This is a genomic window from Enterococcus sp. B2E4, assembly GCF_030499455.1.
GTDB classification, from domain to species: Bacteria; Bacillota; Bacilli; order Lactobacillales; family Enterococcaceae; genus Enterococcus_D; species Enterococcus_D casseliflavus.
Genome location: NZ_JAUKPK010000012.1, coordinates 115343 through 230685 on the forward strand (window position 1 = coordinate 115343; position 115343 = coordinate 230685).

The 115343-nt window shown below is 42.3% G+C and carries 112 protein-coding genes, 1 pseudogene and 1 riboswitch (2 of these 114 running past the window's edge); of the genes and pseudogenes, 77 read left to right on the plus strand and 36 right to left on the minus strand.

The window, feature by feature from the left end; translation table 11 throughout:
* The 7 genes from Q1X33_RS09755 to Q1X33_RS09785 all read left to right on the plus strand — a co-directional run.
* On the plus strand, window positions 1-877 hold the 3' portion of the coding sequence (locus tag Q1X33_RS09755; RefSeq protein WP_005230428.1) for an alpha-glucosidase/alpha-galactosidase. Its footprint begins 434 nt before the window's first position; only the last 877 of its 1311 coding nucleotides appear in the window; its start codon lies off the left edge, out of view; it ends in the stop codon at window positions 875-877.
* A gap of 927 nt (window positions 878-1804) precedes the next feature.
* The gene (locus tag Q1X33_RS09760) at window positions 1805-2797 is read left to right on the plus strand and encodes a sugar ABC transporter permease (RefSeq protein WP_005230430.1); all 993 of its coding nucleotides are present in this window, start codon (window positions 1805-1807) and stop codon (window positions 2795-2797) included.
* Window positions 2798-2812: 15 nt separating this feature from the next.
* Complete coding sequence (locus Q1X33_RS09765; protein ID WP_005230433.1) at window positions 2813-3697, plus strand: carbohydrate ABC transporter permease; 885 nt, start codon at window positions 2813-2815, stop codon at window positions 3695-3697.
* 48 nt (window positions 3698-3745) lie between these two features.
* The gene (locus Q1X33_RS09770) at window positions 3746-5353 is read left to right on the plus strand and encodes an ABC transporter substrate-binding protein (protein ID WP_002323465.1); all 1608 of its coding nucleotides are present in this window, start codon (window positions 3746-3748) and stop codon (window positions 5351-5353) included.
* Entirely contained in the window at window positions 5354-6838 is a 1485-nt protein-coding gene (locus Q1X33_RS09775) for a glycoside hydrolase family 32 protein (protein ID WP_034869507.1), read from the plus strand. It abuts the gene before it with no gap.
* A 175-nt stretch (window positions 6839-7013) separates the two neighbouring features.
* The gene (locus Q1X33_RS09780) at window positions 7014-8006 is read left to right on the plus strand and encodes a LacI family DNA-binding transcriptional regulator (RefSeq protein WP_301969656.1); all 993 of its coding nucleotides are present in this window, start codon (window positions 7014-7016) and stop codon (window positions 8004-8006) included.
* Window positions 8007-8057: 51 nt separating this feature from the next.
* Window positions 8058-8927, plus strand: coding sequence for an ROK family protein (locus Q1X33_RS09785; protein WP_005230455.1), 870 nt, complete (start codon window positions 8058-8060; stop codon window positions 8925-8927).
* Window positions 8928-9368: 441 nt separating this feature from the next.
* Here Q1X33_RS09785 and Q1X33_RS09790 read toward each other — a convergent pair whose 3' ends face one another.
* The 11 genes from Q1X33_RS09790 to Q1X33_RS09840 form a co-directional block, all read right to left on the minus strand.
* On the minus strand, window positions 9369-9908 hold the full coding sequence (locus Q1X33_RS09790; RefSeq protein ID WP_002323461.1) for a DUF1697 domain-containing protein: 540 nt from the start codon (window positions 9906-9908) through the stop codon (window positions 9369-9371).
* Window positions 9909-10182: 274 nt separating this feature from the next.
* Window positions 10183-11574, minus strand: coding sequence for an oxaloacetate decarboxylase subunit alpha (locus Q1X33_RS09795; RefSeq protein ID WP_005230457.1), 1392 nt, complete (start codon window positions 11572-11574; stop codon window positions 10183-10185).
* A complete protein-coding gene (gene citX / locus Q1X33_RS09800) occupies window positions 11571-12125 on the minus strand; it encodes a citrate lyase holo-[acyl-carrier protein] synthase (RefSeq protein WP_050759624.1) in 555 nt (184 codons plus the stop codon). The genes Q1X33_RS09795 and citX overlap by 4 nt, the downstream gene beginning before the upstream one ends.
* On the minus strand, window positions 12106-13638 hold the full coding sequence (gene citF, locus Q1X33_RS09805; protein WP_005230461.1) for a citrate lyase subunit alpha: 1533 nt from the start codon (window positions 13636-13638) through the stop codon (window positions 12106-12108). The genes citX and citF overlap by 20 nt, the downstream gene beginning before the upstream one ends.
* A gap of 2 nt (window positions 13639-13640) precedes the next feature.
* Window positions 13641-14528 carry a citrate (pro-3S)-lyase subunit beta gene (gene citE / locus Q1X33_RS09810; protein ID WP_005230463.1) on the minus strand — a complete coding sequence of 296 codons (888 nt, stop codon included), beginning with the start codon at window positions 14526-14528 and terminating at the stop codon, window positions 13641-13643.
* The gene (gene citD, locus Q1X33_RS09815) at window positions 14516-14824 is read right to left on the minus strand and encodes a citrate lyase acyl carrier protein (protein WP_005230465.1); all 309 of its coding nucleotides are present in this window, start codon (window positions 14822-14824) and stop codon (window positions 14516-14518) included. Before citD ends, citE begins: the two co-directional genes overlap by 13 nt.
* Before the next feature lie 12 nt (window positions 14825-14836).
* On the minus strand, window positions 14837-15832 hold the full coding sequence (gene citC / locus Q1X33_RS09820) for a [citrate (pro-3S)-lyase] ligase (protein ID WP_005230467.1): 996 nt from the start codon (window positions 15830-15832) through the stop codon (window positions 14837-14839).
* A 12-nt stretch (window positions 15833-15844) separates the two neighbouring features.
* Window positions 15845-15970, minus strand: coding sequence for an OadG-related small transporter subunit (locus Q1X33_RS09825; RefSeq protein ID WP_008381833.1), 126 nt, complete (start codon window positions 15968-15970; stop codon window positions 15845-15847).
* 24 nt (window positions 15971-15994) lie between these two features.
* On the minus strand, window positions 15995-17110 hold the full coding sequence (locus tag Q1X33_RS09830; protein WP_005230469.1) for a sodium ion-translocating decarboxylase subunit beta: 1116 nt from the start codon (window positions 17108-17110) through the stop codon (window positions 15995-15997).
* Window positions 17111-17133: 23 nt separating this feature from the next.
* Window positions 17134-17547 carry an acetyl-CoA carboxylase biotin carboxyl carrier protein subunit gene (locus Q1X33_RS09835; protein WP_005230471.1) on the minus strand — a complete coding sequence of 138 codons (414 nt, stop codon included), beginning with the start codon at window positions 17545-17547 and terminating at the stop codon, window positions 17134-17136.
* 9 nt (window positions 17548-17556) lie between these two features.
* Window positions 17557-17904: a hypothetical protein gene (locus Q1X33_RS09840; protein WP_034869502.1), complete on the minus strand. Its 348-nt coding sequence runs from the start codon at window positions 17902-17904 to the stop codon at window positions 17557-17559.
* Window positions 17905-18335: 431 nt separating this feature from the next.
* On the opposite strand from Q1X33_RS09840, the gene Q1X33_RS09845 reads away from it, so the two are divergent.
* From Q1X33_RS09845 to citG, 3 genes are all read left to right on the plus strand, one after another.
* Window positions 18336-19682 (plus strand): CitMHS family transporter, encoded by a 1347-nt coding sequence (locus tag Q1X33_RS09845; RefSeq protein WP_301996753.1) that lies wholly within the window; start codon window positions 18336-18338, stop codon window positions 19680-19682.
* Window positions 19683-19798: 116 nt separating this feature from the next.
* Entirely contained in the window at window positions 19799-20494 is a 696-nt protein-coding gene (locus Q1X33_RS09850; RefSeq protein ID WP_005230494.1) for a GntR family transcriptional regulator, read from the plus strand.
* Complete coding sequence (gene citG, locus Q1X33_RS09855; RefSeq protein WP_228077415.1) at window positions 20487-21350, plus strand: triphosphoribosyl-dephospho-CoA synthase CitG; 864 nt, start codon at window positions 20487-20489, stop codon at window positions 21348-21350. The genes Q1X33_RS09850 and citG overlap by 8 nt, the downstream gene beginning before the upstream one ends.
* On the opposite strand, the gene Q1X33_RS09860 is transcribed toward citG, so the two are convergent.
* Window positions 21327-22043: a response regulator transcription factor gene (locus Q1X33_RS09860; protein WP_005230498.1), complete on the minus strand. Its 717-nt coding sequence runs from the start codon at window positions 22041-22043 to the stop codon at window positions 21327-21329. The genes citG and Q1X33_RS09860 overlap by 24 nt on opposite strands.
* 53 nt (window positions 22044-22096) lie before the next feature.
* On the opposite strand from Q1X33_RS09860, the gene Q1X33_RS09865 reads away from it, so the two are divergent.
* The gene (locus Q1X33_RS09865; RefSeq protein ID WP_005230500.1) at window positions 22097-23902 is read left to right on the plus strand and encodes a sensor histidine kinase; all 1806 of its coding nucleotides are present in this window, start codon (window positions 22097-22099) and stop codon (window positions 23900-23902) included.
* 15 nt (window positions 23903-23917) lie between these two features.
* On the opposite strand, the gene Q1X33_RS09870 is transcribed toward Q1X33_RS09865, so the two are convergent.
* Window positions 23918-24337 (minus strand): phosphate-starvation-inducible PsiE family protein, encoded by a 420-nt coding sequence (locus tag Q1X33_RS09870; protein WP_034869496.1) that lies wholly within the window; start codon window positions 24335-24337, stop codon window positions 23918-23920.
* Between the two features lie 477 nt (window positions 24338-24814).
* On the opposite strand from Q1X33_RS09870, the gene Q1X33_RS09875 reads away from it, so the two are divergent.
* Complete coding sequence (locus Q1X33_RS09875; RefSeq protein ID WP_015510577.1) at window positions 24815-26338, plus strand: flavocytochrome c; 1524 nt, start codon at window positions 24815-24817, stop codon at window positions 26336-26338.
* A 277-nt stretch (window positions 26339-26615) separates the two neighbouring features.
* Window positions 26616-27998: a lytic polysaccharide monooxygenase gene (locus Q1X33_RS09880; protein ID WP_301969657.1), complete on the plus strand. Its 1383-nt coding sequence runs from the start codon at window positions 26616-26618 to the stop codon at window positions 27996-27998.
* Window positions 27999-28178: 180 nt separating this feature from the next.
* On the opposite strand, the gene Q1X33_RS09885 is transcribed toward Q1X33_RS09880, so the two are convergent.
* Together Q1X33_RS09885 and Q1X33_RS09890 are read right to left on the minus strand one after the other, a co-directional pair.
* Complete coding sequence (locus tag Q1X33_RS09885) at window positions 28179-29459, minus strand: 2-hydroxycarboxylate transporter family protein (RefSeq protein ID WP_005230514.1); 1281 nt, start codon at window positions 29457-29459, stop codon at window positions 28179-28181.
* 13 nt (window positions 29460-29472) lie between these two features.
* Complete coding sequence (locus Q1X33_RS09890) at window positions 29473-31134, minus strand: malolactic enzyme (protein WP_276527804.1); 1662 nt, start codon at window positions 31132-31134, stop codon at window positions 29473-29475.
* Between the two features lie 116 nt (window positions 31135-31250).
* On the opposite strand from Q1X33_RS09890, the gene Q1X33_RS09895 reads away from it, so the two are divergent.
* The 17 genes and pseudogenes from Q1X33_RS09895 to Q1X33_RS09975 all read left to right on the plus strand — a co-directional run bounded on the left by Q1X33_RS09895 (window position 31251) and on the right by Q1X33_RS09975 (window position 43219).
* A complete protein-coding gene (locus Q1X33_RS09895; protein WP_005230517.1) occupies window positions 31251-32147 on the plus strand; it encodes a LysR family transcriptional regulator in 897 nt (298 codons plus the stop codon).
* A gap of 277 nt (window positions 32148-32424) precedes the next feature.
* Window positions 32425-32568 carry a putative holin-like toxin gene (locus Q1X33_RS09900; RefSeq protein WP_015510573.1) on the plus strand — a complete coding sequence of 48 codons (144 nt, stop codon included), beginning with the start codon at window positions 32425-32427 and terminating at the stop codon, window positions 32566-32568.
* Between the two features lie 1165 nt (window positions 32569-33733).
* Window positions 33734-34135, plus strand: coding sequence for a hypothetical protein (locus Q1X33_RS09905; RefSeq protein WP_005230519.1), 402 nt, complete (start codon window positions 33734-33736; stop codon window positions 34133-34135).
* Window positions 34104-34655: an ATP-binding cassette domain-containing protein gene (locus Q1X33_RS09910; protein ID WP_005230521.1), complete on the plus strand. Its 552-nt coding sequence runs from the start codon at window positions 34104-34106 to the stop codon at window positions 34653-34655. The genes Q1X33_RS09905 and Q1X33_RS09910 overlap by 32 nt, the downstream gene beginning before the upstream one ends.
* Window positions 34656-34672: 17 nt before the next feature.
* The gene (locus Q1X33_RS09915) at window positions 34673-35272 is read left to right on the plus strand and encodes an ABC-2 transporter permease (RefSeq protein WP_231435919.1); all 600 of its coding nucleotides are present in this window, start codon (window positions 34673-34675) and stop codon (window positions 35270-35272) included.
* A gap of 1537 nt (window positions 35273-36809) precedes the next feature.
* On the plus strand, window positions 36810-37361 hold the full coding sequence (locus Q1X33_RS09925) for a hypothetical protein (protein ID WP_005231945.1): 552 nt from the start codon (window positions 36810-36812) through the stop codon (window positions 37359-37361).
* A 409-nt stretch (window positions 37362-37770) separates the two neighbouring features.
* The gene (locus tag Q1X33_RS09930; RefSeq protein WP_034869487.1) at window positions 37771-38262 is read left to right on the plus strand and encodes a helix-turn-helix domain-containing protein; all 492 of its coding nucleotides are present in this window, start codon (window positions 37771-37773) and stop codon (window positions 38260-38262) included.
* Window positions 38263-38376: 114 nt separating this feature from the next.
* The gene (locus Q1X33_RS09935) at window positions 38377-38583 is read left to right on the plus strand and encodes a hypothetical protein (RefSeq protein ID WP_005230526.1); all 207 of its coding nucleotides are present in this window, start codon (window positions 38377-38379) and stop codon (window positions 38581-38583) included.
* Between the two features lie 54 nt (window positions 38584-38637).
* A complete protein-coding gene (locus Q1X33_RS09940; RefSeq protein ID WP_228077414.1) occupies window positions 38638-38844 on the plus strand; it encodes a hypothetical protein in 207 nt (68 codons plus the stop codon).
* Window positions 38759-39053: pseudogene (locus tag Q1X33_RS16670) on the plus strand (hypothetical protein). The gene Q1X33_RS09940 and the pseudogene Q1X33_RS16670 overlap by 86 nt, the downstream one beginning before the upstream one ends.
* Before the next feature lie 13 nt (window positions 39054-39066).
* Window positions 39067-39459 carry a hypothetical protein gene (locus tag Q1X33_RS09945; RefSeq protein ID WP_034869483.1) on the plus strand — a complete coding sequence of 131 codons (393 nt, stop codon included), beginning with the start codon at window positions 39067-39069 and terminating at the stop codon, window positions 39457-39459.
* A gap of 518 nt (window positions 39460-39977) precedes the next feature.
* A complete protein-coding gene (locus Q1X33_RS09950) occupies window positions 39978-40226 on the plus strand; it encodes a hypothetical protein (RefSeq protein ID WP_005230532.1) in 249 nt (82 codons plus the stop codon).
* A 135-nt stretch (window positions 40227-40361) separates the two neighbouring features.
* Window positions 40362-40646 (plus strand): hypothetical protein, encoded by a 285-nt coding sequence (locus tag Q1X33_RS09955; RefSeq protein WP_005230534.1) that lies wholly within the window; start codon window positions 40362-40364, stop codon window positions 40644-40646.
* A 116-nt stretch (window positions 40647-40762) separates the two neighbouring features.
* Window positions 40763-41134, plus strand: a complete 372-nt coding sequence (locus tag Q1X33_RS09960; RefSeq protein WP_005230536.1) for a hypothetical protein — start codon at window positions 40763-40765, stop codon at window positions 41132-41134.
* A gap of 31 nt (window positions 41135-41165) precedes the next feature.
* Window positions 41166-41423, plus strand: a complete 258-nt coding sequence (locus Q1X33_RS09965; protein WP_005230538.1) for a hypothetical protein — start codon at window positions 41166-41168, stop codon at window positions 41421-41423.
* 354 nt (window positions 41424-41777) lie between these two features.
* Window positions 41778-42128 carry a helix-turn-helix domain-containing protein gene (locus Q1X33_RS09970; protein WP_034869480.1) on the plus strand — a complete coding sequence of 117 codons (351 nt, stop codon included), beginning with the start codon at window positions 41778-41780 and terminating at the stop codon, window positions 42126-42128.
* A gap of 146 nt (window positions 42129-42274) precedes the next feature.
* Window positions 42275-43219 carry an NADP-dependent oxidoreductase gene (locus tag Q1X33_RS09975; protein ID WP_005230541.1) on the plus strand — a complete coding sequence of 315 codons (945 nt, stop codon included), beginning with the start codon at window positions 42275-42277 and terminating at the stop codon, window positions 43217-43219.
* 267 nt (window positions 43220-43486) lie between these two features.
* Here Q1X33_RS09975 and Q1X33_RS09980 read toward each other — a convergent pair whose 3' ends face one another.
* Entirely contained in the window at window positions 43487-44353 is an 867-nt protein-coding gene (locus tag Q1X33_RS09980; RefSeq protein ID WP_005230543.1) for an aldo/keto reductase, read from the minus strand.
* A gap of 75 nt (window positions 44354-44428) precedes the next feature.
* Complete coding sequence (locus Q1X33_RS09985) at window positions 44429-44848, minus strand: MerR family transcriptional regulator (protein ID WP_005230545.1); 420 nt, start codon at window positions 44846-44848, stop codon at window positions 44429-44431.
* A gap of 389 nt (window positions 44849-45237) precedes the next feature.
* Here Q1X33_RS09985 and Q1X33_RS09990 point away from each other — a divergent pair, with 389 nt between their 5' ends.
* The gene (locus Q1X33_RS09990; RefSeq protein ID WP_005230546.1) at window positions 45238-45690 is read left to right on the plus strand and encodes a GNAT family N-acetyltransferase; all 453 of its coding nucleotides are present in this window, start codon (window positions 45238-45240) and stop codon (window positions 45688-45690) included.
* Window positions 45691-45820: 130 nt separating this feature from the next.
* Here Q1X33_RS09990 and Q1X33_RS09995 read toward each other — a convergent pair whose 3' ends face one another.
* Complete coding sequence (locus Q1X33_RS09995) at window positions 45821-45979, minus strand: hypothetical protein (protein WP_008380281.1); 159 nt, start codon at window positions 45977-45979, stop codon at window positions 45821-45823.
* A gap of 62 nt (window positions 45980-46041) precedes the next feature.
* Window positions 46042-47649: an ABC transporter ATP-binding protein gene (locus Q1X33_RS10000; protein ID WP_005230550.1), complete on the minus strand. Its 1608-nt coding sequence runs from the start codon at window positions 47647-47649 to the stop codon at window positions 46042-46044.
* Between the two features lie 95 nt (window positions 47650-47744).
* Here Q1X33_RS10000 and Q1X33_RS10005 point away from each other — a divergent pair, with 95 nt between their 5' ends.
* From Q1X33_RS10005 to Q1X33_RS10030, 6 genes are all read left to right on the plus strand, one after another.
* Window positions 47745-49013 carry a radical SAM protein gene (locus Q1X33_RS10005; protein ID WP_005230552.1) on the plus strand — a complete coding sequence of 423 codons (1269 nt, stop codon included), beginning with the start codon at window positions 47745-47747 and terminating at the stop codon, window positions 49011-49013.
* 10 nt (window positions 49014-49023) lie between these two features.
* Complete coding sequence (locus tag Q1X33_RS10010) at window positions 49024-50286, plus strand: radical SAM protein (protein WP_005233213.1); 1263 nt, start codon at window positions 49024-49026, stop codon at window positions 50284-50286.
* A gap of 1132 nt (window positions 50287-51418) precedes the next feature.
* Complete coding sequence (locus Q1X33_RS10015) at window positions 51419-52060, plus strand: hypothetical protein (protein WP_005230557.1); 642 nt, start codon at window positions 51419-51421, stop codon at window positions 52058-52060.
* A 26-nt stretch (window positions 52061-52086) separates the two neighbouring features.
* Complete coding sequence (locus Q1X33_RS10020) at window positions 52087-53496, plus strand: amino acid permease (protein ID WP_005230559.1); 1410 nt, start codon at window positions 52087-52089, stop codon at window positions 53494-53496.
* Between the two features lie 29 nt (window positions 53497-53525).
* Window positions 53526-54920: a glutamate decarboxylase gene (locus tag Q1X33_RS10025; RefSeq protein WP_005233215.1), complete on the plus strand. Its 1395-nt coding sequence runs from the start codon at window positions 53526-53528 to the stop codon at window positions 54918-54920.
* 538 nt (window positions 54921-55458) lie between these two features.
* Window positions 55459-56907: a helix-turn-helix domain-containing protein gene (locus tag Q1X33_RS10030; RefSeq protein ID WP_005230563.1), complete on the plus strand. Its 1449-nt coding sequence runs from the start codon at window positions 55459-55461 to the stop codon at window positions 56905-56907.
* 296 nt (window positions 56908-57203) lie between these two features.
* Here Q1X33_RS10030 and Q1X33_RS10035 read toward each other — a convergent pair whose 3' ends face one another.
* From Q1X33_RS10035 to Q1X33_RS10050, 4 genes are all read right to left on the minus strand, one after another.
* Window positions 57204-57593: a YxeA family protein gene (locus Q1X33_RS10035; protein WP_005230565.1), complete on the minus strand. Its 390-nt coding sequence runs from the start codon at window positions 57591-57593 to the stop codon at window positions 57204-57206.
* Window positions 57594-58014: 421 nt separating this feature from the next.
* The gene (locus tag Q1X33_RS10040; RefSeq protein ID WP_034869476.1) at window positions 58015-59436 is read right to left on the minus strand and encodes a deoxyribodipyrimidine photo-lyase; all 1422 of its coding nucleotides are present in this window, start codon (window positions 59434-59436) and stop codon (window positions 58015-58017) included.
* Between the two features lie 242 nt (window positions 59437-59678).
* Entirely contained in the window at window positions 59679-60044 is a 366-nt protein-coding gene (locus Q1X33_RS10045; RefSeq protein ID WP_005230569.1) for a DUF2512 family protein, read from the minus strand.
* A gap of 363 nt (window positions 60045-60407) precedes the next feature.
* A complete protein-coding gene (locus Q1X33_RS10050) occupies window positions 60408-60881 on the minus strand; it encodes a DUF3955 domain-containing protein (protein ID WP_050759621.1) in 474 nt (157 codons plus the stop codon).
* A gap of 255 nt (window positions 60882-61136) precedes the next feature.
* Between Q1X33_RS10050 and Q1X33_RS10055 the strand changes: the two genes are divergently transcribed.
* The 8 genes from Q1X33_RS10055 to Q1X33_RS10090 all read left to right on the plus strand — a co-directional run bounded on the left by Q1X33_RS10055 (window position 61137) and on the right by Q1X33_RS10090 (window position 68339).
* Window positions 61137-61259: a hypothetical protein gene (locus Q1X33_RS10055; RefSeq protein WP_255209316.1), complete on the plus strand. Its 123-nt coding sequence runs from the start codon at window positions 61137-61139 to the stop codon at window positions 61257-61259.
* Window positions 61260-61306: 47 nt separating this feature from the next.
* Window positions 61307-61621, plus strand: coding sequence for a rhodanese-like domain-containing protein (locus Q1X33_RS10060; protein ID WP_005230579.1), 315 nt, complete (start codon window positions 61307-61309; stop codon window positions 61619-61621).
* A 2-nt stretch (window positions 61622-61623) separates the two neighbouring features.
* On the plus strand, window positions 61624-63282 hold the full coding sequence (locus tag Q1X33_RS10065) for an FAD-dependent oxidoreductase (RefSeq protein WP_005230581.1): 1659 nt from the start codon (window positions 61624-61626) through the stop codon (window positions 63280-63282).
* Window positions 63275-63574: a rhodanese-like domain-containing protein gene (locus Q1X33_RS10070; RefSeq protein ID WP_060791880.1), complete on the plus strand. Its 300-nt coding sequence runs from the start codon at window positions 63275-63277 to the stop codon at window positions 63572-63574. Before Q1X33_RS10065 ends, Q1X33_RS10070 begins: the two co-directional genes overlap by 8 nt.
* Window positions 63571-63831, plus strand: coding sequence for a metal-sensitive transcriptional regulator (locus Q1X33_RS10075; RefSeq protein ID WP_005230585.1), 261 nt, complete (start codon window positions 63571-63573; stop codon window positions 63829-63831). Before Q1X33_RS10070 ends, Q1X33_RS10075 begins: the two co-directional genes overlap by 4 nt.
* A gap of 306 nt (window positions 63832-64137) precedes the next feature.
* Entirely contained in the window at window positions 64138-64980 is an 843-nt protein-coding gene (locus tag Q1X33_RS10080; RefSeq protein ID WP_005230588.1) for a PRD domain-containing protein, read from the plus strand.
* 5 nt (window positions 64981-64985) lie between these two features.
* Entirely contained in the window at window positions 64986-66854 is a 1869-nt protein-coding gene (locus Q1X33_RS10085) for a beta-glucoside-specific PTS transporter subunit IIABC (RefSeq protein WP_301969658.1), read from the plus strand.
* Window positions 66855-66872: 18 nt separating this feature from the next.
* Window positions 66873-68339: a glycoside hydrolase family 1 protein gene (locus Q1X33_RS10090; protein WP_301969659.1), complete on the plus strand. Its 1467-nt coding sequence runs from the start codon at window positions 66873-66875 to the stop codon at window positions 68337-68339.
* Between the two features lie 86 nt (window positions 68340-68425).
* Here the strand turns inward: Q1X33_RS10090 and Q1X33_RS10095 are convergent, their stop codons facing one another.
* Together Q1X33_RS10095 and Q1X33_RS10100 are read right to left on the minus strand one after the other, a co-directional pair.
* On the minus strand, window positions 68426-68632 hold the full coding sequence (locus Q1X33_RS10095; RefSeq protein ID WP_005230591.1) for a hypothetical protein: 207 nt from the start codon (window positions 68630-68632) through the stop codon (window positions 68426-68428).
* Between the two features lie 362 nt (window positions 68633-68994).
* The gene (locus Q1X33_RS10100) at window positions 68995-69735 is read right to left on the minus strand and encodes an SDR family oxidoreductase (RefSeq protein WP_005230592.1); all 741 of its coding nucleotides are present in this window, start codon (window positions 69733-69735) and stop codon (window positions 68995-68997) included.
* A gap of 165 nt (window positions 69736-69900) precedes the next feature.
* Between Q1X33_RS10100 and Q1X33_RS10105 the strand changes: the two genes are divergently transcribed.
* Window positions 69901-70338 (plus strand): MerR family transcriptional regulator, encoded by a 438-nt coding sequence (locus Q1X33_RS10105; protein WP_005230594.1) that lies wholly within the window; start codon window positions 69901-69903, stop codon window positions 70336-70338.
* A gap of 142 nt (window positions 70339-70480) precedes the next feature.
* On the opposite strand, the gene Q1X33_RS10110 is transcribed toward Q1X33_RS10105, so the two are convergent.
* The 4 genes from Q1X33_RS10110 to Q1X33_RS10125 form a co-directional block, all read right to left on the minus strand.
* Window positions 70481-71230: a SagB/ThcOx family dehydrogenase gene (locus tag Q1X33_RS10110; RefSeq protein ID WP_005231944.1), complete on the minus strand. Its 750-nt coding sequence runs from the start codon at window positions 71228-71230 to the stop codon at window positions 70481-70483.
* Between the two features lie 352 nt (window positions 71231-71582).
* Window positions 71583-73466 (minus strand): glycosyltransferase family 2 protein, encoded by a 1884-nt coding sequence (locus tag Q1X33_RS10115; RefSeq protein ID WP_005230599.1) that lies wholly within the window; start codon window positions 73464-73466, stop codon window positions 71583-71585.
* Between the two features lie 168 nt (window positions 73467-73634).
* On the minus strand, window positions 73635-74735 hold the full coding sequence (locus tag Q1X33_RS10120) for an iron-containing alcohol dehydrogenase family protein (protein ID WP_005230601.1): 1101 nt from the start codon (window positions 74733-74735) through the stop codon (window positions 73635-73637).
* Window positions 74671-75672 carry a bile acid:sodium symporter family protein gene (locus Q1X33_RS10125; protein ID WP_005230603.1) on the minus strand — a complete coding sequence of 334 codons (1002 nt, stop codon included), beginning with the start codon at window positions 75670-75672 and terminating at the stop codon, window positions 74671-74673. The genes Q1X33_RS10120 and Q1X33_RS10125 overlap by 65 nt, the downstream gene beginning before the upstream one ends.
* 600 nt (window positions 75673-76272) lie before the next feature.
* Here Q1X33_RS10125 and Q1X33_RS10130 point away from each other — a divergent pair.
* From Q1X33_RS10130 to Q1X33_RS10170, 9 genes are all read left to right on the plus strand, one after another.
* Entirely contained in the window at window positions 76273-76908 is a 636-nt protein-coding gene (locus tag Q1X33_RS10130; protein ID WP_005230609.1) for an NAD(P)H-binding protein, read from the plus strand.
* Window positions 76909-77249: 341 nt separating this feature from the next.
* Window positions 77250-79898: an HAD-IC family P-type ATPase gene (locus Q1X33_RS10135; protein ID WP_005230611.1), complete on the plus strand. Its 2649-nt coding sequence runs from the start codon at window positions 77250-77252 to the stop codon at window positions 79896-79898.
* A gap of 193 nt (window positions 79899-80091) precedes the next feature.
* Window positions 80092-80230, plus strand: a riboswitch (FMN riboswitch).
* Window positions 80231-80342: 112 nt separating this feature from the next.
* Window positions 80343-81419: a bifunctional diaminohydroxyphosphoribosylaminopyrimidine deaminase/5-amino-6-(5-phosphoribosylamino)uracil reductase RibD gene (gene ribD, locus Q1X33_RS10140; protein ID WP_005230615.1), complete on the plus strand. Its 1077-nt coding sequence runs from the start codon at window positions 80343-80345 to the stop codon at window positions 81417-81419.
* Window positions 81404-81991 (plus strand): riboflavin synthase, encoded by a 588-nt coding sequence (locus Q1X33_RS10145; RefSeq protein WP_005230617.1) that lies wholly within the window; start codon window positions 81404-81406, stop codon window positions 81989-81991. The genes ribD and Q1X33_RS10145 overlap by 16 nt, the downstream gene beginning before the upstream one ends.
* A 13-nt stretch (window positions 81992-82004) precedes the next feature.
* The gene (locus Q1X33_RS10150; RefSeq protein WP_034869472.1) at window positions 82005-83180 is read left to right on the plus strand and encodes a bifunctional 3,4-dihydroxy-2-butanone-4-phosphate synthase/GTP cyclohydrolase II; all 1176 of its coding nucleotides are present in this window, start codon (window positions 82005-82007) and stop codon (window positions 83178-83180) included.
* A 21-nt stretch (window positions 83181-83201) separates the two neighbouring features.
* The gene (gene ribE / locus Q1X33_RS10155) at window positions 83202-83675 is read left to right on the plus strand and encodes a 6,7-dimethyl-8-ribityllumazine synthase (RefSeq protein ID WP_005230622.1); all 474 of its coding nucleotides are present in this window, start codon (window positions 83202-83204) and stop codon (window positions 83673-83675) included.
* Window positions 83676-84146: 471 nt separating this feature from the next.
* Window positions 84147-85220 (plus strand): iron ABC transporter permease, encoded by a 1074-nt coding sequence (locus Q1X33_RS10160; RefSeq protein WP_005233272.1) that lies wholly within the window; start codon window positions 84147-84149, stop codon window positions 85218-85220.
* A 4-nt stretch (window positions 85221-85224) separates the two neighbouring features.
* Complete coding sequence (locus Q1X33_RS10165; RefSeq protein ID WP_005230626.1) at window positions 85225-86007, plus strand: ABC transporter ATP-binding protein; 783 nt, start codon at window positions 85225-85227, stop codon at window positions 86005-86007.
* The gene (locus tag Q1X33_RS10170; RefSeq protein WP_005230628.1) at window positions 86000-87013 is read left to right on the plus strand and encodes an ABC transporter substrate-binding protein; all 1014 of its coding nucleotides are present in this window, start codon (window positions 86000-86002) and stop codon (window positions 87011-87013) included. Before Q1X33_RS10165 ends, Q1X33_RS10170 begins: the two co-directional genes overlap by 8 nt.
* Window positions 87014-87162: 149 nt before the next feature.
* On the opposite strand, the gene Q1X33_RS10175 is transcribed toward Q1X33_RS10170, so the two are convergent.
* Complete coding sequence (locus Q1X33_RS10175) at window positions 87163-87504, minus strand: MazG nucleotide pyrophosphohydrolase domain-containing protein (protein ID WP_005230638.1); 342 nt, start codon at window positions 87502-87504, stop codon at window positions 87163-87165.
* A gap of 86 nt (window positions 87505-87590) precedes the next feature.
* Between Q1X33_RS10175 and Q1X33_RS10180 the strand changes: the two genes are divergently transcribed.
* The 7 genes from Q1X33_RS10180 (at window position 87591) to Q1X33_RS10210 (ending at window position 95499) form a co-directional block, all read left to right on the plus strand.
* Window positions 87591-88151, plus strand: coding sequence for a TIGR00730 family Rossman fold protein (locus tag Q1X33_RS10180; protein WP_005230646.1), 561 nt, complete (start codon window positions 87591-87593; stop codon window positions 88149-88151).
* Window positions 88152-88297: 146 nt separating this feature from the next.
* On the plus strand, window positions 88298-89284 hold the full coding sequence (locus Q1X33_RS10185; RefSeq protein ID WP_005230648.1) for a tRNA-dihydrouridine synthase: 987 nt from the start codon (window positions 88298-88300) through the stop codon (window positions 89282-89284).
* A 150-nt stretch (window positions 89285-89434) separates the two neighbouring features.
* Window positions 89435-89875, plus strand: coding sequence for a MarR family winged helix-turn-helix transcriptional regulator (locus Q1X33_RS10190; protein ID WP_005230651.1), 441 nt, complete (start codon window positions 89435-89437; stop codon window positions 89873-89875).
* A complete protein-coding gene (locus Q1X33_RS10195) occupies window positions 89872-91308 on the plus strand; it encodes an MDR family MFS transporter (protein WP_034869469.1) in 1437 nt (478 codons plus the stop codon). Before Q1X33_RS10190 ends, Q1X33_RS10195 begins: the two co-directional genes overlap by 4 nt.
* A gap of 155 nt (window positions 91309-91463) precedes the next feature.
* Window positions 91464-92369, plus strand: coding sequence for an EamA family transporter RarD (rarD, locus tag Q1X33_RS10200; RefSeq protein ID WP_005230654.1), 906 nt, complete (start codon window positions 91464-91466; stop codon window positions 92367-92369).
* A 278-nt stretch (window positions 92370-92647) separates the two neighbouring features.
* On the plus strand, window positions 92648-93490 hold the full coding sequence (licT, locus tag Q1X33_RS10205) for a BglG family transcription antiterminator LicT (protein WP_005230655.1): 843 nt from the start codon (window positions 92648-92650) through the stop codon (window positions 93488-93490).
* A 137-nt stretch (window positions 93491-93627) separates the two neighbouring features.
* Window positions 93628-95499, plus strand: coding sequence for a beta-glucoside-specific PTS transporter subunit IIABC (locus Q1X33_RS10210; RefSeq protein WP_005230656.1), 1872 nt, complete (start codon window positions 93628-93630; stop codon window positions 95497-95499).
* Between the two features lie 187 nt (window positions 95500-95686).
* Here the strand turns inward: Q1X33_RS10210 and Q1X33_RS10215 are convergent, their stop codons facing one another.
* On the minus strand, window positions 95687-96358 hold the full coding sequence (locus Q1X33_RS10215; RefSeq protein WP_005230657.1) for a cyclic nucleotide-binding domain-containing protein: 672 nt from the start codon (window positions 96356-96358) through the stop codon (window positions 95687-95689).
* Window positions 96359-96554: 196 nt separating this feature from the next.
* Between Q1X33_RS10215 and Q1X33_RS10220 the strand changes: the two genes are divergently transcribed.
* The 5 genes from Q1X33_RS10220 to Q1X33_RS10240 all read left to right on the plus strand — a co-directional run bounded on the left by Q1X33_RS10220 (window position 96555) and on the right by Q1X33_RS10240 (window position 100786).
* Complete coding sequence (locus Q1X33_RS10220; protein WP_005230658.1) at window positions 96555-97487, plus strand: phosphate/phosphite/phosphonate ABC transporter substrate-binding protein; 933 nt, start codon at window positions 96555-96557, stop codon at window positions 97485-97487.
* 160 nt (window positions 97488-97647) lie between these two features.
* Window positions 97648-98439, plus strand: a complete 792-nt coding sequence (gene phnC / locus Q1X33_RS10225) for a phosphonate ABC transporter ATP-binding protein (RefSeq protein ID WP_005230661.1) — start codon at window positions 97648-97650, stop codon at window positions 98437-98439.
* Window positions 98411-99190, plus strand: a complete 780-nt coding sequence (gene phnE / locus Q1X33_RS10230; RefSeq protein WP_010748971.1) for a phosphonate ABC transporter, permease protein PhnE — start codon at window positions 98411-98413, stop codon at window positions 99188-99190. The genes phnC and phnE (Q1X33_RS10230) overlap by 29 nt, the downstream gene beginning before the upstream one ends.
* On the plus strand, window positions 99187-99969 hold the full coding sequence (gene phnE / locus Q1X33_RS10235) for a phosphonate ABC transporter, permease protein PhnE (RefSeq protein ID WP_005230666.1): 783 nt from the start codon (window positions 99187-99189) through the stop codon (window positions 99967-99969). The genes phnE (Q1X33_RS10230) and phnE (Q1X33_RS10235) overlap by 4 nt, the downstream gene beginning before the upstream one ends.
* 4 nt (window positions 99970-99973) lie before the next feature.
* Window positions 99974-100786, plus strand: coding sequence for a metallophosphoesterase (locus tag Q1X33_RS10240; protein ID WP_005230667.1), 813 nt, complete (start codon window positions 99974-99976; stop codon window positions 100784-100786).
* A gap of 69 nt (window positions 100787-100855) precedes the next feature.
* Here Q1X33_RS10240 and Q1X33_RS10245 read toward each other — a convergent pair whose 3' ends face one another.
* Complete coding sequence (locus Q1X33_RS10245) at window positions 100856-101332, minus strand: ImmA/IrrE family metallo-endopeptidase (protein ID WP_005230668.1); 477 nt, start codon at window positions 101330-101332, stop codon at window positions 100856-100858.
* A gap of 5 nt (window positions 101333-101337) precedes the next feature.
* Window positions 101338-101670: a helix-turn-helix domain-containing protein gene (locus Q1X33_RS10250; protein WP_005230670.1), complete on the minus strand. Its 333-nt coding sequence runs from the start codon at window positions 101668-101670 to the stop codon at window positions 101338-101340.
* Window positions 101671-101833: 163 nt separating this feature from the next.
* Between Q1X33_RS10250 and Q1X33_RS10255 the strand changes: the two genes are divergently transcribed.
* Window positions 101834-102199 (plus strand): hypothetical protein, encoded by a 366-nt coding sequence (locus tag Q1X33_RS10255; protein WP_005231942.1) that lies wholly within the window; start codon window positions 101834-101836, stop codon window positions 102197-102199.
* Window positions 102200-102240: 41 nt separating this feature from the next.
* Here the strand turns inward: Q1X33_RS10255 and Q1X33_RS10260 are convergent, their stop codons facing one another.
* Entirely contained in the window at window positions 102241-103992 is a 1752-nt protein-coding gene (locus Q1X33_RS10260; protein WP_034869465.1) for an ABC transporter ATP-binding protein, read from the minus strand.
* 59 nt (window positions 103993-104051) lie between these two features.
* On the minus strand, window positions 104052-104897 hold the full coding sequence (locus Q1X33_RS10265; protein ID WP_034869462.1) for a MarR family winged helix-turn-helix transcriptional regulator: 846 nt from the start codon (window positions 104895-104897) through the stop codon (window positions 104052-104054).
* A 201-nt stretch (window positions 104898-105098) separates the two neighbouring features.
* On the opposite strand from Q1X33_RS10265, the gene Q1X33_RS10270 reads away from it, so the two are divergent.
* The 4 genes from Q1X33_RS10270 (at window position 105099) to Q1X33_RS10285 (ending at window position 107928) form a co-directional block, all read left to right on the plus strand.
* Window positions 105099-105704 carry an NADPH-dependent FMN reductase gene (locus Q1X33_RS10270; protein WP_005230680.1) on the plus strand — a complete coding sequence of 202 codons (606 nt, stop codon included), beginning with the start codon at window positions 105099-105101 and terminating at the stop codon, window positions 105702-105704.
* A gap of 36 nt (window positions 105705-105740) precedes the next feature.
* The gene (locus Q1X33_RS10275) at window positions 105741-106262 is read left to right on the plus strand and encodes an NADPH-dependent FMN reductase (RefSeq protein WP_005230681.1); all 522 of its coding nucleotides are present in this window, start codon (window positions 105741-105743) and stop codon (window positions 106260-106262) included.
* Window positions 106263-106486: 224 nt separating this feature from the next.
* Window positions 106487-107320 carry a glycosyltransferase family 8 protein gene (locus tag Q1X33_RS10280; protein WP_005230685.1) on the plus strand — a complete coding sequence of 278 codons (834 nt, stop codon included), beginning with the start codon at window positions 106487-106489 and terminating at the stop codon, window positions 107318-107320.
* A gap of 140 nt (window positions 107321-107460) precedes the next feature.
* Window positions 107461-107928 (plus strand): TspO/MBR family protein, encoded by a 468-nt coding sequence (locus Q1X33_RS10285; RefSeq protein WP_010748985.1) that lies wholly within the window; start codon window positions 107461-107463, stop codon window positions 107926-107928.
* A gap of 47 nt (window positions 107929-107975) precedes the next feature.
* On the opposite strand, the gene Q1X33_RS10290 is transcribed toward Q1X33_RS10285, so the two are convergent.
* Entirely contained in the window at window positions 107976-109781 is a 1806-nt protein-coding gene (locus Q1X33_RS10290; protein ID WP_060791883.1) for a M3 family oligoendopeptidase, read from the minus strand.
* Between the two features lie 399 nt (window positions 109782-110180).
* Between Q1X33_RS10290 and arcA the strand changes: the two genes are divergently transcribed.
* The 5 genes from arcA to Q1X33_RS10315 all read left to right on the plus strand — a co-directional run.
* A complete protein-coding gene (gene arcA, locus Q1X33_RS10295; protein ID WP_005230691.1) occupies window positions 110181-111404 on the plus strand; it encodes an arginine deiminase in 1224 nt (407 codons plus the stop codon).
* A gap of 19 nt (window positions 111405-111423) precedes the next feature.
* On the plus strand, window positions 111424-112443 hold the full coding sequence (gene argF, locus Q1X33_RS10300; RefSeq protein WP_005230693.1) for an ornithine carbamoyltransferase: 1020 nt from the start codon (window positions 111424-111426) through the stop codon (window positions 112441-112443).
* Between the two features lie 17 nt (window positions 112444-112460).
* A complete protein-coding gene (gene arcC / locus Q1X33_RS10305) occupies window positions 112461-113396 on the plus strand; it encodes a carbamate kinase (protein ID WP_005230702.1) in 936 nt (311 codons plus the stop codon).
* Between the two features lie 41 nt (window positions 113397-113437).
* The gene (locus tag Q1X33_RS10310) at window positions 113438-114127 is read left to right on the plus strand and encodes a Crp/Fnr family transcriptional regulator (RefSeq protein WP_005230704.1); all 690 of its coding nucleotides are present in this window, start codon (window positions 113438-113440) and stop codon (window positions 114125-114127) included.
* A gap of 63 nt (window positions 114128-114190) precedes the next feature.
* Window positions 114191-115343 carry the 5' portion of a YfcC family protein gene (locus Q1X33_RS10315; RefSeq protein WP_005230705.1) on the plus strand. The gene runs 299 nt beyond the window's last position, so only the first 1153 of its 1452 coding nucleotides appear in the window; the start codon lies at window positions 114191-114193; the stop codon falls past the right edge of the window.

Here is a 115343-nt window from a genome sequence, read left to right on the forward strand (position 1 = left end):
AAATTACACCAATCCAATGGCGATGTTGACGATGGGGATTTTGAAAGGAACGAAGATTAAAACTGTTGGACTCTGTCATAGTGTGCAAGTTTGTGTGTCAGAGTTGTTTAAACAACTGGGGATTTCAGAACAATATAATGCTGACGAATTTCAGTGGAAGATCGCTGGGATCAACCATATGGCTTTTTTACTGGAATTGACAAAAGACGGGAAAGATTTTTATCCAAAAATCAGAGAACTAGCAGCAGCAAAATCACATCCCCATCAAGATTCGGTGCGTTTTGAATTGATGAAACGTTTTGGCTATTACATTACAGAATCTAGTGAGCACAATGCGGAGTATCATCCTTACTTTATTAAAAAATTGTACCCAGAATTAATCGATAGTTTCGATATTCCACTAGATGAGTATCTACGCCGCTGTGAAAATCAAATTAGTGACTGGAATCAGATGAGGGAAAGTATTGTTATGAATGGGGAATTAACCCATACTCGCAGTAATGAATATGCGTCATACATTATGGATTCAATTGTAACTGGTACTCCTTCTGTTATCGCAGGGAATGTTTTGAATAAAGGCCTCATAACCAATCTTCCTGAAGACTGCTGTGTCGAAGTTCCCTGTTTAGTGGACAAGAACGGCGTTCAACCAACCTATGTAGGGCAACTGCCTACTCAGTTAGCAGCGTTAAATCGAACAAACATCAACGTACAAGAATTAACAGTCGAAGCTGCATTGACGTTGAATCGTTCGAAAATCTATCAAGCAGCTTACCTAGATCCGCATCTTTCTTCGGAACTCTCGTTAGAAGCAATTACTTGCCTAGTAGACGAATTAATTGAAGCCCATGCAGGTTATTTGCCAGAGTACAAATAGAAAAAGTTCGGCTTTAGTCTATTGTTATGGTGCTGGAAGTTTATAAAAAGAAGCGAACTCAAAAATTGTAAAATAATTTTTGGGTTTCACTTCTTTTTTGTTGTTATATTAGGAGTTATGGCACAAAGATGTTCACTTTGTTGATGAAATTTTTTGTCCTTACGTAGAAAATGATCCAACACGAAAAGTTCGTTCAATAGAAGACTTGAGAAAATTTAGACTGAATCTTTTTTTATTACAAATCTGAAATGATACGAAAACAAGTACTTCGTTATCTAATCACAGATCATTCATATGCAAAAGTATTATGTGGCTGAATGTTGAGATTGACTAAGTATGGGACTGCTTTAGGAGGAAAGCGCAAGCGTCTCTATAGAAAACTTGATTATTTGAAAGAAAAGCTTTGTATTGATTTGGAGTAAATTCACAATTTTTTTGAATATCTTTAGTTTACCGAGATTCCCCTAAAAAGCTCATCTAACAGCTCTTAACCTTATATACATTTACAAATTTAACTCTTATCTTTTCGCTTTTAGTTAGTTAAAAAGCAAAAAATAAATGTGAATCCGAGCTATTTTTAAATAACTAACCAGATAATCTTCCGATTGGAACAGTTAAATAGTGAATAATTGTTAAAAAGAGATTAGGGAATGCAAGTTGTGATAAGCAGATTCATAAAAGAAGAATGCTAGAAAAGTAGAGAAAAAATAGGATTAATGAAATAATCGAGATTCTTATTTTTTAACAATTTTCGAAAACCATAAATGAATTGAAGGAAGCTTTGTGTGGGTGAAAGAATAATTACAAAAAAATATTGACTTAAAAAAATGGCTATGGTAATCTATAAACGAAAATATCGGAAACGTTTCCAAAAGGCTTCTTCGTTAAATTTTTATTTTTTTAAACAAAAATGGAAACGTTTCTAAAATGTATTGGGAGGAGATTGAATTGGAAAAGACATTGGGACCAGGTGGTGAGATAAGTGCGGTACAACGGGATAAAAAAAATATCTCGAAGTGGAAAAAATTAAAGAAACAGTTGCGGCGTGATAAGTGGATGTACTTGTTGCTCTTACCAGGTATCATCATGACGTTTATCTTTAAGTATGTGCCAATGTACGGTGCTGTGATTGCATTTAAAGACTATAATCCTATGCTAGGAATTTTGGAAAGTCCTTGGGTAGGACTAGATCACTTTAGGGAATTTATCAGTTCACCAAATTTTACACTTTTGCTGAGCAACACATTAAAAATTAGCATTTATGGTTTATTGTTAGGTTTTTTTCCACCAATTATTTTAGCACTGAGCTTGAATCAAATTATCAATAAAAAAATAAAACAGAAAATCCAGTTGATTCTATATGCGCCGAATTTTATCTCAGTAGTTATTATCGTGGGTATGCTGTTTTTGTTCCTATCCGCAAATGGACCTATTAATGGGTTAGTAGAAAAGGTTACGGGGCAACCAATTATGTTCATGTCTAATCCAGCTTATTTCAGAACGATTTATATTTTATCTGGAATTTGGCAAGGAATCGGCTGGTCATCCATTCTTTACACCGCAACACTGGCGGGAGTCAGTACCGATTTATATGAAGCAGCAAATATCGATGGGGCAAATATTTTACAAAAGATTTGGCATATCGATTTGCCTGCATTGAGGCCTGTGATGGTGATCAGCTTCATCTTGGCCGCCGGCGGTATTATGAATGTAGGATATGAAAAAGCCTACTTGATGCAAACTTCAATGAACATCCCTGCCTCAGAAATCATTTCCACTTATGTATACAAAGTCGGCTTGCAATCAGGTGATTATGCCTACTCTGCTGCTGTTGGTCTGTTCAATATGATTATTAATGTCGTTTTATTACTGATTGTCAACAATATAACCAAGCGGCTAAACGATGGTCAAGGCTTGTAATGAAAGGAGAAAATTATGAATAGTGCTTTATCAAAAATCGACCGTCAAATCTTATGGTTGAACCGAGTGATTGTAACATTTTTAGTCGTTATCACCATTGTTCCGCTGATTTATGTACTGGTAGCTTCTTTTATGGACCCAGCTACTTTGATCAATAAAGGTATAAGCTTCAATCCGAAAGATTGGACAATACAAGGATATCAGCGGGTATTTGCAGATGATTCCATTTTACGCGGTTTTGTAAATTCGTTGTTTTACTCTTTTAGCTTCAGCTTATTGACTGTATTTATTACGATGATCACTGCGTATCCTTTGTCTCGACCTAACTTGGCTGGGAAAAAGATTATTATGACTTTTTTTGTCATTACAATGTTCGTGGGTGGCGGCTTGATACCTACCTATTTATTGGTAAAGAACTTGGGCATGTTAGATAGTGTATGGGCGATTATCGTACCAGGTGCTATAAATGTGTGGAATATTATCTTAGCGCGTACCTATTTTAGTGCTTTGCCAAAAGAACTTTCTGAAGCTGCTACTATCGATGGGGCCAATGACTTGCAAATACTGTTCAAAGTCATGCTTCCATTAGCTAAACCAATTATGTTCGTGTTGTTTCTATATGCCTTTGTTGGACAATGGAATTCATACTTTGACGCCATGATCTATATCAAAGATCCCGACTTACAGCCGTTGCAACTTGTATTAAGAAATATTTTGATCCAAAACCAACCCTCACAAGATATGGTGGGAGCCAATACAGCCATGGCAGAAATGAAACAAATTGCTGAGTTGATTAAATACGCAACGATCGTCATTTCTAGTCTGCCATTAATCATAATGTATCCTTTCTTCCAAAAATATTTTGATAAAGGTGTTTTAGTTGGTTCTGTTAAAGGATAAGTATTGTTCACTATTTGTATGAATAAAAATTATAAAGGAGATTTTAAGATGAAAGCAAAATGGATGCTGCCAATCGTTTTTACTTCCGTACTAATTTTGGGGGCTTGTGGAGGCTCAAAAGAAAAGAGTACATCAAGCCCTGATTATGAATTAGAAAATGTCTCTTTTCCATTGAAAGAAAAAGTATCTTTAAAAATGATGTCTCAAAGTGCCCCTTTGGCTCCCAATGATCCTAATGACAAATTGATTTTCCAGCGATTAGAAGAAGAGACCAATCTCCATATTGATTGGACAAACTACAGTAGTGATTTTGCCGAAAAAAGAAATTTGGATATCGCTAGTGGTGATTTACCAGATGCCATCTTCAACGCCGCTGCAGGTGACTATGATTTATTAAACTGGGCGGAAAGTGGTGTTATTGTACCGATTGAAGATTTGATCGAAGATTATATGCCAAATCTGAAGAAAATTTTTGATGAAAACCCCGAATACCGACAAATGTCTACTGCACCTGATGGTCACATTTACTCTATGCCTTGGATTGAAGAATTAGGCGAAGGAAAAGAGTCGATTCATACAGTAAATGGGATGGCTTGGATCAACAAGGAGTGGTTGGATAATTTGGGTCTTGAAATGCCGCAAACCACTGATCAGTTGATGACTGTGTTGGAGGCTTTCAAGACGCAAGATCCAAATGGTAATGGTGAAGCAGATGAAATTCCTTTTAGCTTTATTAACAATGGAGGAAACGAAGACTTAAAATTTTTAATGGGGGCATTCGGTCTAGGTGATAATGATGACCACTTAGTCGTTGATAACGATGGCCAAGTACAATTTACTGCTAACAAAGAAGGGTATAAAGAAGCCATCAAATATTTCAACGAAATGAATAATAAAGGTCTTATTGATAAAGAGGCTTTCGAACAAGATTGGAATACGTATGTTGCCAAAGGGAAAGAACATAAGTATGGCGTGTACTTTACTTGGGATAAAGCAAATATCACGGGTGCAGATGATAGTTATGACGTCTTGCCAGTCTTAGCGGGACCAGATGGAACGAAACACGTTACTCGTACGAATGGCATGGGTTTCTCAAGAGATCGTTTCGTAATTACTAGTGCGAATAAAAACTTGGAACTTACAGCTAGGTGGATAGATAAAATGTATGAACCGTTACAGTCTGTCCAAAATAACTGGGGAACCTACGGTGATGAAGCACAGGCGAATATTTTTGAATTAAAGGATGGTATGTTAAAACATTTGCCTTTAGAGGGGACAGCACCGGGGGAACTAAGACAAAAAACCGAAGCTGGAGGACCATTAGCAGTTCTTGATTCTTATTACGGCACAGTCACTACTATGCCAGATGATGCGAAGTGGCGTTTAGATTTGATGCATGACACGTATTTGCCATATATTACAGAAGACAATATCTATCCACGTGTCTTTTTAGAAAAAGAAGAAACAGATCGATTAGCAAAAATTGAAACAGATATGTGGGATTACATCTATCGCAAAAGAGCAGAGTGGATCACCGGCGGTAAAATCGATGAAGAATGGGAAGAATACCTTGCTGAATTGGAACGTGTAGGTTTGGAAGAATGGATTCAAATAAAACAAACTGGCTATGATAATTTTTTGAAGGGAGCACAATAAGTGTTAGTAGAAGAAACGGCGATTTTGGATAAAGCAAATCGATTTATTGAAATGATGCGAGGAAAAGTTAACCCTCAGTATCGACAAAACTATCATTTTTCCGCACCCATCGGGTGGATAAATGACCCCAATGGGTTTATATATTACAAAGGGCATTACCATCTCTTCTATCAATACTATCCTTACGATAGTCGATGGGGGCCCATGCATTGGGGGCATGCGCGCAGTAGTGATTTGGTCCATTGGGAAGATCTACCAGTAGCGTTAGCCCCAGATCAACCTTATGACAGCGGCGGGTGTTTCTCAGGAAGTGCAATTGAAAGAGACGGAAAACTATATTTATTTTATACAGGCTGTCAAGAAATTGATGGTATTAGCCATCAGCATCAATGTTTGGCGGTCTCTGAAGATGGTATTCATTTTAGCAAATACAGTGGTAATCCTGTGGTAGCAGAAAAACAGCTAGGTGAAAATGGGCTGATACAAGAATTTCGTGATCCTAAAGTAATTGTTCACAACGATGCTTACTATATGGTAGTAGCTACTAAATCTACACAGTCTACTGGTAGAATAGTGATGTTTCAATCGTCAGATTTGTATACTTGGCACTTTTACTCTGTGTTGCTAGAAGGGACTTCAGAGCAAGGAATAATGTGGGAATGTCCTGATTTATTCCATTTAGACGGACGAGATGTCTTAATCATGTCTCCGATACAAATCAAGAAGAACGGACTGGAATATCATAATATCAGTTCTACCATGGCTTGTATTGGTGAGGTAAACTGGGAAACAGGTCAGATGATAGTTGATAATTTCCATGAAATGGATTTTGGAATGGATTTTTATGCACCACAAACAACAACAGATCCTAATGGTGGACGGGTGATGATTGCTTGGATGCAGATGTGGGATCGTACATTGCCTACACATGAGTTAGGCCATCTTTGGGCAGGCTCTATGAGTTTGCCCCGAGAGTTAAGAGTGAAAAAAAATCGATTGGTACAAAAACCCATCTCAACTGTATATAGTCATTTAGTTTATCAACAAGGCAGTGAAAATATCGCAGTGACTGACACATCAGTCGTATTTCGAAACGCACTGTCGGATTCTTCATATTTACATCTAGTCGCAGATTTGGAGAAAGCAGAAGTTTTTACAATTGAATTACTGCGGTCTAAGACGGATTGTCTCAAACTAACTTATGACACTGCTAAACAGGTTTTTGAATTGGATCGTCAGAAACTAGGAAGAGAGCTTACAGGGGCGGAAGAAGAATCTCTGAATGTCCGAAAAGTTGAAGTACCTTTGATTGATAATCAGCTCGTTCTTGAGATTTTTAGAGATACCTCATCAGTTGAAGTCTTTATTAATGGTTTAGAAGTTATGACGGCTACTTTCTATGAGCTGGAAAAAGCTCGAGATATCTTGTTTCATTCGATTGGAGAAAGTCGTATTCAAGCTTTTGAAACAGCGAGTGTGAAATAAATGTTTGATTGCTTAGGCGATGAATCAATTATTTAATAGGTTTTGAAGGACAATTTTTTAGAAAAGAACAGATAGCTAGATTTCCCATGGCTTTGCTATTAGTATTTTGAAAAAATTAGTAATTTATGACAAAATTCATTATACTAAACTTGTGCAGAAATGTGAGGGATCAACTATGAAAGCAACAATGAAAGATGTCGCAAAATTAGCAGGTGTCGGATTAGGAACTGTTTCCCGGGTATTGAATAACGGCTCTGTTAAAGCTTCTACTAGAGAAAAAGTTGAAGCAGCAATGACAGAGTTAAACTATCAACCAGATTTTTATGCCCGGGGGTTAAAGATGAAGCATACGAATACGGTTGCTTTGATTCTACCCACTGTATGGCATCCATTTTTTGGCGAATTTGCCTACCATGTAGAAACAGCATTAGAAAGACAAAACTACAAGCTTTATTTGTGTAACTCCAGTGGGAATAGTGAAAAAGAACAAGAATATATCCAGATGGTTAGCCAAAATAAAGTAGACGGCATCATTGGAATTACTTATTCAGATATCGATGAATACATTTCGAGTAATCTGCCTTTTGTTAGTATTGACCGTTATTTCACTGAAGAGGTGATTTATGTGACCGCTGACAATGCGGCCGGTGGACGTTTGGCTGCAAATGAACTTTATCGCCGAGGATGTCAGAATGTAGCATATATCGGTGGGTACCAAGAAACACCGAATGAAACGAAGAGTCGTCGAAAATATTTTGAGATTGAGTGCCGTCAATTGGGGATTTCCTATAAAGCGTTAGATATGTTAGAACCTTTAGACCATCTCTCAGAACGTGTAACAAATTTTTTGTTAGAGAATCCCGATATCGATGGGATTTTTACGATCAACGATCCGATGGCATTAGCTGTCATTGGTATGCTTGAAAAAATAGGGAAAAACGTACCAGAGGATGTCCAAGTTATCGGATTTGATGGTCAAAAGATGACAGAAGGAGACCCTTATCTCGTCTCAACAATTGCCCAACCTACAAAGCAAATGGCGGAAGTGGCAGTGGCAAAATTAATTGCTGTCATTAATGAAGAGACAGTAGAAAAACGTACCGTATTGCCGATTGAATTTGGTGAAGGTGGAACAACGAAATCTTTAGTGAGAAACGATTTTGCTTAGTGCAAATACGTTTCTTTTTTTGAAAATGAGTGAATGAAAGGTGTAGATAAAATGTTATATGGCGGGATAGAAGCTGGTGGAACAAAGTTTGTCTGTGGGATTGGTAATGAACAATTACAAGTGATAGAACGGAAAAGTTTTCCAACCACAACACCAGAAGAAACGATGAAGCAAGTGTTTGATTTCTTTGATAAGTACAAAGGAAATATCGCATCAATTGGTGTAGGAGCATTTGGGCCTATTGATATTCAAATCGAATCAAGAACTTACGGATATATCACCAACACCCCGAAGTTAGCTTGGCAAAATTATCATTTTGTAGGAGCTTTGGAAAACGCCTTGTCGGTTCCCATCTATTGGACTACCGATGTAAATGCTGCTTGTTATGGAGAATATATGGCAGGGTATGGAAAAGGTAAAAATAGTGTTCTGTATTACACCGTTGGTACTGGTGTTGGTGGTGGTGCTGTAGTCGATGGAAAAATAGTCACAGGTTTCAGTCATCCTGAAATGGGACATATGCTCTTACAACGTCATAATGAAGATCAATTTGAAGGAATCTGTCCTTTTCATCATGATTGTTTGGAAGGGTTAGCCTCAGGCCCCGCGATTGAAAAACGCTTTGGAAGAAAAGCCCAAACCATTTCATTTGATCATCCTTATTGGGCGATTGAGGCAGATTATCTTGCTCAGTGTGTGTATAACACAACGTTACTATATGCACCGGAAGTAATAATTTTAGGTGGGGGTGTAATGAAACAGCCGCAACTACTCGAGTTGATTCGCCAAGCGTTTAAAGAAAAAATGGGTTCCTATGTGGATACCCCTACTCTCGAAGAATACCTACTAACTCCAATGCTTGCTGACGATGCAGGATTGATCGGCTGCTTAGCTTTAGCAATAAAGAAGTTGGAACAATAGCAGCATGTTAAAGAACGTGTGAGAGAGTTTTTATAGCAGTTAGGATAGATAAAAAGGTTAACTAAAATGTGAGCTAGAAAAAAGGATGGCTAATAATAGATGTTCATATATATTTTTTGCGTAATCGAATGTCGCAAATAAGAATTTTTTCTTTCGTTCTCGTCTTCAGTTATATTGTTGTCTAGCTGCCTCAAAATTACTTCTTAGTGCTTGGTTTTTGTTTTATCACAGATATTCATTATAGAAAGACACGATGTGAAAATCTATTATTCTCGGTAGTTTATTGCTTCTAGTTGGGATGATTGCGTAGAAACTTAACGTCAGTTAAAGTGCGTCACGAATAGTAGTAACGAGAACTAATGAGACATTAGAATGTTATAAGAAACCCGTCAGAAGAGTCTACCTGACGGGTTTTATAATTATTAGAAGGCTTGCTCCTCCTCACATCTTCGCAATCTTCCGCACCGTGTTGATAGTCCGAATCGTAATCTGTTTGCCGACGCTGGTACTGGCTGTTTTTTTCCACCAATTGGTTTTTTGATAGTCTTTGCGGATGTAGGACCAGAAGACGACGTCTTTGTAAGGGAAAACCTGTTCAAGGTTGGCATTTGGAGCCCCGAGTTTTTCAGATAACACCTCGTAGGTCAGTGAAGGCATCAAAAAGATCAGGTTGTCATAGATGGTTTTATCTTCCGTTCCTGACCAATCAGGTATATGGGCCAAGCGTTCCTGCAGCTCTGATTGGCGAATGATATAAATAGCGATATCAAAGGAAAAGTCGCGTTTGACCATTGTTTTAATCATTTCGGCAAGGGCTTGTGGATCATCTCCTTCACTGGAAAAAATCACATTGCCGCTATTCAAATACGTGACCACATCTCTAAACCCCAGTTCTTCAAAACCGGCTTTCAATTCTTTCATAGAAATTTTGTTCTTTCCACCGACATTGATGCCTCTTAATAAAGCGATGTATCGTTTCATGGCTAGCCCCTCCTTTAAAACGCTTCTTTTAGCTGATTATAGAATGGATGGAGCGGAAGCACAATCCTGGCTTCTCAGCTACCCAAAATACGTGAGCGAGAAGCGATTAATGCAAGCTTATTGGTGGAGTGGCCGTGGCGTACGTATTTTTGCACTGCTGATTAGTAAAAACGAAGAAACAGCCTATAGATGGTAATACCCCTCACAAATTTGCTAAAGCAAGCGAATTTGTGAGGGGCACTTTAAGTTGTTTTCTCTATTTCTGGTCTCATTGTTAATCCACCGCAATCCTCACAGACACTGTCTGTACGGGGACATCATAAAAGGGATCTTCTCGTCGGCCTAAAAAGTCTTGGGCTTGCTGAGGGAAGAGGGCGTACATCAGCACGTCTTCTTCGCTTTTGGCATACTCAGCGATTTCTTCCTTGAAGGCTGGCAGTTGCGGTGCCAGTAGATCAGCTGGTCTGACGGTGATCACTTCGGCATCTCCGATAATTGTTTCTTTGATTTCTTCGCTGATGGGTGCTGGCGATTGTCCATAAAGTCCTTTGACGTAATCTTTGATCTCACTTGGGACAAGTTTGTAGCGTTCTCCTGAAATTACATTCATCAAGGCTTGAGTGCCGACCATTTGCGACAATGGGGTCACTAGCGGTGGATAACCCAAGTCCGCTCTGACTTTTGGTACCTCTGCTAAGACTTCTTCATACTTGTCTTGCAATCCTTGTTCCGTCAATTGGCTGAGTAGGTTCGACAACATGCCGCCAGGTACTTGATATATCAAGGTTTTGGGTTCGATGTCTTTGACTTTTGGATTCAGCAGCCCTTCTTCACGGAAACGATCACGAACGGGATTGAAATGTTCTGCAATCTCAGCGACTTTCTGTAAATCAAGTCCCGTAGCAAAGCCGCAATCTTCTAAGGCGATCGCCACAGATTCGGTCGCTGGCTGACTGGTGCCGCCAGCAAAAGAGGAGATGGCAGTATCAATGATGTCTGCGCCAGCTTCCGCAACTTTCAAGTAAGTCATCTCAGCAATGCCGCTGGTGGCATGGGTATGGACTTCCAGCGGCAGATCGACCGCGTCTTTGATTCGGCTGACCAACTCGTAGCCGGTTTGCGGCGTCAAAACGCCTGCCATATCTTTGATACAGATAGAATCTGCGCCGAGGTCTGCCATTTTGTTGGCAAGGTCAACGAAGTAATCCACGGTATGGATCTGGCTAGTAGTATAAGAGATCGCCGTTTGACAGTGTCCACCCGCTGCTTTTGTGGCACGGATGGCAGTTTCCAAATTGCGGACATCATTTAAGGCATCAAACAAACGAAGAATGTCGATGCCGTTTTCGACCGATTTGGTCACAAAGTCAGCAACGACGTCATCGGCATAGTTTTTGTAGCCTAAGAGATTTTGTCCCCGTAAGAGCATTTGCAGTTTGGTCTTTTTCACTTCTTTGCGGATCGCCCGCAGTCTTTCCCATGGGTCTTCATTTAAAAAACGCAGGCAAGCATCGAAGGTCGCGCCGCCCCACATTTCTAGGGCATGATAGCCTGCTTGGTCCATGGTTTTTAGAATCGGCAACATATCGCTGGTAGGCATTCGTGTAGCGATCAGACTTTGTTGGCCGTCCCGCAAGACGGTTTCGGTAAATTGGATTTTTTTCATTCTTTCACTCTTTCCTGAATGATTTTACGGATCTGCCGCTGCATGTCTGCCACGCTATGAGTTCTAGAACGGCCACAAACTTTGGCGTCTTGTTCACAGACGTAGCAGCTTCTTGCAGGCAGTCCAATTTCGGTGCGGCTGATAGGTAAAAGCTGGTCTTGGGTTTTGGTTAAGACATCCAGATCCACCAACCGGCCGTAAGGATGATTGGTCTCAATCTGAACCATCATTCGTTTTAGTTCATAAGGATCTGTGGGCAGTACGAGATAATATTCTGGTCCGGTCTCCAAACTGCGGTAGAGGTTTGCCAGTGGAATTAGTTCCTTGACGACCTCTTCGATTTCCGTAATGAGTTCTTCAAAAACTGCGGTCAATGAGGCAGAATTTTTCACGGGACCAGGAATATTCATGGTGGCAACAAGTAATGCCGCTTTTTCATCCGCAGCGAGAAGCTCCCGTTGAAGGGAGCTTCTATTTTCTCGCGCCTGCAGCATGTCGGTTAGCGTCACAGGGGTTCCTGAAAATAGGGCATCAGACATTTTTGACCACATCAATGATCGTGCCATCGCGGTATTCGATCAAAGCGACGGTTTTTTCCCCGTACTTGATTGGTTCGGGTTGACCGACAATGCTGTAGGCTTTTTCTTTTAATTCTTCAATGGTGTATTGGGGAATATCCAATGCTTCAAAATGGCTGATCAGGTCTTCGCGAGCTGGATTGATGGCGATCCCGATTTCTGTGACGACGACATCAATGCTGGCGCCTGGCGTGACGATCGTGTTGACGGTATCGACGATCGTTGGGATCCGTCCCCGCACGAGAGGAGCGATCACTAAGCTCATTTTGCACGCCATACTGGTATCTGAGTGTCCGCCAGAAGCACCGCGGATCACACCGTCAGAACCGGTGATGACATTGATATTGAAATCCGTGTCGACTTCCAGTGCGGAAAGAATGGCGGTATCCAATTGATTGATAAACGCCCCTTTGCTTAACGGTGAGGCATACATATTGGCATCGATCTCGTAATGATTGGCGTTTTTTCCTAGCGATTGTGCGGAAGGGTGATCAAAGTCTTGGACATCGATCAGTTTTTCCACTAATCCTTCTTCTAACAGTTCCACCATGGCATTGGTAATGCCGCCAAGGGCAAAGCTGGCTTTGATCTCATCTTGGATCATTGCTTCGCGTAAAAAACGAGAAACGGCTAGTGCGGCACCGCCTGTTCCAGTTTGGAAGGAGAAGCCTTGTTGGTAGTAAGGCGAGCTCGTGATGACCTTGGCTGCATACTCAGCAATTAGCAATTCTTTTGGATTTTTGGTAAAGCGGGTCGCACCTTTTGCGATCCCTGCAGGATCACCGATGGCGTCGACTTCCACGACATAATCGACATCCGTTTGGGGAATGCTGATTGGGGTATTTGGAAACGGCACCAGAGTGTCGGTGATGATCACGACTTGGTCGGCGTATTTTGCATCGACCATTGCATAGCCCAATGAGCCGCAGGTTGCTTTTCCGACGGTACCATTGGCATTGCCATACGCATCTGAGCTAGGCGCTCCTAAGAAAGCGACATCGATGTGGATATCGCCGGCGGCAATCGCACGAGCCCGACCGCCATGAGAACGGATAATGACTGGGGCATCCATAATGCCTTCGGAGATTGCGGCACCGACTTTGTCCCGCAGACCGCTAGAGGTGATATTGGTCACGACCCCAGATTTGATATGTCCGATCAATGGTTCATGGACATTCGCGATGGAACTAGGGGCAATCGCAAGATTCTTGATGCCCATTTTTGCGATCTCGTCCAAAACGAGATTCATGATAAAGTCCCCTTCGCGAAAATGATGGTGGAAGGAGATCGTCATGCCGTCCGTTAGCCCTGTTTTTTCAATGGCTTCACGTATGCTGCCTAAGACCTTGCTTTTGCCTGGCAGGACTGGCTCGATCTTGCGACTCGCTTCTTTGTAGGCATGGATATTGGCCGTTTCATTTTCAAAGACCCCGTATTGGTTGGCATAGCATTCAGGGATGTCTTTTCCTGCTTTGTTTAACACCATAATTACACTTCCTCCTCGGTAATCAATTTCGCTGCTTTGGCAAGGGCGATCACGCGTTCCGCTCGCTCAACGATTGGTTTATCGACCATTTTGCCATTCAAGGAGATCACACCAGAACCTTTGCTTTCGGCTTCGCGAATGGCCCAGATCACTTCTTTGGCCTGTTGGATCTCGGCTTTTGAAGGCGCATAGATCCCATTGACTAGGGGAATCTGCCGTGGATTGATCACTGATTTTCCGTCAAAACCAAGCTGCTTGATGCGAGTCGTTTCAGCGATAAAGCCATCGGTGTCATTGATATCAGAAAAGACGGTATCGATGGCGGCGATCCCTGCAGCTCTAGCTGCATGCAAGATCATACTGCGGGCAAACAACAATTCTTGCCCATCTGGGTAGCGACGAGTCTTCATATTGGTGACATAATCTTCTGCCCCTAAAGCGATCCCGATCAAACGATCGGAAGCTGTAGCGATGTCTCGGGCATTTAAAACGCCTTCGGCAGACTCGATGGCAGCCATCATTTTGGTGGTTCCTACAGGCAGATCGTTTTCTTCTTCTACTTGTGTGATCACAGCGGCAACGTCAATGATATCTTGGGCGGTTTCGGTTTTCGGTAGACGAATGACGTTGACCCCCGCTAGGACCATCGCTTCGATATCAAGGGCACCCACCGTGTCGAGGCCGTTGATGCGTACGACGGTTTCGATGGCAGAATAGTCAAAGGTTTTTAAGGCAAAATGCACCAGTGTCCGAGCGGAGTCTTTTTCATTCAAGGAGACCGCATCTTCTAAATCAAACATAACGGAATCGGCGCCATACAATGGTGCATCCCGTAGCATGGCAGCATTGGCTCCTGGTACAAACATCATCGTTCTTCTTAAACGTTCCATGTGTCGATCTCCTTCCAAGCATACTGTTCTTGTTCGGCGGCCCGATGAACGGCGGTCAGAGTTCGGGCTTTGATGGTACAGTCCAAGGCGCCTTTATCGGTGGCGGTGATTTTGGCCTGTGTCACGCCTAGATGGTTCAGCGTCTCAAGGATGACGGCGCGAATTTGTTTGCCGAATTGTTTTTCGACACTGCTATCGAGGGTCAGCTCGATGGTTTGGGTTGTGGTAGGCTCGATCGCGATCAAGATATCACTGGATTCAACAGAGCCAGCAACCGCACTTTTTTTGATTTCCACTTATTATCACCTCTAAATATAGTTATGCTGCATTAAAAATGAGAACGTTGTTTCTGGTAAAAATTGCTGCAAAGAAAGTAAATTTTTTTCTGCAATCGCTTTCCGAACGTTTGTAGCCGAAACGGTTGATTGGTTGATCTTCAGACGGTCGATCACGATCAGTTCAAGCTCGGGAGAAAAAACGGCAGCCATGGCCTCGTTGTAGAGTTGGGTCACGGGCGAGTAAGGCTCTGAGCCTACAAAACGCGTAGTGATCGCCAACAGCGGGGCAATTTTTTCTTTGAAGAGGGTTGCATCAAAAGCGGCTTGTTTTTTGGCGATCGCCTCAGGTGCTTGCTCTTTCAAGAAATAACTGGGAAAGACCGCCGAGGAGACGAGATAGTTGTTGGTCGGCAGCACCGTTACATTTGGCAGATGAGCCACACCATCCGTCACCATCTGCAGCCGTTCGCTGGCAGAAAATTGCGAGCGGTCTTCTGATAAAACGAACACATAAACCTGTTCTTTTTGACTCGCAGCCGTTTCGACTAAGTACAAATGTCCTTTAGTAAAAGGATTAGCGTTCATGACGATCGCGCCGTTGTTTTGTCCAATTCGCTGCCGTTGCAGCTGTTGGGCATAGCTTTCAAAAGAAGGAACGCCTTGTTCCATGAACAAGATGTCTTGTGCTGCCAGCACTTCACGAAACCCGAGGGATTCAAAAAACAGGCGGTTTTTCGGTGCTGTATAGACGAAGGACTTGGTGAAGCCTTCGTCTTTGATATGATCGCTAAGGTGTGAAATCAATTGCGTCAACAGCTGTTCGGAGCGTCTTTTTTCACAGACCACCACATACTTGATGATATTGGCATAGCAAGAAGCAGTAGCAATCAAGGTTTGCTGGTCAAAAATGCCGACGGTATAGGCTACCTCTTCACCGACGGCTAAGCCAGCACGGGTGATCAATTTTTGCCATTGCAAAAAGACTTCTGGATCTTTTTGCAGCCAGATTCTTTTTAGGGTATACATACAATGCCTTCTTTATTTTTTTACTGGGAAGAGCTTCGACAAAAGCAAGGATGCGAAGTAGATGATCAGGATCACGACAAAGACGCCGCCCCAACCGAATAACAACAATTCAAATGAAGTCAGTAAATCTTGACTCATAGTTTTCCTCTCCTTTCTAGTGACCTAAGCAATCAGTGCCAGCAGTAAGCCACCGGCGATGACCGAAGCAATCTGTCCTGAAACGTTGGCACCGGCTGCATGCATCAAAATAAAGTTTTGCGGATCTTCATCTGTCGCCATTTTTTGGATGACCCGACTAGACATTGGAAACGCAGAGATACCAGCGGCACCAATCATTGGATTGATTTTTTCTTTACGGAACAAGTTCAGCACTTTCGCAAACAACACGCCGCCGACCGAGTCCATAATGAAGGCAACCAGCCCTAAACCAATAACCATCAATGTATCGACTTGTAAGAATTCTTCATATTGCATTTTCACAGAAATTGATAAACCTAGGAGGATACTAATGATATTCACTAGTTCGTTTTGAGCAGTGATGGACAAACGATCCAAGACACCACATTCCCGTAAGAGATTTCCAAACATCAAAAATCCAACCAGTGGCAATGAAACAGGTGCAATTAACCCTGCTACGATCGAGATCACGATCGGGAACAAAATTTTGGCCGTTTGCGAAACTTCGCCGGCACGATACGACATACGAATTTTTCGTTCATGCTTGGTCGTCACTGCTTTGATGGCAACCGGTTGAATGATCGGTACTAGCGCCATGTAAGAGTAAGCTGCTACCATGATCGCACCCATATATTTCGAGTTCAGCGTATTTGCGACAAAAATCGAAGTCGGACCGTCAGCAGCGCCGATGATCCCGATGGAAGCTGCGTCGTTTAAATCAAAACCAAGCAACACGGCAACGATGATCGTAAAGAAGATCCCGAATTGCGCAGCAGCGCCAAACAACAAAAGAAATGGATTTTGTAGCAAGGGACCAAAATCGATCATCGCGCCAATCCCGATAAACAAAAGCAAGGGGAACAATTCAGTTGAGATCCCCATATCAAACAATACTTGGAACGGGCCAGCTTCTCCGCCAGCACTTAACACACCTGAGTTCGGGAAGTTCACTAACAACGTGCCCAATCCCATGGGTACTAATAAGGTCGGTTCATATTCTTTCTTGATCCCCAAATACATTAATAGACCACCGATGAACATCATAACGATCCGTCCCGGCTCCGATCCTAACCCGACTACACCTTCAATTAACGTTTCCACTACGTCACTTCCTTTTCAATAAATTAGCCGATCGTAATCAGCAGTTCTCCTGGGTTGACCATGTCGCCCGCATTGACTGCAATCGCAACCACGGTTCCTGCTTTTGGTGCCACGATCTCATTTTCCATCTTCATGGCTTCTAAAATCATCAACGACTGATTTTCTTGTACAGTATCACCTACATTGACCAAGAGACGTAAAATCGTTCCCGGCATCGGAGAATGAATCGGCTCGCCATCAGCAGGAAGCGTAGCTGGCGCTGGCTGCGGTGCTACTTCTGGTTCTGGTGTGCTGACTGCCTCTGGTTGAGCAGGTACCGCTGCAGGAGCCGGTGTTGGCACTGCTGGGGCAGGAGCGGTAGGTTGCGGCGCACCGATTTCTTCCATTTCGACAAGGTATTCTTGCCCATCGATCGCTATTTTAAATTTACGTAACATGTTTTTCCCTCACTTGTTTTCATTTTTTTTGGCTATTTTTTTGATTGTGAACTGAGAATCAGGCAGCTCTCCTGCGGCAATACTGGCAGCAATCAGGGCGACTCGCTTAAATTCAGGATTGCGTTTCTCAATTCTTCGAATGACAAACTGACTTTCAGGGTAACATTCAGCCCCTAGTGCGGCGGCTATCAGACTGACTAATGGATAATCTTCTGCAGGCGCTGGCTGATAGCTCGACACTTCTTGCCAATCAGACGCGGGTGGATCCGTTATCATTTCCTGTGGCTTCAAAGGGGAGCTGACAGGCGCATCAGGTTCATCATGCGTTTTTTTGAACAATCTTTTAATAAGATTCATGGGTTTCTCCTTTCTCAATGATTCGTTCCCTTTCATTATAGAAACTCCCGTTCAATCAGCGAGATTTATTTCGGCTAAAAATTGTTTTTTCAGTGTTCCTTTTTTAAAAAAAGAGCGAAAAACCTTAGTAAACGTTGATTTATCAAGGTTTTTCTTGCGTTAATATTCTGTTAAGAACTTTTTAAACGAAAAATAAGATTTGAAAAGAGAAATTGTTTTTTTGCTGTTCTTTTTTAAAACGGGTCTTTTTTTCTATTTCTTGATTGTTTATTCTTAGACGTGTAAAGCATTCAATAACATTATTTCCTTTAAGAAAAGAAAAAGATTCACAAACTAGTGACGCTTGTCGCTAACAAATTACGGGCCTGTAATTTTTTTAAAATGTTTTTTGATAACGCTTACACATTTCGGTGCATGAAAGGAAGAAGAAAATGTTCTTAACGATTTTATCCTATGCTATGATTATTGTCTTCATGTTCGTCATCATGAAGAAAAAAATGTCACCCTTTACATCCTTAGTAATTATCCCATTACTATTTACCCTCGTTGCGATGGTTGCTGGTGTTTCAGAAAAAGGCAATATCGGTGATTTTGTCCTTGAGGGAATCTCCACCACAGCCAACACAGGGATCATGTTGCTGTTTGCGATTTTGTACTTTTCCATTATGTTGGATGCGGGATTGTTTGATCCAATCACGAAAAAAATGATTTATTTTGCTAAAGGCGATCCGATGAAAGTCTTGATGGCAACGGCAGTCGTTGCCGCTGCAGTCTCTTTGAACGGTGATGGAACGACCACGACCTTGATCTGTTGTTCTGCGTTTATTCCCATCTATAAGAAGTTGAATATGAAAATGATGAACCTTGGTGTCTTGATCATTTTGCAAAACACCATCATGAACTTGTTGCCATGGGGAGGACCGACTGCTCGGGCAATGGCCGTGCTGGAAGTTGATGCGGATATTCTTTCTTATTTGTTGCCAGGAATGATTTTGTCTCTGCTCTATGTGGTATTCTTTGTAGCTCGCAGAATGGGGATCCAAGAACGGAAACGTTTAGGAGTTACCGAGCTGACGAACGATGAGATTTTAGAAATGACAACTGTGACTGATCCTGATACATTAGCGATCCGCCGTCCGAAAAACTTTGTCTTCAACGGTATCTTAACGATCGTCTTGATTGGCTGGTTAGTAGCAAGCTCCTTTATCTCTAGTATCGCTTTACCACCAATCTTGTTATTCCTAGTAGGTACGTGTATCGCATTGATGGTCAACTACCCAGTCTTGAAAGACCAGTCGTCACGGATCGGTGCCAACGGTGGTGACGCCGTGCAAGTCGTAATTTTAGTTTTTGCAGCAGGCGACTTCATGGGCTTGTTCCAAGGCTCAGGGATGGCAACGGCTTTGGCGAATAGCTTCACGCAAATCATCCCTAAACAATTGGCTGGTTTCTGGGGCTTAGTCATTGCCCTGATTTCTGCACCTGGGACCTTCTTTATTTCCAATGACGGATTTTACTTTGGGGTCCTGCCAGTCTTAGCAGAAGCAGGTCGTTCGTATGGTTTCACCAATATGCAGATGGCCTTAGCCTCTTTAATGGGCCAAGCGTTCCACTTGTTAAGTCCATTGGTTGCCTTCATCTACTTGCTATTGCGCTTGACGGGCTTAGATATGGGGCAATGGCAAAAAGAAGCTGCGAAATACGCACTGGGGATTTTCGTGATCTTCGTCGTTACGATCGTGCTATTAGGTCACATGCCGTTTTATATTCCACAGTAATTTCATACAGAAACTATCGAGCAGGCTGCCATTTTGCTCGGTAGTTTTCCTTGTTTATCGATAAACTTATTTTTTCCCAAAAATCTCATTTGTTTTTAGTATGATAGGAGTAAATCATGAATCCAATTATTGATGCAGTAAATAAAAATCTGGATCTGACCAAAAATAAACCATTAAAAGATTTGATCTATGAAGCATTCAAAAAAACCATCATTTTAGGAGATATTCCCGCAGGCTCTCGCATCAATGAGAAAGAATTTTCCGATACGCTAAATATCAGCCGAACCCCGATTCGTTACGCCATGACTCAGCTCGTGGCTGAAAAACTGGTGGAGCATGTGCCAAAAATCGGCATCGTCGTAAAAGGGATCAGTATTAAAGATGCTTATGAGATTTACGATATCCGTAAATCATTGGATACGTTAGCGACCATCAAAGCGATGGACTTGATGACTGAGGAAGATTTCCAGGAGATGCGCTGCTTGTTAGAACATGGCGAACAGCTGAATCGTGAGGATGATGTGGATGGGGTCTTGAAAAACTTTTCGGACTTCAATGCGTTTATTTACGAAAAAAGTCAAATGCTGCGGTTAAAAAGTATCGTGCTAGATCTGCAAGCGTACCTCGTGTATTTTCGTGACATTGCGATTCGCTCTTCTAGAAGAAGGGATGCGGCATTGGCGGAACATTGGCTGATTTATCGCGGCATGAGAACCAATGACACGGAACAGATCACGTTGTTGACCCATGAACATTTGGATCACTCCCTGCAATTTATTCTTGCTGAAATGGAGCGAAGAAAAATTGACTGATTCCCGTCTTTTTACCGCCAGCAACTATGCAGTCAATGCGCTGCACTATGAGGTAGCGTTAGCACCCAAGCCTGGTTTAGTAGATCCTTGCTCCTCTGGTGCGCATCAGGACATGAATGTGTTTACCTTTATCAACAGTATCACTTGTTTGGCGCCGTTTTTTCAGCGCTATAGCCAAGCGGGCTTTGCCCATACAGGCTCGCTGATCCAGCTATTTGACCAGTTACGAGAGATCGGTCAAGAAGCAGAAGAAGCGATGCTTCAGGCAACCAAAGGCATCAATACCCACAAAGGGGCAAATTTTTCCTTTGCAGTTTTGTTGGGGGCGACAGGAGTCTATTATCAACAAAATGGCAAGGCGGAGCTGACGGCTGAAGATACCAATCAGATCCTGCAGCTTGCCGCTGATATCTGCCAGCATTTGGTCAAGCAAGACCTGCAGCAAATCACCCACAAAGACCAATTGTCTTATGGAGAAAAAAATTATTTGACCTACGGCACGATGGGGATTCGTGGAGAAGCTGCAGCTGGGTATCCAACGGTCAAAAAACTGCTGGAGTACTTGCGGCAGCAATCGCAAAAAAACTCCGTTTCCTTGTTGCGCGGATTGGTCTATCTAATGAGTGAAACCGAAGACAGCAACCTTGTCCATCGAGGAGGTTACGAGGCGATGAAGACCGTGCAGCAGGAGATGCAAAAAATTCACCAAGCCAATCTGTCAGATACAGACTTGCTTCGTGAATTAACGATCTATGATCAAGTATTGATCGCACGCCATTTGAGTCCCGGCGGCTCGGCGGATCTTTTAGCATTGGCGCTTTATTTCTTGCAGCTAGAAGGCGTCTCCTTCTGGTAAAAAGGTATAGCCGATCCCCCAAACGGTTTTTAAAAAGCGGGCGTGCTTCGGCTCATCTTCAATTTTGTTTCGCAGATGATTGATAAAAACCATCACGGTATTGGCATCGAATTGGCCATCTTGCCAGACATTGCTGTAAATCTGTTCTTTCGAGAACACTTGATCTGGATTTTCCATGAAAAAGCGCATCAGCATGATTTCTTTTGAAGACAACTTGATGGGCTGATCATTTTTGAAAAACTGATAGCGTTTTTGGTCAAAACGAAACATGCCGCTGCACAGATCGCCTTCCGGTTTGGCGATCCCTTTTTCTCGCAGCACGTTGCGGCGATCAAGAATCGAAACGATTTGTGCTTTTAAGAGTGCTGGTGAAAAAGGCTTCGTAATGTAGTGATCGGCGCCAATCTCATAGCCGTTGATCATGTCTTTTTCGTCACTTTTTCCGCTCAAAAAAACGATCGGCACCGTGGGGTTTTCTTCCCGAATCAGTTGTGCCAAATGATAGCCGTCATTTTCATGCTCTAAACTGATATCCAGTAAAAAAAGATCAAAGCTGACACGAGAGTTGATCGCAATCGTTTTTTCAACGGAATCGGTCTGGTAGATCAAAATACCCGTCGACTGTAAAGATTTCCAAATCAGCCGCCGAATGGCAGGGTCATCATCAACGATTAAAATTTTTTCATCTCGCAAAATATCCGCCTCCTGTATCAATAGTATTATAGTAAATATGAAAGGGGTTTACAATGAAACCGCCATCAAAGTTTTGGCTGTATTTAAGTGTGGTCGCTACCTTATTCATTACACTGATTGGACTTATTTTTACCTTTACAAGTTATAAAAGCGCACAAAGACAAGCTGAAACCGTCGGGTTGCGGCAGTTGGAAACGGTCAACCAAGCGGCGATCAAGCTGATCAGCCGCAGTATCGAATCGTACCACATGGCTCTTGCCAATTATGCCGATGACCACCTCGAAGGCGCCGCCTTGGCTGACTTGCAGCGGCCTTTAACGTTACCAGTGATCAATTCTGCGAACAATGCCATGGTCGGATTGTTTTTGATCAACCAACAAGGTCAGGTCATCGCCCAAAATACCGCAACGGCGGTCAATAAACCAGAAGATCCGCCGGTGCAAGAATTGTTATTCAAAGACCCATCCTTAGACAAAGTATTGGCAGGACGGCAGGTACAAAATGGGCAAGTCTATTTTGATGGCAAGCAGGCCTATTTAAATGTGTATCAGTCCCTAACCCTTGACGACAAAGAAGCGGTTCTTGTGATGCCTTTGAATCTGCAGCGCATGTATCATCATGAATTTACCACCGATCGCAATGTTTCCGGCTATACGATGGTCAAAAACGCCGATATGCGGATCGTTATGCACCCATCGGACGAACAAATTGGTTTTTCCATCGTTGAGAGCCGCAAAAAAGAATTTCCAGAGCTGGATTTCACCGATCTTGAGCGCTTGGAGCAAGAACAAATCGACAATGAAGAAGGCACCTCCGTCTATTATTCTTATTGGTGGAACGAAGAAACACTGCAAAAAGTGCTGAAATTGGCTGCTTATCAATGGATCACCATAGGCGACAGTCGGCTGATCGTCGCTAGCAATGCCGATTTTTTGGAGCAAAGCGGTCTCTTTTTACAAGACAACTTGATTTTGATCGGCCTACTGGGTTTGTTGTTTGTCATTATGATTTTATTGACCGTCCTGATCAAAAACTACATGAAACGCAATCAAGCCTATGTCGAAAACCAAGCATTGAAAGAACGACAACGGCTGTTAAAAGAAAAGCACGAAATCGAAAAAAACATTTTGCAAGAATCAAAACTGGAAACCATTGGCTTGCTAACGACCTCGATCGTCCATGACCTAAACAACTTTTTGACGCCAATGATTGGTCATCTGCAATTGCTGATCGAGGAAAACCAACACGATGAAGTCTTGATGGAGGATTTGCAAGAAGTCTGCAAAGCAGCAGAAAAAGGCAAAGAGTTATCTAGCAATGTGCTGCGTTTTTCGAAACTCGAAAGTGCCGACAAAAATGTGCAGTCAATTGCCGCCACCTTGACAGAGGCCATCGATACTATGCGTGCGCTGTTGCCAAAAGCCTTTTCCCTTACGTATGATATCCAAGAAGTAGGATATGCCGTCTACGAGAAGATCGATCTGCAAGTCATTATTTACAATTTGTTGATGAATGTATACCAAGCAAATGCCGATTGCAGCATTCGCTTGAGCCGCACTTCGACAGAAAGCGCCACCTTTCTGTTTCGTAAGCAAGCTTTCTCCGCGCAACAGGAGTTTGCTTTGATCGAAATCTCCGACAACGGTCCCGGCATACCAGAAGCGATCCAAGAAAAAATCTTTACCCGCTTTTTCACGACCAAGAGTGCCACTGGCGGTACTGGTCTAGGACTCTTCACTGTCTCTTCGATCGTGGAAAAAAACGATTGGTTGATTGATGTTACAAGTACGCCTAAAGGAACCACCTTTTATATTGGTATCCCTCTAACTGATCCCGAAAAAGCCGCTGAAAGTAACTGATCCAATGGGGTGGTTTCAGTGGTCTTTTTCTTGGGTATGTTGGAAGGCATTGATTTTTTGCAGGACTAGCAAGACGAGTACCAAAACAAAGATCGCTAAAGCAAAAAATAGGGCATCGTTCGCCATACCTTCCGTCAACAATAACTCGCGCAAAATCGCAGTAATGCTGATCAGAATCAAGTAACGGACGGGAATATGGTGTCCGTCCTTCATATACCGCAGCAACATCAAAATGATTTCTAATAAAATGAATAACGTGGCAATTTCTTCAATCAAAAAGGACAGGTGGGGCGCTTCACTTAAGGGAAAGAGCGTCGTGCTGATCATAAAAATCGCTTTTCCCATAAAAATCAAGACGACAACGACTAAGATCGCCAACATGCTATCAATACAAATACTGATCACTCGCTCGAACATTCGGGTCAATTTTTCCATTCGCCACTCCATTTCTGCTTTTTCTTTTATTATACAAAAGAAGACGCAGAGCAAAGGGAAAAGAACAGAGAAAGAACAATCGCGGCCATATCTTTTTGACCGTAAGCTTAACGATCCTTCTATGAGCGTGTCTTTTGTGATAGCTTTCAATAGCAGAAAGTAGCGAGAAAAATATATTATCTTTTTTCGGCAAAATTAGAAAACAATGAGAATCAATAGTTAAAATAAACACAAATTATTACGGGACACTTAGTTTCTTTTTTTGTTACAATGGTTAAATAAAATAGAACGCTGTTAAAATGTTGCTTAAACAATGTTTTTGTCGCTATCGAATAGAAAAATAGTCCGATCGCAAGATGTTTATCATTGTTAATAAAGTAACAAGTTGGCAGAGTTCGCAAGAAAAATGCTGCTTTTCTTATCGTATATGACGGGGATCAGTGAGGAGAAAAGAGCAAGAAAAACGGAGGGAAACAAATGAAAAAAAGTGGATGGTCAAAATGGGTGATTGGGGCAGCCTCATTATTGTTGCTTAGTGCATGTGGCGCCGATGGCGGAACAAAAGCCAGCAGCAGTGCGGCAAGCTCTTCTTCAGAAAGTGAAGTCACTTCAGGTGCTTCCCAACAAGAGTATACCGATCCAGCAGAGTTAAAAGATCAATATGATATCGTCATCGTTGGTGCTGGCGGTGCAGGGATGGCAGCAGCCTTGTCGGCTAAAGATGCTGGAATGAATCCAGTCATTTTAGAAAAAATGCCGATCGCAGGCGGAAATACCTTGAAATCTTCTGGCGGAATGAACGCATCAGAAACCAAGTTCCAAGAAGCCCAAGGCATTGAAGATTCCAATGAACTATTTTTTGAAGATACCCTAAAAGGTGGTAAAGGAACCAACGATCAAGATCTGCTGCATTATTTAGTAGACAACTCTGCTTCAGCGATTGATTGGTTGGATTCAATGGGGATCACTTTAGACAATATCAGCTATAGCGGCGGTGCCAGTGTAAAACGGATCCATCGTCCTCACGACGGTTCAGCAGTCGGTACGTACTTGGTGGATGGTTTGTTGAGAAACATTCATGAGCAAGAAATTCCTTTATTTGTAAATGCTGATGTGACAAAAATCAATGAAACAGACGGCAAAGTCACTGGCGTCAACGTGAAAATCAATGGCGAAGAAAAAGAAATCGCTGGTGATGCAGTGGTTGTTACTACTGGTGGTTTTGGCTCCAACAAAGAACTGATCGAAAAATATCGTCCAGATCTGAAAGGCTATGTCAGCACGACTTCTGAAGGAAGTACAGGCGATGGCATCAAGATGATCGAAGAATTAGGCGGCGCAACGGTTGATATGGATCAAATCCAAGTCCATCCAACAGTGGTTCAAGATACAGGTATGTTGATCAGTGAAACCGTTCGTGGAGAAGGCGCCATTTTGGTGAACCAACAAGGGGAACGTTTCTACAATGAATTAGAAACCCGCGACAATGTTTCAGCTGCTATTACGGATCTGCCAGAAAGCTATGCCTACTTGATTTTTGACAATGCGTTAGCAGGTAGAGCCAAACAAGTCGATTACTACAAAGAACAAGGTGTAGTGGTAGAAGCCGACACCATCGAAGCCTTAGCTGAAAAAATCGATGTCGATCCAGCAACCTTGAAGAAAACTTTAGATACATGGAACCAAGCAGTGGCAGACAAAGCCGACAAAGATTTCGGTCGTGAAACGGCGATGGACTATGATTTGACGGAAGGACCATTCTATGCGATTCAAATTGCACCTGGGATCCACCATACAATGGGCGGCGTCAAGATCAATACGAAGACCCAAGTGTTGAAAGAAGATGGCACACCAATTACTGGCTTGTATGCAGCAGGTGAAGTGACCGGCGGTATCCACGGACAAAATCGAATCGGCGGCAATGCTGTAGCCGACATTATGGTCTTTGGTCGCCAAGCAGGCGCGCAATCCTCTGATTATGTGAAAGAAAACGGGAAATAAGCGGCTGTTTTTTCCTAAAAAAGATCGTCTATAAAGAAATAAACTTGGAACGAATCCTCTTAAGCGATTAGGAGGAGAATCGTTTCAAGTTTTTTTGTATTTCTAACTGAAAGGACGAAAAACTAGTCATTATAATCTTATAATGATTAATTCGTTTATCATACATATATAAATAAACTATTTATAAATGTAGGGTTTGCTTTTCAATGAATCGGAATCAAGGAATAAACGGATAGGATTGGTTTATTCGATGATAAAAAATTTTAGGAGGCAGATTATGAAAAACGCATTGGTAAAATGGTCGGTCGGGGTGGCAATCTTACTTGGAGGGACCTTGTTCTTCACGGGGAAACAAGTATTTGCTCATGGTTATGTGGAATCACCGGTCAGTCGGGGCTATCAAGGGTCTTTGGATCGCAATACGTTAGGGTGGAGCGCTGCGTTTGAGAAATATGGCAATGTCATTTCAAACCCACAATCATTGGAAACTAAAAAAGGCTTTCCAGAAGCAGGACCAGTAGATGGTCGCATCGCTTCAGCAGATGGTGGACTCGGACAAATCGGGGACTTTGTTCTTGATGAACAAGGAACCAATCGTTGGACCAAACAAGACATCAATCAAGGACCATTGCGGGTCAACTGGCATTATACAGCGCCTCACAAGACCACAAAATGGCATTACTATATCACGAAACCAGGATGGGATCAAAACGCGCCACTTTCAAGAGATAGCTTGGAATTGATCGCTACTGTGAATCACGATGGATCGGCTGCCAGCAATAGCCCAAGCCATACCATTACCATTCCAGAAAATCGTCTCGGTTACCATGTCATTTTAGCGGTCTGGGATGTTGCCGATACGCCAAATGCCTTTTATAACGTGATCGACGTTAACGTTTCTGGTTCAACAGTCATTCCTGAAAAACCAGCAGCACCGGCAAATGTCCGCTCAGAACGAGTGACTAGCAGCACGGTGGCTTTAGCATGGAACGGTCAAACCGATGCGAAAGAATACAACGTGTATCGCGATGGTGCCTTAGTGGCAACGACTACTGAGCCAACCTTTACCGACACGCAATTAAAAGCCAACACAACCTATAGCTATCAAGTAGAAGCTGTCGGCTTTACGGCGTTAGTTTCAGAAAAAAGTGCTGCAGTGAAAGTGACTACCTCAGCAGACAATCAAGTCGAAACCCCTTCGACACCAGGCAACCTGCATCAAATGAGCGTGACAGACAGCAGCGTTTCCTTAATGTGGCAAGCATCGACTCATACAAATGGGATCGCTGGATATGATGTTTACCGCAATGGCGTCAAAATTGCTACGGCCACAGGAACAACCTATGAAGACACGAATCTAGCAGCGTATACAACCTACAATTACCAAATCAAAGCAATCAGCAAAACGGGCGAACAATCCGCTTTCAGTAACCAGCTGAGCGTGAAAACCAATGCCAAAGAAGAAACGGAAACACCTGGAGGCGGGGAGTCAGAATACCGTGTGTGGAAACTAGGTACTTTCTCTGCACCAGAAGTGTATACAAGCGGTGAAATCGTGAGCCATAAAGGCAGCAATTATGTCGTGATTAACACCCACTCAAATTACGGGGACACCACTTGGTCTCCTGATCAAGCACCAACCTTGTTTCAGAAGCTGTAACCCTTGAATGAATCAGTAACGCAAGAGCAGTGCGGTGGCACTGCTCTTTTTGACTCTTTTATGAGGAAATGATTGAACCTTTGTTTGATTCGTGCAACCAATTGGACGAATTCGTTTGAGGAATGCAAAAACAGGTGCTGCTATGCATCATGCGTAGCAGCACCTGTTTTTTGTTCTTGATCAAGAATAGAAGAAACGGATCAAGATCCCACCTAAAATCAGCACGATCGCACCACATAAACGGTTGGCCATTTGGGCAAAAGCAATCATTTCCATTCTATCAGAGGCAGACAATACAGCGATATTGCCTGTTCCCCCCATGGAGTTGTTGATCATACCGGCGCCAATTGCGGTTTCAACGGGGTACATCCCCAATACCATCCCGAAGAACCAGCTGGCAGCCCCCATAGATACGACACTGGTTAGGCAAAGCACGACAAATTGCCAAGTAAAGGCAGAGGCCAATGTTGACAGATCGATCAATGCCAAACCAATCCCCGCCAAGACCGCGTGGGTCAAATTCGTCATCACAACATTGTTGAACATCACCACAGAATCTTCGAGTTTCTTAGGGACAATGTTCAAGGCTTTTAGAATAAAGACAATCACGATCATAAAGGCATACTCGTGAATTTTAGGGAAAAAGTCGCTTAAAATCGCACCAACGACCAACAGTGAGAAGGAAAAGAGCATCCCGACCCCGATTTGTTGGGCATCAAGCGTTATTTTTGGTTTTTCTAATTCTTCTTTCGTGGCATTGATCAGTGTACCATGGCCATTGTATTTGGTTTTAGCAAAGGCCTTAGCGATAAATAAAGCACCAATAATGGCAAGAATATTCCCGAAAGTAACTGCTGGCGCTAATTGAGAAAAGATGGCAGCTTGATTGCCGTTTGCCAAGCCATCAGCATAAATTTGTGAAAGTGGGGTGATTCCCGCACCCATCCCGCCAGACATCATTGGTAGAGAGACATACATCACCGAATCAGCAAAGCCATTGCCTAGCAGCATACCGACAAGGCCGACGGAGAAAAAGCCTACTACCATAGTGATCAAAGCAACGGGAATGAATTTCGTAGAAGCTTTCACCAACAAATTACGGTTCATCCCTAAAATCGAGCCGCAAATCAAAGCGGCAATATAGAAATCAAGAAAGCCAAAACCGCCCCCCATGAAGTCACTGACCGCGTCAATGACTTTCGTGGGTACGAGATGGAAGGAGGCTAAAAGGGTGGCACCAAGCAGGGTAAAAACTGACCCGCCGCCAAGATAAGAATTCATGATCGGGAGTTTTTCCCCAATGAAATACAGCAGGTGTCCTAAGGCAACCAGTAAAATGGTGATCCCAACCATATTTAATGGCAACTTGTCTAAGGCAATCGCACTGAATATGACAACCATGAAAAAGAGATACAAGGGAAGACTAATTCCCGAAATCGTCATCGTTTTTAATTTATTCATTTTTCAGACCTTCCTAGTATGTTGGATACCATTTGAGATTTTGGACAGCTTTTGCCATATCGGTTTCTTGCGCTTGGGCTAACCCTTGTTCTTTGGCTTTATTGGCAACTGCTTCAGCCACTTTGATAGAAACGTCCGCAACGTATTCAAATGGTGGAAGAACTGGTGCACCGGGTTGGCTCAAGTCAACCAAACCACTTAATGAGTGAGCAGCGGCACCAATCATTTCATCGGTCAAGAGAGAGGCTTCTGAAGCCAACATACCTAACCCTAGACCAGGATAGATCAAGGCGTTGTTTGCTTGACCGATTTGGTAGTCGACCCCTTTGTATTGGATCGTTCCTGAAGGGACACCGGTTGCCACAAAGGCTTTTCCATCAGACCATTCGATTACTTGTTCAGCCGTTGCTTCTAATTTTTTGGTTGGATTCGAGATAGGGAAAATCACTGGACGAGCAGTGTTTTCACACATCGCTTCCACAACTTCTTTGGTAAAGGCACCGGCATTGGTTGAAGTACCGACCAAAATCGTTGGTTTTGCGACTTTAATGACATTGATCAATTGCGTCATATCGCCAGCATTGGCAAAGTCAGCCCGTTTTTTGGCAAATGGTTTTTGTGCAGGAGTCAAATCGGACATATCATCGAACAAAAGCCCTTGTTTGTCAACCATAAAGAAATGATTGTAGGCTTCTTCTTCTGAAAGACCTTCGCTGACCATTTCGGCATGGACACGGCTGGCAATCCCGGCACCAGCGGAACCACCGCCATAACATAAGTAGACTTGATCCGTTAATTTTTCACCTGTAATATCTAATGCGCCGAAGATACCGCCCAGTACAACGATTCCCGTTCCTTGGATATCATCATTGAAAGTTGGAATCGATTGTTTGTATTTGTCCAAAATCGTTGCAGCATTTGAACGGCCAAAGTCTTCCCAATGCAAGTAAAGTTTAGGGAACAATGATTCTGCCGTTTGAACAAATTGATCGATGAATTGGTAATAGGCATCACCGTAGACACGTTCTTGCCGATTGCCTAGATACAAATGATCCTCTAACAATTCTTTACGGTTGGTCCCAGCATCGATCACGATTGGTAAAACAGAAGCAGGGTCGATCCCAGCAGCTGCTGTATAAATCATCAATTTACCGACAGAAATATCGACACCTTGGACACCCCAGTCACCAATCCCAAGAATCCCTTCAGCGTCAGTGGCTACGATCAAGCGAATGTCCCGATCGCCAGCGGCATTTTTCAACGTTTCTTCGATGTTTTCTGGATGATTGATATCTAAGTATGCTGCATATTGAGGATCAACGAATAGGCGGCTGTAATTTTCAATGGTGTCAGCAATCGTTGGATCGTAGACGATCGGATTGAATTCAACGATATGTTGGTTGAACAAATAGTAGAACAATGTCCGATTGGTATTAAAGATCTCCATTAAAAAGTGACGTTTTTCAATGTCGGATTCTTTGGTGACATATTGTAAATAGGCTTGTTCTGCTTGTTCTTCGATCGTTTGTACGTGAGGGGGCAATAAACCGATCAACCCTAGTTCTTTTCGTTCTTCTTGCGTAAACGCGGTTCCTTTGTTTAAAAATGGGTTATTTAAAATGTCATGTGCTTTCATTATGTTCCTCCAATAGGTGTATTTTGAGTACTCGTTCATTTCCATTAGCTACTTTAATCCTCGGACAGAATTATAGTCAACTATCGGTGGTATAATAAAAATTATTTATAACAAAACCGATGCGAGCTTGAATCGGCTAAGGGAGAAATCAGACGATGAACATACGAGATTTAGAATACTTTAACGCTTTGGCAGAGATGCTTTCTTTTACGCAAGTGGCGCATAAATTTGCTGTCAGTCAACCAACCGTCAGCTACGCTATCAAACGCTTGGAAGAGCATTATGGCTGTGATTTGATCGCTCGAGAAGCCTCTCATCGCTCCATCTCATTGACGACAGAGGGGGAAATTTTGAAGGCTCATGCGCAATATATCTTAGATGAATTTGTGACCTTGGACCGAGCCATCGACCATGCTAAAAACAATCGGACCCACATCGGTTTGCCGCCAATCATTCGTTCCAAAGTCTTTTCAAAACTCTTAGATGAAAAAGAGATCATCCGCTTTATTTCGAAATTTCACTTGGTATCTGGGGGATCCAATGAATTGCTTTCAAAACTATTATCAGGAAAAATCGATTTCAGCTTGTTGGGCAGTGTCAATCCCCTCGTCCACCCGAATCTGCAGGTGAAGTTGCTGCACCAGCAAGAGTTTTTTATCTTTGTGTCAAAAGAAAATCCATTGGCAGAAAAAAAGGAAATCTCATTCGAAGAAGCTGCTGAATATCCCTTTATCCTATTGGAAAAAGGCTATACCCATATGCGCGCCTTTCAGAATTTAAGTGAGAAATCAAAGAAGAAGCCAGAAGTCCCCTTTTATTTTTCAGACGTCCAGACGATTGGCCAACTGGTCAGTTCCAATATAGGCATTACCCTGATGACGGAATTTCCCGTGTTTCAAGAAATGGAAGGCTTAGTGAAAATACCACTGGTCCCTGAAGATAAGGAGATCTTTTATATTCAATATGCCTACTTAAAGAGTGCGATGTTGAATCAAGAGGTCCAGAAGTTGATTAGGATCTTGGATGAGCTGTCTTGGGAGGATGAAGGGTGAGGAATGGGGGTTTCTTGAGGTAAGGTCAGAGAAAAATGGTGTCGGTATGTGTTCTTGAGCTGCTGAAATAAAAGGGATCTTTCAACGTGGAAAAAACAAATGGATGGTTCCTTTAAACGATGAAACGAGAAAAAAATTCCTTTACTTAGACCGTTCTTATCGCATGAAAAAACGCTGGAAGCCTTGATAAATATCGGTTTTTAGCGTGGGTTTTTGGTATAATAGTAGGACAGTAAAGTTTGTGACGGTGGCTATCTTTTGAAAGGTGGTGGTGCTTATGAAAGTAAGTGTTCACTCTTTAGAAAGGAGAAGCCTTTTGTCTGTAGCTGAAGCATTAGGGCTAATGATTAGTTTCGGTTCTTTAATCGCAACGATTATCTTTGGCATCCTAACTGCAGCAAAAAACGACAAAAAAAAGTAACCAGTCACTAAACTTTGGCGAGTTGACTGATTACTAAAATAATATAAAACTTGCCACCGTCTTAAACGGTGCTGTAGGGGAGTTGTTCACGCAACTCCTCTTTACACAGTAATTATAGCAAGATTTCGGTGAGATATCAATCATTGACGCTACAGACGTGCTATTGCACGTCTATTTTTTTGCCCTCCTAAGTGGTGGGGAGCAGCTGGAAGGTGGAGGGCAAAAAAGATCGCTTTTCTTTCTTAAAAATTTCTAAGTACTACCATTGTTCCATAATTTAATAACACATTTTCTCGGTATTATTAATCTATCGGGTACTTAAAATATCTTTCATGTGCATGAAGAAACTGAATGAACAATGGAAAATACCAATAACGCCCTACAATCGGCGCTTATACTGGCTGCCTAGCTGGACAAAATGTGATTGCGGTGAGTTAGTAAAACAAGTTTATGTGAAAAAAGGGGATTTTTTCTATCCTGATGGGCTTTTTAAGTAACGCTGCGACGGTTGAGAATCTGCAATTTACGCAAAGAAAAGAAGAGTTAGGTATTTTTAAGAAGAACGAAGCAAAGGCAATCCTTGATGCCATACATGCACTATAAGATGAAGAGGATGTGATCCGCAAAACTTTTACAGATAGCGGTCATGTTGACTGGGTATCTGGAACGTATTTTGATTTTGAGATTGCAAAATTAACGTTTGAATAATTACTGAAGGAATGGTCAAAACCAATTAGAGGAGGAACAACAATGGATGATTTATTTCTAAATAAGGAACACTTTTCTGGGCGCCATTTTTGGAGTTAGTAAAGAGTCTTATATAGGATTGAATAGTTTGATTAAGTCGGATAATCACTTAGTAAATATTCTAATAACCAAGGTCAATCCTTTTGAAATTATCAGTATAATCATACTCGCATATCTGTTTACAAAAAAATAGAAGGAAGTAAAAAAGATTTTACACTTATTATTTCTATATGGTATATCCTGGATTTGCTTATTCTTTACTTTTTTTCTAACTAAGAGGGGTTACTTTTCTGATGTTCCAAGATTACAAGAAAGAAATGCAAAATTAATGTGTTATTTTTTTTAACTTACTTTATTATTGTTATTATTAGTTTGATGTTCATAAACTTAGATCGGCCAGAAGTAGTAATGGGCGAAAATGATTTTTACTTTTTCACAAAAGTTTTTTTCAATAATTTCATTTTTTTTTATATTATGTAGCGGATGTGTTCTAAATAAGTATGTTACCTATGTTGTAATAATATCTAATGCTTATCTTCTAGGCATTAATACGCCGCTAATTATTATGTTACAAATGGGTGCAGTATCCGTTCTACTTCATGGAGGGATCGAGTTTTTTGGTTTTTTCTTGGGTGCACTTATTGGTTTGAAAAGTATTGAATATCATGTGGCAAACGTCAAAAATACAAAATTAATTTTATTATTAGGAATTATCGCTATTTTTCTAGGTGCATTGGTAGAAGCATATATCACCGCTATTTTTAATGATTTAAATAAGGAGAATTACTATGCAGGAAATTTTGAAAGTAACAGATGTTAATTTTGAGAGGAGCGACTTTAGTCTCAACAACATAAGTTTTAAACTCTACAGTGGGGATATTGTTGGTTTGATAGGTGAAAATGGTGCAGGGAAAACAACTTTATTTAACGTAATATTTAAAAATTTAGAGCCGTCCAATGGAGAAATATCTTTTTGGGGCGATCAGCACACAAAAACAGACAAATCAGAAATGGCCATTATTCTAGACAAAAATCATTTCAACGCATCATTTACAGCTATTGATATAAACTCTATTTTTAGCAAAGTTTTTAACAACTGGAACAAGGAGCTATTTTTTTCATACATAAAGGAATTCGACTTACCAAAAGATAAAAAAATTAACGATTATTCACATGGTATGAAAGTGAAATTAAATTTTGCCTATGCTTTTTTTCGAAAGCCCAAATTGTTGTTGCTGGATGAGGCAACTAATGGATTGGATCCCGTATTTAGAGATACATTACTATCTTATATATCAGATTTTTCAAAGGAAACTGGATGTGCTGTGTTTATTCCTTAAGGAATAAGATTAAAATAATGTATGTTATCTCTTTTTTGATCATATACTTTACTGCTGTTTTGATATTTAAAGAAACTGGGCTTATAATAGCTAATATTATTAGTATATTTTTTTCTGTATCGATTGTACTACCATTATTCACAGATGATCATAAAGACGATTGGTACTATTTTTCTACTACTTTGCCTATTAGACATACGGATATAGTCCTATCAAGATATACTGTTATGGGAGTTGTTCTAGCAACTATTTCACTATTCAATTTGATTGTAGATTCTATATTTTTACTTTTTTACAACCAATACTCAATTTTGGTATACTTAAGTGTTATAGGATTATCAATAGCTATTAGTGTAATATACACTTCCCTTTTAATACCAGCGGTTTATTTAGCTGGAATAAACGGAAGCTCAATCGTTTTTCTGATACTGATTGTTATATTCATGTTAGTTCAAAACTTATTGAAAACTTCTATGATAAATGAAATATTTAAATTATCAAATTACATTCTCTTTTTCTGCTTGTTCTTAGTTTGTTTATTGTTTTTGCTTATATGGATATACCTATCTTTTAGAATTACAAAAAAGATGGTTAACCAATGTCCAAATACAGATTAAAGGAGCTTTAACATGTACGATGTAAAGTCAAAAAAATTTTATTGTAACAGATGTAAGAAAGAAATAAGTACTTATGAAACATGTTGGACTAAATGGCAATTTCCTCCCAAAATCAATAGCGCTCAAGAAAAATCCCTCAAGGCTTTAGAGAATCAAAATGCATCTATCTTATGTTTAAAGTGCGCCAACAATATTTTCTCTGAACCGTTTTAAAAAGTTGATGTATTTATACTTCCCGTTATTAGTTACCAAATAAGATGTATTTCAGGATAAAAAAGGTGTCAGAAACTTAATAGTTTTTGATCCTTTTTTGATCCCTCGTTTAAGGGGGCACTGGAACATCCGTACAGAAAATAGCGGTAGTTTTTGGGAATGATTAATTAGAATCATTTTGACAATGACTTTTTGAAACTATAAAACATTGTTATAATAAGATTTTATAACTTATTTTACTGATTGCCAAAAACTAATGTTCCAGTGGCCCTTATAGAGACAAATTTATAACAAGAAAAGTCTATTCTGAAAAACACTATATAATAAATATATACACGTTATAGTGTTTTATCACGAAGGGATGATTCATATGGTTTTTGAGCGGAAATGTTACGGTGACCAAGGGAAAGTACCTGTTACACCGTATAATCAACGATGGTATTGGCCACCTGATTGGATAGAATGCGATTGTGGTGATCTAGAAAAAATTACGGTAAGGAAAGGAAATTCTTTTTACTCAAATGGACATTATCTATGCAAAACTTGTGACCGAGAGTATCGAAAAATTGATGGTACTAATCGATTTGTTTTAGTGAGAGATAAGGTAAATTAAAAAATTTATTAATCCATGTATTCTTAGAGCATTGCTAATAGTGCAGTGTTTTTTTTATGAAGATGATGCAACTACTTTATAAAATTTACCTAATAATGTATTTCCCTTCTATATCAGTAATCGTTTACAGTATTGTTTTATTACATCTTCAAACTGTTATCTAGACTAAGACATGTTTTTTTTATATAATCAAGATAATTAATTACTTGAGGGGTTTAATAATGAAAAAGAACTATCAAAAATTATTTTTGTCAGTGTAATAATGGTCTCAACTTTGTTGATAATCAGATTCCAAAAAAAGAAGTTAGCTACCTTCCAGTTCATTATTTTACAGAAGTTATTACAGATAATAAACAAGAACTAATTGATAGATCGAATATAAACAAAGTCTCAATTGCTGATAAACAATTAATTGTAGAACTGAAAAATGAATTGAACAACTATGATGAAGTATCATATTTACTCGATGGAAATGATGATGAACTAACGTTGTCACTTTATATTAATCAAAATAATAATAGAAGTAATAATTCTCAGAGTCACAGTAAATCAACCTTAGTTTTTCCATTAACTAACAACATTGAATCTGGTATCAATATAGTGAATATATAAGCTAATAATTAATAAGAGAGCTGAATCGATTCGAAAAGAGTAACAAGGATGATTTTGAATTTTAAATTATTAGATTAGGTGAGTGAGGAATATAATATAATGATTATTTATATAGTATGTTATTGGGTGTTACTCATTGCTTGTGGTGTACTAATTAGACAAAATGAAAAAGGAAATAAACAAATTTACCAAAAAATTGCAAATGAGTTTGGCTCAATGTCTTTAAAAGAGGCTGAAGGATTGTTAAAAAAACAAACCAATTATTTTTTTAAAGAAAATCCTAAAACTGGTTTTTTCTTGCGTCACCTAGCGTATTTTTTTCAACTCATATTCATACTCCTATATTTTTTTACGCCATTCTTATCAATGGTGTACTGGTTAAGTGTCCTTTTTATTTTTTTTCAGTTAACTCTTATAGCGGATATTATAGCTATTTTATATGTAAAAAAAGTATATTCGAAGAACGAAATTGAATTGTTTTGGAAAGAATATTTAGACAATCATCCTACAAACTTATTGAAAGTAGCGTTAGATAATGGATATTACACACCTAAGTCAAATGTCCTATTAATTAATCGTTCTATATTGTTACTTGTTTTTTCAGCTACTGTAGCGTTAATCCAATTCTTCTATCACAACTTTGGTGTATGAGAAAATGACTTAGGTTTTTTTAGGGTGTTTATAATGCTGGTGTATGTATAGAATCATATAGTATACATTGAAGCGAAAAAGCACTTTGGTTTCTTCTAATAAGAATGATAGATAGAAAATCTTCTATTAACAAATTTTCTTGAGAAATGAGGGAGGGCAATAACCGGGAAGTTTTTGCTCCTCCTTTAATTATTTACAGATGCTTATAATTTCTGGTTTGACATTGTTTAGAAGATATTAGAATGCACAGCAACTATTGTTGTAAGGAAGGATTCGGTAGTATGTTTCAGGCAAATCGCCAGAAATAGCCATGAAATCCCCTCTATTCTACTCTCTTTTTCAAGAATTCCTGTTAAATGATAGGTTTTATGTCAAAATGAAGGGTAGAAATGGATGAGGAGTGGTTGGAATGAAAGAAACGATATTAGCAATGAAGCTGAAAGAATATAGAGAAAAAAACAAGCTGACGCAAAGTATGCTAGCAGAATTATTAGAAGTAAGTGACAAGACGATCTCAAAATGGGAATTAGGTGCTACGTACCCTAGCAAAAAAAATATGATCAAAATAGCCGAAGAATTGGATATCTCATTAGAAACATTACTTTTGGAAGAAACTAAGAAAGACAATGAGGATTTAAAAGTAAGTATCAAGTATGGGGTGATCAGTTTTTGCTTGATCTTTTTTGTCACGATGATCATAACTTCGTTCAATCAAGACTTCAGCACGATTATGAATCTTTCTATTCAAGAAAAATTTGGTGTATTGTTAACCACCGCTTTAAAACTATTGAGTATCTCTGTGCCGCCAGCGATTATCATTGGCTCCGTGTTTTATTTTTATATCTTCCCTAAAAATAAAAAAGAGAACGAACCATTTCCTCGATTTCGACGGAAATGGTAGATTAGATTATAGGAATCAAGTCATGGACAGAAAAACAGCATTTTAGATAAAAAAGAGTACTTCAGTCTGGCTGGTGTGAAAAGCGCATAAATTTTACAAGAAGGAGAGAGCAGGATGGGACTATTTGGTAAAAAGAAAGAAGTCAGAAATTTAACGAAGGAAGAAGAAGCAGAAATCAAAGAAGAAATGGCACGACAAATGCTTTCAAAAAACGAAAATGATATTGGCATGGTCAAGAAAATCAAAGATCTGACAAACATGAGCACAGGACAAGCGAAAGAGCTATTCCTGAAATTCAGGGATGAGTTAACCGAGAGATAGCGGATAGGGAATCAGCCAACAACAGTCTTTCAAATGGGAGCCAGATTCGCTTCATTGACAGCTTATGCGGTTGAAAAGGATGTTGTAATCTGGTCAGTTAGTTTTATAAAACTCGGTTACGCCGTAGCAATTCTATTACAATCAAGATTTTTATCTTCTACTGGAGGGCATAACGATGTCGAAAGAGTTAAAAAAGGTTTACAGTATTACGGTTATTCAGGTAGTGATTTACGTGATCGCATTCGCCATGGCTTTTCTTAATCGTGGGGTCTCACCGAACTGGCCCTTCTACTTGGTCCTAGTAGGAATATTAGTAGGATTTTTTCTCCCCAAAAAATATCGCTCACAATTTTCTTCGACTGCTCCGGGTATTTTTTTTTAAGAACCGTACGAGACGTACAGAAAATATAATCGAACTGACCGTCACTTGTTTCGTCATTTTTCTGGTTATTTATTTAAATCTTGTCTAGAGGGGGTGTGACCATGAATACTATCAAAAAGAAGCGACGGTTAGGATTGGTGGGTCTTTATTTACTTTTAGCTATACTGTCCTCACTTATACGACAAGTGAAGTACTATGGCATAACGGCGGTACTTATGATCATTCTCACTTTCCTCGTACTGGTCATTTTATGGGCGTCTTTGCTTCGTCACAACGTTATTCGTGTCACTTGGACAAGTATGACTTATGAACCAAATCTTCATAAAAGTGAACGGGTGTTTTTGTTTAGCCTCGTTACTTTAGTAGCGCCGGTTCTTAGATTTCATGACCTGACTGTCTATGACCTAATCGTTTCTGTTGTAGCTATATTGGTAGGGATAGTTGGTTTTGTAATAAATGAGCATCGATTAAATCGGAAAAAACAGAAAGGATAAAGAGAATTTTTGTGGTGGGTTAAAAAGATAAATTTACTGACTCCTTTCTCATTGCTTAAAGAATTATAATCAACTATTTATAGTTCAAAATATATGTTAAGAAAATAAAAATCAAGCATAGAGAAGAATTTCTCTGTCCTAATTCCTAGTATGATACATTGCTAACAGTATCATATTTTCTTTTATAGAGTGGAAAGGCTTACCCCGTCTTGATTAAATCAAGGATACCTCTTCATTAGGCAATTATAGTAAATATATAGTAGAGCTAGCGTGCCTGATAAAACAAATCATCTCATTCCTCTCTAAAATCCAGCTTTAAACAATTCTGTCAGTATACCAGTTGGTTCTTATGGACTGTTAATTAGTAATGATGATACAACGACAAACTGACTGTTTTCGTCGTTTTAAATAATTCTTTAAAATGAAAGCGTAAAAATAATTTAAACTTCTTTTTTGAGTGGTCGGCATATATAATAAGAACATACAGTAAGAAAGTGTATGCTGAAAAGAGGACTCTTATGAAAAAATTTGCAATTGGCTGTTTTGGGATCAGCCTTTTTATGACGATCGTTGGCCTTTTTTTACAGACGATTTTGATCCCTATTCAAGATTTTGACACAATCAGCAAAGAAGAACTTAAGAATATCCAACTTGATCTTGCTATTAATTATCCATTAGGAACTGGTATGCTCTATATCGGGCTTCCTTTGTTAGTATGCTCGAGTGGTTATTTGGTTTTTTGTTATTTTAGAGATAGGAAGAACTGAAGCTTATCTTGAAAAAAATGCTTAAGAGGAACGCAATATAATATGATGTATGTTTGTATTTAAATGAAAAGGTAATTATTGTTTGTTTGGATCTGTAATGTTTGAGGAAATACTAACTAATTAAGGAAGTGCTTTATGAAAATAAATGATGTTTTGCATAGACGCCAGTATACGATTAATTTATCTTCTAATACTCCACCGCTTGATTTAGCTTCTTTAAGTAATATGGGGGTCTGGAGTAATCCAAAAGAGAAACATTATATATTGATTTTGACACACAATGACGATCCCATTAACGATTCTTCTATGTTTGAGAAAATTTTTAAGGAGCGTACTGGATTACAGTCAAAAGATTTTATATATGAAGCAAAACATGGACCGATGACCCTACAACGTGCTGTTGATTCGACTTGGTTTTGAAAATATAGAGTTTTTTGAATAGATGCAATAGCACAATGCATGAAATCATGGTATTGAGATTATTTTGAAGGAATTGAAAATAATGAATTTTTTTAGGGAAGCAGGTCTGAATAGCTATGAACAATCACGAAAAGAATCGAAAACAACATTCAATTAGCAATCTATCTAGTAATTCCTTTAACGTAATGAATACAAAATCTGATCCTTCACAAACTGGATCACCAATACCTTTTCAAAATGGCGACTTTTCATCAGTTGATCGAAACATTCATTCTTCAAAAACAGTCGCTGAAATGCTTTGTTTCTATTTAGCAGGTAGTATTATTGCGGCAATTGGGTGTTATTTGTATATTAAGCTGCCCTTATTTGCTAATTTACTGGAGAATACGATTTTATCTTTTGCTATTACTTTTGGGATTATCATCCTAAGCTTTGTTTTGTCTCATTTTATAACGAAAGTACTTACTGCTCATATCAGAAATAAATGACCAATATGAAATGAATTGTGAGGATAAATAGATGTATTCAAATTACCAGAAGCTGCCGCACTATTTAAAAAAGTGGTATGCATTATTTTATATTTTACCATTGATGCTTCTCTTATTTGTTAATGCCCTGACAGCTTGGTTATCTTTTCCCATAAACATAGGAATTCTATTGATTCTTTATGGAGTAAGTTGTTTGATTGCTACCAAGGCGTCTCAAGGTAAAAAAGAATGGTTTGTTCTAGATGGCATCACTTTTGGGATTGCCTTGATCACTCTTTCTATCATTTAATTGAAATAAAGAGGTAGCCTTTGATGCAGAGATAATAGTGGAGAACCGATTATTGCGCATGTCGTCTCTTCTTTCGTTGTGATGGCAGCAGCCATCTTGATCTAAAAATTACTGTGCAGTGGCTGTCTATAAGCGTAAAGGAATTGAGGATGGCTTGGTTGTTCGCCTAGAAGCTCTAAAATTAGGTTGATTGAAGCCGATTTGAGAGTTCAGATAAGCGTTACGGGCTTGCTATTTTTTGCAGTCGTTATATACTGATGTCTATACTTCATGGTTTCGTATGTCGTCATCATTTCGGTAGTATTGCTGATATGAAAGACCGCAGCAAAAGTGAGCGAATAGGAGGAAGTAGTGATGCAGCAAACAGAAGAAACTGAATTATTTGTAGAATGCCCAGTGGCTAGCGTCCAGAAGGTCGTACGCGGCAAGTGGTCCATGGTCATCTTGTCCTTTTTACGGCACAAAACGCTTCGTTTCGGTGCGCTTAGTCGTAAAATGCCCATGGTGACCCAAGCAAATTTGACAAAGGAATTGCGCATGCTTGAAAGCTATGGCCTCATTCATCGTGAAGACTATCCGCAAGTGCCGCCAAAAGTTGAATACTCACTGACCGAAATGGGACATAAATTCATGCCAGTTTTGGATGCCTTAGAAACATTTGCTTCTACCTATGAGTCAGAAAACGAAAAAGTAGTCAATCCTTGAAGCGTTCAAGGATTTTTTTTTGTACCTGAAATCCGTATGATTACACAAATCTATTGAAAACGATAGTACCTATCAAAAAATATGGTACTTTTTATTATTGAGGTAATAGGTCATAATGAAATCATCTTAAGAAAGAAGGGTTTTTTATGAAAAAAATGATACTGAATCAATATGGCTCTGTAGATGTGATGCAAATTGTTGAAACTGCTATCCCTGAGCCAGCTGCTAAACAAATTGTGATCAAAACCGCAGCGATCGGCGTGAATGATCCTGATATTGTTATTCGTGCGAATGGACCATTTCCAACGATGCCAAAAGAATTGAAACCTGTGCTTCCACACTCTTTGGGACAAGACTTTTCTGGTATCGTAACAGCTGTCGGAGATGATGTGACCCGCTTTTCAGTAGGTGATCATGTGGTTGGGATGGCGTTTATGAGTACATATTCTGAATACATTTTGTTAGACGAGTCAGCAGTTGTTGCTGCTGTACCGAAGGAGCTGGACTTGGTGCCGTTAGGTGGATTTTTCCTTGGCGTAGCCACAGCTTATGGTGCAACCATTCGTGATGGTCAAGCAAAAGATGGACAAAAAGTACTGATTCATGGCGGTGCTGGCGGTGTCGGGTCTAAAGCTGTTCAGCTGGCAAAACATGCCGGAGCGTATGTCATAGCAACAGGCAGCGCTGAACAAGCTGACTATATGAAGGCACTAGGTGCGGATGAAACGATCGATTATCAGACAGAAGATTTCACAAAATTGGTTTCTGATGTCGATTTAGTGGTCAACTTGACTGGTCCTAAAACATTGGAGAACAGTTATCAAGTAATCAAAAAAGGTGGACGCGTCACTTCTGTTAATGCGCCAATCAACCAAGAAGAAACGGAGCGTAGAGGAATTACTGGTATGTATTCTATGGGGTTCATGACTGTTGAAGAGCTGGAAAAAGTCATTGATCTTTATGCGCAAGGAAAACTTGATGTCCTTGTAGACAAGACATATCCCTTTGAATTAGAAGCAATCAAGCAAGCTCACCTTGATTTCCAAGCAGGCGGAAATACTGGCAAAAAGATCATTGTCTTTGATAAATAGGGAGTAGTAAATAGAAATCGTACAATAGAGATTTTAAGAGCGAGCGTAACAGAACGCTGTCCGTTGTTTAGCTACAAGCCCAGTGCTCCAGAGAAATGAGTTTAATCGATGGATTCTTCAGTTACTTGATCAAGGCAGAATCTCCAAAGAGTTTTGTGAGAATTACAATGAAAAGAGACAAGATACGACTCAGTAAGGACCAATACAAGTCCGCTTCCTTTCGAAACGGAAGCGGACTTGTATTGGTTTCCTTCAATAAAAACCCTATTAGTTTTCAGTATCTAACATCCGCACCATAAACCATTCCACTTGTTGCGGTGCATCGTGGTCAAAGAATGCGGACTCTTTTTTATCTAAAGCGGCTATTTTTTCAATGTCTTTCTGGGAAAGCTCAAAGTCAAAAATAGCAATGTTTTCAGCCATCCGTTCTGGACGAACTGTTTTTGCTAAAGCGACGATCCCTCTTTGCATCAACCAGCGAAGGACAACTTGGCCAACCGTTTTGCCATATTGCGTGCCAATTTCTGCTAATGTCGGATTGGTAAATAGGTCATGACGTCCTTCTGCAAAAGGTGCCCAAGCTTCCACTTGGACGTCATATTTTTCATGCCATTCCTGATCTTCCACTCGTTGATTCCAAGGGTTCACTTCGATTTGATTGATTTGAGGTTTCACCTCATTCAAGCCGACAAACTCGATCATCTTAGCTGATTTGAAATTTGAAACGCCAATTGCACGTAATTTCCCTGTTTTTTGAGCAGCAACCATTGAGCGCCAAGCACCATAAATATCTCCATATGGTTGGTGAATAAGGTAGAGATCAAGATAAGTTAATCCCATTGTTTCAAGCGAATGTTCAATCGTTTCTTTCGCTTTATCTTCGGAAGCTTGGAGAATAAATAATTTAGAGGTAACAAAAAGTTCTTCTCGAGTGACTAGACCTTCAGTGATGGCGCGCTTGATTCCCTCGCCTGTTTCTGTTTCATTTCCATAAATAGAAGCAGTGTCGATCAGTCGATACCCAGCTTTGATTGCTTGGTAAACAGCTTCTGCTGTTTCTTCCAAAGGAATTTGATAAACGCCAAATCCTAGTTGCGGCATGGTGACACCATTATTGAGTGTGATTGTTTGCATAATGTTTCCTCCTCTAATTTTCATTGCATGTTCTATCCTAAACCTTGGAGTTAAGTCCATAGCAAGTGAAAGATGTTACTTTTTTCGTTCCCATAATTTTTCCACTTTATCAGGGGTCATATTTCCTGCTTTAAATTTTGCGATATGCTCATCATACGTTTCTATCTTATAAATAAGTAGGTCTCTTACTTCCTGCATTGCTGCTAACTTTTTCTCTAATTCTTCGAGTTGATCGGCTAAAATCTGTTTCTGAGCTTTTTCGACATTTTGACTTTCACGTACTTGTGCCAATTGAGCAAATTCAATTAGCGATTCGATCGACAATCCTGCATTTCGTAAATGTTTTGCTAAATAGATCCAGTTTAGATCATTTGTTGTGTACACCCGATAGCCACTCTCATTGCGTTGGACAGGTGGAATCACACCGACTCGTTCATAATAGCGCAATGTGTCTACGCTCAAATCAAACATTTCCGCTGCTTTTTTTATATTCATCGTTGGTTCTCCTTATCTTTTCTATAAGTAATCATAAACCCTGAAGTGGACTCTAGGGCAAGTGGTTTAAAATCGTTTATTGAAAAGAATATATTTTGTTCGTTATGGCGACTATTCGGGAAGAAAAAGCTACAAGCATTTTTATTTCAACAGAATGATTTGAGAAATCATCAGTATTGAAAGCTCCTTTCTTAGTGTGTTTCAAAGCAAGTCATACTCTCTTAGAATTGATTGTTTCGTTATCTATTTGAGCGAGGCAGTTTTCATCCATAGATTTTAAATAAATCCATCTCATGTTATGATGATGTTGAAAATTCTTAACTTGGATCAATGAAACAGCGATTCTTGTTATGAAAAACGAAAATAAGCTGATGAGAGTGTGACTATCCATGAATATAAAAGAAGTAAGTAGTATGAATCAAAAGTTAGAGCAACAATTAATTGAAGTATGGGAGAGTTCTGTTAAGGCGACGCACACCTTTTTGTCAGAGACCGAAATCCAAGCCATTAAGCAATACATTCCAGAGGCATTGCATCATGTGCCACATTTGATTATCGTAGAAAGTGAAAATGGAGAGCCAGCTGGCTTCATGGGGATCTCGGATCGAAATCTTGAAATGCTTTTTATAGCAAATGAACAAAGAGGCAAGGGACTAGGAAGAAAACTCTTGGCATACGGGATGGAAAACTATTCTGTAAATGAACTGGGAGTAAATGAACAGAATCCTCAGGCGAAAGGATTTTATGAGCATATGGGATTTGAGGTATACAAAAGAAGCGAGTTAGACGAACAAGGAAACCCTTATCCAATTCTTTATATGAAGAAAGTTGATAACAAGTAGCTGTTAAAAATTATTTGCGTTTGCGGGAAATATGTAAGAAGGAGTCGAGACATATATAGCTAGTCACGACCCCTTCTTTGATTGCTATTATCCTTATTAATAAGTAAAGTAAGGATCAAATGATTTTCTCTTAACTAGCTTTCTCTTCTTTTTTTATCTCTTCTTTTTTCTGATTTGAAAATGGTGTATCAGTCTCTTCAGGTAAGATGATTGGTGGATGATGGGAATGCTGATTACTTCCACACATGGTGATGATTTGTTCTTTTGAAGCTTCAGAGATTACTTTCATTGTATACCTCTCCTTTCTTTTATATTTCCAGATGACATAAGGTAGGCCTATATCATCTAAATTCATGATTTATTTAACTGAATTAGCTCATCAAATGAACCTAGAAATTCCTGATTTGTTGAGTGAGTAACGACAATGATTATTTTATCTGTAAGTGAGCAGATTAAGTCACTGATAATCATCTCGTTTATACTGTCTAGACCAGATGTTGGTTCGTCAAAAAGAATAACATCGGAATCTTTAAAGATTGCCCGAGCAATCTCAAGCCGTCTAAGCTCGCCGCCAGAAAGAAAGTTTATCCATGTATTATCTTGCGTATCGGTTAAATCATTGTTATCAAAGCGATCATCTAATCCACTTCGTTTTAAAACATCAACGATTTTTTCAAGTTCGTATTCACTAAAAATAGAAACGTTGTAAGCAATACTCGTCTGGAAGATAGCAGTTTTTTGTTGGACAAGTGCAACTTTCTCATAAAGGGAGTCTCTAGATAGCTGATTCATCTCTTGCTGGTCAACCAATACTTGATGATCGTCGATAGGGTAAATTCCCGCTAAAATATTCAATAGTGTCGACTTCCCGCTACCGCTTGCGCCAGTGATAGCATATTTTTTTCCACGCTCAAATGTTTGAGTAAAACCATTAAAAATCAAACGATTTCCATGATGGAAATGCAGATTTTCAATCGATAAAGTAGTTATTGGTTCTGCAAGTTCAAGTGAGCGATTGGGCTCATCATCATCGGTACCATCAATGAAAGCTATAAGATCGTCCGCGACCTTCTTGCTCGCTAAAATATCTGTAACTGAAGTACTGAAATACTCTAACGGACCGGCAATCGTACTCATTAGTGTAGTCATCGCAATAAGATCGGGAATGGTGATTATTTTGGCAGCAACAAAGAAACCACCAACGATCCATGTCCCTGAATAGGCAAGATCCCCAAGTCCAAAAGAAATTGCATAAGTCAGTCCTTGTAAGGTTTCAAAAGTGATACTTTCCTTTTTTAATCGTTCACTACTGTTAGTAAAAATTTTCGTATATGTTGGAAAACCTTTGCCGACACGTAAGGTCAGGTATCCTGAGAGAAGTTGGTCAAATAAACTAAGTGTACGATCTTGCTCCAGAACAACGGACTTGCGACGATCACTAAGGATTCGCTTAGCGAAATAAGGGGCTAGCAAAGGACTAAAAGCTAAGAGCAGCATAATCAATGAAAAAGAAGTGTTTAATTTTAGTGTGAATAAAAGAGAGAATAGAAAGGTAAAAATGCTTAAAATCAGTCCAAATCCGGGCTTTAAAAATTCTAATTCAACGACTTTCATTTCATTTGCCAACTTTGAGAGATACTCGTTTTTCTCATTTTTAAGAAATAGTACCGGATTCATTCGAACGATTTTCTGCGAGAGACTCTCTCTCAGTTGATTCATTATTGATTGAACTAAGACGGATTTACTTCTTCTTGGAATAAAATCGCTCATCGTGTTCAATAAGATGTAAAAGAAGGCGAATATACCAATAAATAAAAGTCTTTTTACATCTCCTGACATAGCAACCTCGGTGATTTGTCTATACACCAAAGCAACCCCAACTTGAATGAGCGCTGCCATTGCGCATAAAATCACATGCAAAAAGAAAAGTGGTTGGTTTCTTTTTAATATTTTTTTCATTCTCTCCCTCCTATGTAAAAACTATATCACAAATTAAAAAAAAATTTAAATATTATTTTGTGAAATGTATAATTATTGAAAAAGGGGGTTAGGTGATGCGTTTTTCACGGTATGTCGATATCATTGAGAACGGTAACGAGACTATTCTTTGCAATACATTAACGCAAGAAATAGTTACTATTGATTCAAAAAAAATGAAAAGTAAAACGGAGATTTCGAGCGAAATAAGTGAAGGTGAACGAAAATATTTATTTGAAAATGGATTTATACACGGTGATTTGGAAAGTTATAAACAGAAAACAATCAATTTAAAGAGAGACTTAGTTACTATCACTATAAATATCACAGAAGATTGCAACTTTTCGTGTACTTATTGTTACCAGAATGATTTCCTTTCTAAAAATGTTATTACTGATCAGACGATAAATAATATAATGCAATACATTTTAGACATTGCTCAGCTAGGCGTTCGGAGACTATATATCTATTTTTTCGGGGGCGAGCCACTTCTTTATAAAAAAAGAATTCTCGCAATTAAAAGTAAGATTGATCAAATTGCGTCAGAGAAATCACTCTCAATTTCTTATGGTTTAGGAACAAACGCCTATCTACTCACTCCAGATTTTATAAATCATTTTGATTCTTTAATTGTCGATACTACACTAACATCTAGAAAAGATCATGATAGAAATAGATCTCTTAAGAGTGGAAGCGGAACGTATGATAAGATTTTTGAAAATCTAGCGGTAGCATCTAAGAGCGGACGTGTTAAAATCCATATTGGTTATAATACATCTGATAAAAATACAGAAGAGTTTCAGTCTTTTCTCGTTACGATCCGCCAAAGTGATATCAAAGCCCATATCAATTGCTATTACATTAATAACTATGAGTTTAATGAAAATTATTTCAATGCATTATCCTATGAAAAATATCTAAAGTGGGTATCTTCAACTGCAATTGATCACCTAATTGAAAACGGTTTCCTGGTGAATGTCTCTCCATTTTCTTCGTATCGCTTTGAGTGCGATGCGTATAATCCTTGGTCTGTAAAGTTTTTCTCTGATGGATCTATAGGGTTATGTAATGCAACAAATTTTTATGAACGTAGAATAATAAAAAGTTTTACAGAATCATCTTCTTTTGCAGAAGATGTTCAATATAGCCTTTATGACCAAAAGAGTGTTCTTCCGAAAAGCAACAATCAGTGTAATTCATGTGAATTAATTGCAGTGTGTCGAGGAAAGGTACAGTGTGATACTTCATGTAACCCCAACTATTCAATTGATAGAGAAACATTCATACGTTCTTTTGTAAAGCATACAAATCTAGGTAACAGAAAATTTTTTACCCAATTTAATTAGGAGTGATTTTATGAAATTATCGCAATATACGATTGTTGAAGAAGTGGATAATGAAATACTTTTGTACAATTCGGTATACTCTGCTATCGTTTTACTAACTCAAAGCGAGTTCCATGATCTACAGACTTTTATTAATAACGATAACTTTGAGAAAACAGAATTATTCTCTTATTTAGAAAATCAAAATATCATTGTTTCCGATGAGATTGATGAAGAAGCAAGATTAGTGTCTGTGGCAAATGAAAAACGATATAATCCTAGTCAAGTAACTTTCACAATTGCCCCTACGATGAACTGTAATTTTTCCTGTTTTTATTGTTACGAGCAAGGGTTTAGACAACATACTATGACTACTGAAACTGCTAAGAAAACAGCTGAGTTTATTCTTAAAAATGTATTACCCCATCAGTCATTGAAAGTAATTTGGTATGGAGGAGAGCCTTTGATGGGATTGAACTCTATTAAAGTTATAAGTGAAATAATAATGAAAAACGAAAAAAAATATAAAAATTTCAACGCAGAAATTGTATCCAATGGTTATTTGCTAACAGAAAAAGTTGCACAACTTTTAAAAAGTTATCACGTTAATTATGCTCAAATTACTCTGGATGGGGATCAGATAAATCATGATTCTAGAAGATGTTTAACAAATGGGAAAGGGACATTTGCAAGAATATTACAGAATATAGTTAAAACTCTAAAATATATTCCAGTAACTGTAAGAGTAAATATAGATAGGGAGAATAATCATGAAGATGTTATTCGTTTGATGAACTCGCTGGATAATTTTAATTTACTTAAGAAAGTTGGCTTTTATCTTGCGCCGGTAGAGGATTTTGATACCTACAAAACACCCACATGTTATACATCCCAAGAGTTTTCGAAAGAAGAAATAATGGTTTATAAAAGTCTTTTGGAAAGAGGGATAAATATTGTTGCCATACCACGGACAACGATTGGGTTCTGCGAAGCTATCAATCGAGATGACTATGTAATCGACCCTAATGGATTTTTATATAAATGCTGGGTTCATATTGGTAAAACGATTGGACGAGTTGGAGATATCTATACAGGAATACAATTGAACAGTGTGCATAAAACATTTACAGAGTACAAATTTTTTTCGAAAGCGAAATGTTCAAGTTGTAAAGTTCAACCTTTGTGTTTAGGAGGCTGTCCGTTAATTCGAATGAATACAGGTGAGTCGAAGTGCGTTAGCTATAAGTACAATATTGAAGAGCATATAAAAATGGCTTCGGCAAGACTAATATAATCTGGTGGAATATTTTTGCTTCAGAAGATTGATAAGGTCTTCTTAAAAAAATAGCTTAGTTAAATAAGGTTACTATGTTACATTGTGAATAGAATCTATACTTACTTATGAAAATAGAAAGCGTAACTCAATTTTCTCATTCATATTGTAATAAATGATTTCTCATATTAAAATTTTTATAAGAAAACTAAATAGTGAGCAAAGCTCACCCCAAGCAGCCTCCGAAACTGTTTTCGGGGGCTGCTTGAGGTTTGGGGGGCTTAGCTAGCTAAGTAATGATCGATCACTAAAAAAATGATCAAAACAGAATAGGCAATTTTTTCTTTTCAATCAAAAAATTTTGATCATTTTATCAAGCAGAGGATGGCACAAGTAAGTGGAAAGTAGGTAGTGGCTATTTTTTTGTTCAGGATGGGGAAGTAGATTTGTCTAGGATACGCCGGAGGATAAACGTTTTGAGGATCATTTGTTTTTGACTTACCTATGTGCCATCACTGCGGAAACCCTGTGGATGAAGGCGTCATGTACGACACCAGATACTCGGATGAGAGCTAAGGACGTTTGATTGCCGTGCCTGACACGCTTTTTCTAACCGCAAAGTCGTAGGGGCTAAAGAGCTACAGCGCTGAGACAGATGACTGCCCCGTGCGATTTTGGGTGTTTTTTGAACCCTACAAGCTGCTATTGCTACGCGTCTATTCGTCGCAAGCTTGGAAGGTCTTCTCATAAAATGCCCGTCAGCTGTCAACAGGCTGCCTTTTGCATCAGGAAGCATCAGCGTTCCAACAAATCTTTTTGATCCAGTAGTCGCCCACTCATTTTGGGCAACTTCTATCCGAGAAAACATTGCGTTAGAAGTATGTCTGTCCGTCTTTTCCAGATAAAAGTCAGCTGAAAGAGGGCTGATACTTAACAAAACGGCAGTTAGGACGACCACAAGCGCTCTCAAAAAAACTCAGTCCTTTCTTTTCAATGGTCATTGTTCTTATCTGCACTTCATGATAGCACCGAAACGCGAATTATTTTTCGCGTTTTTTTGTTTTTAAAATAAAAAATTAGGTATTCGCTTTTTTGGGTTAAATGGTATACCTGAGATGGAATAAAAATAATAAAAGAAAGGACAGGATTTACAATGAAGAAAACATCATTAGTTGCAGGTTTCGTTTTAGGTGTAGGCGTTTTGTTTACTCTAGGTGCATGCTCAACAGTGGAAGAATCAGGGGAAGTGGTCTCTGGGTCTGGAACGGAAACGTTGATCAGCGATTCGTCAGATGAAGTAGTTGTGGGAAGTGAAAAATTGAGTGATGACGGGTATTTTGAAGAAATCGTAACTAAGGGAATCGATCCGAAAATCAAAGACGTCGTTTGGTATGAAACGAATTATGAAAATGCTGGTTGGGATCACATTCGCTTTTTAGTGAATCATGTAAAAATCGTGAATGTAGAAGAATTCAAAGACAAAGACAAAGAATACAAAACATTGCTCTCACTGAAATATCAATTGTTTAATGAAGATTCGAAAGACAAAAAAATCAAACCTGACAAAGCCTATTTGGTGTTGAATGATGGCAAAAAAGTAGAAGCGGAAGTGTTTGTGGACTACTTAGATGATGAGATTTTGACCCATGACAAACATAAAGATGGCTTTATTCATTTTAAAGTGGCGCAAGAACAAAGTTTGCCAGCGATCAAAGCGGTCGAAATCGAATTTAAAGCAGATGGAGATTTGACACATACGTACCATATTGATCTATCTTCCGCTGCTGAAAAATAGTATCTAACGATAGGAGGTAAAAAAAAATGGATACTAGCAAGAAAAAACTATCATTGTTGAGTTTTTTTGCAATAACTGCTTCAATGGTGATGACGGTATATGAGTATCCAACCTTTGCGACATCGAAGATGAATTTAGTTTTTTATTTACTCGTCGGCGGTTTCCTCTGGTTTATCCCTGTAGCCCTTTGCTCTGCGGAGATGGCTACTGTAAAGGGATGGGAAAAAGGGGGACTCTATACCTGGGTCTCAAAAACATTAGGGAGAAAATGGGGCTTTGCTGCCATTTTCTTCCAATGGTTCCAAATCACGGTAGGCTTTATTACGATGATTTACTTTATTGTCGGGGCGCTTTCCTATGCCCTAAATTGGCCGGCTCTTAATACGAATGTTTGGCTGAAGCTGATTGCCACTTTAGTGATCTTTTGGCTGATCACGATCTCGCAATTTGGCGGAACAAAAAATACTGCGAAGATTGCCAAAGTAGGGTTCTTTGTGGGGATCGTCGCAACAGGGATCATTCTTTTTATCTTAGGAATTGTCTACATTGCTCAAGGGAATCCCGTCAAAGTTTCTTTTGGATCAGGCGCTTGGATTCCTGATTTCACGAAAATCAATACGCTGGTCGTTTTTGTTTCCTTTATTTTAGCCTATGCAGGGGTTGAATCTTCTGCCAGTCACGTAAAAGATATGGACAATCCTGGAAAGAATTACCCGAAAGCTATTTTGATTTTAGTTGTAGCAACGATTCTTTTGGATACGTTAGGTGGGGCAACGGTGGCTGCCACGATTCCCCAAAATCAATTGTCTCTTGATACTGGCGTGATTCAAGCCTATTCTTATTTGATCCATCATTTTGGCGGCGGAGAATGGCTGGTTCGTTTGATTGCCGTGGTCATCTGTTTAGGTGTCATTGCAGAAATTGCTGCTTGGGTGGTCGGCCCATCGACTGCGATGCTTGAAGCAGCTGAAAATGGCTTGCTGCCAAAACAAATGGCCAAAGTCAATCAACACAATGTCCCAATCAATATCGTTTTGGTACAAGGCATCATTGTTTCCATTTGGGCGGTTGTCTTGACATTAGGCGGTGGAGGCGCCAATCTATCCTTCTTCGTTGCGATGGCGTTGACGGTCTGCATCTATCTGGTGGCTTATGTCCTCTTGTTTCTTTCCTATATTAAATTAGTCAAAGAAAAAGACGACTTAACAAGAACGTATCATATTCCTGGTGGGAAAAATGTGAAAATTGGTGTTGCGATGGTTGGTTTGCTTGTTTCTATTTTTTCTTTCTTTATTTCCTTCTTTCCACCGAGCGATATCGGCACCGGAAAGGGCGGAACCTATTTAGCCATCTTGATCATCAGTTGGCTGATTATTGTCGTGATACCGTTTGTCATCTATAAATATGTAGGTGAAAAAGCAAGCGATAAAAAATAAAAAGCACAACCTATGAGGAGGAGAGCTGCATGTTATTTAGTAAAAAAAATCGAAAAGAAGCCCAATATTTGGAGCCTATCTATGGGAATGAGGCAATGGATCAAGCGATCCCTATGTACAAATTACCAAAAGAGTCCTTGGTACCGCGGGATGCCTATGAATTAGTCAAAGATCAATTGATCGATGAAGGGGTCTCAAGACAAAATTTGGCGACGTTCTGTCAAACCTACATGGAACCAGAAGCAGTCAAAATTATGAGTGAAACCCTTGATAAAAACGCCATCGATAAAACCGAGTACCCACGGACAGCAGAAATTGAAAACCGCTGTGTCAATATGATCGCTGATTTATGGCATGCCCCAGAAGCGTCCGATTTTATCGGTACATCAACGGTAGGCTCAAGTGAAGCGTGTATGTTAGGTGGATTGGCCTTAAAATTTGCTTGGCGCAATCGGGCAAAAAAACTTGGCTTAGATATCAATAAACAAAAACCAAACTTAGTGATTTCTTCTGCCTATCAAGTCGTTTGGGAAAAATTCTGTGTCTACTGGGACATTGAAATGCGAACGATCCCTATCGATGAAGAACATGGCAGCATTAATGTTGAAAAGGTCACGGACTATTTAGATGAATATACGATCGGGGTCGTTGGTATTTTAGGAATCACTTACACTGGACGATACGATGATATCAAAGCACTAGACAAGAAATTAGAGGAATACAACAAACACACCGACTACAAAGTCTACATCCACGTGGATGCGGCTAGTGGGGGATTGTACACGCCATTTATGGAACCAGAACTTGAATGGGATTTCCGTTTGAAAAACGTTCGTTCCATCAGTACGTCTGGACATAAATATGGGTTAGTCTACCCTGGTATCGGTTGGGTGCTTTGGAAAGAAAAAGATTTCTTACCAGAAGAGTTGGTCTTTAAAGTAAGTTATCTTGGCGGTGAAATGCCAACGATGGCCATCAACTTTTCAAGAAGCGCCAGCCAAATCATCGGACAATATTACACCTTTATCCGCAATGGGTTTGAAGGCTACCGCTTGATCCACAAAAAGACCAGCGATGTTGCCCAATATTTAGCAAAAGAGATTGAAAACATGGGTTACTTCGATATTTATAATGATGGTTCACGGTTGCCGATCGTCTGCTACAAATTAAAAGAAGATGCCGATATTTCTTGGAATCTGTATGATTTGACGGATGAATTTGCGATGAAAGGCTGGCAAGTCCCTACCTATCCATTACCTGATAATCTATCACATATCAATATCCAACGCTTTGTTTGCCGGGCAGATTTAAGTATGCAAATGGCAATGGATCTGGTGCAAGACATGAAAGAAGGAATCGAGCGCTTGAACAAGCGACCAAGCCGTCATGTTTCATCCGATCAAACCTATGGCTTTTCACATTAAGAAACGGTATCGCTAGAAACCCTTTCATTGTTTTTTTCAATGAATAAAAAGTCCCTTTATGAAACTTTTTTTGCAAGACTGAATGAACATTGGTTTATAGAAAAATCAAAGGCGGTTGCATCGACTGCCTTTGATTTTTTTTGTTTATAAGAACGGGTAAGCACTTGATAGTGTCATTTTTTAAGAGTAAGTAAAAAAATGGCGCTTGATAATTTCATTTATTGACATTTCTGGCTTGTGATAGTATTAATTATTATGGTCTAAATATATTTTTTTAGAGAAGCATGTTTTACATATGCAAAAAGAAAATCCGAGAACATTGTCGCGAGAAAATTCTGAGGAAAGTTCGTCTGGCAGGGCGCATTTTTGTTCGTTCGTTTTGGTTTATTTGGGGAGTAAGTGAAGGAAAAGTATGTGTAGAAAGGGCATGTTTTTACTGCATTTGTTTGTTTCATAGGAAATGTACTGCTATCTTTTTCTGTAAATTGGTTGTAACTATTCGAAAAGAATAAGGATTTACACAGGAGGAAAAACAGTCATGTATAAAGAAGACTTACTGGATAAAGACTTGAAATTGGAGTATATCTTGCTCAAATTCTTGTATTTATCGACTGGTCATATCAAAAAAAGTGATGCTTGTCGGGAATTAGATATTACGATGCCAACCTTGACGAAACTATCAGAAAATCTTCAGCAACAACTAAAAAATGAGAAGGTCTCTTTTGCAATCAACCGTTATACCCTTGATCTGCAAGTAAACGACAGCGTCTCATTGGATGATTTGACCGACACGTTATTGAAAAAATCTGTAAAATATCAAATCATCCATTATTTGTTTCAACATGCAGGCTATGATGCTTTCGTATTAGCTGATGAATTAAAAATAAGCGTCGGGACACTGAATCGTGTGATTGCAGAGTGCAATCAGCTGCTGCAGCATTTTGAATTAAAGATAAAGAACAAAAAGCTAGCGGGAACGATGACGCAACGCATTTATTTTTACTATAATTTTTTAAAAATGGGGGAAACAGCGATCGACTCTGTCTTGATCGATGACCTAGTGGCGGAGCTAGCGAAAAAAATAACCCTCTCGATTGCGCAACAAAAGCAGTTGAAGATCTGGCTATTTGTGATCATGAAAAAAGTCACGCCTCACACAACCTTGGGAAGCTTAAGTCCGGAGGAACAAATCAAAATCAATCGCTGCCAAGAAATGCCGATTTGTCGCTTTATTCGACAAGCCTATGTGTCGAAAAAAAGCATCTGTTCAGTAGACGAAGCCAAGATCGTCCCCTTCTTTATCTGTCTTTTTCTCGTTACGGTAGGAGGAATTCCTTACGAGGAGCTTCGCTTAGGGCTGTATACCAATAAAAATCCTGTCTTTGAGATTACCGATGAAGTCATGGCAGCGATCCAGTCCATTTATTGTCTTGAAGCCTCGCATACGACGATCGATATTAAAGCCAGTGTCTTCTCCTTGATCGCACAAGTCTATTACTTTCATGGGGTAAATTACTCCATTGACAGAGTCACCTTGAATTATTACCACAAGCTGTTTCACAATTCCTTGCGAGATCAAGTGATTACAGACATCCTGCAACACATCATTGCACCAACCAACTTGTTTACGCCCACGAAACTCAACTACCTCAAGAAACGTCTGGTCTTTTTAATCTATCTGTTATCACCGAAAGAGGAATATCGGGTACGGATCGGGGTCTTAAATATGGGCTCTAGTCTTTTGGCAGATGCTTCCATTTACTTGTTAAAAAATGAACTAAAAGGGAAACAAAATGTGACTATTTCTCCTTATAACAATGAGGAAGAATACGATTTGCTGATTTCAAACGCCCGTGTCCCTCAACTTGGCAACAATTATGGTCAATTTTATCAAGTGACTGCCATCGGTGCCGATTTAGATGTCAATCAGGTTTCTGCGATCGTCGATCAAATTGCTTACTCTAAGTACCATTCTTTTGTGGTGTGAGCCATTACTTGTTAGTTAAAAAGCAGTGAGTCAACGGATAGGTGATTCGCTGCTTTTTCAATTATCTGCAAAGGATGAGAAGGAAAAGGAGCTTGAATTGCTCTTATCATGGATGACGGAATGAAAACAGGGATCAGTCAAGCAGCTTTCTGCTAGATAAATGTGCCCAGTATCCTTGTATAACGTATCGCAACAGAGCAGAAGACATCAAGCGTGAAAATAATAGAAGGGATTCAAAATGCTGATTTTGGAAGGATGTAAAAAAAGACCCACATAGAGATGTGGGTCTGGCATCGTTAGTTCTGATTTTCTAATCTCTCTAGAATCTTTTTGGGAATTGCGTCTTTTTCAACGCCATTCGGGCCTTTTATTGTACGCTTTTCACTGATCACCGCTTTTACATAAGAATTTGGTGTTAAGGGTTTTGCGTTATCTTCTGATAATGAAACCTCAAGGGTTTGGGTGCTGCCATCTTCTTTTACAAAGTCTAATGTGTAATCGTAAGAATACCAGGGAGACTGGTCGCCGATGCCGCTCTTACTTTCGTGTTGGACCTTAGGCGGAATCTCAGACGGGACATACGCGTAAGCTGTTTGTCCTGAGTAGGTGGATTGATAATATTCATAGCCTTTGTATCCGACAAACCCTAAAAGTACGACTAAGATGAATCCGATTATTTTTTTCATATAAACCATCCTTATCCTCAAATATGGAGCTATTATAACAGAATGGTTCTATAGATGACCTTTCATCAGACGAACAGTTTTGCAAGGAGAAACGTTACTAGCCAGTCGTGAAAAAGCAGGGAACGCCGCTAGTAAAGGGTTCAATCTATAAATTGTCAGGGGATTGTTGCTTAGAGCGACTAGAAATAAGAGGGGAAGTAGACAACAAGACCTTAATTAAAAAACACAGCATGGAAAATGCTTCTTTTATGTATGCCCAGCAACAGACAGCTTGATGAGACGTGCCGTTTGTTTTTTCACTATAGAAAGGCGAAAGAGGGCGCACCAGTTTCATAAAAAACCAGCAAAGACGCTCCGTAAGAGACCGTCTTTGCTGGTTTTTTTCTACCGAAAATGCTTGAGAGCAGTCCATGGCAGCTTTTTATGGTTCGATTTTACTATACAAATCGAGGGCTCTTTTCCTGGCTTCGTTATGGTCGACTATAGGCAACGGATAGTCGGTGCCTAAAACTATTTGTAGGTCGGCTTGTTCTTGGTTAGTCATCAGGTAAGGTTCGTGGACGAATTTTAGTGGCAACTGGGCGAGTTCGGGAACAAATTGTTTGATGAACGTCCCATCTTTGTCGAATTTTTTCCCCTGAGTGATGGGGTTGAAAATTCGAAAGTAAGGAACTGCATCGGTGCCGGTCGAAGCTGCCCACTGCCAGCCGCCGATATTGCTGGCAGCGTCGTAGTCGATCAATTGTCGAGCAAAATAGGCTTCTCCTTGCCGCCAATCGATCAGTAAATCTTTGGTTAGAAAGGAAGCGACGATCATCCGTAGACGGTTATGCATCCAACCGGTCTGATTCAGCTGCCGCATCGCGGCATCAATGATCGGATAGCCGGTTTGTCCTGCTTGCCATTTGTTTAGCGCCTCTTCATCTTTTTGCCAATCCATGTTTCGATATTTCTCAATGAGTTCATAGTTTTTTTGTTCTGGATGAGTGAAGTAGATCATATGATAAAAATCTCGCCAAGCCAGTTCTTTTAAAAAGGTCGCTTTGCCAGTGCTGGATGGCATTTCTTGGCAAGCGGCCCAAACCTTCCGAATAGAGATTTGTCCAAAAGACAAGAAAGGGGATAGACGACTGGTTCCTTTGATTGAAGGGATATCACGGTCTTTTTCATAGGCAGCCAAACGCTTTTGCACAAATGCCTGCAATTGCTTATGCGCATAGTCTTCCCCAACGATCGTTGAGAAATCAGTCTTTCTATTTTTTATCAGCTCAGCTAGCAGCATTGTCCCTGCTTTGAAGTGAGGGGCATCATTAAAATGAGCGGCTTTTTCAAAATCAAGGGCATGCTTTTGATACACCGGTTTGGGCAACTGGATCCATTTCTTATAATAGGGCGTAAATTTTTTGTAGTATGTCCCATCCTCTTTGGTGACTTCCGTTGGTTGATGCAGATGATGGTCTTCAAAAGAATGAACGGTGATGCCTTTTTGCTCGACCAATTCTGTTATGTAGAGATCGCGTTTACGACCATATCCACGGTTATCAAAGTTGAAGTAAAGCTGGCTCCATTCTGGATAGCAAGCGAACAACTGATCAAAGGCTTCTGTCAAAGTCCCCGTCAAGAGGTGGATCGTCAGATTTTGCTTTTTGGCAGCCTCGATAAAGTGAGCAACCGCGCTAAAAAAGTAATCATGGCTTGGTGCATCGGGGAGAAACTGCTTGTCATTGAGATGAAACACACACAACAATTGGTCGTTTGCTTGAAGAGACGCAAGCGCCTCAGTAAGTGCCGTGTTGTCCTCTAAGCGTAGATCCTTTCTAAACCACATCACATGAATTGCCATACAAACCTCCTTGATAGTATAACCGTGCAAAAAAACGATCGGATTTCGTTTATAGTAAAGGAAAGATGGGATTTATTCAAATTTGGCGATTGCAACAGCTAACCAGAAATCTTTGCAAGCGTCCGTGATTATAGAAAGCATATGGAACAAGAAGATGCGTCGCTTTTCAATAGCCGATCTTGTAAACAAAAAAAATCGAACACAGAACAAGAGTCTGCGTTCGATTCTAGCAATCAACAAAATTATTTTATTTTCCGTTCATCTGGCACGATGTCTGCTTTTAACAACCAGATGTGGAAGAACCATTCTGCCGCACCGATCAATACTGCTGGGATCAATACTAACATCCAGATGTCATTTGTATAGTCCATATAAGTCAGATACAGCCATAGGATAAGGGCTGCTGCGCCGGCATCTGCGATCGTTGCCGCAATGTTACCGATCTTCCGCAAAATGACCAAATCGCCTAGCACATAGATCATCACCACAATGATCACACCGACGATCGTCGAGTCCATAAAACTGACATCGTAAATTCCTGACAACACAATCCACAAAATCGCCCAAATCATTAGTGCTTTGACAACCAACGCTTTTAGATGTTTCATTTCATACACTCCTTTTTATTATTTATTCCAAAAGCAAGAAGGTCATCTTAGAGATAACCTTCTATTTCAAGGCTATCATCTGACATTTTTTTGTGTCAAAAATAATGATTGGAATGGTTTTTTATGCTATTTTAAGCATAATTACTTGACGAATGGTCGTGAATAGTTTAAACATTTTAAGGAATAAGTAGTGGGATTAATTTGTGAAACGAAAGAAGAATAGAGGGGTTTTTGTAAGGAGATAAAGTATCGGTACAGTATTTATTGGAGTCAAACAATTTAACAAGGAAATTTAAATGAAGCGACCCGCAAAAGTCAGGTTTTGATCTGCTTTTCGAGGGTCGCTTTATGCCTTCTTCTTATTTATTTTCTTCTAACAGCTCGAAAATAATTGAGCCCGGTTCCTGCAAATACTACGAAACTAGCCAATAGGAACAAAAATCCTAGGGGGATTAGATAGAAATTTTCATGTAAAATGCCGGATTGATCGATGTATTCCACGGAGCTAGCTTTGATGAAGAAGCAGGCAAAGCCGAAAAGTAGTAAAAATGTTCCGATCAAGGTAGTGATCAAATTGAGTTTGGCGCGTCGGGTCTCGCTGCCGTCTTTGATTAGTTTTTCAGTGATCTTGTTCACTTGAGTTCCTCCTAAAATCAATTCATCAAGCGAGAGTTGAAAAATCGTGGCGATGGCAATCAGCATTTCTAAATCTGGTAGATTGCGATTGTTTTCCCAGTTCGAAACGGCTTGTCTCGTCACGTGTAGTTGAGTGGCAAATTGTTCTTGGGTCAAGTTATTTCTTGTGCGTACTTCTTTGATTTTTTCGCCAAATTCCATCTTTTCTTCCTTTCGCTGATGTGACTTAAGCATAGTCGAACCCCGCGTTGGTTCCAAGAAAGCAGGGCTTGCTGCTTGATAAATCAAGGGAAAGTGGTGCTTGCGTCGCTTTTTTGTCCGCTCTTGGTTAGGGCGGGAGCCAATCATCTTTAATAATCAAAGCGATCAGCTGCTAAGTAAACGATTTGATGTGTGTTATTTTTACAATATATCTTTTCTTTTATTATAGCATTGTGATCGAGGGGAGGGAAATGTGTGATTCAGGCCTTTCGCTGCTTGATCGGTAGCTGTCCGGCAGCTGTCGAGAGTATCGAGTGGGGGATAGCGCAACAGCAAGTTTCTTTTCTTAAAGAAATTCACTTAGTTGACAAATCGTAAAACATCTTGTTTAATATACCCCGAGGGGTATACGAAAGGAGCAAGAAATGTTTTCACTATTTAAACGCATACCAAGTATGTCAACAGCAGATTTACAAAAAGAAGGAGCCAAAGAATGGACGGTTCTGGATGTACGCACGCCGGCGGAGTACCGCAGCGGGCACATTGCCTATGCGAAAAATGTACCGTTAAATAAGATTGCGGGCTTCACTCAAAAAGGCGACAAGAAGCTGGCAGTCATTTGCCAATCGGGGATGCGAAGCAAACAAGCAGCCAAAATCCTAAGTAAAAAAGGTTTTGATGTGGTCAACGTTCGTGGCGGCATGAATCAATGGCGCGGAACAACCAAAGGAGGAAAGTAATGATGGAAAAAATAGTTATTGTCGGTGGGGTAGCAGGGGGAATGTCGGCAGCCACGCGCTTACGTCGGCTTAAAGAAGCAGCGGAGATCATTGTTTTTGAAAAAGGTCCTTTTGTCTCTTTTGCGAATTGTGGGCTGCCGTATGCTATTTCTGGTGAGATCAAAGAGCGAGATGCCCTATTGGTCCAAACACCTGAGGCATTAAAAAAACGGTTTAACCTAGATGTGCGGCCTTTTCATGAGGTACTGGCGATCGATCCGCAGGAGAAAACGGTCACGGTCAAATATGGCGAACAGGTCTTCACGGAATCTTATGATGCGTTGATTTTATCGCCGGGGGCAAAACCGCTAGTACCAGCGATCAAAGGGCTAGAAGAAGCAACCAACGCCTTTTCTTTGCGCAATGTTCCTGACTTAGACCAAATTATGGCGCATCTTGAAGACAAAAAGCCTCAAAAAGCGACGATCATTGGCGCTGGGTTTATTGGTTTAGAAGTCGCTGAAAATTTACATAAAAAAGGCCTCGAAGTAACGATCGTAGAAAAAGCACCCCACGTATTGCCACCTTTGGACGAAGAAATGGCTGCGTATGTCAAAAATGAATTGATCAAGCAAGGGGTCAAAGTTTTGACCTCGCAGTCAGCGACCGCTTTTGAAAAAGCAGGGCAAGAAATCGTTCTGGAAGATGGCACGATCCTGGCTTCAGATGTCACGATTCTTTCGGTTGGTGTCCAACCAGAAACGGATTTGGCGAAACGTGCTGGTATCCAATTAGGACACCGGGGGGGTATCCTAGTAGATGAGCAATACCAAACCAGCAAGAAAGATATTTACGCGGTGGGTGATGCCATCGTTGTGAAACAACAAATCACCCACGAAGACACGCTGATCTCCCTGGCGTCACCAGCCAATCGCCAAGGTCGGCAAGTTGCTGATGTATTGGGAGGACTGGCTCGCAAAAACAAAGGCGGTATCGGGACGGCGATCGTGCGCGTATTCGATATTGCGGCAGCGTCCACAGGGTTAAGTGAGCGCAGCGCCAAACTGGCGGGGCTAAATCCTCAGGTGGTTCATCTTTCAGGCAAAGACCATGCTGGGTATTATCCTGATGCGACGGATATTTATTTGAAGCTGATTTTTGATGCTGACACTGGAAAAATCTACGGTGCGCAAGGCATCGGAACCAAAGGGGTCGATAAACGGATCGATATTTTGGCAACAGCGATCAAAGGCGACTTAACGATCTTTGACTTGCCTGAACTGGAATTCACCTATGCACCGCCTTTTGGCTCAGCCAAAGATCCAGTGAATATGATTGGCTATGCAGCGATCAATCTGGCGGAAGGAATCAGTGAGAATATTCAGTGGCACGAATTGACGGATGCCTTAGAAAACGGTAAGCAGTTGTTGGATGTTCGTTCAGAGATGGAATTAGCCAATAATGGACGTTTTCAACAGGCGCTCCACATTCCGTTAGATGAATTGAGGGATCGGTTGTCTGAATTGGATCCAAGCGTTTCGTATGTCGTTACGTGTCATAGCGGATTGAGAAGCTACATTGCCGAACGCATCTTAAAACAAGCGGGCATCAATTGTCAAAACCTCGATGGTGCCTTTTCGTTGTATAATACTATTAAGCCGGAGATGATTATTCATGATTAAAGCCATATCTATGGACGAATTTACCCAAAAAGAAAAACGTGAACCGCTTGAGATCCTTGATGTCAGAGAAGTTGATGAGTTTGCACAAGGGCACATCAAAACAGCACAAAACCTACCGTTGAGCGAGCTTACGGAACAAATCAGCGACTTAGAGAAGGATAAAAACTACTATGTCATCTGTCATTCAGGGGCTCGTTCGCAAATGGCGTCTGAGTTTTTGAGCCAGCAAGGGTTTCAAGTGACCAATGTCCTCGGCGGCATGTCAGCATGGAGAGGAGAAATCAAACGATGACCGCATGCAACAAAGATATTTTGAATCGGTTAAAACGAACCGAAGGCCAGTTGCGGGGGATTCAAAAAATGATCGAAGACGAGAAAGAATGCGTCGATGTCATCACGCAATTGTCCGCCGTCAGTTCCAGTGTTAACCGTATTATGGGGATCATTGTCGCTGAGAATTTGAAAAATTGTTTGGAAAATCCAGACAGCGACACGGAAACCCAAAAGCAGAAAATCGATCAAGCCGTTCAGCTGATCGTGAAGAAATAACGGAATTTTTGAAAGGTTTGTCGCGTTTTTTCATTTGAAAGAGTTTATTGTCAACCAGTTTGAAGATTCGAAGCTGACCGCAAAAGAAGGGAAATACCTATTTTGCGGTTTTTTGTACATTAAAAAAATGATTGCGTTTTCTTTTTTTGGATGCTATGATTAATTTAAGAAATAAATAATGATTTTTTTTATGTGTATGTGACTGTACGGCAGGCAAGGCATAATAAAATCAATTTTGCGAGGATTCGCAGATTTGATTTTATTATGCCTTTTTTTACGCTTAGAAAGGAGGAAGGAGAAGAATACATGTATTTGATTAAGAAGGTTTTGAATGTAAACGTTATTATTGTTGAGAAAGACAACAAAGATGTTATTGCTTTTGGCAAGGGTATCGGTTATCGGCAAAAGAAAGGTCAATTGATTTCGGAAGAGAAAATCTCTAAATTCTATCTTCCGATTGAAGATAATCGAATGGAGTCCTTGATTACGTTTATGAACAATGTACCTGTAAAGTATATCGAGCTAGCGTATGAAGTCATTCAAGAAGCGGAGAAATATCTAGATACGGAGTTATCTGCTAATACACTCTTTTCACTGACTGATCATATTTATTTTACTGTCGAGAGGATCAGAGACAATGTCATTATGACTTCTTCAATGTATTGGGAGTTCAAACGATTTTATCCTGAAGAATTTCAGGCTGCTCAAAAAGGTGTTGCCATTATTGAAAAAGCACTTGGTATTTCTTTGAACGAACAAGAAGCAGCGAACATTACTTTCCATATCATTAACGGTAATAGTCGCTCAGCAATTCATGCTAATGCTATCCAAATCACAAAAATCGTGACAAATATTTTAAAGTCTGTACAAATGTTGGTGAAGAAAAAATTGGATAGCCACAGTCTGCACTATGAGCGTCTGGTTACACATGCCAAATTTTTTGCAGAACGCTATTTAACGAACACGATGTTAAACAATGATGCAGTTTTAATAAAGACAGTCTCTACGCTGTATCAAGAACCGATGGCCTATAGTCAGCGAATAAAACGGACTTTAGAAGAAATCTATGAGAAACCAATCACTGAAGAAGAAATTGCATATTTAGCTATTCATATTAATAGACTATTACTATCACAAAACGAGGAGTGAACCAAATGGTTGATAAAAAGAAAGAATCAGTAGACAAAATCATTCAATCGATCGGTGGAGAGAAAAATATTAACGCGGTCTATCATTGTGCAACTCGCCTTCGCTTCCAGTTAAAAGATACCACGCAATTCAATCAAGCACAGGCGAAGGAAATTCCAGGAGTACTAGGGACTAAATTGACCGGAGATGAAGTACAATTTGTGATTGGTGGAGAAGTAGGAAATTACTATTCGACTGTAATCAATCAGTATAAAATCACGGAAAAAAACAGTGCTGAAGCTGTAGATACACCTAAAAACGGACTTGTGAAACGAATCGTCGAAAACATTGTTGGTGTAATGGCGCCAATCATTACAGCATTGATCGGATTTGGTTTAATTCGGGCGGTTTTAGCTTTACTGGTCCTTTTGGGATTGAGTAGAGAAAGTTTAAATTATCAAATCATCAATATGATTGGAGATGCCGCCTTTTACTTTTTGCCTTTTTTAATTGCGGCTAGTGCGGCAAGACAATTCAAAACCAATCTTTATTTAGCATTGGGGATCACAGGCGTCTTACTACATCCAACATTTCAGAGTCTGGTTGCCTCGGATGTTTCTATGCAGCTGTTTGGGCTTCCGATACGTGAAGCCGCTTATTCAGGAACGGTTATCCCAATCATCTTGATCGTCTGGGTTATGAGTTATGTTGATCGTTTATCTGAAAAGATCATTCCGAGTGTACTAAAAACCATGTTGAAACCGCTTTTCATCGTGATCATCATGGCTCCGCTAGCACTGATGATCTTAGGACCTATCGGCGCGATTTTTGGAGATGGATTGTTCTTTGTTGTGGATTATCTGCGAGTGACTGTTCCATGGCTCGTGCCGACACTGATGGGCATCTTCACGCCTTTATTAGTAATGGTTGGTATGCATACGGCTTTGACTCCGATTGCGCAAGTCTCCTTTTCAACCGTAGGCTTTGAGATCGTCCAAGGACCAGGTATGTTAGCAAGCAACATTTCGCAAGCGGGGGCCGCCTTTGGGGTATTTGTTAAAACCAAAGATAAACAGATGAAACAAATTGCTTTTTCCAGCGGTATCACGGCGCTGTCTGGTATCACGGAACCTGCACTGTACGGGGTTAACTTGAAACTGAAAAAACCACTGATTTATGTGATGATTTCAGGTGGAATTGCTGGTTTTTATGCGGGGATCAGCGGACTAGTCCGCTATTCATTCGGATCGCCGGGGCTTTTGACCTTGCCGGTATTATTCGAAGAGGATGCCTCTAATATTGTAAAAGCAGCCATAACATTGGCGTTAGCTTTTTCGATATCGTTTGTTTTGACAGTCATTTTTGGTTTTGAAGAGAGTATTGAAGAAGATATGAAAACGTTGGAGAATCCTTCACCGATTGCTTCAGAAAAACGGACAGCGGCTGAAGAAGCATTGATTCAAGGCTTCGTCCGTGGCAGCGTTTTGCCGCTGAGTGAAGTAGCTGACGAGGTTTTTGCTACCGAACAAATGGGACCAGGGCTAGCGATCGATCCTGCGTCAGGAGAATTCCATTCACCGATTGAAGGCACGATAACGACTGTCTTTCCAACAAAACATGCCATCGGGTTGCGACATGATAATGGATTAGAAATGTTACTGCATATTGGATTAGATACAGTGAAACTGGATGGAGAAGGATTTGAACTTTTTATTGAGGAAGGTCAGCGAGTAAAGGCGGGTGAGTTGCTAGCCCGTGTTGATATTGATTTTATCAAGTCTAAAGGCTACGATCCAACTTCTGTTTTGATTTTTATGAACAATCAGAATGAACCGGTATTTTTTGAGCACGATGAATTGATTGATTACTCGAATAAATTAGTAACAATTATTTAGAAGAAAGAAGGGGAAAAAATGAAAACAAAATTTCCAGATGGATTTTATTGGGGTGGGGCGACAGCTGCCAATCAATTAGAAGGAGCGTATCAAGTGGGCGGCAAAGGAATGTCAATCAGTGATCTGCTTCTGGGAGGCGATGTGAACACGCCTCGGCGAATCACCACAGAAATTGAAGAAGGTGCTTTTTATCCAAGTCATGAGGCGATTGATCATTTTCATCGATACAAAGAGGATATTGCTTTATTTGCAGAAATGGGATTTAAGCTGTATCGCTTTTCTATCGCATGGACTCGTATTTTTCCGACCGGTTTAGAGAAAGTACCAAATGAAGAAGGGTTAAAGTTTTACGATGATCTGATCGCAGAATTAAAGAAGTACGAGATAGAACCGATGGTCTCATTGTCTCATTATGAATCACCGATAGAAATGACAAAACAGTTCAATGGCTGGGAAAGCAGAGGAATGATTGAATCGTATGAAAGATTCGCCAAGACGGTCATTGATCGTTATCAGGATGATGTGAAATATTGGCTAACATTCAATGAAATCAATATTTTATCCAGAGATGTAGGGGTGGGTACGTATTTAGGAAGAGGAATGTATCCAAAAGATATTGATGATTTTTTGAATACACAAAATATCGATAACAGTCAGCAACGGTTTCAGGCGCTCCACCACCAATTCGTTGCAAGTGCCCGAGTGATCAAGTACGCAAAAAGTCTACACAAAAATTTGCAAATGGGCTGTATGATTGCCTATCGAATGATTTATCCGTTGTCTTCTCATCCAGAGGATATTCGTTTTGCACAAGAGATGACTAATATCAGTAATTTTTACTGTGGTGATGTTCAAGTGAAAGGTCGCTATCCATATTTTGCTAAAAAGTTTTGGCAAGATAGAGGGATAGACCTTACTATCGAAGCAGGAGATTTAGAAGTACTGAAAGAGGGCACTGTTGATTTCTATACGTTTTCTTACTACCAATCTTCTACTGTGACTAAAGTAAATGATCAAGCCGAAAAGCAAACGGGGAATTTTTTCAATGGGGTTAAAAATCCGCATCTTACAGCGAGTGAATGGGGCTGGGAAATCGATCCATTAGGATTGCGCATTGCGTTAAATCAAATTTATGAACGCTATGAAATTCCCTTGATGGTGGTCGAAAATGGGTTAGGTGCAATGGATACCCTCATTGAAAAAAATGGTGAATATACAGTCGAGGATGATTATCGTATCGACTATTTACGAAGACATATTAAGGCAATGGCTGATGCTATTGCAGATGGTGTTGATCTTATCGGATATACTTCTTGGGGGCCCATCGACCTTGTTTCAGCAGGAACTGGACAAATGGCAAAACGCTACGGGTTTATTTATGTAGACAAGCATGACGATGGGACTGGCTCGTTGGCTCGCTATAAGAAAAAGTCCTTTTATTGGTACAAAAAAGTGATTCAATCAAATGGTGAAGGAATTAAATAGAAAACTGCAAGCTCAAGTTATTACAGAAAAAAGCGAAGGTGCTGCTGAGCCTTCGCTTTTTCGTCGCCTACAATTGGACAGGGGGATTAATTGTGGCTGACTTCTTCGTAAAAAATGGCGTTGCGTTCTGCAATCAGTTGGGTTTCCCTTCGCTCTAATTCGAGAAAGGTTTCGTCTGCCAGCAATTCGGCAGCAGAGTAGCCGGCCGCCAAGAAGTTTTCTGCATAGGTCAATTTCTGATTCGTGATGTTTCTTCGTTGCTCGGCAATAATGAGTAGCTGTTTCACATTCATACACTCACTCCATTCTTTTATAAAAAGCAAGTACTAAAAGAGGACAGCTGATAATACTTGCAAGTCAACGGTGAAGGCGGGAAAACGATCATGGTCAGCTATTTGTAAATAAGAGGAGAACGACAGGTTCGTTTCTGATTGATCGTTTTATACGGAAGCTTTGTACTAAGTATAAAAAAATTTCCCCCGTAGCAACAGAACGTAGTCGTTTACATAAAGCAACGATTGGTTTACATTCTTTGGACAAGTGGGTGTAACAAGAAAACCAAGCAATTTTGTCCTGGAAAACGGCGGGATTTGACGACAAAAAAACCTGCGGCCGCATCAAGCGGAAGCAGGTTTCACGGGCTAGTAGAAATAGCTTAAACGGTTTGTTTTGCTGGGCGTAGCAAGACTTCGCTGATCGCCACATGTTTGGGCTGTTGAATGGCATAAACCACTGCATTTGCTACATCTTCTGGTGTTAGGCTATTGCCTTCTACGCGAGAGGTTTCTTTCAAGGCTGCTTCTAGTTGAGCATTGCCGACGGTTTCAAACAATTCCGTGGAGACCATTCCTGGAGAGACGATGGTGGAGCGAATGCCATGTTCACGTTCTTCTTGGCGCAAGCCTTCCATGATTGCACGAACTGCAAACTTTGTCCCGTTGTACACGGCAGAACCTGGGTAAATGACATGTCCGGCAACTGAGTCAGTGGCGATGATCAAGCCGTCTTGTTGTTTTTGCATGATGGGCAGCACAGCGCCGATCCCGTTCAATACCCCCATGATATTGATATCCAGCATTTGTTGCCAGCTGTCATAGTTCAACTCTGCCAAGTTTCCTTGAGGCATGATGCCAGCATTATTAAAAAGGACATCAATCCGACCAAAGGAGGTCATGGCTAAATCAATGACTTGTTGGACTTGTTCGCGATTGGTGACATCAGCTGTTTGATACAAGACATTTTCTCCTAATTTTTCAGCCAGTGCTTTGATGCGCTCTTCACGGCGGGCAGCGATCACTACTTTTGCCCCTTGCTCGGCTAGTTTAACGGCAGTTGCTTCCCCAATTCCTGAAGAGGCCCCCATAATTACGATAACTTTCTCTTTGATTTCTGTCATTTGTATTTCCTCCAGTGAATGATTTTTTCAGCGAATCCTGCTACTGCCAATGGTGAACCTGTGAGACGATAGGTGATTGACAGTACAGTGCTTGCGGTGTATTTTAATTGTAGAATCTGAAGTTAGGTTTAGGTCAAGCGATAAATATAATTTTTTTTAGGAGCGATGCAAGTGAGTTACTCGATTGGCGAAGTATCACAAACGACCAATATCCCCATCTCGACACTGCGTTATTACGATCGAGAAGGGATGTTTCCGAAGTTGGCCCGCAGTAATGGCGGCATTCGGGTGTTTTCAGAAAAAGAAGTAGCGACGATCAAAGTGATCGATTGTTTGAAGAATACCGGCATGCCCATCAAAGACATCAAGAATTTCTTGGATTGGGGCGAGGAAGGCGATGCGTCTTTGCAGAAACGGCAGCAGCTGTTTCATGAACGTCTGGAAGAAGTCACAAAGCAAATGGCAGCCTTGCAAGAAACCATGAATACGATCAAATACAAATGCTGGTACTACGATACCGCGATGGCAGCAGGCACCGAAGCGGTGGTAAAAGAGTTGCCGCTAGAAGAAATACCCGAAGAAGTCCGAGCATACAAACTGTAAGCCCATCGAAAAACCACCTGCTGTTTTTGCAGGTGGTTTTTCGATTCTACTGGTTTTTCTGGGAAAATCAACCTTGCCAGTTGCCGTTTTCTAACGGCAGTTCATCAGTCCCATGAAAATTGGATTTCGTTCGTCGGCAGTGTTACTCAATAACGCCTACAGGAATCAAATAGCGGGGTTCATTTTCCGTTGGCAGCTGCAGCAGCTCTGTGAGTTCATAATCCGTGAAGGCGCCGATCGGCACAGCGCCTAAGCCTAACGCTTGGGCCTGCAAAAGGACGTTTTGGGCGGAATGACCGACTTCGATATAGGCATAGCGTTCGATTCCTCGGTCCCCATAGCGCTCGATCAGTCGTTCATAAACCACTGTATAAAGCAATGTGGCAGGTGCCCGTTGAATCGCTGGCTGATCCAACGAACCTTCCGCCAATGCGGTCCGAAAATCGCCGGCAAGAACTTTTGCTAAGGCATGTTGCTCAGGTTGATACAGATAAAGCCCTGGCTCAAGCCCCGTTACCTGTGTGACCACGACATAGAGGTCTAAGGGATACAAGGCACCAGCCGAAGGCGCTGTGCGGCGACCATCTTCTGTAGTGACACCGGCAGCGGCCCATAAAAGCTGTGCTAACTGTTCTTGTGTTAGCTCAGTATCTTGAAAATCCCGTTGCGAGCGCCGCTCGAAGAGAGCTTCCGCCACACTGGTATCCCCGTCTAAGATTGGTTGTGGCAATGGAAAGGTTTCATAGGAAACTGCTGGTTCGGAAGAAGTTGCGGTGTTGGCAGTCGGTTGTTCTTCAATTGGTGCCGTATCCGCACTGCAGCCAGTGAGGAGTAAGCCCAGCACCAAAAGAGCGACTAAATGAGCAAAGCGAAATCGTTTGTAACGGGTCATAAGGATTCCTCCTTTTTCTAAGGGCTTCGTGTTATTTATAAGTATAACAAGGATTGTTTTTTCATGCGCTTTTATTCACAAATTTGTGAGCGGTGACAAGCGCATCAGCTCAATCAGGTCATAGGGAAAGCAGACTCTTTAATATTTTCTAAAGGCTTAAAAAGTATTTACTATCGAGAAATCGTCTAGATTCTGTTCTGGCTCTTTCAATCAATGATCATTGGAAAAGTATGCAGCAAATGCCAGAGTGTTATCTAAAGGAAGACAATCATCATTAGATGGGGAACAGCCCTTTGAGGAGCCGTCTGGAATCAATAAAGCCCCCTTGTCTCTTGCGACAAAGGGGGCGGGACTAACTGTTCATTTCTGCGACTTCTTCCTCCATATCAAATTCCAACTGTTTGGCAGCATTGAGCTGGTCGCTATAGTAGCTGGCAAGCTCTTCAGCAGATTGCGGTGTTAGATTGTTAAAGGCAAAAGTCACATAGGAGCCATGATCCTCTAGGCAAATCGAATTGATAGTGAAGCGACGCTTATCATCGTAAAAGACGTAACTTTCACCTGGTATGAAGGTTTGCTCGGGATGAGTACGGACACGGAAGCCATTGAAACTCATTTGATACATCTCGAACGTCTTGGCATCATAAGAAAGCTGACGATTGATGGCGATACTCAAGGCTTCACTATCACTTTCGATAAAACGGTTTTTCCCGATCAAAATGGCATAAAACAAGCCATAGAGGTTATAGAGCGACCAAATCAAGGTCACGATATAGCCGAATTCATACCCTTCTCCTCGGTACAAACGATACCCAGCTACCAGACAGGCAAAGGAAATCCAAGTAAAGAGGATGATGTGGGGCAAGACGGTTCGCCAATCAAAGGCGTTGCTGCCGACGATCTCTTTTTTGGTCACGTTGAATTTTTTCTGTGATTTCATAAATTCTTTGATCAATGCCCCGGTGTGGATAGGAGCGACAAAGCAATCATAGATGTGGGAACTTGTCAGGTTCCTGATCTTAGGGACATACAGCCGAAACGACAGGGAAATCATAATGAAAGGCGGTAAAAAGAACAGCAACAATTGGTGATTGTTGCTTCTGACGATAAAGATATCAAAAACCATAAATAAGGTTGGTGCCAATAAAAAGATGATTTTTTGGAAAGAGGTAAACCAATACAAATAGGAGTTGTAATAACAAAGTTTTTGCATGAACGACAACCCTTTTAAGCGGCGCGGTTTGAAGTGGTCAAAAATTTGTTTCGTTCCTTGCGCCCACCGAGTCCGTTGTGAGGTCAGCTCTTTGGCAGTGTAAGGAGTGATCCCCAAGGCATAGGCTTTATTGATAAAAATCGTTTCATAGCCGGCGTCTTGTAAAAGCATCCCGGTCGCCATATCTTCGGTGATACTGCTGGTAGGAACGCCGCCGATCTCTTCAAGGGCACTGCGGCGAATGATGGCATTGGTACCGATATGGATCAAAGCATTCTCACGAGAAAGTGCGGGTTCTAGAAAGCGCATGAATAATTCCTGTTCGTTGTACATGGATTTGCGCAGTAATTGAAAAGGATCTTTGTTATAAAATGTTTGTGGATATTGCACCAATGCAACTTTAGGATTGCGGAAATAGTCGACAGCTTCAAAAATAATGTTCTTTTTGACGATAAAGTCAGCATCCAGAAGCAAAATCAAGTCACTGCTGGTTTGGGACAAGGCATAGTTGATATTCCCAGCTTTAGCATTGGCATTTCCTTCGCGGGTCAAATAGCCGAGGTTCATTCGCTCGGCCATTTCTTTTAGTTCCTCTCGATGGCCATCATCGCAGATATAGATTTTTTTATTGGGGTATTTCAAGGCTTTGACAGCCAGTGCGGTGGCGATCACCAGCTTGATGTCTTCATTGTAAGTACAAATAAAAGCGGCGACACTTGGCAAGAATTCTTCTGCTTCATCCCCCTCGTAGCGGTATTCTTTTGAGAGCTTATTGGAAAAAAGGTAAACAAAAAAGCCATAGACAAATAAACCAATGACTTCCGCAATATAGAGAATAATCCCAAATACTAGTGAAGCAGAACTATCAATCGGGATCGTGAAAAATAAACGCCAAACCAAGTAAATAAACAGAAAAGCAATCGTGATCTTCGAAAACAGCTGTTTGATTCGATTATTTTTCTTTGCCAGAAAATACAACAAGAAAATGACCAAAAACAACCCAGATAAATAAACCAATTCCAAACCAATCTCCTCCTTTGTTATACTAAAATAGTAATAAGTTTTTAAAAATAAATCAAAGTAAACGATTGCATTTTTTTAACATGTGAGAAAGAAGAAGGAGGACAAGTACGAAGAAGAGAAAAAGGCCAAACAAAAACCCTCCAGCAACGAATTGCTGGAGGGTTTCATTTAATTGGCAGCTGCCAATGCTGCTTGGTTTTGTTTGGCATGATAGGCTTCCACGTCTAGGATTGCCTGTTTAAACATTTCTCGCGTGATCTCATAAGGCACGTGGACGATGTCATTGGTGGTCATTGCTTTGTCTAAGATTGCCTCAAGATCGCTGGTGTCGTTAAGGCCCATATCTGCTAGGCAAACCGGCAGTTTGTTTTCCTTCATAAAGGCGTAGATGCGCTGGAAGAGGGCATCTTGCTGATCGAGCTGCAACAAGGCCAAAACGCCGTAACTAACGGATGCGCCGTGTAAATAGTCTTCCATTTTTTCCAAAACGGTCGTTCCGTAGTAAAAGGAATGAGCAAGGGCGGAGTTGTAATCATTGACGACTAAGACGGAAACTAAGCCGGTGGTTACGATGATATCCAAGACGACTTGCTCAATGGCATAAGACGGCTGATTGGCGGCACTGTCTTTCAAGGCTTGTGTGCCGTATTGCAATAAGCGTTCCGTGCACATTTTGCCGATTTGGATGCCTAACCCATCGGTGTAATCTAACTGATCGCCCCGCGCTGAAAATGTCGATTCGATCTCTTTGGAGAGGGCATCGCCGATTCCTGCCCATAAGTACTTGTCGGGGGCTTGGGCGATGATCTCACTGTCGATAAAGGCATGGGTCGGCGGTTGCGAAGGGAAAAACAACCCTTGCATCTCGCCGTTTTCTTTATAGATGACACAAACCGCGGTGACTGGTGAGCAGTTGGAGCCAATCGTTGGGAAGGTGAAGACTGGTTTGCCAGCTTTTTCCCCAACCACTTTGACGGTATCGCAGACGCGGCCGCCACCAACGGCGAATAGAACATCGGCGGCTTGGACACTTGGAGTAGCGAACAGCTGATCGACGTTTTCATAGGTCGAGTTGCCGCCGTACCACAAGGTATCCGTCACTTGGACTGCTGACGTTAAAGCGGCTTTGATCTTGTCTTCAGCTTTTTCAAGGGCGGTTTTTCCGCCGATGATCACGGCATTGGTGCCGTATGGTTTTACGATGTCATTTACTTTTTCGTAGGCGTCCGCCCCGATTGTGTAGTTTGGCAAAAAGATACTTTGACTCATACTTTTCTCCTTCTTTCTTGGCCACGAGATTGGCTAAAATTGGTCCGGTAATTTGATGGATCACCATGCCGACTGCGGCAGGGGTAACGGCTGCAGCAATGGCGGCAAAGTGGGCATTGGCTAACGAGATCGCTAGGCCAGTATTTTTCATTCCTAATTGAAACATGATGGATTTGGCTTGGGTGGCACTGACGCCCATCACACGGCTCAGACCATAGCCTGCGCCGTAGCCGATCAAGTTATGGAGCAAGACTAAGAAAATCACGATCAAGCCAGATTGGACGATGACGGCGCCGTTGCGAGCGACAGTTCCTGCAACGATCAATAAGATACTGACGGAAGAAATCAACACAAATGATTGCAGAAATCGCTCGATGTGCTTGGCAATGAGTTTGTGGACGATCACCCCTAAAATGATTGGCAAAAGCACCATCTGCAAGACAGACAAGAGCATTTCCCAGAAGGAGATCTCGGTGTACTGACCAGCCAAGACATAAACCAAAAAGGGTGTAACGACGGTCGCTAACAAGGTCGATACCGTGGTCATGGAAACGGTGAGGGCGACATCGCCTTTGCCGATGAAGGTCATGACATTGCTGGCGGTTCCACCAGAAACGCAGCCTAGTAAGACAAAACCGATAATCAAACTGGAAGAAAGACCAAACAGCTGCGCTAAGCCGTAAGCCACCAAAGGGCTGATGGTGAACTGGAAAAGCACCCCTAAGATGAATGCTTTGGGCTGTAAGACGACCATTTTAAACGCAGCAACGTTTAGAGTCATCCCCATACAAAACATGATGATGCTCAAAAGAATCGTTGTACGAGGCGGAATCCATAAGAAGGGTTGCGGGAAAAAATAAGAGACGATCATCAATAAAATCATGATGTAGATCAAATACTTGTTTACAAAAGCAGCGATCGTGTTGACGGTTTTCATAATAAAAAATCATCCTTCCTTTTTTCTGCTTGACCAATCAAGTGTCCAAACAGAAGGGGTCTTTAGAATAAGTGCAGTGCATAACCGCGGGGAATCGGCAGCAGTTGGTCAACGAGCGTTTTGGATCTATCTGACATCAAGGTGTCAGCTTGCAAAAGGCCGCTTTCTTGAAAATGGGTATAAAAAAACACTCCATCTCAAGAAGCTGTTCTTCTTTTTGGATGCAATGTGAATAGGGACTCTTTGAATGTATAAAATCAAACAGTCCCGACTATAATAATAAAATAATTCGTTTGCTAACATTGGTGCGGGTCATATACGCCACCGTCCTTTTCTTTATTTGGAATTTTCTAAATATTTAAATTATTTCTACCTAGTCTACAAAAGAGTCAACGCTTTGTCAATTGTTTGAGAAAATTTTTTTCATTTTTTTGGGTGTTTTTTAAAAAACATGGGTTTCTATGGGGAAAAACAGCAAGAATTGGTTTGTGCTGTGCTTTTTTCCCCTTCGTTTAGAAACAGAATAGTTGTTGGATCTTGGTTTTTGTCCTACGATGATACTAGCAAGAGTTGGAAAAAGAAACGAGAGGAGCAAAGAAAATGAAAATTTTTGTCGTTGGTGCTACTGGACGAGTAGGCCAAAAATTGATCACCTTTCTAGAAAAACAAGGACACATCGTTTATGCTGGTGCGCGCAGCAGTGAGAAAATCACAGAAACGGAGACGATCAAGCCCGTGTTCTTTGATTTACACACAGAACCGGAAGAGATGGCGGCGAAATTCGCAGATGCGGAAGCGGTATACTTCGTGGCGGGTTCCCGAGGCAAAGACTTGCTGCAATCTGATCTGTATGGTGCGGTCAAAGTGATGCAAGCCGCTGAAGCAAAAGGAATTAAGCGCTACATCCACCTTAGCTCAGCCTATGCCTTAGAACCTGAACAGTGGCAAAGGGAAGGCATGGCGTCATTGATGGATTACACGATCGCCAAATTTTTCTCTGATCGCTGGCTGATCGACAACACCGCACTAGACTATACGATTTTGCAGCCGGGTGCGTTGAAAGAAACGCCAGGTTCTAGTTTGATCGAGATCAGTGAAACGACCTCTGGTGCGATCCCCATCGAGGATGTCGCCGTCTTGTTAGGTGAAATGCTGGAACGTCCAGCAACTTATCAAAAAGTCATCAAAGTCCAAGCTGGGGAAACCCCCATCAGCGAGGCACTGGATCAGCTTTAAGGCGAGCCTTTGGGCTTGAAGAGAATGTACTGAAGGAGCTGTACGGCAATGAATCGTTGGCGTGCGGCTTTTTTTTGTGAAGAAGCCAGCCACTTTTCATTTTTGAAAGCGGTGACTCTTGACTTTGGAAAAATAGTTTGTTACGCTTATTGCTAACTTTAGAGGGGGTGGTAAACGAATGTCAAGCGACTCGAGTGACGGTGAGCAGAAACACTATTTTGACTTGCCTTACTTTTTAATTGAATAGGAGACAAACAACAGCGCGTTATTTAGGAGCAGTTTCTAAATAAGGGGCTTATTTGTGTTATCCATCAATGAAAAAGAAAAGGAAGAAGAAAAAAATGAATAAAAAAGAGTTTCAGTTATCAGTGTCAGAAACAATCGAACAGTATCAGGTGCCGTCAATCGATCAAGGGTTGACTGAGGCGCAAGTAACCGAGCGGTTAGAAACCTACGGATTGAACCAATTAGCGGTCAAAAAAACCGCCAAGTGGCGTTTGCTGCTGCGACAATTCCATAACACGATCATCTACATTTTGATTTTCTCTGCCATCTTAACGCTGCTGATGGGGCATTTCTCTGATGCCGTGATCATTGGCATCGTCGTGCTGGTCAATGCGTTGATCGGTTATTACCAAGAAGCGAATGCTTCCGATGCGTTAGAACGGATCAAAGAGATGCTATCAGCAGAAGCCACGGTCTATCGGAATGGGATTCGTCAAGATATTCCAGCTGCCGAAGTCGTTCCAGGGGATGTCGTATTCCTAGAAGCTGGTGACAATGTGCCCGCAGATCTGCGAATCATCGAAGCCGACAACTTGCGTATCCAAGAATCCGCCTTGACTGGTGAAGCCGATTCGGTGGAAAAAATAACAGATGCCTCAATGGATGAAGCAACGCCATTAGCGGAACAACGGAATTTGGCGTTTGCTTCGACTTCCGTGACGTCAGGAAGCGGGAAAGGGATCGTGATCGCTACTGGCGTCACGACTGAAATCGGGAAAATCTCAGCTGAAGTCAATCAAACGGAAGAACGAAAAACGCCGTTGATGAAAGAGATTGATGGACTGGGGAAAGGCATCACCTATGTGATCATGGGCGTGGCGGTCTTGCTATTTGTCGTCAGCTTGTTCCAGCAGACCTATGCGATCTCTGTCTTATCCTTAGCCGTTGTCACCATGATCGTCGGCTCGATCCCAGAAGGATTGCCAGCAACGACCTCGGTGGTTTTGGCGATGGGTGTCAGCGACATGGCAAAAAACAAGCACACCATCATCAAAACGCTGCCAGCGGTTGAAACGCTAGGCTCAGTGGATGTGATCGCGACGGATAAAACAGGTACCCTGACCAAAAATGAAATGACGGTCAAAGACATCGTATTGGCTGAGCAGGAATATGAAGTGACGGGTGACGGCTATGCGCCGGTGGGAGAAATTCGTCCAAAGCAGGAGGACGTCCACGCGCAAGACACCTTGCAGTTGTTTTTGGAAGCTGGTTACGAAGCCAACGATACGGTATTAGTGCCAGAAGGAAATCACTGGACGATCAATGGGGAACCAACAGATGGCTCCTTCTTGACGCTGTATCATAAGCAATTTGCCTATCCGCAAGCACCTGCTTACCAAGAGCTGGATATGCTGCCCTTTGATTCGGACAACCGCTACATGGCGAAACTAGTGGCAAACCCTGCGGGGGAACGCTTGCTATTTGTTAAAGGCTCCCCAGATAAATTGTTTGAAATGGTGCAAAAACAAGCGGCGCCTTTTGATGAAGCCTATTGGACAGACCATGTCCGCCGCTTGTCGGCAGAAGGCAAACGAGTGGTAGCGGTGGGCTATCAGAAAGTTTCGATTGATCACATTGATGAAACGATTTTTGAGCAAGGGCTGCAATTACTAGGGATCGCTGGGATCATCGATCCGCCGCGAGAAGAAGTGATTGCCTCCCTGAAGGAAATGAACCAAGCCGGTGTTCAAGTGAAAATGATCACTGGCGATCACCCTCTGACCGCCAAAGCGATTGGGGAAAAGCTTGGCTTAGCGGATGAGATTCACGTCGTGACTGGTGCCGAGTTGGATCAGATGAGTGAAGCTGAATTTCAAGATGCTGCCTTGACGAATCAAGTCTTTGCACGAACCACGCCGAAAAATAAATTGGACATTATCAGAGCGCTACAAGCCAAAGGCAAAGTCACGGCGATGACAGGGGACGGAGTCAACGATGCCCCTGCGTTGAAGCGGGCGGATATCGGTGTAGCGATGGGTATCAGCGGCACGGATGTAGCCAAAGACTCTGCTGATATGATCTTGACCGATGACAATTTCGGTACCATGTCCTTAGCGATTCGCGAAGGACGCAGGATCTATGACAACATCAAAAAGAGCATTCTGTTTCTGTTGCCGACATCTTTTGCCGAAGGGCTGATCATTGCCTTTACGATCATGATGCAAAAAGAATTGCCGCTGCAGGCGACGCAACTGCTGTGGATCAACATGGTTTCTGCTATTACGATCCAGTTTGCGTTTATCTTTGAACCAGCAGAGTCTGGGATCATGAACCGCACACCGCGAAAGACAGGCAATAAATTGTTGAATCGCCACGATATTTGGCAGATGGCGTATGTATCGATCTTGATGGCAGTCATCAGTTTGATCGCTCATGACTGGCTCTTGCTGCAAGGCGTCAGCGAAGCCGTTGCCAGTACCATGATGGTCAATATCGTGGTCTTGAGTAAGATTTTCTATTTGTTCAACATCCGTACAAGTGCACCAGCGTTTTCTAAAGCTTCCTTCACCAATCCAAAAGCATTCGTGATCATTGGTGTGATGCTGGTTCTGCAACTGTTATTGACCTATGTTCCATTTATGCAAAGCGCCTTTCATACTGAGGACATGTCCTTGATCGGCTGGGTCATCTCAGCAGCTTCTGGGATGGTCGTCTTACTCGTGACGGAGTTTGATAAATGGCTTCGTTCGAGAAAAAATATTTAACCTAGGTTTTCTCGTGTTTTTCACAGGCAAAACCGCCTTGCTGCAGCTTAGGAAAATGGCGGAACGACAAGAGATTTCTGCTGTCGCTGCTTTGGGGTTGCCAAAAGAAAAAGCCAAGAGGAATTCCTATCGGCTTGTAATCAGGCCTATTGACAAACAAAAATGGTCGGGCTAAAATGCACATGAATTGAATAGTATTCTTCGGGGCAGGGTGTAATTCCCGACCGACGGTGACAAGCGCAATGCTTGAAGTCCGTGACCCGCATAGCTATGCGGTGGAGCCAGTGTGAATCTGGCACCGACAGTGAAAGTCTGGATGGGAGAAGAAAAACCACAAAATTTCAAGGGGCGCAGTGCGTCTAAAATTGATTTTTTGCCGGTCTTGTTTGTCTATGCCTCGTGAGATTCTCACGAGGCATTTTTTTATTGAAAGGAGGAAGGAAGATGCATAACGAATACATGCGTTTGGCGATCGCAGAAGCCAAAAAAGGGCGCTACCAAACCTTTACCAATCCGCTAGTGGGCGCTGTGATCGTCAAAGAGCAACGGGTCATTGCCAAAGGGGCTCACTTAGTCTATGGGCAGCCCCATGCGGAACGAAACGCCATCGAACAATGCCATTCCTCCGAAGACCTAATCAATTCGACTTTATACGTGACATTAGAACCTTGCAACCATCAAGGAAAACAGCCGCCTTGCACCCAGCTGATCATCGACAGTGGCATCAAAAAGGTAGTCGTCGGCCAGTTAGACCCTAACCCAATCGTGGCTGGACAAGGCAAGCGCTTTTTAGAAGAACAGGGCATCGACGTGTTGGTGGGCATCGAAGAAACAGCGGTGCGACGTTTGAATCCACACTATAATTTTTACCATCAGCATCAGCGACCTTACGTGGCGTTGAAGCAAGCGATCACTTTAGATGGCCGGATCGCTCATGATGCGTTGACCCGCAGTGCGATCACTGGTTCAGCGGTTTGGCAAAACGTCCATCAAGAACGTGGGGACTATCAAGGAATCTTAGTGGGCAGTCAGACGGTGTTGACGGATGATCCCACCTTATTGACCACGGTTGAAACCAGCTTTCCGCCGATTCGCATCGTGTTAGACCGTCGGGGGCGAACGCTGTCGCAACCCCATTTGGCACTGTTTGTCGATGATTCGGCACCTGTGTGGATTTTTACGCAGCAGACAACTGTCAGTGATTTGCCAGCTCATGTGTCAGTGATCCAGCTGGAAGAGTTGACAATTGTTTCATTGCTGAAGGAGCTTGCCGCACGACAGGTCCAATCGCTTTACGTAGAAGGAGGCGCTGCGATCCATGATGCCTTTTTAGCCAGCGGACTGTGGCAAGAAAGCATTACCTATGTGGCGCCAAAGTTTCTTGGGGGCAATAGTCTCGCAAGTTTTACCAGTGAGCGTACCCCGAAACAGCTGCAGCAGCTAACAGAGGTGACGGTGACTGCAGTTGGGGAAGATGTTTGCATCCGAGGAAGGAGACCAGAGGAATGTTCACAGGATTGATTCAGGAAAAAGGCCGCATCAAAGAGATCCGCAAGCAAAGCCGCACGATCCAGCTAACTTGCAGTGCGTCCGAAGGATTACTGGCGGATTACCAGATCGGAGACAGTATGGCGATCAACGGGACGTGTTTGACGGCGATCGCCAAACAAGCGACGACGTTTACGGTGGATATCATGCCAGAAACCTTTCAACGAACGACCTTTAAACAACTCTCGGTGGGTGCCGAAGTCAATTTGGAGCGAGCGATGGCAGCAACGCAGCGTTTTGAAGGCCACTTTGTCGCTGGCCACATTGATGTAACGACCCGTTTGATCCAGAAAAAGCAGTTGGAAAATGCCTTGATCTTGACGTTTGCTTATCCTGTCAGTGTGCAAGGGGAAATCATTCCGCAAGGGTCGATTGCGATCAATGGCGTCAGTTTGACGGTTACCCAGACGACGGCACAGGCATTTTCCGTTAGCTTGATCCCCCATTCCAAAGACCAGACGACGCTGGGGCAGTTGAAACAAGGGGAGTGGGTCAATATCGAGACGGATATGATCGGGAAATATGTCAAATACCAACGAAAATGAAAGAAGGCAGACGATGCATAAAGTAGAACAAGCAGTGGAATGGTTAAAAAAAGGCGGCTTAGTGATTGTCGCCGATGATGAAAATCGGGAATCAGAAGGAGATTTGATTGGGATCGCTGAATACGCAACGCCAGAAGCCGTCAATTTTATGGTGACTTATGGCCGCGGCTTGATCTGTGCACCCATCTCACAAGCGATCGCTGAAAAGCTGGCATTGCCTGAGATGACCGCCAATAATACGGATGCCTTTGGCACCGCGTTTACCATCAGTGTCGATCACGTGACGACGAGTACGGGAATTTCTGCGAAAGACCGGGCAGTGACGATTGAAAAGTTGGCTGATCCTGCGTCACAAGCTGCGGATTTTTATCGCCCTGGTCATATCTTCCCTTTGACCGCTCAACCTGGCGGCGTGTTGGAACGCAGAGGACATACAGAAGCGGCTGTGGATTTAGCAAAGCTTGCTGGCAGCGTGGAAGCAGCCTACATTTGTGAGATTTTAAATGAAGATGGCACGATGGCTCGGGTCCCAGAATTGAAAAAATTAGCAGAAAAATGGCAGCTGCCGTTTTTGACCATTGATGAGTTGGCGGAATATCTACGAGGAACCACGCCTATCACGGTGGATCTGCCAACGGCTTATGGGGCGTTCCAATTGACCTTATTTGAAGATGAGTTCGGCAATGAACACCTTTTACTAGCCAAAGGCGAGATTCAACATACTACCGAGCCGCTGTTACTACGGATCCATTCAGAGTGTTTAACAGGCGACGTCTTCGGCTCTCATCGCTGTGATTGCGGCGAACAGCTACAAGAAGCGATGCGGCAGATCGAAGCAAAAGGCCGCGGTGCGATTTTGTATCTACGCCAAGAAGGCCGCGGTATTGGCTTGCGGAACAAGCTCCGTGCCTATCAGCTGCAGGAACAAGGCATGGATACTTATGAAGCAAATATTGCATTGGGGTTTGCAGCAGATGCTCGTCATTACACGTTTGCCGCCGATGTTTTACGTTCCTTAGAAGTGCAGGAGATTCAACTGATGACCAACAACCCTGACAAGGTGAAGGAATTAGAAAGCTTAGGGATCAAGGTAGTAGCACGGGTACCGCTGGAGATGCCTGCGCATAAAGAAAACAGCAGCTATTTGAAAACGAAGAAAGAAAAGTTTCACCATTACCTATCTATTTAATCAACCAAAGGAGAATGAGCGATGACAGTATTTGAAGGAACGTTTCAGGGAGAGGCAGTCAAAGTAGGGATCGTGGTCTCACGATTCAACGAGTTTATCACTTCCAAGTTAGTGGAAGGCGCCAAAGACAATTTGCTGCGTCATGGAGTCAAAGCAGAAAACATCGATGTGTATTGGGTACCAGGGGCTTATGAGATTCCGTATATTACCAAAAAAATCGTTGACCACAAGCAATACGATGGGATCGTGACATTAGGTGCCTTGATTCGCGGAGCAACGACTCACTATGAATTGATCTCAAATGAAGTGGCGAAAGGCGTAGCCCAAATTGGTCTGAATGCCGACATTCCGATCATGTTTGGTGTGTTGACGACTGAAACAATCGAACAAGCCATTGAACGGGCGGGAACCAAAGCCGGCAACAAAGGCAGTGAAGCCGCTCAAGGTCTTTTGGAGATGATTTCGTTGAATCAGCAAATCCTTGGCAACGCATAGGTTTCACGTTCGAACAAAGGGAAGCTACAAGAACAAGCCTGCCTGAGCATAGGCATCAGACTGGAGACAGACTTCGTACAAAATGAAGTCTGTCTTTTTTTCATCATTTAAAAGCATGGGATTATTTTTGCCAAAGGATTCGCTTCTTCACGGGTACCGTATTTTCGATAGGTCAATGGAGAGGAAAACGCCCAATCAATCACGAACATTAGAATAACTCTTATTTAAGGAAATTTTCAGAAAATTATTTACATTTCACAAAAGGTTCCTTATAATGACTCTATTCATTGAGAGTGATTCTCATTTGCAAATAGATGTCAAAGCAGTACATGGCTTTGGCGCTTTTCATGAGAAGAACTGTTATAAGCGAAAAAACGCACAGATGCTTCTTTTATGATGGTGGCGAGGCAACAGTCAGGTTGTTTTTGCTGTGAAATCAGGAGAGGATCGTGCTGAATAAAGGAGAATCACATGTCGGTAGGGTTGATTAAATCAAATCGTTGGATGGTTTCGACAATCATTTGCTGTGTTTTAGTTGTCGCCATTCTCTTATCTGCAGGAGTTGCTTTGGCAAACGGACAAGCCAATATCACCCTTGGCGAAGTTTATCAAATTCTCTTCTATAAAATCAGCCATGGATTGGTTGGTGATCTTTCAGGCATTTCAGACGCAAACATCAATATCGTCTGGTTTGTTCGGGCACCGCGGGTCTTGCTGTCTATTTTTGTGGGCATGGGGTTAGCGATCAGCGGGGCAGTGATGCAGGCGGTGGTCCAAAATCCGCTGGCAGATCCCTATATCTTAGGGATCTCTTCAGGCGCATCCTTAGGGGCGACCTTCGCCATCTTAGTCGGTTTTGGCGGCTCGGCGCTAGTCTTGCAGCTGGGCTTATCGTTTGGTGCCTTTGCAGGAGCGGGGATTGCCACCATTTTGGTGCTGCTGCTTGCTAGTATCGGTGGGAAAATGACTTCCACAAAACTCGTGCTGTCGGGGACGATCGTCAGTGCCTTATGCAGCTCTGTTTCAAACTTGATCATCTATCTGGCTAGCAATGCAGAAGGGATGAAGACTGTGGCGTTTTGGTCGATGGGCAGCTTAGCCTCGGCTTCTTGGAACAAATTGGGCTTTATCGTGGTTCTGGTTTCTTTGATCACGCTGTTCTTCCTGACGCAATACCGTGTTTTGAATACGCTTTTGCTGGGAGATGAAGTTGCTTCCACCTTAGGGGTCAAGCTGACCTTCTATCGTCGTTTTTACATGCTGCTAGCAGCGCTATTAACCAGTATCATCGTTGCGAATTCTGGTATGATCGGCTTTGTCGGCTTGATCATTCCTCATATCGTACGTGGAGTCAGCGGGTCGGATCATCGCCTGTTGATGCCTTTGACCGCTTTGACAGGCGCGTTGTTTTTGATTTGGGCGGATGTGATCGCCCGCTCGACCCTGCAAGGAGTCGAACTGCCGATCGGGATCATTACAGCGCTGATTGGCGCACCGATCTTTATCTATATCATTGTCAAACGGCAATACAACTTTGGGGGGTGACGGAATGAAATTAGCAGTTGAAAAGCTCAATCTAACGATCGGGGACCAACAGATTCTAAAAGACATCTCCGTCCAAACCGCACAGGGGCAATTTGTCGGCTTGATTGGTTCCAACGGCAGCGGCAAGTCTACATTGTTAAAAGCTATCTACAAAACGTTGAAACCTGACAGCGGCGACATTTATTTAGGTGAGATGAATATTTTGAAAAGTTCCGAAAAAAAAGTCGCCCAGCAAGTCAGCGTCGTCAGTCAGTTCAATGAGTTGAGCTTTGATTTAACAGTAGAACAGATGGTGCTTTTAGGCCGCACGCCCCACAAGGGTTTGTTGGAACAAGACACTAAAGCCGATCATGAGCTGGTCACCGCAGCCTTAGCCAAAACAGGGTTAAGTGCCTACAGAAAACGCAGCTACCTCTCATTATCAGGAGGCGAAAAACAGCGGGTCGTCCTTGCTCGTGCCATCACCCAAGAACCGAAATTTATGATTCTCGATGAGCCGACCAATCATTTGGATATCCGATATCAACTGGAAATCTTAGAGACCGTCAAGCATCTGAAGATTGGCTTGTTGGCGGCGCTGCACAATTTGGAACAAGCAGCCAATTATTGCGACATCATCTATGCCTTAAAAGATGGTCGGGTCGTAGGGTATGGCGAACCAGAAACGCTGCTGACAGAAGAACTGATCGAAGAAATCTATGGCGTGAAATGCAGTATTTACCATCATCCGATCACAGGCGGATTAGGGTTTCATTATTATTTTGAAAAGGAGCAAACAGATGAATAAATGGGGAAAAATGATTGGGGTAGGATTGGCAGTCTTTACATTAAGCGCTTGCGGCAATACGAAGGATGAAGGAACTTCGGCTTCTTCCTCACAGGCAGAAAGTACGTATCCCTTAACCATCAGCAACTACACCAAAGCAGAAGGCGGTACGCAATGGACCGCCAAGGACCAAACCTTTAATGAAGCACCGAAAAAAGTCGTAGCCAACACACGACCAGCAGCGGAATTGCTGCTGCATCTCGGCCTCAAGGATCAGATTGCGGGTGTCGGTGCAACCTTTGGTGCCGCTGATAAGGAAGTTGCTGCTGATTACGCAGAACTAAACGACCTGGGCAGCGACTATATCAGTAAAGAAACGGCGCTCAGTGTGGATCCAGATTTGATTTTTGGCCGCGGAGGACTTTTTGATAATCAAGATTGGGGCGTTGGCACCGTTGATTCCTTGAACGAGATGGGCATTCCGACTTACGTCCAAGAAACCTCTGTCACTGGGGCGACGTTTGATTCTGTGTATCAAGACATTGAAAACCTTGGTAAGCTCTTCAATGTCCCCGAGGCAGCCGCTGCTTTTGAAAAAGAATTAAAGGATCGCCAGAGTGCCTTGGAAGAAAAAGTAGCAGACAAAGAAGAGCAAACCTTTGCCCATCTCTTTATGTCTGATCCAAGTGTGGTCAGTGTCTATGCCGCTCAAGACGAGTCTTTTTTCAACAGTAACTTTGACATGATCAAACTGAACAATGTGTTTCAAGACTATTCAGGAGAAGTCAGTGTCGAAACCTTGATCGAAACGGATCCCGATGTCTTGATCGTCGGCGACTGGTCAACGATCGAAGGCAGTGTTTCTGGTCAAGAAATCATTGAAGGCTTGTACAAAAATGACAAACTCTCCAGCATGAAAGCCATCAAAAACAAACAAGTCTACAGCATGGACTACAATTATCTCTTTGGCTACGGCTACCAAGCCTTGACTGGTTTGGAAGAACTGGTAGAGCAAATGGCACAATAAACACCTCCTATTGCATAAAAAGGAGAACCAACTTTTTATATAATAGAAGAAAACCAACGTTTCACTGGCCGATCGACCACAGAAACGTTGGTTTTTTGTATTTAAGAAAAGCAACCTTTGCCGCTGCCCGTTCCGCAACAAGTATCCCGTTAGCTATTTTTTTCTGTCATATGGTTCATTTGATAGCGAGACAATAGCTTCTCTTTGTGTTTTTGCATGATCGTTTCTAGAGAAATATCGTATTTATCGGCGAGAATAAATAAGTTATCCAGTACATCGCCCAATTCTTCCGTCAGATTTGCCAGTTTTTCTTCCGGCAAGCCTTCTTGTTCATCGGGACGGTCACGGCCAATCTCCAATGTCCGAATGGCACGGCTCACTTCCCCGACTTCTTCTGCTAAAAAATTCGCCCGAATAAACGGATCATATTGATACCAGTTGCGGGCTTTGTAGAAGTCACTGATAAATCGTTGATATTCCTCAATGTTCATAATTTTTTTTCCATCCTTTCCCAGAACCTTTATCAGAATCATGATATACTATTTCAAAATGATTGAGAAGGATGATGGAGAGTTTTATGAAAATTGCAGTCTATTGTGGTGCCAGTGTCGGTAATGAACCTAGTTTTGCAACAGCCGCCCAAGAATTGGGGCAGTGGATCGCTTCACGGCAAAATACGCTGGTCTATGGCGGCGGAAAAGCGGGCTTGATGGGCGTGCTGGCAGATGCTGTCTTAGAAAATGGCGGTCAGGTGATCGGGGTGATCCCAACCTTTTTGAAAGATCGGGAACTAGCACATCCTGGATTGACCGAACTCCATGTCGTCGAGACGATGTCAGAAAGAAAACGAAAAATGTTCGAATTGTCGCAGGCCTTTGTCGCACTGCCAGGCGGTCCTGGTACGCTGGAAGAAATCACGGAGATGATCTCATGGTCAAGAATCGGTCAAAACCCGAATCCGTGTGCTTTTTATGATGTGAACAATTTTTACCGCGCAACGAGAGCCTTGTATGACAATATGGTGGAAAATGAGTTCTTGACGCAGGCCGATCGCGAAAAAATCGGTTTTGCGCAAACAACCCAGGAGCTTGAAGCTTTTATTCAAGCCTACGAACCGCCAGTTATTCGGCAGTATTAAGTATCTGTTGTAAAAGAGCAAGGCGAAGCACCGGCGGGTGTCGTCTTGCTCTTTTGCTTCTTTGACGCATTCTTAGTATAATGGGGTTTGTTTTGCAAGTGGGGTCATAAAATAAGATCCTTGGACAAAGAAATGGAGCGTAAATCATGACAACAAATTTTTGGGCTGAATTGCCGAAGCCTTTTTTTATCCTAGCACCAATGGAAGATGTCACCGATGTCGTTTTTCGACATGTCGTTCAAGCTGCCGGCGCACCAGATGTTTTCTTTACGGAATTTACCAACTCCGATAGTTACTGCCATCCAGAAGGACGCGACAGTGTGCGGGGACGTTTAGTCTTCACCGAAGATGAGCAACCGATGGTAGCCCACATTTGGGGCGACAAGCCAGAGTATTTCCGTGAGATGAGTATCGGCTTAGCGGAGATGGGCTTTAAAGGGATCGACTTAAATATGGGCTGCCCAGTGCCAAACGTTGCTGGACGAGGCAAAGGCAGCGGCTTGATCTTGCGACCAGAAGTTGCTGCAGAGCTGATCCAAGCAGCCAAAGCTGGCGGTCTGCCGGTCAGTGTCAAGACGCGTTTGGGCTATACCGAACTAGGAGAAATGGAAGCTTGGTTGACCCATGTCCTGCAACAGGATATCGCCAACCTTTCGATCCATTTGCGAACCCGCAAAGAAATGAGCAAGGTCGATGCCCATTGGGAATTGATTCCTGAAGTGGTTGCCTTGCGGGATAGAATCGCCCCACAAACGAAGCTGACGATCAACGGCGATATCCCTGATCGTACCAAAGGTTTGGAGCTAGCAGAAAAATATGGCGTAGACGGAATCATGATCGGCCGGGGTATTTTCAAGAATCCCTATGCCTTTGAAAAAGAACCGAAAGAGCATACCTCAGAAGAGCTATTAGGCTTGTTGCAGCTGCAATTAGATCTGCAGGACCATTACGCCAAAATGGTGCCACGCTCGATCGCAGGATTGCATCGTTTCTTTAAAATCTATGTCAAAGGCTTCCCTGGAGCCAGTGATTTGCGGGCAAAATTGATGAATACCAAATCAACGGATGAAGTCCGGCAACTGCTGGCAGAGTTTGCGGAGAAAAAGAACCACGAGGAAAGTATTGAAGCGTAAGTTTCAATGCTTTTTTCGTTTTTGGTTGCTGTACCCGCTCTCATTGTCAATCCTTCCTTGACAATAGGTAGGTACCTATGTAAAATGGAGAACAGACTTTTAATTAGGTACCTATCTAAATAGTGAAGAGGCGAAAGGAGCTGAAGGTCGATGGTTTCCGAACAAGAAATCGTGGAACGATTGTTTGAAGTGTATAAATTAAATCGGCGGTATGCGGAACAAAAATATGGGCGTTTTATGCCAGGTCGGGGACAGTTCAATTGCCTACTGGTATTGGACGAAAAAGGGACGTTGACCCAAAAAGATCTCGCCGCGTATTTAGCGATTCGCTCGACATCCACTGGCGAACTACTAAAAAAACTGGCTGAAAAAGGGCTGATCCAAAAAGAAGTCGATCCGAAAGATAAACGCAGCCATCTGATTTCGCTGACGGAAGCAGGCAAGGAAGAGGCACAGCGAATGAAAGAAAAACGCAGCAAGGCGCACCAAGAAATGCTGACCTATTTGACGGCAGAAGAAAAACAAGCCTTTGGTCAAGCCTTAGCAAAAATCGAACAGTTTTATCTTGAGAAGGAGGCGGACGTTGATTGAGTGAAACAGTCCAACGAACGGAACGTCAGCGGACGCTGATTTTTATTAATTTAATGATTACATGTATTGCCGTATCCATGTTGGCGACCGCCTTGACGACGGCTTTACCCGCCATTGTCACTGACCTGCAGATTTCCGTCACTACGGGCCAATGGCTGACTAGCGGTTATTCCTTGGCGATGGCGATCGTTATGCCCTTGACGGCATATCTTATGAATCGTGTGCCAACCAAAAAGCTGTATCTCGCTGCCTTAGGAATTGCGTTGGTGGGCTTGCTGCTTTGTGCTGCAGCGCCCAATTTTCTAGTCATGATGCTTGCTCGTATTTTGCAGGCCGTAGGCAATGGAATCTTGACCGCGATGGCGCAAGTGATCCTCTTATCGATCTATCCGATCAATCGTATCGGTGTGGTGATGGGCTGGTATGGATTATCGATCACCGCGGCACCCGTGATCGCACCGACTCTTGCTGGGGTGATCGTGGACCGCTTGAACTGGCATGCGATTTTTTATATCGTTGCCGTGATCGTTTTGATTTCACTGATTTGGGCCATAAAGGTTTTTGATGATGTGTTGCCAGTAAGCAACAGTAAATTTGATCAGACCTCTTTTGTTTTGAGTGCCTTCGCCTTTGGTGGGATCACTTTAGGCTTTGGCAATATCGGCAGCTATGGCTTTTTCAGCTTGCCGGTTTTAGGAACCTTAGGGATCGGTTTGGTAGCAGGGGTCTTCTTTGTCTTCCGTCAGTTAAGAGCGAAAACCCCATTTTTGGATCTGCGGGTCTTAAAAACAAAAGAGTATGCCATCAGTGTCTTTGGCAGTATCATGCTTTACTTGGTCTTGATGGGTTCGGCGATGCTGATGCCGCTTTACGTGCAGTCGATTTTAGGCAAATCAGCGACGATCTCGGGATTAGTCGTTTTGCCAGGCTCACTGGTCTCGGCTTTCTTAAGTCCCGTGGCTGGGCGAATCTATGACAAAGTCGGCATCCGTCTGTTGACACTTTTTGGCGGCGGCTCACTGGTCTTGAGCAACATCGGTATGTATTTCATCCATATGCACACGGGTATTTGGGTAGCAGTGGTTTTGAACATGCTGCGCTGTGCCGCCACAGGCTGTTTGTTGATGCCCTTCGTGACGTGGGGAAATAAAAATATTCCGCCGCAGCTGACGGCGCATGGAACAGCGTTATTGACTTCTTTGCGAACGGTGGCAGGCGCCATCGGGACAGCATTATTTGTCGGGATCATGAATAGTGTGGCGCAAAAAAGCACGACCTTAACAGGAACAAGTGCACTGCTTCATGGGATGAATGTTTCTTTCTTATTGATGACGATCGCTTCGGGAATGTTGTTTGCAACGGGGGTATTCTTGATTCGTGATCAGAAGCCAGAAGCCGTGTGGCTGGAAGGTGCAGAAGAACCACTGGAATAAAGAGGGCACCTTTCTTTGAAGGGTGCTTTTCTTGATTTATTTCATGAAACTCTATGAAAAACCAAAAAATTCGATATAATAAGATAACTTATGGTTTAGGAGGAGTATTTTTTTTCAGGAAAGACTTGTTTTAATGGAAAAAAATCAGGGAGAAAATGAAGAATAAAGGCGTTTATTTTGGGTTGTCTGCCTATGTATTATGGGGCTTGGTCACACTATATTGGAAAATAATCGTTGGGGTTTCGCCATTAGCAACGATGTGCTACCGAATCGTGTGGTCCTTTGTTTTTATGGTGTTGTTTATCGTGCTTTCTGGGAAGAAAACGCAATTTTTACAAGAAGCGCGTCTGCTGTGGAAGAACAAAGCATTTGCTGGACTGATCGTTTTAGCTTCTGTGCTGATCTCCATCAACTGGTTCACCTTTATCTTCGCGGTGAGTGCGGGCCACGTGATGCAAGCCAGCTTAGGCTATTATATCAATCCGCTTGTCAATGTCTTGTTAGCGACCGTTTTTTTGAAGGAACGTCTTAGTCGTACTGGCATGCTGGCGTGTCTGCTGGCAAGTATCGGGGTGATCTTATTATCGATCCAAACAGGAACGATTCCTTATGCCTCACTGATCATGGCCTTTTCCTTTAGTACGTATGGCTTGATCAAAAAAAGGATCCCCATTAGTTCGGTTACTGGGTTAACGATCGAAACGATGGTGATTTTCCCCTTTGCCCTCGTGTATATTTTAGGATTTTCAACCGTCGGCTTTATGAATTATCCCTTGCAAACCAATCTCTTATTGATGGGTGCTGGGATCGTGACGGCTATTCCGCTATTGCTGTTTGCGGAAGCCGCGAAAAATGTTTCTTACATTACGCTTGGGTTTATTCAATACGTCAACCCGACAATCATGCTTTTGTTAGCCATCTTTTTGTTTCACGAAACCTATTCACTGGCCCAATTTTCCGCCTTTGCGTTTATTTGGCTGGGGATCGCTGTCTTCACCTATGGTACGTTAGGAACGGCGATGAAAGAACGGCGCATGGGACAGCAAAGAAAGCAACTTTGATACATTAGGAATGGCTGCAGCTGAGCCATTCCTTTTTTTATTAAAAAACAACTCAATTTAGATAGTGAAGGAAGTTGCAAGGAGAATTGTTCAATGGTATAACAAAGGAAAAGCACGTTGCAGAAATTCTGATTGAAAAGGGTTGCATCTGCCACAGGGGTGTGTTATTATTCTTTCAGTTACAAGGATTGTTACTGTTCGGCAGGCAAAACCAGAATTGACCGTAGCGCGCTAATGGGGAGATTCTAGGTTTTTTTATTTTGGAGTGAGGGAAAGCGATGATTATTGGAAAAATTTTAAATAATAATGTCGTCATCTCGACCAATGATGCCGGTCAGGAAGTGATCTATATGGGTCGCGGCATTGCGTTTAAGAAAAAAGTCGGCGATCCAGTGGATGAAGCCTTTGTCGAAAAAGAATTTGTGTTAAAGGATACCTTTACCGCAAATCAGTTTCAGCAATTGTTTTCAGACATTCCTGTGGAAGAAGTCGAAGCCGTCAAGCAAGTGGTGGATGATGCAGAAGCGTCCTTGGGGATCGAGCTGTCGCCAAATATTTATTTGACACTGACCGACCATATCCATTATGCGCTGGTTCGGGCACGTGAAGGCATTGAGCTGCCGAATCCATTGTTGTTTGAGACCCGCAAATTTTATCCGAAAGAGTATGCGGTTGCAGCAGATGCCGTTGCTTATTTTGAAAAAGTCTTCGGGATTTCATTGCCGGAATCGGAAATTGGCTTTATCGCCTTTCATATCGTCAATAGCGAACAAGCCAATGGTACGATGGAAACCACGATGCAAGCGGTAGAGATCGTTCGTGACGTACTGGCGATCATCAGTCGTTTTTATGGACGAGTCTTTAACCTAGATTCCTTGAACTATCAACGGATCACCACGCATTTACAGTATTTTGCGCAGCGCTATTTAAGCGATGAACTTTCGGGGGAAAAAGATGAATTTTTATTTGCCCTTGTGCAATCGAAGTACCCTAAAGCGTTTCAAACGGTCCAACGGATCAACGAGTACTTGATCAAAACCTACGACAAATCGATCGGTGAATCAGAAATGATCTACTTAACGATCCACATCGAACGTGTCGTCAATGATCAAACCAATTAACATTCAATCATTAACGGATTGTTACTGTCAGGCAGGCAATACCCAGATTGAAAAGACAACAGTCAGCGAGGAAAAGACTCGTTGGACGGTCGTTTTTTCAATCTGGGTTTTTTTATTAAAAAAGGAGTGTTGAAAAAATGAGTTCAAATAAAGAAATTGCAGTTCGCGTCCTCGATGCGGTGGGCGGCAAAGAAAATGTCAACAGCGTGGTGCATTGTGCGACCCGCTTGCGTTTCAAATTAAAAGATGAGAACAAAGCGGATACGGCACGCTTGAATCAAGACGACGACGTGATCCAAGTCGTTCAAAGCGGCGGACAATACCAAGTGGTGATCGGCAGTCATGTCAGCGACGTTTACCGTGAATTGAATGGAGTAGCGAACTTCGATGGCGAAGCAGACAGCAAAGGCGACAAAGGCAACCTCTTGAATCAACTGGTGGATATTATTTCGTCGATTTTTACGCCATTTTTAGGCGCAATGGCAGGTGCCGGGGTCTTAAAAGGATTCTTGACGCTGGCAGTCACCTTGAATTGGCTGGCAGCTGATTCTGGGGTCTACACCGTATTGTATGCGATTGCTGATGGGTTATTTACCTATTTACCAGTGATGTTGGCTTTTACTGCAGCGAAGAAGTTTCGTACCAATGAATTTCTAGCGGTTTCCTTAGCGATGGCATTGGTTCATCCAAATATTACCGCTTTGGCTGGACAAACCTTGAGTTTCTTAGGCCTCCCTGTCATTATTGGTGCGAGTGCTTATACGTCTTCCGTCATTCCGATTATTTTAGCGGTCTTTTTACAAAGTTATGTGGAGCGTTTCTTTAAAAAAGTCATTCCTAGCTTCTTACAGATCATCTGCGTGCCTTTAGCGGTCTTCTTGATCATGGCGCCGTTGACCTTTATTGTCGTCGGTCCACTAGGAACGATTTTAGGAAACTTGTTAGGTAGTGCTTACGACAGCATTTACCACTTCAGCCCACTGATCGCTGGCGCTGTCATGGGTGGTTTATGGCAAGTCTTTGTGATGTTTGGCATGCACTGGGGCTTTGTACCGATCATGATGTTGAATCTCAGTCAAACCGGTGTCGATACCATGGTGCCGATGCTGTTGCCAGCTGTCCTTTCTCAAGGGGGTGCAGCGCTAGCAGTGTTCTTTATGACAAAAAATGTGAAATTGAAAGGGTTGGCCCTTTCTTCAACGATCACCTCAATTTTTGGGATCACAGAACCGACGGTGTATGGGGTAACCTTGCCATTGAAAAAACCATTTATCGCCGCGTGTATCAGTGGTGCCATCGGGGGAGCCTTCATCGGCTTCAGCCAAGTCGAAAACTATACCTTTGGGTTAGTCAGCTTACTAAGTCTGCCTTCCTTTATCCCACAAGATACGAAAGATCTAAGTGGTCTGATCGCCGCTTCGATCGGAACGGCTATCGCTTTTGGCGCCGCGTTTGTCTTGACCTTCTTCTTACGTTTTGAAGATCAGCCAGCAACCGATGCCAGTGCAGCACCAGCAAAAGAGCCAGTTACACCCACCGATAGTTCGTCTAAAGAACGTGTGATCCTCAGCAGTCCGTTAGAAGGCAAAGTGGTTCCCTTAGCAGAAGTCAAAGACCAAGTCTTTTCTTCTGGTGCATTAGGAAAAGGTATCGCTATCGAACCAACTGTCGGGGCTTTATATGCGCCAGCAGATGGCACCATCACGACGCTCTTTCCTACCGGCCATGCCGTTGGTTTGACCACCACGGATGGAGCCGAAGTTCTGATGCATATTGGTATGGATACTGTGGAACTAGACGGCAAAGGCTTTGAGGTCTTTGTTAAACAAGACGATCAAGTCAAACGCGGCGATTTGTTAGTGAAGTTTGATCTAGATACGATCAAAGCAGCTGGCTTATCCACGATCACACCGATCGTTGTGACGAACACCCCGCAATATTTAGATGTGATGGATATGAACCAAACCGATGTCTTGCAAGGAGAAGACTTCTTAGCCATCGTGAAATAAGCAAAAAAAACCCGATCCTCGACTGAATATCAGCAAGGATCGGGTTTTTTGTAAGAAAATAAGGCGCAGTTGCCCTTCTCGCTTGCCTGACACGGTAGCAAACGCTTGTCACAGCGCGAGTTAAGGGCAAGACCAACATCAGGAACGCCTGCTCAGGGAAAACCCGAACATTCTTGGGGACTGCTCCTTACACATGGCTTAAATTTTCGGCAAGCGACTCTAAAGCGGGGAAATCGAGAATCGCATAGCCCTGTTTTTGTTTTTCGATCAGCTTGTCTTCCCGAAAGCTGGTAAAGGTTCGCAGCAGGTGGCGATAGCTGACATTCAAGATCGCGGCACAGGTGGTCAACTGAAAGGAAAAGTGTTGATTTTCTTGATGCGCAAGAATAAATTTGGCCAACCGTGTCTCTACAGGTTCCGTCAATGAATTCGCTAAGTTGATCCCCGAATTCAAGCGGGAACTTAGCAACTGACAGATGGTTTGCAAAAAGCGGACGTCTTGTTGCAAGGTGTTGCGGTAGCGATTCAAAGGGATGCAGACGCAGACGCAAGCAGAAGCGGCTTTGACACTGCTTTTCGGCAAGAGTTCCCACAAAGAGGAAGCTTCCCCTAAAGGTGCAGCCGGCTTAGCGTAATCAATACAAATCGTTTGGGTATCCGAAGAGAAGGAGTAGACCATCACGGTTCCTTCTACGAGAAAATACAAGTATTCAGAAGGCGTGCCCGTTCGAATCAGGTGCTCTTCTTTTTCAAAGGAATGCAAAGTGGCCATCGCTAACAAATCATTGTCCATATAAGATTGCAGATCGTATGTGTCAATGTAATTACTGAGGCGTGCGGTATCATCGATTTTTTTCATGGGAATCAGCCACTCCTGAATGGTTTTCTTTAAGTATAGCTTAGTTCCCCTTTTGACTCAACACGAACGATAAATAAAAACTAATGTAAATTGTATGTAAAAATAAGGTAAAATAGGACATGTGTCACTTCATTTTGACGGGATACTTGGTATGATTTGAATGTAAGAATGCTTCAAACCATTAGGAGGAGAAAAAATGCCATTGAAACGAATTGTTAAAGGAATGTTAGGAATTGCGTTAGTTGCCGCATTGACCGGCTGTGGGAATGGGAGCAGCAGCAGCGACAGCAGTGCCGCAGCCGAAAAAGAAAAGCTGGTGGTACAATTCGTACCGACCAATAATGACGGCTCGATGCAAGCCAAAGCAAAACCGTTTGCTGAGTATTTATCAAAAAAATTAGACCGTGAAGTAGAAGTAACGTTAGCAACGGATTATTCGACGATCGTAGAAGCTATGGCTTCTGGACAAGTTGATTTAGGGATCATGCCGCCAGCCGCTTATGTTCAAGCCAAAGACATGGATGCAGCTGAAGCGATTTTGACTTCTCAATTAGGTGCTTATGATCCAGAGACGGGCTTGCCATTAGAAGGGGAAAAAACCAATACCTTCAAAGGGGAGATCTTGGTCCGTGCGGATAGCGACATGACAGAATTGACGGACTTAAAAGGGAAAAAAATCGCTACATTGAGTCCAAACTCTGCTAGCGGCTATATTTACCCAGTTGCCGAGTTGAAAGATGCAGGAGTTGATCCAACGACGGATGCTACATTAACGACCGTGAATGATATTCCAAGTGAGATCACTGCAGTCTTGAATGGTCAGATGGACGCCGCCTTTGTGTTCCAAGGGGCACGAAATGTCTTTGCGTCAAGCTTCCCAGACAACGACTTATTCAAAGACCTAAAAGTCCTTTACTTGACCGAAGGGGATATTCCAAATGACGCCATTGCCGTCCAACCATCAATGGATGCTGAACTAAAAGAGCAGATCAAAGAAGTGTTCTTGAACATGGCAGATGATGAAGAGGGTGCCGAAGCAATGAGCTTGTGGGGACACCAAGGGTATGAAGAAGCAGCAGATTCTGCTTACGATACCATTCGCGATTATACACAACGAGCAGCAGAGTAAAAAATCAGGGATTGCGGTAGAAGGATAACGGGACACGGAGATGTGCAGCGATTTACTAGGGGAATAGGTGGAATACGCAGTACCAGTGCATTTTTTAGTGAGATAGACCGTGACCGATTGGGGAAACTTTGCCGCGGTCCCTACATAATGGAGAAAACAGATGATAACTTTTGAGAATGTATCCAAAGTCTACCCAAATGGGGTCAAAGGATTACAGAACATAGATGTAACGATTGAGCAAGGTGAATTTGTGGCCATCATTGGCTTGAGCGGTGCTGGTAAGAGTACCTTTTTGCGCTCGATCAATCGCTTAGTGCCAATCACTGAAGGAGATATCCGAGTAGACGGCAAATCAGTCACGAAAGCCAATAAAAAAGAATTGCGCTTGATTCGTCGACAAATCGGATTGATCTCGCAAAGCTTCAATTTGGTCAAACGCAGTACCGTTCAAAAAAATGTTTTGTCTGGGCGTTTGGGGTATTACGGGACCTGGAAAAGTATTTTAGGGTTGTTTACGAAAGAAGACTACGAAAGAACGAAAGAAGCGCTAGCGACTGTCGGCTTGTCAGACAAACTGCAAACGAGAAGTGACCAGTTGAGTGGTGGGCAACAGCAGCGGGTATCCATCGCCCGTGCCTTGGTCCAACAAGCGCCGGTGATTTTAGCAGATGAACCCGTGGCATCACTAGATCCCATCACGACAGAGAAAGTGATGGAGGATCTGAAGAAGATCAATCAAGAAATGGGCAAAACGATTGTCATCAATCTGCATTCGATTCCCTTGGCTCGTCAGTATGCGACAAGGATCATTGCCTTAAAAGCAGGTGCGATCGTTTTTGACGGCAACGCAGCCGCTTTGACAGATCAGCGTTTAGAACAAATCTATGGCAAAGCAATTTTTGAAGAAAAGGCAGGAGAAATCGATGAAACTGAAAGAAACAGTTCATTTTAATTGGTACAAACACCTGCTGCTGGTTCTTTTATTGCTGCTCTTTTTTCAAAGCAGTGCCTGGATCACAGGGGCTGATTTTGCCCAAGTGTGGTCGAATCGCAGCCAGATGACGGCTTTCATGGCTCGCTTTTTGCACCCAGACTTTAGTTATCTACCGCAACTGATGATGCCCTTGATCAAGACATTGCAGATGTCCTTTTTAGGCACCGTTTTAGGAGTAGTCGCAGCGATACCGGTGAGTCTGTTGGCGACAACAGTCGTGACAGAAAGCCGTTGGGTCTCGGTGCCGATGCGTTTTCTCTTAGGGCTGGTGCGGACGATCCCCAATCTATTGTTGGCGGCATTGTTCGTAGCGATTTTTGGGATCGGTGAAGCCACTGGTGTTTTGACCATCGCGGTCTTTACCTTTGGTATGGTTTCACAGCTGATGTTCCAAGCGATCGAAACCATTGATTTTGCGCCGATCGAAGCAGCAGCAGCGGTAGGAGCGAATAAATTTCAAGTGACCGTTTGGGCGATCATTCCCCAAGTCATCAGCCAGTTTGCCAGCTATACTTTTTATGCCTTTGAAGTCAATGTTCGAGCTTCGACGGTGTTAGGGTATGTTGGTGCCGGCGGGATCGGGGTCATCTTGAACGCCTCATTGGCATTGTTGAATTATGAGCGGGTCTCGATCATTATCTTGACGATTTTGCTGACGGTAGCGATCGTTGATTTTCTCAGTGAGCGGGTAAGGAGGTCTTTCCTATGATGATCAGAGAAGTGAAGAAAACGACTTGGCTGTTATGGGGACTCTTTGCTATCTTACTGGCATTATCTGCAGCGACGCTGGATTATTCCGGATTGAGTACTTTTTCCTTAGCGATGGGAAGAGATGTCCTGCAAGGGTTGAGTCAGCCAGACTGGTCTTTCTTTTACGACGGTAGCGGGGAGGATCTGTGGAGCTTATTGTTACTGACGATCGGGATCGCTTGTCTAGGAACGATGATCGCAACAGTCTGCGCGATACCGGTGACCTTGCTGAGTGCCGCCAACCTATGGTCTTCTGCACCGTGGGTCGCAAAAATCGGCAAAATGATCTGCAATATCTTGCGGGCATTTCCCGAGCTGGTTTATGCGATTATTTTTGTCCGTGTGGTAGGTCCAGGACCTTTTGCTGGAGTTATGGCGATCGGTGTCCACCAGATCGGTATGCTGGGCAAGTTGTTTACCGAAGAAATGGAAGCCATGGATGAGCGCTTGACGGAAGAGATGCAAGCCGTCGGTGCCAACTTTTGGCAGACGATGTTTTTCGTGCGGGTCCCTTACTTAGCGCCTATCTATAGTTCCTTTGCACTGAATCATTTTGAAATTGCGGTCCGCAGTGCGGCAACGTTAGGGTTAGTCGGTGCTGGCGGGATCGGTGCACCATTGATTTTTGCTATTCAAACCAGAACCTGGAGCAAGGTAAGTATTATTTTGTTGGGCGTCGTTGTGACCGTCTTCTTATTAGACCAGTTGACTGGAATCATCAGAAAGAAATTGAGATAAACCTATGAATGTATTGCATATATCAGATATCCATTTTCGAGAAAGTTACCTGCCTTGTGAAGAAGGGTATCAAGGAATGCTGGCAGCTATGCAAAATCCCTTGATTCCTCTTGAAGAGTGTATCCAAGATGCCAAGGCGCGAGTAGCGATCGATTTGGTGGTGATCAGTGGCGATTTGACCGAAGATGGCGCGCCTGCCGATTATGCCTCTTTGAAGCGATATTTAGAAAAAGCCTTTGGCTCAGTGCCCATCGTAGTAACGCTAGGTAATCATGATATCAAACGGCATTTTCGCCAAGGCTGGCAAGGCAAGTCAGTAGAAACCGCCAGTGATACACCTTTTAATCAAGTCTATGAAACGGAGACATTGGCGATCGTGACTTTCGATAATTCCTGCTATGGCTATGCCAACGGTATCGTGGATGAGCGACAGTTTGAATGGCTGCAAGCCACGCTGGCGCAGCTCAAAGAGAAAAAGATCGTTTTTGTGACGCACCATCATTTGTTGCCCGACCAAGCAAGCACGCCGGCATGGGCCGGTGCCAATCGTTTGGTGGCATTATTGCAGCAGTATCAAATCTCTTGTATTCTCAGTGGACATACCCATCATGCGTTTACGGGAACGATCGCAGGGATTCCTTACTATACTGTGGCAAGTATGTCGTTTGTCGGGGAAGATGAAGGCGATGGGATGGTCCGTTTTGAAGAACGCTATGGATACAATTTGTATCGTTTTGAGGAAGGTGCATTGGTTCATCAATCCTCAGAAAACTATCGACCAAACCGTGTATTGATGCGGGTCAACATGCAAGGATAAAAAATAGACGTTCCGTCAACGCTGCACTTAGCAGCAGAAAAGGAACGTCTGTTTTTGTGTGAAAAAGGCTTAGCCTTGATTGCCAAAGGTTTTGATAACTTCAATCGTGCCGTCGATATGGAAAAACAAGGTATAGTTCTCTTCGGTTTTGATACCGTCAAAGCGGCGAGCATAATACGTGACCGCGTCTTTGAAGGTTTGTGGGGGAACCCCTAAATAATCAGCGCATGCCGCCAATGTTTTGCAGCCTTCTTCAAAACAAGCGATGATATCATAGGGCGTGACCACGATCGCAGAACCAATGTCGCGGGCTTTGCGTTCTTGTTTGCGTTTTTCGTTGGTGTCTTGGGCGGTAATGTCGCCAGCACTGGTCAGATAATGACCGATTTCTTCACCGATGGTGCTCAAGAGGTCTTCTTGTGATTGGTCAGGGTTCAAGTAAATATGGTGATCGATGTACAATCCTTGCTGACCATCAGGCATATTTTTATCGAAAATAAAGTGCAAGTCTGGGTAGGCGGCCATCAGTTCTTCTACTTTATCCATTTCCATCATTCCTTTTGGGCGTGCCGCTGTTTTATAAATTCAATATAGCTGAGGATGTCTTCCATCTGCTCATCGGTGACGTCATCATCAATATGGGCCGCAACGGTTTGAACTTTTGCAGAGGGTGGCGTGAAGCCTGCCGGGACTTGTCTGCCTAATAAAAAATCGGTGGATACTTGAAAAATCTCCGCGAGTTTGACGATGGTCTCGCCATCGGGTTCGTTACGATCATTTTCGAAATGCGAATACGCTGCGCGGGTGATCCCTAGCTGATCTGCGATCTGCTGTTGTGTTTGGTTGGTTCGTAGTCTGAGTGTTCTTAGCCGTTCGCCAAGCATGAGTGATCGCCTCCTTTTTTGTAGTATAGCACGTTAGATATAATTTGTATCTATTTTTGTATTATTTGATATAAAAAATATCACATCAGTTGACGATACGAATCGTATCTTTTATACTGGAAACAGATGATATGAATTGTATCAAAAAGAATGGGGGAGGATCATGGATACATCGATCGTAACAGTTGTCTTGCCGTCACTCATTACTGGTGTACTTACTTATTTGGCTACCCGAGTATCCAGCAAAGCGAATTTGGAACAAACGAATATCGAAAATGCCCAAAAGCTTTACCTAAAATATGAACAGATCAATCAAGAATTGACCCATAAAATCGATCAGTTAGAAGAAGAAGTCCAAAAGACCGCCAAAACCTACCAAGAAGAAGTCTTGGTCTATCAAGGAAAGCTTGCTACTGCCCAAAGCGAACGGGATTTTTTGCGGGCAGAAAATCAGGTGCTGAAAGAATTGCAGCGAGTGAATCAAGTGCCTGGGACGCGTGAAGGGAAGCAACATTCAGCCGTTGGCTAATAGAAAAAAACTGCTTATCCGTCAATAAGCAGTTTTTTCGATTAGTTGATCATTTGTTCATTGACATAGGCAGCATAAAGCGGGTGGTTGTTGATCAATTGTGCATGGGTACCTTGACCGGTAATGGTGCCTTTTTCTATAAAGTAGATTTGGTCGGCATCCACGATGGTCGATAAGCGATGAGCGATCACTAATGTCGTGCGCCCTTCCATCAGATGATCCAACGCCCGCTGGACTTTTTCTTCTGACTGAGAATCTAGGCTGGCAGTCGCTTCATCCAGCATCAGCAGCTTGGGATCCCGCAAGAATGCTCGAGCGATGGCGATCCGTTGTTTTTGACCACCAGATAGTTTGACGCCGCGTTCACCGATTTGTGTTTCTAGTTTTTCGGGGAACTCTTGGACGAACTGATCGGCATAAGCCAATGCCAGTCCTTGCCACAATTCCTCCTCTGACAGTGTTCGGCCCAATCCGTATTGCAAGTTTTCCCGAATCGTACCAGCAAAGACCGCACTGTCTTGGGAAACATAGCCGATCTGTGCCCGCCAGTCCTGTAGATCAATGTCAGCTATCGGCTGATCTCCAATCAGCAAGCGCCCGCTGGTGGGTTCATAAAAGCGTTCTAGTAAAGCGAAGATCGTGGATTTTCCGCCGCCGCTTGGTCCTGCAAAAGCAATCACGGTGTTGGGTTTGGCTTCAAAAGAAATGTTTTGCAAAATCGGCCGTTTGGGATCGTAACTGAAATCGATTTGTTCTGCTCGTAAGACTGCGCCATCGATGGCGGCTTTGGGTGCTGCCTGGATCGGCTCCAGCGGCGTATCCAAAATTTCTTGGATCCGTTCCGTAGCACCCATCGCTTTTTGGACTTGTGAAAAGAACATCGCAAACGTCGTCACAGGCGCAATAATATTAAAGAGATACAGTAGAAAAGCGATCAATGCGCCGCTCGTCAAGGTGCCGGCTTGCACACGGATCGCGCCATAACCGAGGATTCCTACGAGTAAGCCCAGCATGGCCGTCGTCATGATTGGCTGCAAAATCGCACTGACTTTCGCATCCTTGACCCCGAGGGTAAAAATTGCCCCAATGTTGCGCCGACCGTTTTCTTGTTCACTGGCTTCTCCGTTGCTGGCTTTGATCAAACGGATCTCTGAGAGCTTTTCGCTGGCATCCGCATTGAAATCGGCGGTCGCTGCTTGCAACTGGCGTCCTAGTTTTGACATGATCTTGCCGATTGGCCACATGATCAAGGTGATCAAAGGCACCGCACTGAACATGATCGCAGCCATCTTCCAATCCATCAAAAACAAGATGATCATCGAACCGACCAATTGGATCAAGCCAGTGACAAAGCTGGGAAATTGCGAGGTGACTAGTTCTTTGATCACGGAAGTATCATTGACGAGTCGCGAACTGCTTTCCCCCGACTTGTGGTCATCAAAATAGCTGACTGGCAAATGCAGCAGATGTTTCCAAAGACGTTCCCGCAACGTTTTCACAGCACTTTCTCCCACATAGCGCAAGAGAAAACCGCCTAAAGTCCCTACGCCTAATTGCAGCACAAAGGCTAGGATCAAAACGACCAGCATGGAGGTGCTAAACGTGGGGGTGCCGCTGGCATCGACCAGTGTTTTCGTCAGCTGCGGCACGACCAAACTGGCGGCACTTGTGATCAGGCTAAAGAGCATCCCTAAAAGAAACAAGCCTTTTTTAGGATTGACACTGACGATCAGGTGGATAAAGTCTTTCATTTTAAATTTGTTTTTGTTCACTGTTGGTGTCGTTGTTTCCATTCGTTTTCCTCCGCAGCAAGCAAGATGGCTCACCGCTTTTTCTTTTTAATTAGGTGTTATTAGAAATCCTGCCAATCCTCCTCGGCTGCTTCGTCTTTAGAAGCGGAAGTCGGTCTTGCTTTGCGGTCTTGTCCAAACCCATAGGCATCAAAAAAGTTGCCTTTTACCCATGTGTACCGTGGATCATTCGCCTCGCTATTATCAAACGGCCCAAACGGCCCAAATGGCCGATTGCCAAACATGCCGCGATGTCCAGGAAACGGCATTTGCCGCATGGCTTCCTTGATCTGTTTTTTCGTTTGGCGTCGCTCATCAACGCCCATTTCTTGCCAAGTATCTTTCATTTGTTGCCTCATTTTTCGGCGCTCGTCATTCGACATTTCCTGCCAATTTCCGCCCCATTGCTTCATCATTTCTTCCCGAATCTCTTGCATGGCTTGCAAACGATCCATTGGGTCAATAAAGCGTTGTGCCTGCTGTTGGAAGTCCGTCTCCCATCCAGCAGCAATGTTTTCAAGAAGACGAGCAAATTCGGTTTGTTCCTCCTCTGAGAGCCCTGCAAAAAACGACTGACTGCTGGCTGCTTCTTTTTGTGCCAGTAATTTTTCTGCTTTTTTTCGGCCAGTTTCTGTCAGATAGATTCGTTTGATCCGTTTGTCAGCAGCATCTTCTTTGCGCTGAATATCGCCACTATTTTCCATTTTCTTCAATAGTTCCGCTAGAGAGCTTGGCCGTAGGTCTAAGACTTCTGCAAGATAACTTTGCACCAAGCCGTCTTCTAAATTTAAAACGGCCAGGACACGTTGCTGTCCCGAAAGGCGCTGGTTGTTTTGACTCATAAAGGCATTGCTGGCTTCGCTGATAAAACGAAGCTGTTTCATTAAGTGGTCGGTCATTGTACTCATGGTGTACACTCCTTTTGGTTTATCGTTCGGTACCTAACGATATCGATGAGTTGATTATAGTTCGGTACCGAATGAATGTCAATAAGAAGCAGCTGAGATTTTTTTCTAACAAAAAGTAAGCAGAATGATTGACTTACTAAAAGTAAGTTTGGTATGCTGAGTCCATCGTTAAAGAAACCACAACAAAAGGAGTACAAAAGAATGGTCTTTGGATTTGGGAAAAAAGAACAAATAATTGAAAAAGAAGTAATTAAAGAGGTGTATCGCACCCCTGAAAAGAAAAAAGCGCAAAAAATCGGGATCATCGTTGGCAGTACGAGAGAAGGCCGCGTGAGTCCGCAAGTAGCCGATTATGTTTTACAAACAGCACGCGCGCATAGCGACCGCTCGTTTGAAATCATTGATATCAAAGACTATGACTTGCCCTTTATGGGTACAGGTGAAGTGAACCAAGCGTGGAACGAAAAAATCGCTGAGTTAGACGGCTACATCTTCATCGTACAAGAATACAATCATGGCATATCAGCTTCCTTGAAAAATGCGTTGGACAGCGCTCGAGAGGAATGGTTCAACAAAGCAGCAGCGATCGTCAGCTATGGTTCGGCAGGAGGGATTCGTGCCGCTGAGCAAGTTCGCTTGATTTTGGCGGAACAAAAAGTAGCCACGGTGCGCACCAATCCTGCCTTCAACTTATTTACTGATTTTGAAAACTTTGCCACCTTTACCCCTGGCGAGCATATGACTGTAGGAATGAACGACATGTTGACGGAATTATTGGACTGGGCAGACACATTTGCCAATCGTTAAGAAAACAAAATAAGACAACCTTAGGAGGAACCTATCATGAAATTTGGTATTATTTTAGGCAGTACAAGAGAAGGACGCGTAAGTCCGCAAGTCGGAGCATATATTCAAGAAATTGCTAATCAACGGTCAGAGCATCAGTTTGAGATCGTTGATGTAAAGGCATTTGATTTACCGTTTATGGGAACGGCTGAGCCAAACTTGGCATGGAACAAAAAAATTTCTGAATTAGATGGCTATATCTTCATCGTGCAAGAATACAACCACGGTTTTGCAGCTTCCTTGAAAAATGCCGTAGATTCTGCTCGGGAAGAATGGTTTGATAAAGCTGCTGGGATTGTCAGCTACGGTTCTGGCGGTGGGATTCGGGCCGCTGAACAATTGCGCAACGTATTAGCTGAACAAAAAGTTGCCACCGTGCGGACCAACCCAGCCTTCAACTTATTTACTGATTTTGAAAGTTTCAGTACCTTCAAACCCGGTGAGCACATGGCTGCGGGTGTCAATGATATGCTAGATGAATTGTTGTTGTGGTCAACGGCTTTTGCCACGATTCGCTGATCTGTTTTTAAGACGCAATCATTTATAAGCGATCCTTTGCTGTTTCATCCCATGGATGGAACAGCTTTTTTGGCGTCTGCCAATCAAGGGTTCGATTGGCAAGGGTGTTTCACTGAAAGAAAGACCAAAAATCGGGTATACTAGAAGAACAGAAGATGCGGGCAACTGCTTTCGATTTTTCCAAAAACGAGCACGCAACCAGTAACAGAGGAGTGAACAAGAGCATGAATCTACTTTTTGCGATTGATGATCGGTTCAGCGAACAATTAAAAACAACGTTATATTCAATCAAACGTCATACGACAGCAGCATCTTTCGATGTCTATGTCTTACAAGAAAAAGAATTGAAACAAGGTGCAGAGCTCAAGGCTTTTTGTCAAAAGCTGGCGATGACCTATCATCCCATCATCATCGGTTCTGGCTCGATTTTTAAAACCGCGCCAGTCAGTGATCGCTACCCTGAGTCGATCTACTATCGATTATTGGCACAAAATTACTTGCCGCAGCAAGTGGAAAAAATCCTGTATCTGGATGCGGATATTTTGTGCATCAATGATTTGCGCCCCTTGTATGAGCTGACGTTAGGGGATTTTCTGTATGCCGCTGCCAGTCATTCCAAGCTGACAGAAGTGACGACGGTCATCAATAAAGTCCGTTTGCGCAATTATGAGTCAGAAGGCTACTATAATTCAGGTGTCTTGCTGATGAATGTGCACCAGCTGCGGCAAGAGGTCAAAGAAACAGAGATCGCTGCGTTCATTGAGAAAAATCATTTGAACCTCTTTTTGCCAGATCAAGACATTTTGAATGGGTTGTACGGCGATCGGGTGCTGGCGATTCCTGATCAGCTCTATAACTATGATGTACGGAAAAACCGTACGTATGAAACGATCAGTTTAGGGGAATGGAGTTTGGATTGGGTCATCGAGCATACCGTTTTGTTACATTTTTGCGGCAAAGAGAAGCCATGGAAAAAAGGCTACCGCAGCCGCTACGGGGCGCTATACAAATATGTAGAAAATGAACGCCGGAAGTTTGAAGAGGAACAATCAAAGTAGCTGTCATTGAATATAATCAAAATTACCTTGAAAGAAACGTCCACACGGCCGTTTCTTTTTTTAAGCGTTCTATTCTGCTTTTTTTCGATTCGATGGTACGATTAAATGAGAGAGTCATGAAAAAAGAAGGAGTGGAGAACATGAAATTTTTGATTTGGCTGGTCTGTGTGATCGGCATCGAAGCAACAGGAATCATCTCGAGTTTGTTTGCAGGAGACATCGCTGGAACGTATGCGCAAATGGAAAAACCTTTTTTAGCCCCTCCTGGTGGGATCATTGGGATCGTTTGGACGATTTTGTATGCCTTTATGGGAACAGCGTTGTATCTGTTGATCGTAGCCAAAGTCAATCCAGCGCTTAAAAAGAATGCCTATATCTTCTTTGCGATCCAGCAAGTACTAAACTTCTTGTGGAGTATCGTTTTCTTTGGCTGGAATGCTTACTGGGCAGGAACGGTCATTATTGTCTTGTTAGTCCTATCAGTGATTATTTGCATGATCCTCTTTGCTCGCATCGACAAAAAAGCAATGTACTTGTTTATTCCTTATTTGATTTGGTGTCTGTACGCAGGCTACTTAACGATTGGCTTAACTTTATTGAATGCCTGATAGAAAAACCCTCTTCCAAGCGTCGTGTTGGAAGAGGGTTTTTTCTTTTAGATATAGTCTTCAGTCAATTCCATAAAGCTGGCAACATCTTTTAGGACCATATCGATCCCTGCTTGCCAGAAGTCTGGTTTTGTTAAATCAACACCAAGGTGTTTTTGCGCCAGTTCTTCCGTCGTCATTGAAGCAGTATCTTGCAATAAAGCAATGTACTCTTCTTCAAAGCTAGACCCTTTTTCATTGGCATACGCATAGATCCCCATGCTAAAGAGGTAACCAAAGGTGTAAGGGAAGTTGTAAAACGGCACATCATCAATAAAGAAGTGCAATTTGGCTGCCCAGAAATGTGGATGATAAGTTGCTAACCCATCCGCATAGCTTTCTTTTTGCGCCGCTGTCATCATTTCCGTGATTTGCTCCGCTGAAACTAAGCCGTTTTGACGGGCTTGGTAGAAGCTGTTTTCAAAAATAAAGCGTGCATGGATGTTCATGAACATCGCGATCGCATTTTGCATTTTGGCATCCAATAGATTGATTTTTTCTTCCTTCGTTGTCGCTTCTTTGAGGGTTGCATCAGCAACGATCAATTCAGCAAAGGTACTTGCTGTTTCGGCAACGTTCATGGCATAGTTGCGGTTTAATTCCGGCAGCTCCCAAAGAACGCTGCTGTGAAACGCGTGACCTAACTCATGGGCAAGCGTCGCTACTTCGTTGACTGAATTGCTGTAGGTCATGAAAATACGTGACTCTTTGGTTTCTGGCAAGCTGGTGCAATAGCCGCCAGGACGTTTGCCAGGACGATCTTCTGCTTCGATCCAGCTTTTTTCAAAAGCAACTTGGGCAAAGTCAGCCATTTTAGGACTGAACTTACGGAAGTTGGTCAAAATAAAGTCAGCTGCTTCATCAAAGGTGTAGGTTCTTTCTTCCATGTCACCAAGGATGATCGGTGCATCTTGGTCTTGCCATTCCATTTTTTCTTTGCCGAAAAGCTGGGCTTTGCGGGTCAAGAAATCAACGATCGGCTGTTTGTTCTTTTGGATCGTGCCCCACATAGCATCCAATGTCGCTTTTTGCAGACGATTGTATTCTAATGGTTCTTTCAAGTAATCAGTGACCCCGTGAAGCTTGAAGGTAGAAAGGCGGAAGCCGTCTAAATGGTTCAAGGTATCTGCAAAGAGGTCTTCTTTTTCTGCCCACGTCTTTTCCCAAGTGTCAAATAAACGCGCACGAACTTCTGGATCTGGATCACCCATCATTTTATTGAAGGCTTGACCAGCGGACAAGTTGATCGTCGTGCCGTCTTCTTGAAGGAAAGGAATTTCGATTGAGGCAACGATCGTATCGTAATGTTGGCTCCAAGCATTTAAGCCATCTAAATTTAACGTGTTGATGATGGTTTCTTCTGCTTCGGATAACAATTCTTTGCCGTCGCGACGAATCTCGCTTAGACGAAAGGCGATTGGTGCTAAGTTTTCCGCGGTAAGTAATGCGGTCCAATCATCCTCAGAAATTTCTGTCAATTTTTTCGAGAAAACGGTTTGTGCTGCTTGCAGTGCTGGCAGTTTTGCGTAGAGGTCGCCGGTCAGGATTTTGGCTTTGCTGTCGTTGACATTCGCTGAAAGCAAGGCATTGATAAAGCTGCCACATTGTGAAAATCCTTGATTGATTGTGCCAGAAAGTTCGATTAATTCCTCTAATTTTGTCGCATTGTCTGAAGCGTTTGGTACCCAAGCGTCAACTTTTTCACGGTAAGTTTTGATTTCTTCTTCCAGTTGGTTCATGCGTTCTTTTAATTGAACAGAATCACTGCCTCCTGGAAAAATTGTTTCTAGATCCCAATTGATTGAATAGGTCATTCCTATCAAACCCCTTTCTTTTCCTACGATCTTATTAAGTATAGCATAGCCACATTTAGTCGCAACCATCGGATTTTTTTAATCGAAAAAGGAAAGCTATTGGTTGAAAAAGTTCTTTTCTTTCGTAAGCTTTGCCTGCATTGGGCGGGGAGGTCAAAATCAAAGAAAAGAACAAAATCGATCATTTTTTGATTCTCATCAAATTCTTATTTAAAAATTGCTGAATAAATATTACATAAAAAAAATAACAACGAGTAAAAAAACGCTCGCAAGAAGATATTCACTCTTTATTGCATAATGACAAATGCTTTGCATAATGAAGGCGAAATACGTCGCTTGGTAAGCGCATACATTCTTGTACTATGTAGGCGTAATCAAAACAAAGGAGGATGTAAAGAAATGTCAAATGCTATTCATGTTTTTTCAGAAATCGGCCGCTTGAAGCAAGTCATGCTCCATCGCCCTGGTCGAGAATTAGAAAACCTCGTGCCTGATCATTTAAATCGCTTGTTATTTGATGATATTCCCTTTTTGGAACAAGCAAGGGCTGAACATGATCAATTTGCCGATGTATTGCGTAATAATAATGTGGAGGTGTTGTATTTAGAAGATTTAGCAGCAGAAGCGTTAACTAGTCAAGAAATCAAAGAGCAGTTTATCAAGGAATATTTAGAAGAAACAACGTTACAAAGCCCAGAAATCATTGCTGAAATTACCGATTATTTCTTATCTTTTGAAGATAACCGTCAATTCATCGATAAAACGATGGCAGGTCTAGCGAAAAATGAACTGAAATTGCCCCATAGTCAAAGCTTAGCTGGTGCTGCGGATGACCAGTATCCGTTTTTGATCGATCCAATGCCGAATTTGTATTTCACTCGTGATCCGTTTGCGACGATCGGTAACGGGGTTTCCTTGAATCGCATGTATTCAGAAACAAGACGTCGTGAAACGTTGTATGGCAAATACATTTTTGCTCATCATCCAATGTTCCAACAACAGCCACCGCACTTGCTTTATGACCGTGATCAGCCAACACGAATTGAAGGTGGCGATGAATTGGTTCTGTCAAAACGAGTGTTAGCGATCGGGATCTCCCAACGAACAGATGCCACTTCCATTGAACAGTTGGCTCGTAATGTGTTCCAACATGAACCAAGTTTTGAGTACGTCTTAGCTTTTGATATTGGTCAAGAACGCAAATTCATGCATTTAGATACGGTATTTACAATGGTTGATTATGACAAATTTACGATCCATCCAGAAATTGAAGGAGAACTGACCGTTTATTCAATCTCACGTGACGGGGATGGCGTAACCATCAAAGAAGAAAAAGATACGTTAGAAAACATTTTGTGCCGCTACTTAGAATTAGATGCAGTGGAATTGATTCGCTGTGGGGGGAACGATTTGGTCGCTGCAGCTCGGGAACAATGGAATGACGGTTCCAATACCTTGACGATCGCACCTGGCGAAGTCGTGGTCTATGACCGCAACACGATCACCAATCAAAAATTAACTGAAGCCGGCATCAAATTGCATAAAATCTCCGGCAGTGAATTGGTTCGCGGCCGTGGCGGCCCTCGCTGCATGAGCATGCCATTTATTAGAGAAGATATTTAATCTAGAGGAGGAATTACTAATGAAACAAGTATTTAAAGGAAGAAGCTTCTTAGCAGAAAAAGATTTTACGAAAGCCGAGTTAGAATACCTGATTGATTTTTCAATCTATTTGAAACAGTTGAAAAAGCAAAATATTTCTCATCGCTATTTGGAAGGCAAGAACATCGCCCTCTTATTTGAAAAAACGTCGACTCGGACACGGGCGGCATTTACGACGGCTGCCATCGATCTTGGTGCCCATCCAGAATTTTTAGGTGCGAATGATATCCAGCTAGGCAAAAAAGAATCCGTTGAAGATACCGCCAGAGTTTTAGGCAGCATGTTTGATGGCATTGAGTTCCGCGGGTTCAGCCAACAAGTCGTTGAAGATTTAGCCAAATTCTCTGGCGTTCCTGTTTGGAATGGCTTGACCGATGAATGGCATCCAACCCAAATGATCGCTGACTTCATGACGATCAAAGAAAACTTCGGTACATTAGAAAACATTACGTTAGTCTATGTGGGCGATGGCCGAAACAATATGGCGAATAGTTTGTTAGTGACGGGGGCGATTTTAGGTGTCAATGTTCGCATCTGTGCACCAAAAGAACTTTTCCCAGCTGAAGAAGTGACAGACTATGCCAACAAATTTGCCAAAGAATCTGGCAGTCAGCTGATGGTAACAGACGATATTCAAAAAGGCGTCAAAGATGCCGATGTTCTGTATACCGATGTTTGGGTTTCAATGGGGGAAGAAGACCAGTTTGAAGAACGGGTGAAGCTGTTGAAAGATTACCAAATCAACCGCGAAATGGTAATGGCGACTGGAAAACAAGACGATGGCTTGATCGTGCTTCACTGCTTGCCAGCGTTCCATGATACGAATACGACGTATGGAAAAATGATCGAAGAAAAATTCGGCATTTCTGAAATGGAGATCACAGACGACATTTTCCGCAGTCACTGGGGCCGTCAATTTGAAGAGGCTGAAAACCGAATGCACTCGATCAAAGCAATCATGGCAGTAACCTTAGGCGATCTCTTTATTCCTAGAGTGTAAGAAGGAGCAGTGAGCAGATGAGTGAAAAGAAACCAACGATCGTTGTCGCCCTTGGCGGCAACGCTATCCTAGCAGATGATGCCAGTGCCAAAGGGCAAAAAGAACGGCTTAAACAGACCGTCGAGTATTTAATTCCCCTGATCCAAAAAGACGTTCATTTGATCATTACCCATGGGAATGGGCCTCAAGTGGGAAATTTGGTTTTGCAGCAACAAGCCAGTGATTCTAGCAAAAACCCAGCGATGCCTTTAGATACTTGCGTGGCAATGACGCAAGGCAGTATTGGCTATTGGCTGCAAAATGAGCTGAGAATCCAGTTGAAAGAAGCCCAAATGGCTAAGCCGGTGGTAACAGTGGTGACGGAAATTACAGTCGATGCGCAAGATCCAGCATTTGCCCATCCGACCAAACCGATCGGTCCTTTCTTAACGGAAACAGCTGCCAAAGAAGCCATGGCAGCAACAGATGCCATCTATCGTGAAGATGCTGGTCGTGGTTGGCGGAAAGTCGTTGCCAGTCCTGCACCACAAGCGATTCAAGAAGTTGCCAGCATCAAGGCGCTGATTGAACAAAACACGATCGTTATTTGCGCAGGCGGCGGGGGCATTCCCGTGTTAGATAATGGGCTGGGGGTTGAAGCCGTGATCGATAAAGATTTTGCTTCTGAAAAATTGGCTCGTTTAGTCGATGCGGATCAGCTGATCATTTTGACGGGCGTGGAAAAAATCGCTTTGAACTTTGGCAAGGAAAATGAGCAGTGGTTGGATCATGTGACCGCCGCTGAATTGGAAACCTATGTCGATGAAGGGCATTTTTCACCGGGAAGCATGTTACCGAAAGTACAAGCAGCTTTGAATTTTGTCAAAATGGGCACAGAGAAACGGGCAGTGATTACTTCCTTAGATAAGCTGGCAGAAATTGAAGACGCTGGTACACAGATCACCTGGAAATAAGCGAAGTAGCAAAGCAAGTCCAAAACATTGGAGTGAGAGAAATGATCGACTACCAAATAAAAGATCCATCAACAAGAGCGAATAGCTTTCAATGGCTGGAAGAAGAAAATCAACAGCGATTGAAGGAGCATATTTACTGCCGTACGTACAAAAAAGGCCAAGTGCTTTTTTATGAAGGCGACGTAAGAGATCGGATATTCCATGTGATCGAAGGTCTCGTACGGATCGAAAAAACCGACGGAACTGATTCCTATTGTTATGTAGATTTTGTTGGGCCTGATCAGTTATTTCCTTTGATTGGCTTGTTTGAAAGAGACAACTATGATGTATCGGCATTCGCTGCAACAGACATTGTCGTGCAGTTTGCAGCGATGTCGCTGTTTGAACCGCTGGTTGTTTCATCTACAAGTCAGTTGCTGTGGCTGAATCAGCAAATGAGCCAGCAGTTGGAGAAGCAAAGACGCCGAGTGGAGTACTGTGTCACCTCTAGCGCGCAGACAAGAGTCGTCAATACGATCGGTCTCTTGATGATCGAGCACGGACAGTCACAAGGAGAGCAGATTCGCATTCCTTTTCCAGTTTTTATCAATGATATTGCTAAATACAGTGGAACGACGCGAGAGACGGTCAGTCAAACCATCAAGGCGCTCGTGCATAAAAGAAAGATTTATTATCGTTACAAAGAACTCATTATTTATGACAAAGATTATTTTTCCCATGTTGCGAATTGACCACAGACAGATTAGCTGTTGGCAATTTGCATCTAAGATTGATTCAATAGAGGAGGAACGAAGATGAAAAAAAAGCAAAAAGAAAAAAAGTCGCTGACATCGTTCAGTATCTTATTTCTGATCATTATTGCGTTGACGGTCGCTTCTTGGCTACTAGCCGGTCAGCCCTTTGCACCTTCATTACCAGCAGGGCAAGAAGAGATGGTCAGCCAAGTCGTCGGTGCCAAGTTTTCTGATTTCTTTATGGCGCCTTTTAACGGATTTCGTGATGCGATCGAGATCTGTGTGTTTATTCTTTGTTTGGGTGGCTTTTTGAATATTGTCACACGAACAGGCGCTTTAGAAGCTGGTATTCAGCATTTGGTCAAAAAACTCAAAGGCAACGAGTTGATTTTGATCCCGATTTTGATGGTGTTGTTTTCGATTGGTGGCTCAACTTATGGAATGGCGGAAGAAACGATTCCGTTCTATTCCTTATTAGCAATCACAATGGTGGCATCGGGCTTTGATACGATCGTCGCAGCAGGAACCGTCATGTTGGGGGCGGGTGCCGGTGTGATCGGCTCCACCGTTAATCCCTTTGCTACAGGGGTGGCAATGGATGCTTTACGAAGCATCGATATTGCTCCGAATAATGGCACGATCCTAGTAGTTGGCGCATTGCTTTGGCTAGTCACGACCGCGTATTGTATCTTTGTGGTGATGTCTTATGCCAAAAAAGTTAAAGCCGACAAAGGCTCCACGATCTTATCGCTGCAAGAGCAAAAAGAAATGGAAGAACATTTTGTCAAAGATACGAACGAAGACTTAGCGTTTACGCAAAAGCATCGCCTGATTTTGACGATTTTTGGCTTATCCTTTGTGATCATGGTGGTTTCCTTGATTCCTTGGGGCGACTTTGATATCCACGTGTTTGACGGTTGGACCGCCTTTTTGACCGGTAATAGCTTCGGTGAATGGTATTTTGGTGATTTGGCTATGTGGTTCTTCTACATCAGTATCATCATTGCATTGATTCAAGGATTCTCAGAAAAAGAAATCGTGACCAACTTTATCGATGGGGTCAAAGACATTTTATCCGTTGTCTTGATCATCGTTGTGGCACGGGGGGCTTCCTACATTATGCAAACGACGTACTTGGATCTGTTTATTTTGGATCGGGCTTCCCATCTTTTAGAAGGGTTATCACCTGTCCTGTTCGTAATTGGCGCCTATA

Coding starts and splice junctions, on each gene's coding strand:
- Q1X33_RS09760 (WP_005230430.1), top strand. CDS start 1,805: ATGTATTGGGAGGAGATTGAATTGGAAAAGACATTGGGACCAGGTGGT.
- Q1X33_RS09765 (WP_005230433.1), top strand. CDS start 2,813: ATGAATAGTGCTTTATCAAAAATCGACCGTCAAATCTTATGGTTGAAC.
- Q1X33_RS09770 (WP_002323465.1), top strand. CDS start 3,746: ATGAAAGCAAAATGGATGCTGCCAATCGTTTTTACTTCCGTACTAATT.
- Q1X33_RS09780 (WP_301969656.1), top strand. CDS start 7,014: ATGAAAGCAACAATGAAAGATGTCGCAAAATTAGCAGGTGTCGGATTA.
- Q1X33_RS09785 (WP_005230455.1), top strand. CDS start 8,058: ATGTTATATGGCGGGATAGAAGCTGGTGGAACAAAGTTTGTCTGTGGG.
- Q1X33_RS09790 (WP_002323461.1), bottom strand. CDS start 9,908: ATGAAACGATACATCGCTTTATTAAGAGGCATCAATGTCGGTGGAAAG.
- Q1X33_RS09795 (WP_005230457.1), bottom strand. CDS start 11,574: ATGAAAAAAATCCAATTTACCGAAACCGTCTTGCGGGACGGCCAACAA.
- citX (WP_050759624.1), bottom strand. CDS start 12,125: ATGTGGTCAAAAATGTCTGATGCCCTATTTTCAGGAACCCCTGTGACG.
- citF (WP_005230461.1), bottom strand. CDS start 13,638: ATGGTGTTAAACAAAGCAGGAAAAGACATCCCTGAATGCTATGCCAAC.
- citE (WP_005230463.1), bottom strand. CDS start 14,528: ATGGAACGTTTAAGAAGAACGATGATGTTTGTACCAGGAGCCAATGCT.
- citC (WP_005230467.1), bottom strand. CDS start 15,832: ATGTATACCCTAAAAAGAATCTGGCTGCAAAAAGATCCAGAAGTCTTT.
- Q1X33_RS09825 (WP_008381833.1), bottom strand. CDS start 15,970: ATGAGTCAAGATTTACTGACTTCATTTGAATTGTTGTTATTCGGTTGG.
- Q1X33_RS09835 (WP_005230471.1), bottom strand. CDS start 17,547: ATGTTACGTAAATTTAAAATAGCGATCGATGGGCAAGAATACCTTGTC.
- Q1X33_RS09840 (WP_034869502.1), bottom strand. CDS start 17,904: ATGAATCTTATTAAAAGATTGTTCAAAAAAACGCATGATGAACCTGAT.
- Q1X33_RS09845 (WP_301996753.1), top strand. CDS start 18,336: ATGTTCTTAACGATTTTATCCTATGCTATGATTATTGTCTTCATGTTC.
- Q1X33_RS09850 (WP_005230494.1), top strand. CDS start 19,799: ATGAATCCAATTATTGATGCAGTAAATAAAAATCTGGATCTGACCAAA.
- Q1X33_RS09865 (WP_005230500.1), top strand. CDS start 22,097: ATGAAACCGCCATCAAAGTTTTGGCTGTATTTAAGTGTGGTCGCTACC.
- Q1X33_RS09870 (WP_034869496.1), bottom strand. CDS start 24,337: ATGGAAAAATTGACCCGAATGTTCGAGCGAGTGATCAGTATTTGTATT.
- Q1X33_RS09875 (WP_015510577.1), top strand. CDS start 24,815: ATGAAAAAAAGTGGATGGTCAAAATGGGTGATTGGGGCAGCCTCATTA.
- Q1X33_RS09880 (WP_301969657.1), top strand. CDS start 26,616: ATGAAAAACGCATTGGTAAAATGGTCGGTCGGGGTGGCAATCTTACTT.
- Q1X33_RS09885 (WP_005230514.1), bottom strand. CDS start 29,459: ATGAATAAATTAAAAACGATGACGATTTCGGGAATTAGTCTTCCCTTG.
- Q1X33_RS09890 (WP_276527804.1), bottom strand. CDS start 31,134: ATGAACGAGTACTCAAAATACACCTATTGGAGGAACATAATGAAAGCA.
- Q1X33_RS09895 (WP_005230517.1), top strand. CDS start 31,251: ATGAACATACGAGATTTAGAATACTTTAACGCTTTGGCAGAGATGCTT.
- Q1X33_RS09900 (WP_015510573.1), top strand. CDS start 32,425: ATGAAAGTAAGTGTTCACTCTTTAGAAAGGAGAAGCCTTTTGTCTGTA.
- Q1X33_RS09905 (WP_005230519.1), top strand. CDS start 33,734: ATGATTTTTACTTTTTCACAAAAGTTTTTTTCAATAATTTCATTTTTT.
- Q1X33_RS09910 (WP_005230521.1), top strand. CDS start 34,104: ATGCAGGAAATTTTGAAAGTAACAGATGTTAATTTTGAGAGGAGCGAC.
- Q1X33_RS09915 (WP_231435919.1), top strand. CDS start 34,673: ATGTATGTTATCTCTTTTTTGATCATATACTTTACTGCTGTTTTGATA.
- Q1X33_RS09925 (WP_005231945.1), top strand. CDS start 36,810: ATGATTATTTATATAGTATGTTATTGGGTGTTACTCATTGCTTGTGGT.
- Q1X33_RS09930 (WP_034869487.1), top strand. CDS start 37,771: ATGAAAGAAACGATATTAGCAATGAAGCTGAAAGAATATAGAGAAAAA.
- Q1X33_RS09935 (WP_005230526.1), top strand. CDS start 38,377: ATGGGACTATTTGGTAAAAAGAAAGAAGTCAGAAATTTAACGAAGGAA.
- Q1X33_RS09945 (WP_034869483.1), top strand. CDS start 39,067: ATGAATACTATCAAAAAGAAGCGACGGTTAGGATTGGTGGGTCTTTAT.
- Q1X33_RS09950 (WP_005230532.1), top strand. CDS start 39,978: ATGAAAAAATTTGCAATTGGCTGTTTTGGGATCAGCCTTTTTATGACG.
- Q1X33_RS09955 (WP_005230534.1), top strand. CDS start 40,362: ATGAAAATAAATGATGTTTTGCATAGACGCCAGTATACGATTAATTTA.
- Q1X33_RS09960 (WP_005230536.1), top strand. CDS start 40,763: ATGAACAATCACGAAAAGAATCGAAAACAACATTCAATTAGCAATCTA.
- Q1X33_RS09965 (WP_005230538.1), top strand. CDS start 41,166: ATGTATTCAAATTACCAGAAGCTGCCGCACTATTTAAAAAAGTGGTAT.
- Q1X33_RS09970 (WP_034869480.1), top strand. CDS start 41,778: ATGCAGCAAACAGAAGAAACTGAATTATTTGTAGAATGCCCAGTGGCT.
- Q1X33_RS09975 (WP_005230541.1), top strand. CDS start 42,275: ATGAAAAAAATGATACTGAATCAATATGGCTCTGTAGATGTGATGCAA.
- Q1X33_RS09980 (WP_005230543.1), bottom strand. CDS start 44,353: ATGCAAACAATCACACTCAATAATGGTGTCACCATGCCGCAACTAGGA.
- Q1X33_RS09985 (WP_005230545.1), bottom strand. CDS start 44,848: ATGAATATAAAAAAAGCAGCGGAAATGTTTGATTTGAGCGTAGACACA.
- Q1X33_RS09990 (WP_005230546.1), top strand. CDS start 45,238: ATGAATATAAAAGAAGTAAGTAGTATGAATCAAAAGTTAGAGCAACAA.
- Q1X33_RS09995 (WP_008380281.1), bottom strand. CDS start 45,979: ATGAAAGTAATCTCTGAAGCTTCAAAAGAACAAATCATCACCATGTGT.
- Q1X33_RS10000 (WP_005230550.1), bottom strand. CDS start 47,649: ATGAAAAAAATATTAAAAAGAAACCAACCACTTTTCTTTTTGCATGTG.
- Q1X33_RS10005 (WP_005230552.1), top strand. CDS start 47,745: ATGCGTTTTTCACGGTATGTCGATATCATTGAGAACGGTAACGAGACT.
- Q1X33_RS10010 (WP_005233213.1), top strand. CDS start 49,024: ATGAAATTATCGCAATATACGATTGTTGAAGAAGTGGATAATGAAATA.
- Q1X33_RS10015 (WP_005230557.1), top strand. CDS start 51,419: ATGAAGAAAACATCATTAGTTGCAGGTTTCGTTTTAGGTGTAGGCGTT.
- Q1X33_RS10020 (WP_005230559.1), top strand. CDS start 52,087: ATGGATACTAGCAAGAAAAAACTATCATTGTTGAGTTTTTTTGCAATA.
- Q1X33_RS10025 (WP_005233215.1), top strand. CDS start 53,526: ATGTTATTTAGTAAAAAAAATCGAAAAGAAGCCCAATATTTGGAGCCT.
- Q1X33_RS10030 (WP_005230563.1), top strand. CDS start 55,459: ATGTATAAAGAAGACTTACTGGATAAAGACTTGAAATTGGAGTATATC.
- Q1X33_RS10035 (WP_005230565.1), bottom strand. CDS start 57,593: ATGAAAAAAATAATCGGATTCATCTTAGTCGTACTTTTAGGGTTTGTC.
- Q1X33_RS10040 (WP_034869476.1), bottom strand. CDS start 59,436: ATGGCAATTCATGTGATGTGGTTTAGAAAGGATCTACGCTTAGAGGAC.
- Q1X33_RS10045 (WP_005230569.1), bottom strand. CDS start 60,044: ATGAAACATCTAAAAGCGTTGGTTGTCAAAGCACTAATGATTTGGGCG.
- Q1X33_RS10050 (WP_050759621.1), bottom strand. CDS start 60,881: ATGGAATTTGGCGAAAAAATCAAAGAAGTACGCACAAGAAATAACTTG.
- Q1X33_RS10060 (WP_005230579.1), top strand. CDS start 61,307: ATGTTTTCACTATTTAAACGCATACCAAGTATGTCAACAGCAGATTTA.
- Q1X33_RS10065 (WP_005230581.1), top strand. CDS start 61,624: ATGGAAAAAATAGTTATTGTCGGTGGGGTAGCAGGGGGAATGTCGGCA.
- Q1X33_RS10070 (WP_060791880.1), top strand. CDS start 63,275: ATGATTAAAGCCATATCTATGGACGAATTTACCCAAAAAGAAAAACGT.
- Q1X33_RS10075 (WP_005230585.1), top strand. CDS start 63,571: ATGACCGCATGCAACAAAGATATTTTGAATCGGTTAAAACGAACCGAA.
- Q1X33_RS10080 (WP_005230588.1), top strand. CDS start 64,138: ATGTATTTGATTAAGAAGGTTTTGAATGTAAACGTTATTATTGTTGAG.
- Q1X33_RS10085 (WP_301969658.1), top strand. CDS start 64,986: ATGGTTGATAAAAAGAAAGAATCAGTAGACAAAATCATTCAATCGATC.
- Q1X33_RS10090 (WP_301969659.1), top strand. CDS start 66,873: ATGAAAACAAAATTTCCAGATGGATTTTATTGGGGTGGGGCGACAGCT.
- Q1X33_RS10095 (WP_005230591.1), bottom strand. CDS start 68,632: ATGAATGTGAAACAGCTACTCATTATTGCCGAGCAACGAAGAAACATC.
- Q1X33_RS10100 (WP_005230592.1), bottom strand. CDS start 69,735: ATGACAGAAATCAAAGAGAAAGTTATCGTAATTATGGGGGCCTCTTCA.
- Q1X33_RS10105 (WP_005230594.1), top strand. CDS start 69,901: ATGCAAGTGAGTTACTCGATTGGCGAAGTATCACAAACGACCAATATC.
- Q1X33_RS10110 (WP_005231944.1), bottom strand. CDS start 71,230: ATGACCCGTTACAAACGATTTCGCTTTGCTCATTTAGTCGCTCTTTTG.
- Q1X33_RS10120 (WP_005230601.1), bottom strand. CDS start 74,735: ATGAGTCAAAGTATCTTTTTGCCAAACTACACAATCGGGGCGGACGCC.
- Q1X33_RS10125 (WP_005230603.1), bottom strand. CDS start 75,672: ATGAAAACCGTCAACACGATCGCTGCTTTTGTAAACAAGTATTTGATC.
- Q1X33_RS10130 (WP_005230609.1), top strand. CDS start 76,273: ATGAAAATTTTTGTCGTTGGTGCTACTGGACGAGTAGGCCAAAAATTG.
- Q1X33_RS10135 (WP_005230611.1), top strand. CDS start 77,250: ATGAATAAAAAAGAGTTTCAGTTATCAGTGTCAGAAACAATCGAACAG.
- ribD (WP_005230615.1), top strand. CDS start 80,343: ATGCATAACGAATACATGCGTTTGGCGATCGCAGAAGCCAAAAAAGGG.
- Q1X33_RS10145 (WP_005230617.1), top strand. CDS start 81,404: ATGTTCACAGGATTGATTCAGGAAAAAGGCCGCATCAAAGAGATCCGC.
- Q1X33_RS10150 (WP_034869472.1), top strand. CDS start 82,005: ATGCATAAAGTAGAACAAGCAGTGGAATGGTTAAAAAAAGGCGGCTTA.
- ribE (WP_005230622.1), top strand. CDS start 83,202: ATGACAGTATTTGAAGGAACGTTTCAGGGAGAGGCAGTCAAAGTAGGG.
- Q1X33_RS10160 (WP_005233272.1), top strand. CDS start 84,147: ATGTCGGTAGGGTTGATTAAATCAAATCGTTGGATGGTTTCGACAATC.
- Q1X33_RS10165 (WP_005230626.1), top strand. CDS start 85,225: ATGAAATTAGCAGTTGAAAAGCTCAATCTAACGATCGGGGACCAACAG.
- Q1X33_RS10170 (WP_005230628.1), top strand. CDS start 86,000: ATGAATAAATGGGGAAAAATGATTGGGGTAGGATTGGCAGTCTTTACA.
- Q1X33_RS10175 (WP_005230638.1), bottom strand. CDS start 87,504: ATGAACATTGAGGAATATCAACGATTTATCAGTGACTTCTACAAAGCC.
- Q1X33_RS10180 (WP_005230646.1), top strand. CDS start 87,591: ATGAAAATTGCAGTCTATTGTGGTGCCAGTGTCGGTAATGAACCTAGT.
- Q1X33_RS10185 (WP_005230648.1), top strand. CDS start 88,298: ATGACAACAAATTTTTGGGCTGAATTGCCGAAGCCTTTTTTTATCCTA.
- Q1X33_RS10190 (WP_005230651.1), top strand. CDS start 89,435: ATGGTTTCCGAACAAGAAATCGTGGAACGATTGTTTGAAGTGTATAAA.
- rarD (WP_005230654.1), top strand. CDS start 91,464: ATGAAGAATAAAGGCGTTTATTTTGGGTTGTCTGCCTATGTATTATGG.
- licT (WP_005230655.1), top strand. CDS start 92,648: ATGATTATTGGAAAAATTTTAAATAATAATGTCGTCATCTCGACCAAT.
- Q1X33_RS10210 (WP_005230656.1), top strand. CDS start 93,628: ATGAGTTCAAATAAAGAAATTGCAGTTCGCGTCCTCGATGCGGTGGGC.
- Q1X33_RS10215 (WP_005230657.1), bottom strand. CDS start 96,358: ATGAAAAAAATCGATGATACCGCACGCCTCAGTAATTACATTGACACA.
- Q1X33_RS10220 (WP_005230658.1), top strand. CDS start 96,555: ATGCCATTGAAACGAATTGTTAAAGGAATGTTAGGAATTGCGTTAGTT.
- phnC (WP_005230661.1), top strand. CDS start 97,648: ATGATAACTTTTGAGAATGTATCCAAAGTCTACCCAAATGGGGTCAAA.
- phnE (WP_010748971.1), top strand. CDS start 98,411: ATGAAACTGAAAGAAACAGTTCATTTTAATTGGTACAAACACCTGCTG.
- phnE (WP_005230666.1), top strand. CDS start 99,187: ATGATGATCAGAGAAGTGAAGAAAACGACTTGGCTGTTATGGGGACTC.
- Q1X33_RS10240 (WP_005230667.1), top strand. CDS start 99,974: ATGAATGTATTGCATATATCAGATATCCATTTTCGAGAAAGTTACCTG.
- Q1X33_RS10245 (WP_005230668.1), bottom strand. CDS start 101,332: ATGGATAAAGTAGAAGAACTGATGGCCGCCTACCCAGACTTGCACTTT.
- Q1X33_RS10250 (WP_005230670.1), bottom strand. CDS start 101,670: ATGCTTGGCGAACGGCTAAGAACACTCAGACTACGAACCAACCAAACA.
- Q1X33_RS10255 (WP_005231942.1), top strand. CDS start 101,834: ATGGATACATCGATCGTAACAGTTGTCTTGCCGTCACTCATTACTGGT.
- Q1X33_RS10260 (WP_034869465.1), bottom strand. CDS start 103,992: ATGGAAACAACGACACCAACAGTGAACAAAAACAAATTTAAAATGAAA.
- Q1X33_RS10265 (WP_034869462.1), bottom strand. CDS start 104,897: ATGAGTACAATGACCGACCACTTAATGAAACAGCTTCGTTTTATCAGC.
- Q1X33_RS10270 (WP_005230680.1), top strand. CDS start 105,099: ATGGTCTTTGGATTTGGGAAAAAAGAACAAATAATTGAAAAAGAAGTA.
- Q1X33_RS10275 (WP_005230681.1), top strand. CDS start 105,741: ATGAAATTTGGTATTATTTTAGGCAGTACAAGAGAAGGACGCGTAAGT.
- Q1X33_RS10280 (WP_005230685.1), top strand. CDS start 106,487: ATGAATCTACTTTTTGCGATTGATGATCGGTTCAGCGAACAATTAAAA.
- Q1X33_RS10285 (WP_010748985.1), top strand. CDS start 107,461: ATGAAATTTTTGATTTGGCTGGTCTGTGTGATCGGCATCGAAGCAACA.
- Q1X33_RS10290 (WP_060791883.1), bottom strand. CDS start 109,781: ATGACCTATTCAATCAATTGGGATCTAGAAACAATTTTTCCAGGAGGC.
- arcA (WP_005230691.1), top strand. CDS start 110,181: ATGTCAAATGCTATTCATGTTTTTTCAGAAATCGGCCGCTTGAAGCAA.
- argF (WP_005230693.1), top strand. CDS start 111,424: ATGAAACAAGTATTTAAAGGAAGAAGCTTCTTAGCAGAAAAAGATTTT.
- arcC (WP_005230702.1), top strand. CDS start 112,461: ATGAGTGAAAAGAAACCAACGATCGTTGTCGCCCTTGGCGGCAACGCT.
- Q1X33_RS10310 (WP_005230704.1), top strand. CDS start 113,438: ATGATCGACTACCAAATAAAAGATCCATCAACAAGAGCGAATAGCTTT.